Annotated in this window: 107 protein-coding genes and 3 pseudogenes (2 of these 110 cut by a window edge); 59 read left to right on the top strand and 51 right to left on the bottom strand. The window is 70.7% G+C overall.

Features of this window, described 5'->3' with window-relative positions; all coding sequences use genetic code 11:
* On the bottom strand, positions 1–770 hold the beginning of the coding sequence (locus I4J89_RS20410; protein WP_196415597.1) for a serine hydrolase domain-containing protein. 988 nt of this gene lie to the left of the window's left edge; 770 of the gene's 1758 nt are visible here — the first part of the coding sequence; its start codon is at positions 768–770; the stop codon falls past the left edge of the window.
* A 109-nt stretch (positions 771–879) separates the two neighbouring features.
* On the opposite strand from I4J89_RS20410, the gene I4J89_RS20415 reads away from it, so the two are divergent.
* Positions 880–2586, top strand: coding sequence for a glycoside hydrolase family 3 protein (locus I4J89_RS20415; protein WP_196415598.1), 1707 nt, complete (start codon positions 880–882; stop codon positions 2584–2586).
* Positions 2583–3836, top strand: coding sequence for an exo-beta-N-acetylmuramidase NamZ family protein (locus I4J89_RS20420; RefSeq protein ID WP_196415599.1), 1254 nt, complete (start codon positions 2583–2585; stop codon positions 3834–3836). Before I4J89_RS20415 ends, I4J89_RS20420 begins: the two co-directional genes overlap by 4 nt.
* Here the strand turns inward: I4J89_RS20420 and I4J89_RS20425 are convergent.
* Positions 3815–4918, bottom strand: coding sequence for an N-acetylglucosamine kinase (locus I4J89_RS20425; RefSeq protein WP_230859297.1), 1104 nt, complete (start codon positions 4916–4918; stop codon positions 3815–3817). The two genes, I4J89_RS20420 and I4J89_RS20425, sit on opposite strands and share 22 nt — an antisense overlap.
* A gap of 48 nt (positions 4919–4966) precedes the next feature.
* Here I4J89_RS20425 and I4J89_RS20430 point away from each other — a divergent pair, with 48 nt between their 5' ends.
* Together I4J89_RS20430 and murQ are read left to right on the top strand one after the other, a co-directional pair.
* Positions 4967–5845 carry a MurR/RpiR family transcriptional regulator gene (locus I4J89_RS20430; RefSeq protein WP_196415600.1) on the top strand — a complete coding sequence of 293 codons (879 nt, stop codon included), beginning with the start codon at positions 4967–4969 and terminating at the stop codon, positions 5843–5845.
* Positions 5842–6759 carry an N-acetylmuramic acid 6-phosphate etherase gene (gene murQ / locus I4J89_RS20435; protein ID WP_196415601.1) on the top strand — a complete coding sequence of 306 codons (918 nt, stop codon included), beginning with the start codon at positions 5842–5844 and terminating at the stop codon, positions 6757–6759. The genes I4J89_RS20430 and murQ overlap by 4 nt, the downstream gene beginning before the upstream one ends.
* 3 nt (positions 6760–6762) lie before the next feature.
* Here murQ and I4J89_RS20440 read toward each other — a convergent pair whose 3' ends face one another.
* Together I4J89_RS20440 and I4J89_RS20445 are read right to left on the bottom strand one after the other, a co-directional pair.
* Positions 6763–7518 carry an alpha/beta hydrolase family protein gene (locus I4J89_RS20440; RefSeq protein ID WP_196415602.1) on the bottom strand — a complete coding sequence of 252 codons (756 nt, stop codon included), beginning with the start codon at positions 7516–7518 and terminating at the stop codon, positions 6763–6765.
* A 120-nt stretch (positions 7519–7638) separates the two neighbouring features.
* Positions 7639–8538, bottom strand: a complete 900-nt coding sequence (locus tag I4J89_RS20445; protein WP_196415603.1) for an oxidoreductase — start codon at positions 8536–8538, stop codon at positions 7639–7641.
* 61 nt (positions 8539–8599) lie between these two features.
* Here I4J89_RS20445 and I4J89_RS20450 point away from each other — a divergent pair, with 61 nt between their 5' ends.
* Both I4J89_RS20450 and I4J89_RS20455 read left to right on the top strand, forming a co-directional pair.
* Positions 8600–9226, top strand: a complete 627-nt coding sequence (locus I4J89_RS20450) for an acyl-CoA-like ligand-binding transcription factor (RefSeq protein WP_196415604.1) — start codon at positions 8600–8602, stop codon at positions 9224–9226.
* A gap of 93 nt (positions 9227–9319) precedes the next feature.
* Positions 9320–10576, top strand: a complete 1257-nt coding sequence (locus I4J89_RS20455) for a prolyl oligopeptidase family serine peptidase (protein ID WP_196415605.1) — start codon at positions 9320–9322, stop codon at positions 10574–10576.
* A gap of 1089 nt (positions 10577–11665) precedes the next feature.
* On the opposite strand, the gene I4J89_RS20460 is transcribed toward I4J89_RS20455, so the two are convergent.
* On the bottom strand, positions 11666–12196 hold the full coding sequence (locus I4J89_RS20460) for a hypothetical protein (RefSeq protein WP_309238407.1): 531 nt from the start codon (positions 12194–12196) through the stop codon (positions 11666–11668).
* A 63-nt stretch (positions 12197–12259) separates the two neighbouring features.
* Here I4J89_RS20460 and I4J89_RS20465 point away from each other — a divergent pair, with 63 nt between their 5' ends.
* Complete coding sequence (locus I4J89_RS20465) at positions 12260–12838, top strand: TetR/AcrR family transcriptional regulator (protein WP_196415607.1); 579 nt, start codon at positions 12260–12262, stop codon at positions 12836–12838.
* On the opposite strand, the gene I4J89_RS20470 is transcribed toward I4J89_RS20465, so the two are convergent.
* From I4J89_RS20470 to I4J89_RS20480, 3 genes are read right to left on the bottom strand one after another with little or no spacing between them, the layout of a single operon-like run.
* Positions 12825–13571: a MerR family transcriptional regulator gene (locus I4J89_RS20470; RefSeq protein ID WP_230859298.1), complete on the bottom strand. Its 747-nt coding sequence runs from the start codon at positions 13569–13571 to the stop codon at positions 12825–12827. The two genes, I4J89_RS20465 and I4J89_RS20470, sit on opposite strands and share 14 nt — an antisense overlap.
* 13 nt (positions 13572–13584) lie before the next feature.
* Positions 13585–14946: a serine hydrolase domain-containing protein gene (locus I4J89_RS20475; RefSeq protein WP_196415608.1), complete on the bottom strand. Its 1362-nt coding sequence runs from the start codon at positions 14944–14946 to the stop codon at positions 13585–13587.
* A 35-nt stretch (positions 14947–14981) separates the two neighbouring features.
* Positions 14982–15767: a helix-turn-helix domain-containing protein gene (locus tag I4J89_RS20480; RefSeq protein ID WP_309238389.1), complete on the bottom strand. Its 786-nt coding sequence runs from the start codon at positions 15765–15767 to the stop codon at positions 14982–14984.
* Between the two features lie 81 nt (positions 15768–15848).
* Here I4J89_RS20480 and I4J89_RS20485 point away from each other — a divergent pair, with 81 nt between their 5' ends.
* From I4J89_RS20485 to I4J89_RS20495, 3 genes are all read left to right on the top strand, one after another.
* The gene (locus I4J89_RS20485; RefSeq protein WP_196415609.1) at positions 15849–16235 is read left to right on the top strand and encodes a nuclear transport factor 2 family protein; all 387 of its coding nucleotides are present in this window, start codon (positions 15849–15851) and stop codon (positions 16233–16235) included.
* A gap of 78 nt (positions 16236–16313) precedes the next feature.
* A complete protein-coding gene (locus I4J89_RS20490) occupies positions 16314–16724 on the top strand; it encodes a hypothetical protein (RefSeq protein ID WP_196415610.1) in 411 nt (136 codons plus the stop codon).
* A 45-nt stretch (positions 16725–16769) separates the two neighbouring features.
* On the top strand, positions 16770–17126 hold the full coding sequence (locus I4J89_RS20495; protein ID WP_196415611.1) for a PRC-barrel domain-containing protein: 357 nt from the start codon (positions 16770–16772) through the stop codon (positions 17124–17126).
* On the opposite strand, the gene I4J89_RS20500 is transcribed toward I4J89_RS20495, so the two are convergent.
* The gene (locus tag I4J89_RS20500; RefSeq protein ID WP_196415612.1) at positions 17086–17610 is read right to left on the bottom strand and encodes a winged helix-turn-helix transcriptional regulator; all 525 of its coding nucleotides are present in this window, start codon (positions 17608–17610) and stop codon (positions 17086–17088) included. The genes I4J89_RS20495 and I4J89_RS20500 overlap by 41 nt on opposite strands.
* Before the next feature lie 52 nt (positions 17611–17662).
* On the opposite strand from I4J89_RS20500, the gene I4J89_RS20505 reads away from it, so the two are divergent.
* Together I4J89_RS20505 and I4J89_RS20510 are read left to right on the top strand one after the other, a co-directional pair.
* Positions 17663–18157 carry a nuclear transport factor 2 family protein gene (locus I4J89_RS20505; RefSeq protein ID WP_196415613.1) on the top strand — a complete coding sequence of 165 codons (495 nt, stop codon included), beginning with the start codon at positions 17663–17665 and terminating at the stop codon, positions 18155–18157.
* Between the two features lie 56 nt (positions 18158–18213).
* On the top strand, positions 18214–19797 hold the full coding sequence (locus tag I4J89_RS20510; RefSeq protein ID WP_196415614.1) for a GGDEF domain-containing protein: 1584 nt from the start codon (positions 18214–18216) through the stop codon (positions 19795–19797).
* A gap of 3 nt (positions 19798–19800) precedes the next feature.
* Here I4J89_RS20510 and I4J89_RS49595 read toward each other — a convergent pair whose 3' ends face one another.
* Positions 19801–20283: a CGNR zinc finger domain-containing protein gene (locus I4J89_RS49595; RefSeq protein WP_230859299.1), complete on the bottom strand. Its 483-nt coding sequence runs from the start codon at positions 20281–20283 to the stop codon at positions 19801–19803.
* Positions 20284–20365: 82 nt separating this feature from the next.
* Between I4J89_RS49595 and I4J89_RS20520 the strand changes: the two genes are divergently transcribed.
* Both I4J89_RS20520 and I4J89_RS20525 read left to right on the top strand, forming a co-directional pair.
* Positions 20366–21901: an MFS transporter gene (locus I4J89_RS20520; RefSeq protein WP_230859300.1), complete on the top strand. Its 1536-nt coding sequence runs from the start codon at positions 20366–20368 to the stop codon at positions 21899–21901.
* Positions 21901–22668 (top strand): enoyl-CoA hydratase/isomerase family protein, encoded by a 768-nt coding sequence (locus I4J89_RS20525; protein ID WP_196415615.1) that lies wholly within the window; start codon positions 21901–21903, stop codon positions 22666–22668. Before I4J89_RS20520 ends, I4J89_RS20525 begins: the two co-directional genes overlap by 1 nt.
* Positions 22669–22672: 4 nt before the next feature.
* Here I4J89_RS20525 and I4J89_RS20530 read toward each other — a convergent pair whose 3' ends face one another.
* Positions 22673–23707, bottom strand: coding sequence for an aldo/keto reductase (locus I4J89_RS20530; protein ID WP_196415616.1), 1035 nt, complete (start codon positions 23705–23707; stop codon positions 22673–22675).
* Between the two features lie 90 nt (positions 23708–23797).
* On the opposite strand from I4J89_RS20530, the gene I4J89_RS20535 reads away from it, so the two are divergent.
* The 6 genes from I4J89_RS20535 to I4J89_RS20560 all read left to right on the top strand — a co-directional run bounded on the left by I4J89_RS20535 (position 23798) and on the right by I4J89_RS20560 (position 27393).
* Positions 23798–24394 carry a TetR/AcrR family transcriptional regulator gene (locus I4J89_RS20535; protein ID WP_196415617.1) on the top strand — a complete coding sequence of 199 codons (597 nt, stop codon included), beginning with the start codon at positions 23798–23800 and terminating at the stop codon, positions 24392–24394.
* Positions 24395–24470: 76 nt separating this feature from the next.
* Positions 24471–24932 carry an SRPBCC family protein gene (locus I4J89_RS20540; RefSeq protein WP_196415618.1) on the top strand — a complete coding sequence of 154 codons (462 nt, stop codon included), beginning with the start codon at positions 24471–24473 and terminating at the stop codon, positions 24930–24932.
* Positions 24929–25279 (top strand): ArsR/SmtB family transcription factor, encoded by a 351-nt coding sequence (locus I4J89_RS20545; RefSeq protein ID WP_196415619.1) that lies wholly within the window; start codon positions 24929–24931, stop codon positions 25277–25279. The genes I4J89_RS20540 and I4J89_RS20545 overlap by 4 nt, the downstream gene beginning before the upstream one ends.
* 21 nt (positions 25280–25300) lie before the next feature.
* Complete coding sequence (locus tag I4J89_RS20550; RefSeq protein ID WP_196415620.1) at positions 25301–25744, top strand: SRPBCC family protein; 444 nt, start codon at positions 25301–25303, stop codon at positions 25742–25744.
* A 111-nt stretch (positions 25745–25855) separates the two neighbouring features.
* A complete protein-coding gene (locus I4J89_RS20555) occupies positions 25856–26839 on the top strand; it encodes an asparaginase (RefSeq protein ID WP_309238390.1) in 984 nt (327 codons plus the stop codon).
* Entirely contained in the window at positions 26836–27393 is a 558-nt protein-coding gene (locus tag I4J89_RS20560; protein ID WP_196415621.1) for an AAA family ATPase, read from the top strand. Before I4J89_RS20555 ends, I4J89_RS20560 begins: the two co-directional genes overlap by 4 nt.
* 104 nt (positions 27394–27497) lie before the next feature.
* Here I4J89_RS20560 and I4J89_RS20565 read toward each other — a convergent pair whose 3' ends face one another.
* Together I4J89_RS20565 and I4J89_RS20570 are read right to left on the bottom strand one after the other, a co-directional pair.
* A complete protein-coding gene (locus I4J89_RS20565) occupies positions 27498–28343 on the bottom strand; it encodes a sulfite exporter TauE/SafE family protein (RefSeq protein ID WP_196415622.1) in 846 nt (281 codons plus the stop codon).
* Between the two features lie 15 nt (positions 28344–28358).
* Positions 28359–29678: a GNAT family N-acetyltransferase gene (locus I4J89_RS20570; protein WP_196415623.1), complete on the bottom strand. Its 1320-nt coding sequence runs from the start codon at positions 29676–29678 to the stop codon at positions 28359–28361.
* 100 nt (positions 29679–29778) lie between these two features.
* On the opposite strand from I4J89_RS20570, the gene I4J89_RS20575 reads away from it, so the two are divergent.
* Both I4J89_RS20575 and I4J89_RS20580 read left to right on the top strand, forming a co-directional pair.
* Positions 29779–31395 carry a xylulokinase gene (locus I4J89_RS20575; RefSeq protein WP_196415624.1) on the top strand — a complete coding sequence of 539 codons (1617 nt, stop codon included), beginning with the start codon at positions 29779–29781 and terminating at the stop codon, positions 31393–31395.
* A gap of 57 nt (positions 31396–31452) precedes the next feature.
* Positions 31453–32007: a putative immunity protein gene (locus tag I4J89_RS20580; protein WP_196415625.1), complete on the top strand. Its 555-nt coding sequence runs from the start codon at positions 31453–31455 to the stop codon at positions 32005–32007.
* Between the two features lie 14 nt (positions 32008–32021).
* On the opposite strand, the gene I4J89_RS20585 is transcribed toward I4J89_RS20580, so the two are convergent.
* The 6 genes and pseudogenes from I4J89_RS20585 to I4J89_RS51535 all read right to left on the bottom strand — a co-directional run bounded on the left by I4J89_RS20585 (position 32022) and on the right by I4J89_RS51535 (position 40394).
* Entirely contained in the window at positions 32022–33035 is a 1014-nt protein-coding gene (locus I4J89_RS20585) for a CU044_5270 family protein (RefSeq protein WP_196415626.1), read from the bottom strand.
* Positions 33032–33652 carry an RNA polymerase sigma factor gene (locus tag I4J89_RS20590; RefSeq protein WP_196415627.1) on the bottom strand — a complete coding sequence of 207 codons (621 nt, stop codon included), beginning with the start codon at positions 33650–33652 and terminating at the stop codon, positions 33032–33034. Before I4J89_RS20590 ends, I4J89_RS20585 begins: the two co-directional genes overlap by 4 nt.
* Before the next feature lie 46 nt (positions 33653–33698).
* Complete coding sequence (locus tag I4J89_RS20595; RefSeq protein WP_373688149.1) at positions 33699–34709, bottom strand: alpha/beta fold hydrolase; 1011 nt, start codon at positions 34707–34709, stop codon at positions 33699–33701.
* Positions 34613–35323, bottom strand: a pseudogene (locus tag I4J89_RS20600) (alpha/beta fold hydrolase); the annotation flags it as partial. The gene I4J89_RS20595 and the pseudogene I4J89_RS20600, both read right to left, overlap by 97 nt.
* Positions 35324–35432: 109 nt before the next feature.
* Positions 35433–37673, bottom strand: coding sequence for an ATP-binding protein (locus I4J89_RS20605; RefSeq protein WP_196415630.1), 2241 nt, complete (start codon positions 37671–37673; stop codon positions 35433–35435).
* 45 nt (positions 37674–37718) lie between these two features.
* Positions 37719–40394: a helix-turn-helix transcriptional regulator gene (locus tag I4J89_RS51535; RefSeq protein ID WP_196415631.1), complete on the bottom strand. Its 2676-nt coding sequence runs from the start codon at positions 40392–40394 to the stop codon at positions 37719–37721.
* A gap of 423 nt (positions 40395–40817) precedes the next feature.
* On the opposite strand from I4J89_RS51535, the pseudogene I4J89_RS20615 reads away from it, so the two are divergent.
* A pseudogene (locus I4J89_RS20615) lies at positions 40818–41261 on the top strand (DUF2306 domain-containing protein); the annotation flags it as partial.
* Positions 41262–41316: 55 nt separating this feature from the next.
* Here I4J89_RS20615 and I4J89_RS20620 read toward each other — a convergent pair.
* The 3 genes and pseudogenes from I4J89_RS20620 to I4J89_RS20625 all read right to left on the bottom strand — a co-directional run.
* Positions 41317–42207 carry a LacI family DNA-binding transcriptional regulator gene (locus I4J89_RS20620; RefSeq protein ID WP_309238391.1) on the bottom strand — a complete coding sequence of 297 codons (891 nt, stop codon included), beginning with the start codon at positions 42205–42207 and terminating at the stop codon, positions 41317–41319.
* Positions 42204–42341, bottom strand: coding sequence for a beta-xylosidase family glycoside hydrolase (locus I4J89_RS50890; RefSeq protein ID WP_309238392.1), 138 nt, complete (start codon positions 42339–42341; stop codon positions 42204–42206). The genes I4J89_RS20620 and I4J89_RS50890 overlap by 4 nt, the downstream gene beginning before the upstream one ends.
* A gap of 143 nt (positions 42342–42484) precedes the next feature.
* Positions 42485–43621: pseudogene (locus I4J89_RS20625) on the bottom strand (glycoside hydrolase family 43 protein); the annotation flags it as partial.
* Positions 43622–44075: 454 nt separating this feature from the next.
* On the opposite strand from I4J89_RS20625, the gene I4J89_RS20630 reads away from it, so the two are divergent.
* From I4J89_RS20630 to I4J89_RS20645, 4 genes are all read left to right on the top strand, one after another.
* A complete protein-coding gene (locus tag I4J89_RS20630; protein ID WP_196415632.1) occupies positions 44076–44288 on the top strand; it encodes a hypothetical protein in 213 nt (70 codons plus the stop codon).
* A 270-nt stretch (positions 44289–44558) separates the two neighbouring features.
* The gene (locus I4J89_RS20635; RefSeq protein WP_196415633.1) at positions 44559–45449 is read left to right on the top strand and encodes a hypothetical protein; all 891 of its coding nucleotides are present in this window, start codon (positions 44559–44561) and stop codon (positions 45447–45449) included.
* 140 nt (positions 45450–45589) lie between these two features.
* On the top strand, positions 45590–46156 hold the full coding sequence (locus tag I4J89_RS20640) for a hypothetical protein (RefSeq protein ID WP_196415634.1): 567 nt from the start codon (positions 45590–45592) through the stop codon (positions 46154–46156).
* 52 nt (positions 46157–46208) lie between these two features.
* The gene (locus I4J89_RS20645) at positions 46209–46871 is read left to right on the top strand and encodes a hypothetical protein (protein WP_196415635.1); all 663 of its coding nucleotides are present in this window, start codon (positions 46209–46211) and stop codon (positions 46869–46871) included.
* Between the two features lie 20 nt (positions 46872–46891).
* Here the strand turns inward: I4J89_RS20645 and I4J89_RS20650 are convergent, their stop codons facing one another.
* From I4J89_RS20650 to I4J89_RS20660, 3 genes are all read right to left on the bottom strand, one after another.
* Positions 46892–47125: a hypothetical protein gene (locus tag I4J89_RS20650; protein WP_196415636.1), complete on the bottom strand. Its 234-nt coding sequence runs from the start codon at positions 47123–47125 to the stop codon at positions 46892–46894.
* 205 nt (positions 47126–47330) lie between these two features.
* The gene (locus I4J89_RS20655) at positions 47331–47810 is read right to left on the bottom strand and encodes a hypothetical protein (protein WP_196415637.1); all 480 of its coding nucleotides are present in this window, start codon (positions 47808–47810) and stop codon (positions 47331–47333) included.
* Positions 47800–48228, bottom strand: a complete 429-nt coding sequence (locus I4J89_RS20660; protein ID WP_196415638.1) for a hypothetical protein — start codon at positions 48226–48228, stop codon at positions 47800–47802. Before I4J89_RS20660 ends, I4J89_RS20655 begins: the two co-directional genes overlap by 11 nt.
* Before the next feature lie 200 nt (positions 48229–48428).
* Here I4J89_RS20660 and I4J89_RS20665 point away from each other — a divergent pair, with 200 nt between their 5' ends.
* Positions 48429–51242 (top strand): AfsR/SARP family transcriptional regulator, encoded by a 2814-nt coding sequence (locus tag I4J89_RS20665; RefSeq protein ID WP_196415639.1) that lies wholly within the window; start codon positions 48429–48431, stop codon positions 51240–51242.
* Between the two features lie 14 nt (positions 51243–51256).
* Here the strand turns inward: I4J89_RS20665 and I4J89_RS20670 are convergent, their stop codons facing one another.
* Both I4J89_RS20670 and I4J89_RS20675 read right to left on the bottom strand, forming a co-directional pair.
* Positions 51257–52438, bottom strand: coding sequence for a spore photoproduct lyase family protein (locus tag I4J89_RS20670; RefSeq protein ID WP_230859338.1), 1182 nt, complete (start codon positions 52436–52438; stop codon positions 51257–51259).
* Between the two features lie 80 nt (positions 52439–52518).
* On the bottom strand, positions 52519–53655 hold the full coding sequence (locus I4J89_RS20675; RefSeq protein ID WP_196415640.1) for an ROK family transcriptional regulator: 1137 nt from the start codon (positions 53653–53655) through the stop codon (positions 52519–52521).
* Between the two features lie 84 nt (positions 53656–53739).
* Here I4J89_RS20675 and I4J89_RS20680 point away from each other — a divergent pair, with 84 nt between their 5' ends.
* From I4J89_RS20680 to I4J89_RS20735, 12 genes are all read left to right on the top strand, one after another.
* On the top strand, positions 53740–54636 hold the full coding sequence (locus I4J89_RS20680; protein ID WP_196415641.1) for a carbohydrate ABC transporter permease: 897 nt from the start codon (positions 53740–53742) through the stop codon (positions 54634–54636).
* A gap of 11 nt (positions 54637–54647) precedes the next feature.
* Entirely contained in the window at positions 54648–55601 is a 954-nt protein-coding gene (locus I4J89_RS20685; protein ID WP_230859302.1) for a carbohydrate ABC transporter permease, read from the top strand.
* A gap of 10 nt (positions 55602–55611) precedes the next feature.
* On the top strand, positions 55612–56982 hold the full coding sequence (locus tag I4J89_RS20690; protein ID WP_196415642.1) for an ABC transporter substrate-binding protein: 1371 nt from the start codon (positions 55612–55614) through the stop codon (positions 56980–56982).
* Positions 56979–59102 carry an alpha-galactosidase gene (locus tag I4J89_RS20695; protein WP_196415643.1) on the top strand — a complete coding sequence of 708 codons (2124 nt, stop codon included), beginning with the start codon at positions 56979–56981 and terminating at the stop codon, positions 59100–59102. Before I4J89_RS20690 ends, I4J89_RS20695 begins: the two co-directional genes overlap by 4 nt.
* A gap of 112 nt (positions 59103–59214) precedes the next feature.
* On the top strand, positions 59215–59850 hold the full coding sequence (locus tag I4J89_RS20700; RefSeq protein ID WP_196415644.1) for a fasciclin domain-containing protein: 636 nt from the start codon (positions 59215–59217) through the stop codon (positions 59848–59850).
* A 61-nt stretch (positions 59851–59911) separates the two neighbouring features.
* Positions 59912–60805, top strand: coding sequence for a LysR family transcriptional regulator (locus tag I4J89_RS20705; RefSeq protein ID WP_196415645.1), 894 nt, complete (start codon positions 59912–59914; stop codon positions 60803–60805).
* Positions 60806–60926: 121 nt separating this feature from the next.
* A complete protein-coding gene (locus I4J89_RS20710) occupies positions 60927–62096 on the top strand; it encodes an LLM class flavin-dependent oxidoreductase (RefSeq protein ID WP_196415646.1) in 1170 nt (389 codons plus the stop codon).
* Complete coding sequence (locus tag I4J89_RS20715; RefSeq protein WP_196415647.1) at positions 62093–62602, top strand: flavin reductase family protein; 510 nt, start codon at positions 62093–62095, stop codon at positions 62600–62602. Before I4J89_RS20710 ends, I4J89_RS20715 begins: the two co-directional genes overlap by 4 nt.
* 11 nt (positions 62603–62613) lie before the next feature.
* On the top strand, positions 62614–63558 hold the full coding sequence (locus I4J89_RS20720; protein WP_196415648.1) for an aliphatic sulfonate ABC transporter substrate-binding protein: 945 nt from the start codon (positions 62614–62616) through the stop codon (positions 63556–63558).
* Positions 63555–64385, top strand: coding sequence for an ABC transporter permease (locus I4J89_RS51540; protein WP_196415649.1), 831 nt, complete (start codon positions 63555–63557; stop codon positions 64383–64385). Before I4J89_RS20720 ends, I4J89_RS51540 begins: the two co-directional genes overlap by 4 nt.
* Positions 64358–65077: an ABC transporter ATP-binding protein gene (locus tag I4J89_RS20730; protein WP_196415650.1), complete on the top strand. Its 720-nt coding sequence runs from the start codon at positions 64358–64360 to the stop codon at positions 65075–65077. Before I4J89_RS51540 ends, I4J89_RS20730 begins: the two co-directional genes overlap by 28 nt.
* 194 nt (positions 65078–65271) lie before the next feature.
* Entirely contained in the window at positions 65272–65517 is a 246-nt protein-coding gene (locus I4J89_RS20735) for a hypothetical protein (protein ID WP_196415651.1), read from the top strand.
* 69 nt (positions 65518–65586) lie between these two features.
* Here I4J89_RS20735 and I4J89_RS20740 read toward each other — a convergent pair whose 3' ends face one another.
* The 3 genes from I4J89_RS20740 to I4J89_RS20750 form a co-directional block, all read right to left on the bottom strand.
* Positions 65587–67188, bottom strand: coding sequence for a DUF885 domain-containing protein (locus tag I4J89_RS20740; RefSeq protein ID WP_196415652.1), 1602 nt, complete (start codon positions 67186–67188; stop codon positions 65587–65589).
* Between the two features lie 275 nt (positions 67189–67463).
* A complete protein-coding gene (locus tag I4J89_RS20745; RefSeq protein ID WP_309238393.1) occupies positions 67464–69056 on the bottom strand; it encodes an NsdA family TPR-like regulatory protein in 1593 nt (530 codons plus the stop codon).
* A 667-nt stretch (positions 69057–69723) separates the two neighbouring features.
* A complete protein-coding gene (locus tag I4J89_RS20750) occupies positions 69724–70029 on the bottom strand; it encodes a putative quinol monooxygenase (RefSeq protein ID WP_196415654.1) in 306 nt (101 codons plus the stop codon).
* 95 nt (positions 70030–70124) lie between these two features.
* Between I4J89_RS20750 and pdxR the strand changes: the two genes are divergently transcribed.
* The 4 genes from pdxR to I4J89_RS20770 all read left to right on the top strand — a co-directional run bounded on the left by pdxR (position 70125) and on the right by I4J89_RS20770 (position 73694).
* Positions 70125–71573: a MocR-like pyridoxine biosynthesis transcription factor PdxR gene (gene pdxR / locus I4J89_RS20755; RefSeq protein ID WP_196415655.1), complete on the top strand. Its 1449-nt coding sequence runs from the start codon at positions 70125–70127 to the stop codon at positions 71571–71573.
* 303 nt (positions 71574–71876) lie between these two features.
* Positions 71877–72110 (top strand): hypothetical protein, encoded by a 234-nt coding sequence (locus I4J89_RS20760; RefSeq protein WP_196415656.1) that lies wholly within the window; start codon positions 71877–71879, stop codon positions 72108–72110.
* A gap of 810 nt (positions 72111–72920) precedes the next feature.
* Positions 72921–73106, top strand: a complete 186-nt coding sequence (locus I4J89_RS20765; RefSeq protein ID WP_196415657.1) for a hypothetical protein — start codon at positions 72921–72923, stop codon at positions 73104–73106.
* A 33-nt stretch (positions 73107–73139) separates the two neighbouring features.
* A complete protein-coding gene (locus I4J89_RS20770) occupies positions 73140–73694 on the top strand; it encodes a hypothetical protein (protein ID WP_196415658.1) in 555 nt (184 codons plus the stop codon).
* 283 nt (positions 73695–73977) lie between these two features.
* On the opposite strand, the gene I4J89_RS20775 is transcribed toward I4J89_RS20770, so the two are convergent.
* Positions 73978–74931, bottom strand: a complete 954-nt coding sequence (locus tag I4J89_RS20775) for a beta-ketoacyl-ACP synthase 3 (protein WP_196415659.1) — start codon at positions 74929–74931, stop codon at positions 73978–73980.
* Between the two features lie 157 nt (positions 74932–75088).
* Positions 75089–76096 carry an NADP-dependent oxidoreductase gene (locus I4J89_RS20780; RefSeq protein WP_196415660.1) on the bottom strand — a complete coding sequence of 336 codons (1008 nt, stop codon included), beginning with the start codon at positions 76094–76096 and terminating at the stop codon, positions 75089–75091.
* Between the two features lie 144 nt (positions 76097–76240).
* On the opposite strand from I4J89_RS20780, the gene I4J89_RS20785 reads away from it, so the two are divergent.
* Positions 76241–76738 carry a winged helix-turn-helix transcriptional regulator gene (locus I4J89_RS20785; RefSeq protein ID WP_196415661.1) on the top strand — a complete coding sequence of 166 codons (498 nt, stop codon included), beginning with the start codon at positions 76241–76243 and terminating at the stop codon, positions 76736–76738.
* A gap of 188 nt (positions 76739–76926) precedes the next feature.
* Here I4J89_RS20785 and I4J89_RS20790 read toward each other — a convergent pair whose 3' ends face one another.
* Positions 76927–77397, bottom strand: coding sequence for an SRPBCC family protein (locus I4J89_RS20790; RefSeq protein ID WP_309238394.1), 471 nt, complete (start codon positions 77395–77397; stop codon positions 76927–76929).
* A 292-nt stretch (positions 77398–77689) separates the two neighbouring features.
* Here I4J89_RS20790 and I4J89_RS20795 point away from each other — a divergent pair, with 292 nt between their 5' ends.
* Positions 77690–78904, top strand: a complete 1215-nt coding sequence (locus tag I4J89_RS20795; RefSeq protein WP_309238395.1) for an MFS transporter — start codon at positions 77690–77692, stop codon at positions 78902–78904.
* Positions 78905–78970: 66 nt separating this feature from the next.
* Here I4J89_RS20795 and I4J89_RS20800 read toward each other — a convergent pair whose 3' ends face one another.
* From I4J89_RS20800 to I4J89_RS20815, 4 genes are all read right to left on the bottom strand, one after another.
* Positions 78971–80116 (bottom strand): RNA polymerase sigma factor, encoded by a 1146-nt coding sequence (locus I4J89_RS20800; protein WP_196415663.1) that lies wholly within the window; start codon positions 80114–80116, stop codon positions 78971–78973.
* A gap of 6 nt (positions 80117–80122) precedes the next feature.
* On the bottom strand, positions 80123–80530 hold the full coding sequence (locus I4J89_RS20805) for a YciI family protein (protein WP_196415664.1): 408 nt from the start codon (positions 80528–80530) through the stop codon (positions 80123–80125).
* 101 nt (positions 80531–80631) lie between these two features.
* Positions 80632–81321 carry a VOC family protein gene (locus I4J89_RS20810; RefSeq protein ID WP_196415665.1) on the bottom strand — a complete coding sequence of 230 codons (690 nt, stop codon included), beginning with the start codon at positions 81319–81321 and terminating at the stop codon, positions 80632–80634.
* Between the two features lie 296 nt (positions 81322–81617).
* Positions 81618–81959, bottom strand: a complete 342-nt coding sequence (locus I4J89_RS20815; protein ID WP_196415666.1) for an STAS domain-containing protein — start codon at positions 81957–81959, stop codon at positions 81618–81620.
* 114 nt (positions 81960–82073) lie between these two features.
* Here I4J89_RS20815 and I4J89_RS20820 point away from each other — a divergent pair, with 114 nt between their 5' ends.
* Positions 82074–82904 carry an alpha/beta hydrolase gene (locus tag I4J89_RS20820; RefSeq protein WP_309238396.1) on the top strand — a complete coding sequence of 277 codons (831 nt, stop codon included), beginning with the start codon at positions 82074–82076 and terminating at the stop codon, positions 82902–82904.
* Between the two features lie 13 nt (positions 82905–82917).
* Here I4J89_RS20820 and I4J89_RS20825 read toward each other — a convergent pair whose 3' ends face one another.
* The 4 genes from I4J89_RS20825 to I4J89_RS20840 all read right to left on the bottom strand — a co-directional run bounded on the left by I4J89_RS20825 (position 82918) and on the right by I4J89_RS20840 (position 88384).
* The gene (locus tag I4J89_RS20825; RefSeq protein ID WP_309238397.1) at positions 82918–84612 is read right to left on the bottom strand and encodes an AbgT family transporter; all 1695 of its coding nucleotides are present in this window, start codon (positions 84610–84612) and stop codon (positions 82918–82920) included.
* A 6-nt stretch (positions 84613–84618) separates the two neighbouring features.
* Positions 84619–86073, bottom strand: a complete 1455-nt coding sequence (locus tag I4J89_RS20830) for a leucyl aminopeptidase family protein (protein WP_230859303.1) — start codon at positions 86071–86073, stop codon at positions 84619–84621.
* A 137-nt stretch (positions 86074–86210) separates the two neighbouring features.
* The gene (locus I4J89_RS20835; protein ID WP_196415668.1) at positions 86211–88010 is read right to left on the bottom strand and encodes an SLC13 family permease; all 1800 of its coding nucleotides are present in this window, start codon (positions 88008–88010) and stop codon (positions 86211–86213) included.
* A 53-nt stretch (positions 88011–88063) separates the two neighbouring features.
* The gene (locus tag I4J89_RS20840; RefSeq protein ID WP_196415669.1) at positions 88064–88384 is read right to left on the bottom strand and encodes a putative quinol monooxygenase; all 321 of its coding nucleotides are present in this window, start codon (positions 88382–88384) and stop codon (positions 88064–88066) included.
* Between the two features lie 220 nt (positions 88385–88604).
* On the opposite strand from I4J89_RS20840, the gene I4J89_RS20845 reads away from it, so the two are divergent.
* Positions 88605–89738: a DUF3500 domain-containing protein gene (locus I4J89_RS20845; protein ID WP_196415670.1), complete on the top strand. Its 1134-nt coding sequence runs from the start codon at positions 88605–88607 to the stop codon at positions 89736–89738.
* On the opposite strand, the gene I4J89_RS20850 is transcribed toward I4J89_RS20845, so the two are convergent.
* The 3 genes from I4J89_RS20850 to I4J89_RS20860 form a co-directional block, all read right to left on the bottom strand.
* Entirely contained in the window at positions 89710–90318 is a 609-nt protein-coding gene (locus I4J89_RS20850) for a pyridoxamine 5'-phosphate oxidase family protein (protein ID WP_196415671.1), read from the bottom strand. The genes I4J89_RS20845 and I4J89_RS20850 overlap by 29 nt on opposite strands.
* A gap of 263 nt (positions 90319–90581) precedes the next feature.
* Entirely contained in the window at positions 90582–92030 is a 1449-nt protein-coding gene (gene pntB, locus I4J89_RS20855; protein WP_230859304.1) for a Re/Si-specific NAD(P)(+) transhydrogenase subunit beta, read from the bottom strand.
* Between the two features lie 4 nt (positions 92031–92034).
* Entirely contained in the window at positions 92035–93552 is a 1518-nt protein-coding gene (locus tag I4J89_RS20860; protein WP_196415672.1) for a Re/Si-specific NAD(P)(+) transhydrogenase subunit alpha, read from the bottom strand.
* Between the two features lie 325 nt (positions 93553–93877).
* On the opposite strand from I4J89_RS20860, the gene I4J89_RS20865 reads away from it, so the two are divergent.
* Positions 93878–95503, top strand: a complete 1626-nt coding sequence (locus I4J89_RS20865) for an RICIN domain-containing protein (RefSeq protein ID WP_196415673.1) — start codon at positions 93878–93880, stop codon at positions 95501–95503.
* 19 nt (positions 95504–95522) lie between these two features.
* On the opposite strand, the gene I4J89_RS20870 is transcribed toward I4J89_RS20865, so the two are convergent.
* The gene (locus I4J89_RS20870) at positions 95523–96182 is read right to left on the bottom strand and encodes a response regulator (RefSeq protein ID WP_196415674.1); all 660 of its coding nucleotides are present in this window, start codon (positions 96180–96182) and stop codon (positions 95523–95525) included.
* Positions 96179–97333: a sensor histidine kinase gene (locus I4J89_RS49605; protein WP_196415675.1), complete on the bottom strand. Its 1155-nt coding sequence runs from the start codon at positions 97331–97333 to the stop codon at positions 96179–96181. The genes I4J89_RS20870 and I4J89_RS49605 overlap by 4 nt, the downstream gene beginning before the upstream one ends.
* 159 nt (positions 97334–97492) lie before the next feature.
* On the opposite strand from I4J89_RS49605, the gene I4J89_RS20880 reads away from it, so the two are divergent.
* On the top strand, positions 97493–98170 hold the full coding sequence (locus tag I4J89_RS20880) for a hypothetical protein (RefSeq protein WP_196415676.1): 678 nt from the start codon (positions 97493–97495) through the stop codon (positions 98168–98170).
* A 47-nt stretch (positions 98171–98217) separates the two neighbouring features.
* Here the strand turns inward: I4J89_RS20880 and I4J89_RS20885 are convergent, their stop codons facing one another.
* Complete coding sequence (locus I4J89_RS20885) at positions 98218–98751, bottom strand: phospholipase (RefSeq protein WP_196415677.1); 534 nt, start codon at positions 98749–98751, stop codon at positions 98218–98220.
* A 223-nt stretch (positions 98752–98974) separates the two neighbouring features.
* On the opposite strand from I4J89_RS20885, the gene I4J89_RS20890 reads away from it, so the two are divergent.
* Together I4J89_RS20890 and I4J89_RS20895 are read left to right on the top strand one after the other, a co-directional pair.
* Positions 98975–99472: a DUF2975 domain-containing protein gene (locus I4J89_RS20890; RefSeq protein ID WP_196415678.1), complete on the top strand. Its 498-nt coding sequence runs from the start codon at positions 98975–98977 to the stop codon at positions 99470–99472.
* On the top strand, positions 99472–99702 hold the full coding sequence (locus I4J89_RS20895; protein WP_196415679.1) for a helix-turn-helix domain-containing protein: 231 nt from the start codon (positions 99472–99474) through the stop codon (positions 99700–99702). Before I4J89_RS20890 ends, I4J89_RS20895 begins: the two co-directional genes overlap by 1 nt.
* Here I4J89_RS20895 and I4J89_RS20900 read toward each other — a convergent pair whose 3' ends face one another.
* Complete coding sequence (locus I4J89_RS20900; RefSeq protein WP_196415680.1) at positions 99703–100164, bottom strand: nitroreductase/quinone reductase family protein; 462 nt, start codon at positions 100162–100164, stop codon at positions 99703–99705.
* 255 nt (positions 100165–100419) lie between these two features.
* Between I4J89_RS20900 and I4J89_RS20905 the strand changes: the two genes are divergently transcribed.
* The 3 genes from I4J89_RS20905 to I4J89_RS20915 all read left to right on the top strand — a co-directional run bounded on the left by I4J89_RS20905 (position 100420) and on the right by I4J89_RS20915 (position 102783).
* Positions 100420–101610, top strand: coding sequence for a sensor histidine kinase (locus tag I4J89_RS20905; RefSeq protein WP_196415681.1), 1191 nt, complete (start codon positions 100420–100422; stop codon positions 101608–101610).
* A gap of 1 nt (position 101611) precedes the next feature.
* The gene (locus tag I4J89_RS20910) at positions 101612–102298 is read left to right on the top strand and encodes a response regulator (protein WP_196415682.1); all 687 of its coding nucleotides are present in this window, start codon (positions 101612–101614) and stop codon (positions 102296–102298) included.
* 65 nt (positions 102299–102363) lie between these two features.
* The gene (locus tag I4J89_RS20915; RefSeq protein ID WP_196415683.1) at positions 102364–102783 is read left to right on the top strand and encodes a hypothetical protein; all 420 of its coding nucleotides are present in this window, start codon (positions 102364–102366) and stop codon (positions 102781–102783) included.
* A 56-nt stretch (positions 102784–102839) separates the two neighbouring features.
* Here the strand turns inward: I4J89_RS20915 and I4J89_RS20920 are convergent, their stop codons facing one another.
* Together I4J89_RS20920 and I4J89_RS20925 are read right to left on the bottom strand one after the other, a co-directional pair.
* Positions 102840–108299 (bottom strand): ATP-binding protein, encoded by a 5460-nt coding sequence (locus I4J89_RS20920; protein WP_196415684.1) that lies wholly within the window; start codon positions 108297–108299, stop codon positions 102840–102842.
* A 144-nt stretch (positions 108300–108443) separates the two neighbouring features.
* Positions 108444–109274 (bottom strand): AraC family transcriptional regulator, encoded by an 831-nt coding sequence (locus tag I4J89_RS20925; RefSeq protein ID WP_196415685.1) that lies wholly within the window; start codon positions 109272–109274, stop codon positions 108444–108446.
* 70 nt (positions 109275–109344) lie between these two features.
* On the opposite strand from I4J89_RS20925, the gene I4J89_RS20930 reads away from it, so the two are divergent.
* Positions 109345–109776: a DUF6157 family protein gene (locus tag I4J89_RS20930; RefSeq protein WP_196415686.1), complete on the top strand. Its 432-nt coding sequence runs from the start codon at positions 109345–109347 to the stop codon at positions 109774–109776.
* Between the two features lie 797 nt (positions 109777–110573).
* Here the strand turns inward: I4J89_RS20930 and I4J89_RS20935 are convergent.
* Positions 110574–111182 carry an acyltransferase gene (locus I4J89_RS20935; protein ID WP_196415687.1) on the bottom strand — a complete coding sequence of 203 codons (609 nt, stop codon included), beginning with the start codon at positions 111180–111182 and terminating at the stop codon, positions 110574–110576.
* Between the two features lie 290 nt (positions 111183–111472).
* Between I4J89_RS20935 and I4J89_RS20940 the strand changes: the two genes are divergently transcribed.
* The 3 genes in view from I4J89_RS20940 to I4J89_RS20950 are tightly spaced (at most 8 nt apart) and all read left to right on the top strand, a layout consistent with a single transcriptional unit that may run on beyond the window.
* The gene (locus tag I4J89_RS20940; RefSeq protein WP_309238399.1) at positions 111473–112540 is read left to right on the top strand and encodes a Gfo/Idh/MocA family protein; all 1068 of its coding nucleotides are present in this window, start codon (positions 111473–111475) and stop codon (positions 112538–112540) included.
* Positions 112537–113505: an NAD-dependent epimerase/dehydratase family protein gene (locus tag I4J89_RS20945; protein WP_196415689.1), complete on the top strand. Its 969-nt coding sequence runs from the start codon at positions 112537–112539 to the stop codon at positions 113503–113505. Before I4J89_RS20940 ends, I4J89_RS20945 begins: the two co-directional genes overlap by 4 nt.
* Positions 113506–113513: 8 nt before the next feature.
* Positions 113514–113530: the beginning of a DegT/DnrJ/EryC1/StrS family aminotransferase gene (locus I4J89_RS20950; RefSeq protein WP_196415690.1), read on the top strand. The gene runs 1090 nt beyond the window's last position; only the first 17 of its 1107 coding nucleotides appear in the window; it begins with the start codon at positions 113514–113516; its stop codon lies off the right edge, out of view.

The raw sequence follows: 113530 nt of genomic DNA on the forward strand, positions 1-113530 counted from the left end.
CGCAGCGGCCCGGTCACCCCGTCGCGGACCGCGTCGGCGAGGGGTTTGCCGGTCACCCGCTCGATCAGTACGCCGAGCGCGATCAACCCGATGTCGGAGTAGACGTACTGCCTGCCGGGCGTGGACCCGGCGGTGACCGGGGTGGCCAGGGCGGCGGCGAGGCGCTGCTCGGGTGTCGGGAAGAGCGAGTAGAACGGCCGGAACGCGGGCAGCCCGGAGGTGTGGGTGAGCAGGTGCCGTACGGTCACCGCTTCCTTGCCGCCGGCCGCGAACTCCGCCACATAGCTCGCGACCGGCGCGTCCAGGCTGATCCGCCCGGCCTCGGCCTGCTGGAGTACCACGATCGTGGTGAACAGTTTGGAGATCGAGGCGAGGTCCCACACCGTGTCGGTGCGCGCCGGCACCCGCTGATCTGTCGGAAGTTCGACGATTCCGCCGGGACCGGCGGTGTAGCGGACCGCGTCACCGACGGCGAAGCGCGACACGACGACGCCGTGACGTGCGGCGAGCACGGTGGCGCCGGCATATGTCGGGCGGTCGGGGTGATCGGGTGTGGGCTCCAGATATGCCGCGGCGATCGCGGGCATCTCGGCGATCCGCTCCGGCAGCAGGCCGGCCTGGCGCGCGGTGCCGGAGCGCAGCACGTCGTGCCGGAACCGGATGTCCGCCGGGGTGACCACTGGCGCCTGAGCAGGCGCGGCAGCCGCCGGCGAGCCGATGACGAGACAGGCGAGCACGCAGAGCGGAGGCACGAACCGAAGCTTGATCATCAACGCCCCTCAATACGTCGATCCGTCGAGGATGGATGTTTCCTTCGTAAGTTGCAAGAGGGGCGAAGGTTATTGCCATGACCCGGCGAGCGGTCTACCTTCCGGAACCATGCGAACGCGCTCTGTCGCCCTCATCGCTCTCGCCGCGCTGGGCGTCACGATCCCTGCCATCCCGGCCACTGCATCGTCACCCATCGATTCATTGATGGCCCGGATGACCCTGCCGCAGAAGGTTGGCCAGCTCTTCACCACCTACGTCTACGGCAACGATGCGAACACACCGTCGGCCGAGAACCGGCGCCTTTACGGGGTGGATACCCCGGCCGAGGTCGTCGCGAAATACCATCTCGGCGGCGTCATCTACTTCGCCTGGACGAACAGCCTGCAGAATCCGCGCCAGATCGCCACGCTCAGCAACGGGCTCCAGGCCGCCGCCACCGGCGTCCCGCTGACCATCTCCACCGACCAGGAGCACGGCGTGGTGACCCGGATGCCGGCACCGGCCACCCAGTTCCCCGGCGGGATGGCGCTCGGCGCCGGGCGCAACCCGGTCGACGCGTACCGCACCGGGCAGGTCACCGGCACCGAACTGCGCGCGGTCGGCATCAACCAGGCCTGGGCCCCGGTGGCCGACGTGAACGTGAACCCGGCCAACCCGGTGATCGGGGTGCGCTCTTTCAGCAGTGATCCCAAGCTCGCCGCCGCGCTCACCGCCAGCCAGGTGCTCGGGCTTCAGGTCGGCGCGAACACCTCGGCGTCGGCGAAGCACTTCCCGGGGCACGGGGACACCGCGACCGACAGCCACACCGGCCTTCCGGTGATCAACCACACCCGTGAGGAGTGGCAGCGCATCGACGCGCCGCCGTTCCGGGCCGCGATCGCGGCCGGTGCCGACGCCATCATGAGCGCGCACATCGTGGTGCCGGCCCTCGATCCGGCCGGTGACCCGGCCACCCTGTCCCAGCCGATCATCACCGGGCTGCTGCGCGGCGAGCTCGGCTACCGCGGCGTGATCGTCACCGACTCCCTGGAGATGGCCGGGGTACGGCAGAAGTACGGCGACGAGCGGGTCCCGGTGCTGGCACTCAAGGCCGGCGTCGACATGCTGCTGATGCCGCCGAACATGCAGGTGGCGTACGACGCCGTGCTCGGCGCGGTGGCCTCCGGCGAGCTCACCGAGGCCCGCATCGACGAGTCGGTACGCCGCATCCTCACCCTGAAGCAGAAACGCGGCCTGCTCACCTGGAAGCCGCTCGACCCGGCCGCGGCCGAACGCGTCGTCGGCTCCCCCGCCCACGTCCGTGTCGCCCGGTCCGTCACCGACCGCACGGTCACCGCGATCCGCAACGACGCCGGCCTGCTGCCGTTCTCCGGTGGCGGAAAGTCGGTGCTGGTCACCGGGTGGAACTCCGGTGTCTACAACAACGTCGCGGTGCTGGCCGGAGCGCTGAACGCGACACCGCTGGTCGCGAACCAGCCGGACGACGCGAAGATCGCCGAAGTGGTGACGGCGGCCGGTTCCCGGGACATCACGGTGGTGCTGACCAACAATGCAGTCGACAGCCGGCAGCAGGCACTGGTCAAGGCGCTGCTCGGGACCGGAAAACCGGTCGTGGTGGTGGCCGTCCGGAACCCGTACGACATCGCGTACCTGCCGGGGGTGACCACCTACCTGGCCACCTACAGCTTCACCGGAGTCGCCATGGAATCGCTCGCCAAGGTCCTGCTCGGCACCACGCCACCGCGCGGCAAGCTGCCGGTCGAGATTCCCGGGCTCTATCCGTACGGGCACGGGCTGACCTGGAGCGTGCGGTGAAGCGCCGCGGGGTCCTGACCGCCGGTCTGGCAGGTGCCGCCGTCCTCTCCGCGGGTGCGGCGAAACCCGGCCTGCTCCCCCGCCTGCCCGTGCGGACCGGCATGGACAGGCTGGCCGCCGACGACTGGGCGGCGGTCCGCGGCGAACGCATCGGCATCGTCTCCAACCCGACCGGCGTGGACCGTTCCTACCGTCACCTGGTGGACCGGATGCACGCCGACGGCGTCACCATCGGCGGCGTCTTCGGGCCGGAGCACGGCTTCCGCGGCTCGGCGCAGGCCGGTGGCAGCGAGGGCACCGGGATCGACGCCCGCACCGGGCTGACCGTGTACGACGCGTACCTCGCCACCCAGGACAAGTGGGCGCAGATGTTCACCGCGTCCGGCGTACGCACGATCGTCTTCGACATCCAGGACGTCGGCGCCCGCTTCTACACCTACATCTACACGCTCTACGACTCGATGGCCGCGGCCGCCCGGCTCGGCCTGCGCTACGTGGTCCTCGACCGGCCGAATCCGATCGGCGGCCGCGCGTACGGGCCGATGATGACCGACGGATTCACCTCCGGCGTGGGCCGGCTGAAGATCGTGCAGCAGCACGGCATGACCGTCGGTGAGCTGGCCCGCTTCTACAACGGCGAGTTCCTCTCCGGCGACGTGAACCTTCAGGTGATCAACTGCACCGGCTGGACGGGACGGCTGCGCGCCGGTGACACCGACCTGCCGTGGGTGCTGCCCAGCCCGAACATGCCCACCCCGGACACCGCGATCGTCTACCCGGGCACCGGCATGTTCGAGGGGGTGTCGTCGCTGTCCGAGGGCCGCGGCACGACCCGGCCGTTCGAGCTGATCGGCGGGCCGGGCTTCGACTACCACTGGTGTGACCGGGTGGTGGCGCTGAACCTGCCCGGGGTGGAGTTCCGGGAGGCGTACTTCACGCCGACCTTCAACAAGTTCACCAACCAGCTCTGCGCCGGGATCGAGGTGAAGGTGACCGACCAGGCCGCCTTCGATCCGATCCGGACCGCGACCGGGATGCTGGTCGAGGCGCGCAAGTCACCGGCGTTCGCCTGGCGGGTGGACGGCGGCACGCGGTACTGGATCGACCTGCTCACCGGCTCGGCACGGCTGCGCACGATGATCGACGCGGGCGCGACGACCGGCGAGGTGGTCGGGGCGTGGGCCGAGGAGCTGGCCGCCTTCGACGCGCGGCGGCGGCCGTACCTGCTCTACTCCCGGCGCGGCTCGTGAGCACTGGGCTCCTGAGCGCTGCCGGAGGCTCGCGGCGGTTCCGCGGGAACTCCGGTCAGCCGCGCGTGGACCGCCGGCGGCACGGGGGCGCCGGCGAGCCGGCCGACGGCAAGCGCCGCGGCCCCGCACGCGCCGTCTCGCGCGGCGCGGGGCTCGGCGCCGGTCCGGGTGAGCAGGCCGGCACGTACCGCGCGGCTGACCGGGCCGGGTCGCAGAAGCACCGACCCGGCCAGCACCACGACAGCGCCGGGTGGCGGCCCGACGCTGTCGTAGGTGTGCAACAGCCGATCGGCCGCCGCGGCGCAGATCCGGGCGGCGACCGGGTCGCCCTGTTCGGCGGCGGCACTTACCGCGGGCGCCAGCCGGCCGAGCTCGGCGGGAGCAACAGCGAATCCGGCGGCGAGAAGGGCCTGCGCGACGGCCTCGTTGTCCGCGGCCGGCGCGACGGCCTCACGATCAGCGACGGCATCATGATCGGCGGCCGGCGCGGCGGCCTCATGATCGGCGGCCGGCGTGATGCCGAAGTGCGTGCAGGCCGTGCCGACCAGGGCGGTCGGCTCGCCGCGGCCGTCGAGCGCGGCGAGCACCGCCCGCAACGCACGCACCCCGATCCACACCGCCGAGCCCTCATCACCGAGCAGCCAGCCGTACCCGTCGCAGCGACGCCGCAGCTCGCCACCAGCGAACCGGGCCGCCAGGGCACCCGTGCCGGACAGCAGCAGCACGCCGTCCGGCTCGGCCGTGCCGGCCGCGTACGCGACCTCCAGATCGGTCACCGTGACCACCTCGCCGCTCAGCCCGGCCTCCCGCCAGGCACGGAGTGCCGCCGCGCGGAACGCCTCCCGGCCGGCACCGGCCGAACCGGCCGCGCCGAGCACCCCGAGACGCACGCCGGCCCGGTCGACCGCGCCCAGCGCGGCGGTCAGCGCCGCAACCAGCGTCCCGCTCACCTCGCCGCCGCTGCTGTTGCGATTAGCGCCGCCGGCCACACCCCGGCCCACCACGGCGCCGTCGAGGGTCGCCACCACACACCGCGTGGTCGTGGCACCCGCATCGACCCCGACCACCATCGCCGCGCTCATAGGTGAAGAATATTGACCACCGACACCGAGCAAAGGAAGCTTTTTTCCATGACAGCTGAAACGGTGGTACGAGCACGCGGTTTGCTGCCGTCACTGTCGCCGGCCGAGCAGCGGGTGGCTCAGGTGATCATCGATGAGGCGGCCACCGCCTCCCGGCTCACCATCACCGACCTCGCCGAGCGGGCCGGCTCCAGCGAGACCACGGTGATCCGGTTCTGCCGGGCGATGGGCTTCGCCGGCTACTCCGAGCTGCGGTTGACCCTCGCGGCCGAGTCCGGACGGGTGTCCGAGACCGTCGACGAGGCGGTGGGCAGCGACATCAGCGAGAGCGACGACCTCGCCCAGGTGGTCAAGAAGATCGCCTTCGCGGACGCCCGGGCGGTCGAGGAGACCGCCTCGCAGATCGACATCGCCGTGCTGGAACAGGTGGTCGACCTGGTCGTCGGGGCACGGCGGGTGGACATCTACGGCGTGGGCGCGAGCGCCTTCGTGGCCACCGACTTCCAGCAGAAACTGCACCGGATCGGCCGGGTGGCGTACGCGTGGAGCGACACCCACGTGGCCCTGACCAGCGCCGCCCTGCTGGACCAGCGGGACGTGGCGTTCGGCATCTCGCACACCGGCACGACCAGCGACACCATCGACGCGTTCACCGAGGCAAGACGGCACGGTGCGCGTACGGTCGCGCTGACCAACTTCCCCAAGTCGCCGATCACCCGGGTCGCCGATCTGGTGCTGACCACCGCGGCCCGCGAGACCACGTTCCGGTCCGGCGCGATGGCCAGCCGGCTGGCCCAGCTCACCGTCATCGACTGCGTGTTCGTCGGCGTCGCGCAGCGCACCTACCAGCAGACCAGGACCGCGCTCGACGCCACCTACGCGGCGGTACGCGATCGGCGGATCGGCCCCGACCGGAGCCGCGGATGAGGCCCGTGGACGAGGTGCCCCTCTCGCGCACCGAGCAACGTAATCCGCGCAGCGCCTCGATCGACCGGATGTCCACGCTGGAGCTGCTGCAACTGATCAACGCCGAGGACTGTCAGGTGCCGGTGGCGGTCGCCGGCGTACTGCCCGAGCTCGCCGCCGCGGTCGAACTGGCGGTGGCGGCGCTCGCCGGCGGGCACCGGGTGCACTACGTCGGCGCCGGCACGTCGGGCCGGATCGCGGTGCTCGACGCGGCCGAGCTGATCCCCACGTTCGGGCTGGAGCCGGGCCGGGTGGTGGCGCACATCGCGGGCGGGTCGCCGGCGCTCACCCGGCCGTCCGAGGCGGCCGAGGACGACGAGGAGGCCGGAGCCGCGGCGGCCGCCGACGTCAGCGCGGGAGACCTGGTGGTCGGGGTGACGGCGAGCGGGCGTACGCCGTACGTCCGTGCGGCTCTCATCGCCGCGCGTGCTCGCGGCGCGCGCACCGTGCTGGTGTCGGCGAACCCGGCCTCGCCGATCGCACCCGGCGTGGATGTGCACGTCGCGCCGGACACCGGGCCGGAGGTGCTCACCGGTTCCACCCGGATGAAGGCCGGCACGGCGCAGAAGCTGGTGCTCAACGCCTTCTCCACGGCGACGATGGTGCGGCTCGGCCGCACCTACTCGAACCTGATGACCGACATGCTGGCCAGCAACGCCAAGCTGCGCGACCGGCAGCTGCGCATCCTGGCCGAGGCGACCGGCGCGGACGTGGAGAGCTGCCGGGACGCGTTGCGCGCGGCCGGCGGCGACGCGAAGGTGGCGGTGGTGACCCTGATCTCCGGCGCCGCCGCCGAGGTGGCCGGTGCGGCACTGGCCGAGACGGACGGGCACGTCCACCGGGCGTTACGCCTGCTCGATCACCACATCGGCTGAGCGTCACACGTTCTTGCCGAGGAACTCCAGAATGCGGGCGGACACCGCGAGGTAGTCCGGGTTGCCGGGATTCAGGTACTGCCCGTGTCCCGCGCCGGGGATCTCGACGAACTGCTTGCGCCACGGCACTGCGTCGTACGCGGCCCGCCCGGCCTCGATCGGCACCACGGGATCCCGGTCGCCGTGCAGGAACAGCACCGGGACGCCCGGCCCGGCGAACGCGGCGGCCGGGCGGCGGCCGGCCACCGACACGGCGGCCCGCAGTCCCGGCGAATGCCCCTGGCGAAGCATGCCGAGGGTGGTGGTGCCGCCGGCCGAGAAGCCCACGGCCGCGACGCGCCCGCTGTCCAGATGCGGCGCGAGGTCGCCGGAGGTCAGTTCCGTCAGGACGTACGCCGCGTCCGCGGACTGCCGCCGGATGTCACCCGCGTCGACCTTCACGTTCCCGTTGGTGTGCGGATAGGTGGGAGCGGCGACGACGTACCCGGCTTCCGCCCAGCCGGTGGCGAGCGGCTCGAACTGCTCGGGCAGGCCGCCGAGGCCGTGGCTGAACAACACGATCGGGTGCCGGCCGGCCGCCATGCCGGCGCCGTCCGGCCCGCTCCGGTACCAGAGCGTGGTGGGCAGCGGCCGTCCCTTGCCGCGGGCGAGCTGGAGGACCCGGGTCACGACCGCCGGGCCGGCGTGTGCCCGCGGCCCGGTGCCACACCCGGCCACCAGCACCAACACCGCCGTCACCATCGCACCGAGCCCCCGCATGCCGCGACCCTACGAAGCGGGCATCGACGTGGGCGAGAGCGTTGCGGACGGAGTCACTCCCCGTTCGGGCGGTCGGCGTCGTACCGCAGCGTGCGCGGGGGCAGCCGATCGGCTGCCCGGTCACGCGATCAGCTGACCGAAGCGCACGCCGGTGGACTGCTCGGAAAGCTCCCACAGGCGGCGGCCGTTGTCGGTGTCGGTGGCGGCCGCGGAGAGCTCTCGCACGGCGGGGTACCCACGTAGCTCACCCGGGCCGTCGGGAGCGATCAGCTGGCCCGGCTGCGCCCCGGGAGCGGTCGCCGCGAAAAGCTGGGGCCAGGCACCCCGGGCGACCGGCTGGGCGAGCAGGCGGTTGCCGACCGTGCCCAGCAGGAAACGCCACATCGGCGTCGTGGCACTGGTCTGCAGGTTCGTGGCCGTGTACCCGGGATGGGCGAGAATGCTGCTCAGCGGACTGTTCGCCGCGCTGAGGCGGCGGTGCAACTCGTAGCCGAACATCGCGTTGGCCAGCTTGGTGGTGTTGTAGGCGCCCATCGGCGAGTAGCGGCTGGGCTCGAGAAACGGCAGCCGGGCCCGGCGGTGGTTGACCGAGGTGACCGTGACGACGCGGGGCCCGGTGCCGGCCAACAGCAGGTCGAGCAGGAGGCCGGTCAGGGCGAAGTGGCCCAGATGGTTGGTGGCGAACTGCAACTCGTGGCCCTGCGGGCTGAGCGTGTGCGGCGTGGCCATCACGCCGGCGTTGTTGATCAGGACGTCGAGGTGGCGGTGGTCGTCGTGCAGCCGGGCGGCGAACTCGCGTACCGAGTCCAGGTCGGCCAGGTCGAGCCTGCGGATCTCGGCGGTGTCGCCGGCGGCACGGCGGGCCTTCGCCTCGTCGCGGACGGCCAGCACCACCCGGGCACCCCGGGCGGTCAACGCCTGGGTGGTGGCCAGGCCCAGCCCGCTGGTCGCTCCTGTCACCACCATAGTGCGACCGGTCAGGTCGGGCATCAGGTCCGGGGTCCAACGGTCAGCTCTCATGCGCCCAAACGTGCCGCACATGGCACAGAGTGTCAAGCGCGGCATGGCGTAACATCGGCGCATGGCAGAACACCCGCGCAGCACGCTGGCCGAACGCAAACGCCGGCTGGTCGCCGACGAACTGCGGGACGCGGCACTGATGCTGCTCGCGAGCCGCGGGTTCGACACGGTGACCGCGGATGACATCGCCGCGGAGGCCGGCATGTCGCGGCGGACATTCTTCCGCTACTACGCCTCCAAGGAGGACGTGGTCGTCCGATTCCTGGCCGACATGGGCGAGATCGTCCTCGCCACCCTCGCCGAGCGGCCGCGCACCGAGCCGCCGTCGGTCGCGTTGCGCGAGGCGATCTGGACGCCGCTTGCCGAGGCGTGCACCGACGACCACGCCGACCACATCGAGCGCTCCCGGGTAGTGGTCCGGCTGATCCTGGACACCCCGGCCCTGTACGCCCGCTGGATGGAACGCCAGACCGAGTTGCGCGCCGGGCTCGCTGCCGAACTGGCCGCTCGCCACGACCTCGATCCGCACGACGATCCCTATCCGCGGATGGCGGCCGGGATGGCCCTGCTGGCCTTCGACACGGTGCTCGAACAGTGGCGGCCCGGCGATGACGAGCAACGCCTCGCCGAGCTGACCGACCAGGCGTTCGCCGTGGCCGCTCCGGCGCTGGACAACCCGAGACGGTGAGTAGCGCCCGGCCGGTCAGTGGTCGTTGCCAGAGAATTTCGGCCGCGATACGTTGCAGCCATCGACAAGCATCATTGCTGGAGGTCGAGCCGCATGTCATCGCACATCAGTCGCCGCGGCATCCTGGCCGCGGGAGCCGGCGCTGCCGCCGGCCTGGCGCTGCCCGGCGCCGCCGCTTCCGCCAATGGTCACCCCGCCACCCGAGTCGGCTTCACCCTCAACGCGTGGACGCTCGACGGTGGCGAGCAGGTCACCTCGATCACCCTGCACACCGCCCGGCTCGGCCCGATCGATCCGGCGAGCCTGAGCACCGGCACGTTCAGCGTGCACGCCAAGGCGACCAGCCCGATCCCCCTGGCGCCGGGGGACCTGATCTTCAGCGAGTACGACCTGGACCGGGCGGTGACCGGGGTCCGGCTCGACCGCCGCGGCAACATCGTGCTCGAACTCGCCTACGCCGAGGGCCAGGTCGGTGGCGGCACCCTCGGCTACATCGTGAGCCGGGGCCGTAACGTCCGGCTCGATCTGGTCTACACCATCACGCAGAACGCCCCGATCGTGGTGCGTGGCGGCCGTCCGGTGACCATCTCCCGCTTCGAGCAGGGCCGGCTGTCCAACCCCGAGGTGGACGCGTTCAGCTACCACGTCTCCGGCTCCGGCATGAAGTACCGGCTGTACTCGCCGCGTACCTCCCGCAAGCGGCCGCTGATCGTCTGGCTGCACGGCGGAGGCGAGGGCGCCTCCCTGCCGGACGGCTACTACGACAACGAGACCACGCTGCGGGCCAACCGTGGTGCGCTGGGCTTCGCCACCCGGGAGGCACAGCGGATCTTCTCCGGCGCCTACGTCGTGGCTCCGCAGAGCACCTCCTACTGGATCGAGGACGGGCCCCGGTTCGCCCCGCTGATCCGCGAGATCATCCGGGATCTCGTACGCCGGCACGGCATCGACCGCGACCGCATCTACGTGGCCGGCGCCAGCAACGGCGGCTACATGAGCATGAAGATCACCGCGATCTACCGCGACCTGTTCGCCGCGTCCGTGCCGATCTGCGGCGTGGTGACCGCCCTGCGGCCCGGCGACCCGCCGCTGATCACCGATGCGGAACTGGCGAGCATCCGCACCCCCACCTGGCTGGTCACCTCCCTGGACGACGACACCGTGCCGCCCGAGCCGAACACCATCCACGCTCACGACGTGATCCCGGGCGCGCTGCAGACCCTCTACGAACACGTGATCTGGAACGGCCACCAGTTCCCCGGCCACTGGTCCTGGATCTACGTGGCCCGCAACGACCCGAGCATCAACGGCACGCACATCTGGCAATGGATGGCCCGCCAGCGCCGCTAGACGGCTTCCGTAGTCAGGCTCTTGTCCGGCCCAACGTAGGTGCTGCCTTGCGGCCGTTGAGACAGCATTGAGCGTGGGCCAAGAAAGATCACCGCTTGGGCACCCTGACTACGGATTTCGGGGTACGCGCGACCGGCCGTTCCCGCCGGAACCGGCCCGTCCCCGCTCTCCCAGCGCGAGCCTTCGCTGCCCGGCGCGGCCCCAGCGCGACCGCCGGGAAACAGCATCACCGCGGCCGGGCGCGGATCGGGGGGCGAAGCGGACGGGCACCCCGGACACCCCGCCCCCGGCCCGCCGCCGCCATAACCCCCCCCCGCGGGGGGGGGGGGGGGGGGGGGCCCCCCCCCCCCCCCCCACCGCGATCACCCGTCCCCAGCCGCCGATCAGCCACCGCCGACGAAACCGCCCTCCACGACCACCGCGCTACCCGGCGTCACCCCAGACCACCGCCATCACGGCCGCACAAGCGCGCCCCGGCCCCGCCGGGCCCAGCCGGCAGCAACCCACCCGGCCCCTCCTAACGTTCGCCATCGACGGCCAGCCGCCACCAGCCGTCGCCCGCGCACCGCGCGTCGGGCGCAAGTGCCGGCCCGAACTCGCCGCGCTGCGGCCTGGGGCGGCTCGACATCGCCGCGCGCCCCCTTTCCCCTGCCGCCGGGCTCACCCGGCTGGACCGAGCCACCGAGCGACAGTTCCACTCGGTGCCTTACCGCCGGTCGAACCCCGCCCGTGCTTACGTGCGGCCGGCGCACCGGGCTGGCGCCCAACGACGGCCCGGTGTGCGCATGGCCATCACCCGCGCTGGGCTGCGGTTCATGCGCACGGGGCGCTGTTTCCCGGCGGTCGCGCTGGGGCCGCAACGGCAGCGAAGGCTCGCGCTGGGAGAGCGGGGACGGGGTCGGCTTCGGCGGGACGGCCGGTCACCCGTACCCCGGAAGGGCGGAACCGGGAAGCGGACCTTGACCACGAAAGTCCGGCTAGAGAGCTTCCGTAGTCAGGGTCCCCAAGCGGTGATCTTGCTGGGCCCACGCTCGATGCTGACTCGAAATCGGCCGCCAGACAGCACCCACGTTGGGCCGTACATGGGCTCTAGGCGCGACGGGGCGACAGCGTGTAGCTGAACGAGATGGCGAAGTCGATCAGCAGCACGATGCCCCAGGGCGCCATCACGTGCCAGATCGGCAGGGCGCGGTCGAGGCCGCCCGCGATCAGGGTGAACAGGGCCAGGATGGCGGCGGCCAGGGCGTATGCCAGGAGGTGCCGGAGCCACTGGCGGCGTTCGCGGGAAGCGTGCTCGTGCCCGGCGCGGGGTTTCGGCGCGGGGGCCGGGCCGCCGGCGAAGCGGTGGGCGACGCGCTCGTCGGCCCAGCGCATCATCTGGTGGCCGAAGGCGACCGAGACGCCGAGGTAGATGGCGGCGAGCCCGTGGGCGATGCCGGCCTCCCCGCCGGTGCGCAGGTCGAGCGCGGAGACCACGAGCAGCAGCACGTCGACCAGCGGCACCGAGACCAGCAACAGCGCGCCGAGGGTGGGGCGGCGCAGCACGTAGCGGGTGAGCAGGCCGGCGAGCAGCAGCACCCAGAACCCGATCTCGCACGCGACGATCACCGCGATCACAATGACTCCTTATTTAGCACGGTCGTGTTACAAACCTTTATAACACGATCGTGCGAGAATGGCGCCATGCCGAAGGTCGTGGATCATGAGGAGCGCCGGCTGGAGCTGGCCGGTGCGGTCTGGCGGGTGATCGCCCGGGACGGCGTCGCCCAGGTCTCCATCCGGACCGTCGCCGCCGAGTCGGGGTGGTCCTCCGGCGCGCTAAGGCATTACTTCGCCACCCGCGACGAGCTGCTCGCCTTCGCCTGCGAGCAGGTGATCGAGCGGGTCTCCGCACGCATCCGCGACACCCGGCCGGACGGCAGCCCGCGGGAGGCGATCCGCCGGCTGCTGCTGGAGACCATGCCGGTCGACGAGGAACGGCACACCGAGGCGTCGATCGCCTTCTCGTTCCTGGCGCTCGGGCTCGGCGACCCGGCGCTGGCCCGGGTGCAGCGCCTGCACCTGACCGGCATGGCCCAACTCTGCGAGTCGCTGGTGCCGCACCTCGTGCCGGAGGCCGGCGCGGAGCGGCAGCGCAGCCTGGCCCGCCGCCTGCACGCGGTGGTGGACGGGCTGACCGTGCACGTCCTGGCCGACCATCTGAGCCCGGCGGAGATGGTCGCCGAGCTGGACGCCTTCCTGGACGAGCTCAGCGCCTCGTGAGCTCGGCGATCCGGGCCCAGGCCGGCGACGACACGGCGGCCGTCGCGGCGGCCAGCCGGGCGATCGCCGGATCGGGTAGCAGGCCGGACTCGGGTTCGGGGTCGTTCTCGGCGTACCAGCGGCGGGTCCGGTCGGCCAGTGCGGGCAGGCGCGGGTCGGCGGGTGACCAGTCGAAGGCGGCGTCGTAGTCGAGGTACAGGGCGCGGAACTCGGGGTCGGCGATGGCGGCCAGCTTGCCGGCGGCCCAGGCGGCCGCCTGCTCCGGCTCCACGGCCTGCAGCAGGATCCACAGCTCGCGTTCGAGCAGGACGGTCCGCTCGCTGATCCCGATCTCGCGCAGCCGGTCCAGATAGCCCGCGACCTGCTCGGAGACGAACAGCCGGTCACCGCCCTGGAGCTGGGCGATCCGCTGCCGGGTCCGGCGGATCTCGGCGGACCGCTGCCGCAGCGCCCGGTCGATCTCGTCGATCGCCGTGCCGAATCGCTCCGGCCCGGCGGCGAGCAGCTCCCGGATCCGGGCCAGCGGCACTCCGGCCTGCGCCAAGGTTCTGATCTTGACGAGCTGGACGGCGTGCTCCGCGCCGTACCTGCGGTAGCCGGACGTGTCGCGAGGCGGCTCGGGCAGCAGGCCGCGATCGTGATAGGTCCGCACCGCCTTGATGGTCACGCCGGCATAGCCGGCGAGCTGACCGATGGTCAGCAGGTGCCTGCCACCGGCCGGCTCGTCGCTCATGGACCGCATGGTGTCAGACCGGCGTACGCCGGGTCATCCGGCCGCCGGAGCATCGGTACGCCGCCCCGCCGTGATACGACACCAGATAGTGCGGCGACAACCCGTCCAGCGGGATCCCGGCCGGAGCGAACAGATCCTTGCCGACCGGCACGTAACGCATCGGCGGCACGGTGAACGCACCACCCACGAAGCCGGTGAAGACGCGCTCCTGAGCCTCGTCGGCCGGCTCGTAGGTCACCAGCTCCTCCAACTCGCCGTCCACGACGCGCACGTCGACGCGCAGCTGGTTCGAGCGGTACGTCCCGGCGTACGGCTGGAGATCGACGGTCTGCGGCGTGTAGGCCGGCGTCTCCACCGCGCCGAACTGTCCGGCGAGCCAGTGCAGCAGCTCGTCGTGCAGGGTCAGAGCCTGCGGATCGTTGCCGTACGCGGCGAAGACCAGATCGTGCTCGGGCATGACGGCCAGCACCGCGACACCGCCGGGCGAGGCGCCGGACATGGTCAGCACGGTGGTGCCGCCGAGGGTCTCGATCAGCCAGCCGAGACCGACCGGGGACGTGCCGGGCGTACCCATGTCGTGGGTGACGGTCCGCATGAGCTCGACCGACTCCGCCGACAAGAGGCCGGCACCGAGATGGGCCCGGCCGAAGGCGAGCAGATCCTCGATGCTGCCGATCGCTGTGCCGCCGGCGGGCGCCCACGTCTGCGGCAGCATGAACATCCCGGTCGGCCGGGCGGCACCGCCGGCCGGATCGGGAAAGTGCCCGATCGCGGTGGAGCGCAGGATGGCCTGCTCGGCGGAGGTGCACGCATCGGCCATGCCGGCGGCCGCGAAGACGTCGCGTTCGAGCAGCTCGTGGTAGCTCAGCCCGGTCACCACCTCCAGCAGCCGGCCGGCGACGATCATGCCGCCGTTGGAGTAGCTGATCCGCTCGCCCGGCTCGAAGAGGACGCCGCACTCACGGCCGAGCCGCTCCACATAGATCTTGAGGGCGTCCCGGCCGGCGTCGCCCGGGAAGAACAGGTCGGCGTCGATCCCGCTGCTGTGCGACAGCAGGTGCCGGACGAGGATCTTCTCGGCGGCGCCGGGCGTCGCGAGCCGGAACTCCGGCAGGTAGCCGACGACGGGCGCGTCGAGGGCGAGGACACCGCGCTCGACCTGCTGGAGAACCAGCGTCGTGGTCATGATCTTCGTGATGGAACCGAACAGGAAACCGGTGTCCTGACGCATCGGCGCCCCGGTGGCGGCGTTCGCGACGCCGTGTGCGATCACGGCCTGCTCGCCGTTGCGGTAGACGCCGGCGAGGAAACCGGGAACCTGGGTGGCCTCGCAGAAGGCGGCGGCCCGGTCGCTGATGTGTGCGATCTCGTTCATGCCGTAGATCGTCGAACCTTGCCCCAGGGGCAAGGTCAAGCCCGCTGTTCGGCCGGCCCGGTGAAGTAGGCGGCGCTCTCCGCGTCCGCCGGGTAGTACGACTCGATCGCGACCTCGTCCAGGGTGATGTCCATCGGCGTGCCGAAGGTGGTGATGGTCGAGAAGAGCCGCAGCTCCCGTCCGCCGACGCGCAGGATCATCGGGATCACCACGTCGGCTTCGACGCGCTCACCCGCCGTGGCCCCGGATCCCGGCGCCAGCAGTTCCTCGTAGAGTGCGGTGAGTTCGGGGTCGGGCGCGGTGGCCAGCTGGCGCCCGATCCGGGTACGGAACACCGCCCGCACGTCACCCAGGTTGACGACCATCGGCGCGAACCCGCGCGGGTCCAGTCCCAGCCGTACCAGGTTGACCGGCGGCCGCAGCAGGACCGGATCCACCTGGGCCAGGAACGGGTCGACGGCCCGGTTGGTCATGACGATGTTCCACCGGCGATCGAAGACCAGCGCCGGGAAGGGCTCGTGGGCGTGCAGCACCCGGCGGACCGCGTCGTGGGCCGCCGACATCGCCCGATCGTCCAGCGGGCGTTCCGCGTACCGGGGTGCGAAGCCGGCGGCCAGCAACAGCCGGTTGCGATCACGCAACGGCACATGGAGCTGATCCGCGAGACGCAGGATCATCTCAGCGCTCGGCCGGGACTTACCGGTCTCGACCAGGCTGACGTGCCGGGCCGAGACGTCGGCCGCGATGGCCAGGTCCAGCTGGCTCAGCCCGCGCCGGTGGCGCCACTGGCGCAACAGCTCACCCACCGTGTACACGGTCACGAAGCGTACTCATCGCCGCGCCGGACGCTATGAAATGCGAGTTCATCGACAACGCGAGCGCACGCCGAAACACTGCGTCACATGACAACGGAGAACAAGGCCATCGTCGAGCGGGCGCTGACCGGACTGCTCGAGACCGGCGACGTCGGCGCGCTCGCCCCGTTCCTCAGCGACGACTTCGTCCACCACCGGCCGGGCGGCATCACCTCGACCAGACAGGAGTGGCTCGCACTCGTACGCGACGCGCTGGTGCCGCTGGCCGGCATGCGGGTCGAGATCCTGCGGCTGCTGGCCGACGGCGATCACGTCGTGATGCACTCCCGGCGCCGGCTGCCCGGCGGCCCGGAGATCACAGTCGTCGACATCTGGCGGCTCGACGCCGGGTTGATCAGCGAGGCGTGGGAGATCATCGAGCCGGACGCCCAGGCGGCCGCCAATCTGACGTGGTGGGACCCGGCGTACCAATAGGCCGGAGCGGGGCTGCGTCATCGCGCGGGGTCGAATACCGTGATGCTCGTCTATGCACGAGTGACCACGGGGGTCCAGATGAAGACCATTTCACGACGTATCGGCGCGCTGATCGGCGCTGTCCTGCTCGGTGCCGGCACGGCGCTCGCCGGCGCCGCACCCGCACAGGCCGGATACGGCGGCGGCTGCCGTAACTGGACGAGCGGCAGCTGGCAGATCGGCGCCTGCATCAGCGAGAACGGCGGATACTTCTACCCCGACTTCTACGTCAACGCCATGCCGTCGCAGGGGATCAACTGCTACATCGCGTTCGGCATCCGGTACACGATCAACGGCAGCACGACCACCTCGTTCTTCGACACCGAGCCGTGCACGACCGGGCATCACGGGCCGGAGGAGTGGCAGGGACTCCGCGGCGTCAGATACCAGGCCGTCGTCCGGCCGGTGTACGTGTCGACCTCCATGACCAGCCCGGTCGCGTGGTACTGAGCCGACTCGCGGTTTCGGGGGCGGCCTGCCGGGAACCTGAGCATCATGTTCCCGGCAGAGAACCTGCGCGACTGGCGCGGCGAGAAGGTCATTGATCCCGAGGGCGACAAGATCGGCGACCTGGAGGCGGTGTACGTCGACACCGCCACCGACGAACCGTCGTTCATCACGGTACGAGTCGGTTTCATGGGCCGGCACCGGCTCGTCTTCGTCCCGGTCGCCGGCGCCACCGTGCTGCCGAGCGCCGTGCGTGTGCGTTACGACAAGAAGCTGGTCGGCGACGCACCCACGATCGACACCGACGGCGAGCTCACCGCCGCCGACGAGCCGCGGGTCTTCGCCCACTACCAGCTGCCCTACGTCACCGGCGCGGCCGGTGAGCGGCGCCTGGCCCGACGCTGAGCCGCTGGGCGATCAGCATGGTGCCCGGGCCGGGCCGTCCGCCGGGACCGGGCACCGGTGCCAGATCCTCGGCCCGGAGCGGCTCTCCGCACTCCGAGCAGGTGACCCGCGGTGTGCACACGTGTCCGCACGTGCGGTGCCGTACGCCGAGCGGCGGCCCACCGTCCGGGGTCGCCCATCGATCACCCCAGGCCATCAGGGTCAGCAGGATCGGGACCAGTTCCCGCCCGGCGCCGGTCAGCAGGTAGCGGTCTCGCGGCGGCCGCTCCTGGTATCGCTCGCGCCGCACCACCCCGCCGGTGACGAGCTTGTCCAGGCGGCTAGTCAGCAGGTTCCGGGAGATGCCCAGGTCGCTGACGAGGTCGTCGAAGCGGTCCACGCCGAGGTAGAGGTCGCGCAGCACGAGCGGTGACCACCAGTCACCGACGACCTCCAGCGTGCGGGCCAGTGAGCACTGCATCTCGGCGAAGCTGGTCTGTCGCATGCCTCGAGCCTAGAGGGTTGCAGTATTGAACTCACCATGGCAGCTTGAGGAAATGGACGCGACATATCCCTTCATCGATCAATGGCGGGCGGCCAGTGAGGCACGCGACGCCACCGAGGCCGCAGCCGCCCTGGCCGAGGACGTGCGGCTGATCTCACCGATCACCGAACAGTTCCGGTTCCAGGGCCGCAAACAGGTGCAGGACCTGCTCGAGGTGGCCCTGGACGCCCTCGAGTCGATCAAGTTCACCGATCAGGTCGCCGACGGCGACACCGTCGCGCTCTTCTACGAGGCCACGGTCGACCGGACACGGATCTTCGAGGCACAGCGGCTGCGCCTCGACGCCACCGGCCGGATCAGCGAGATCACCCTCTACATCCGGCCGTTGCCGGCGCTGACCAAGCTGATGAGCCGGCTCGGCCCCGAGCTGGCCCGGCGCAACGGGCAGCCCGGGCTGGCCCGGGTCATCCCGATCGCCAGCGGCATGCTGCACGCCATGGCCGACGGCGGCGAGCGCAATTTCATGCCGCGAGCCGCGCCTCGCTGACGGATTTACTCTCGGGTTGGCCGCTCCCGTGCCGATATGATCCGCGGGGAGGGTCGATGCGGGAGACGACGCGACAGGCGGTGCGCCTGCTCGAGCAAGCGCAGACCGGCGACGCGAGCACCGCGCTCGCCGAGGCCGAGGCCAAGCTCCGCGAAGCCACCGGCGACATCGCCGACGGGCCGGCGTGCATGCACTTCGTCCGCGCGGTCGCGTTCCTGGCCGGCGGTGACCCGCGTAAGGCCATCGCCGCTGCCGAGCTGACGCTGCACGCGGCCGCCCGCGAGGACAGCGGTGGCTGGCAGGCCGCCGCCCTGGGCACCCGCGCCTGGCAGCGGCTGCGGCTCGGTGAGGCGGACGCCGCCGAGCATGATCTGGACGGGGTGCTTCGCGATCTGGTGACCGCCGAGGCCCTGGTGGCCGGCGAACCGGACCCGGTCGCCGCGGTAAACGCCCGTGTAGCCATCGCCATCGGCTACTACGAACTGCGGCTGTACGAGCTGGTCGAGCCCCAGTTCCGTACGGCGTACGAGATGAGCAGCACCGACGCGGAGCAGAACGGCAACCGCGCGATGTGGCTGCTCAACCTCGCCGAGATTCACCTGCGATGGGCCCTGGAGCTGTACCAGGTGGGACAGGTCGCCGAGGCCGAGTCGCACACCGCCGGCGCCGAGGCGTACGCGCGACGCGCCGCCGCCGAGGTCGACGGCGCCGACGCCGACACCTGGCGGGACAACGCGCTGCTGTTCGAGGCGTGCTCGCGCGCCGATCGGCACGATCCGGCCAGCGCGGCGGTCGACATCGCGTACTACACCGAGCGGCTGGAGAAACGTGGCTTCACCGGGCCGGCCCTGACCCTGTCCCGGCCGTTCCAGGGGGTGGCGCTGAGCCGCTCCGGCCACATCGAGGAGGCGCTGCGGGTCATGGAGGCGGCGGTGGCCGCCCTTCCACCGGACGGGGAGTGGCTGATCGCCGCGAGCACGTACCGGACCCAGGCGGTGCTGATGGCCAACCAGGGCTCCCGTGAGGCGAAGGCGACGCTGGCGTACGGCGACACGCTGGCGGCGGCACTGTGGCGCCAGCGGCTGAACACCCTGCACGCCGCCCGGACCGTGCACGACCTCGAAGCCCTGCGCCAGCAGCACGAGCAGATGGCCCGGGCCGTCGAGCTGGACCCGCTGACCGGCGTCGCGAACCGGCGCGCCTTCGACCGGGCGCTCGCGGAGGCGGCCACCGGGTCGCAGCGGATCGCCGTGCTGATCATCGACACCGACGGCTTCAAGCAGATCAACGACACGTACGGGCACGCCGCGGGCGACTCCGCCCTGCGCGCCATCGCCGCCGCTCTGGCCGCCCAGGTCGACGGCCGGGGCCTGCTGGCCCGGCTCGGCGGCGACGAGTTCGCGGTGCTGCTCGACGACACCTGCGCGGCGGAGGCGGCGGCCGTCGCGGTCCGGATGGTGCACGCGGTACGCGACATCCCCGACTGCCCCGCCACGCTGAGCATCGGCGTCGCCGACGGTCTCGCCACCGCCCTGCCGGACGCCGTGGCCCGCGCCGACGAGGCCATGTACGAGATCAAACGCGCCGGCGGCGACGGCGTACGGGTGTCCGAGCCGGGCACCACCGCCATGGCCGCCTGACGTCTATCCGCCGGCCTGGCGCTTGCGTTCCCGGAACGACGCCACCCGGCTGCGGTTCTGACAGGTGAGCGAGCAGAACCGGCGATGTCCGGCGGGTGAGGCGTCCACGTAGACGTCGGCGCAGTGCCGGTCATGGCAGACCCCGAGCCGGTCCGGATGGGCGGCCAGGTGCTCGCGCACGGCGAGGGCCGCGGCCGCCAGCAGAGCGTCTCGCTCGCGGGGCACGTACCAGGACGCGACCAATGCCTCCCCGGTGACGGTCAGCCCGGGCCGCACCCCGGTCTCGGCGAGGATCGCCGTCACGGCCGCCGCCCGGCCGGCCGGATCGGGGTCCGCGAAGATCGCGTGCATCCGGTCGGCGACGTGGCTCTTCTTCTGGTCGGCGTCCGGCTTCTCCCGATGCCCCACCTCGGCCGGCCGGCTCCCCCAGTCATTGACCAGGGCGACGAGCGCGGCGATCGCCATCGGCTGCACGGGGATCGGCATCCCACCACTGTAACGCATTGAAACCGTCCATCACGTTGCCGTAACGTGAAAGACGCCGACATCACGTTACGGAGGTGCCGTCTTGAGCACGACCGAACAGAACCCCACCGCCACCGGCCGCGACTGGGCCGGCCTCGCCGTGCTGGTGTTGCCCTGCCTGCTGGTCTCGATGGACAGTCACGTCCTCAACCTGGCCACCCCGGCGATCGTGGCCGACCTGCACCCCAGCGGCGCCCAGCTGTTGTGGATCGTCGACGGTTACGTGTTCCTGGTGGCCGGTGCCCTGCTGGCGATGGGCGCCCTGGGTGACCGCGTCGGCCGGCGCCGCATCCTGCTCGTCGGCGCGACGGTGTTCTCCGCGGCCGCCCTGGCCGCCGCCTTCGCCCGGTCCCCCGGCGAGCTGATCGCCGCCCGTCTGCTGATGGGACTGGCCGGGGCATCGCTGATGCCGTCCACCCTGGCCCTGATCCGCACCATGTTCGCCGACCGCCGCCAGCGCGCCGTGGCGATCGGCGTCTGGACCGCGAGCTTCTCGCTGGGCGGGCTGATCGGACCGGTGGCCGGCGGCGCGCTGCTCACCCATTTCTGGTGGGGCTCGGTCTTCCTGCCCGCCGTACCCGCCACCATCCTGCTGCTCACGCTGGGCCCGCGGCTGCTGCCGGAGTTCCGGCCCGACCCGGCGGCGCGATTCGACACGCTCGGCGCCGCGCAGAGCCTGATCGCCCTGCTGGCCATGGTCTACGCGGTCAAGCGTGCCGCCGAAGGCGGCGGCACGATCGAGGTCGGCGCGGCGTTTCTAGGGGGTGCGGTGACAGCAATCGCATTCGTACGCAGGCAGCGCCGGACCAGCCAGCCGATGATCAACCCGGCGCCGTTCCGCGCCACCGGGGTCCGCATCGCCCTCGCCGCAAACACGCTGACGTTCTTCACGCTTTACGCCACCCAGGTCGCGGTCGCCCAGTATCTGCAGTGGAGTCTCGGCCTGACGGCGCTACAGGCCGGGCTGTGGACACTGCCGTCCGTCCTCGCCTACCTGGCCGCCTCGGCCCTGGGCCCGTTCGCCGTCCGCCGGTTCTCATCGGCCACGGTCATCGTGGCCGGCCTGTCCGTGATCGCCGCCGGCTGCGGCCTGTTCGCGCTGGTCGCCCTCAGCGGACCGGCATCGCCCACCGATCTCGCGCTGATCGTGGCCGGCGGATCCCTCTTCTCGATCGGGCTGGGCCCGGTGTACGCGGTGTCCACCGAGATGATCGTCAGCAGCGGCCGCGAACAGCAGGCGGGATCGGCCGCGGCGGTCGCGGAGACCGGCGCGGAACTGGGCGGCGCGCTGGGCATCGCGCTGCTCGGCTCGCTCGGCGTCGCGGTCTACCGGCACGTGATGAGCGACGTCGCCGGCCTGCCGCCGGACGCGGTCGCCGAGGCGAGCCGTACCGCGGGCGACGCCACCGCCCTCGCCGCGACGCTACCCGGCGCGCAGGGCGTCGAACTGTTGCTGCACGCCCGGACCGCGTTCGAGACCGCCTTCGCGACCATCGGCGCGACGGCCACCGTCATCATGGCGGCGATGGCCGCACTCACTTGGTTCGGCATGATGGTGCGGGGGCAGGAGGTGAGGTAATGGCCGACGTGCTGTTGCTCGACCACGGGCACATCGCCGAGATCAGGCTGAACCGCGCCTCGGCCCGTAACGCGCTCTCCACCTCGCTGGCCGAGGAACTGACCGTGGCGGCCGCCGCGGTGCGTGATACCGGTGTCCGCGCTGTCGTGCTGAGCTCCGCCGCACCCGGAGCGTTCTGCGTCGGGGCCGATCTGAAGGAACGCGATCGCCTCACCGACGCCGACTTCATGCGGCAGCGCCTGGTCTTCCGCCGGGCCTTCACCGGCATCCTGCACCTGCCGGTGCCGGTCGTCGCGGCGGTGCACGGGTACGCGCTCGGCGGCGGATACGAACTGGCACTCTGCTGCGACCTGATCGTCGCCGACGAGTCGGCCGTCGTCGGCCTCCCCGAGGTACGGGTGGGCATCGTCCCCGGCGGCGGCGGGACGCAGCTGCTGCCACGCCGCGTCGGGTACGGCGTCGCGGCGGACCTGATCCTGACCGGCCGGCACGTGGCAGCCGCCGAAGCCGTGCAGCTCGGCCTGGTCGACCGTCTCGTACCGGCCGGGGACGACCTCCGGGTGGCCACCGAGATGGCGACGCGGATAGCCGGCAACTCACCGGTGGCGGTGGCCAACGCCCGCAACGCGATCCGCCGGGGTCTCGACGTCGATCTCGCGGCCGGCCTGGACATCGAGGACGCCGCCTGGCGCGCCACGGTCTTCTCCGACGACCGCCGCGAAGGGGTACGCGCCTTCGTCGAGCGCCGCCCGCCGAACTGGCCCTGACTCGCTACACCGGTGACGGGTTGAGCCTGGCGAATCCCTCCTGCCGCTGGTACGGGAAGTAGGGGTAGGGCGCGGTACGGTCGCTGGCCGCGTCCAGCCGAGCGACCTGGTCCGGGGTGAGCGACCAGCCGACGGCGCCGATGTTCTGGCGCAGCTGTTCCTCGTTGCGAGCGCCGATGACGACGGTCGCGACGGTCGGCCGGCGCAGCAGCCAGTTGACGGCGATCTGGGGTATCGCCCGGCCGGTCTCCCGGGACAGCTCGTCGAGGACGTCCACCACGCGGAACAGCTGCTCGTCGTCGACCGGCGGGCCGTAGTCGGCGGTGGCGTGCAGCCGGCTGCCGGGCGGCAGGGGTGTCCCCCGGCGGATCTTGCCGGTGAGACGGCCCCAGCCGAGCGGGCTCCACACCATCGCCCCGACGCCCTGATCGAGGCCGAGGGGCAGCAGTTCCCACTCGTAGTCGCGCCCGGCGAGCGAGTAGTAAACCTGGTGGGCAACGTAGCGGCTGCGGTGGTCGCGATCGGCGGTGGCGAGGGATTTCATCAGCTGCCAGCCGGCGAAGTTCGAGGCGCCGAGATAGCGGATCTTGCCGGCCCGGACCAGGTCGTCAAGTGCCGCCACGACCTCCTCGACCGGTGTCCCGGCGTCGAAGGCGTGCAGCTGGAACAGGTCGATGTAGTCGGTGCCGAGCCGGCGCAGGGCGGCCTCGACCGAGCGGATCAGCCGGGCTCGCGAGTTGCCCAGGTCGTTGGGCCCGTCGCCGGTCGGCAGGCCGCTCTTGGTGGACAGCAGCACCGCGTCGCGCCGGCCCTTGATCGCCTGTCCCAGCACCTCCTCGGAGGCGCCGTCAGAGTAGACGTCCGCGGTGTCGAACATGGTGATCCCGGCGTCCAGGCAGATGTCCACCAGGCGCCGGGCCTCCTGGGCGTCGGTGCTTCCCCAGGCGCTGAAGAGCGGTCCGGATCCGCCGAAGGTGCCGGCGCCGAAGCTCAGGGCGGGCACGGTGAGCCCGGATGCGCCAAGTCGTCGATACTCCATGTCAGCCTCCGCTATTAAGGGAACCGCAGTTCCGTTAAGGTGAGAGTCACGCTAGCACTCGTTCCGCCTTAATGAAACTGGAGTTCCGTTATGACCGTCGGCACCATCCGGCCGGGAGGGCGGACCGCCCGGATCCGCGCCGCCGTTCTGCGAGCCGCCGCCGACGCGCTCGTCGAGCACGGCTTCGACCGCCTCGACCTCGCCGACGTGGCGCGGCGCGCCGAGGTCGGCAAGACCACCGTCTACCGCCGCTGGGGAACAGCCGCCGGCCTCGTCGCCGACCTGCTCGAGGACATGGCCGAACAGTCGTCACCGCGGACCGACACCGGCTCGCTGGCCGAGGACCTGCGCGCCAACGCCGAGCTCGTGCAGCGCACGCTGACCGACCCGCGCCAGGGCGCGCTGTTCCGGGCCGTCATCGTCGCCGCGACCTGCGACTCCCGCGCCGCCGAGGCACTGCACCGCTTCTACGCCGTACGGATCGCCGAGTGGGCTCCGTGCGTGGAGCAGGCGGTCCAGCGCGAGGAGGTGCCGCCGGGCACCGACGCCGCCGAGGTGATCCGTGCCGTCTCGGCGCCGCTCTACTACCGCCTGCTGATCAGCGGGGATCCCGTCGACCCGGCCACGGCGGAGCGGGCCGCGGCAGCCGCGGTCGCGGCAGCACGTGCCGGGGTCTACATCCGGTAAATGCGCAACCGATGGTTGCGCATTGAGGTCCGACCCGACTAAGGTCATACGCAACCAAAGGTTGCGGGAGGGTCGCATGGAGTTCGGGACCATCGAGCGTGAGATCTACATCGAGGCGACGCCGGAGCTCGTCTTCGACGTGGTGAGCAGCCCCGATCACCTGAAACAGTGGTGGCCGGACGACGCTCGCTACGAGCCGGTGCCCGGGTCGGCCGGCGAGATCGTCTTCGGTGACTGCGACGCCGGCGGCAAGAGGGTGGCGTTCACCGTCGTCGACGCCCGGCCGCCGCAGACGTTCTCGTTCCGCTGGACGCACCCCGCCGGCGAGGTCGCGGCGGCCGGCAACTCGCTGCTGGTGACCTTCGAGCTGACCCCGTCCGGCTGCGGGACGCTGCTCCGGATGACCGAGACCGGCTTCCGCGAGATGGGCTGGGAGGCCGCGCTCCTCGAGGAGCAGTACCGGGAGCACCTCATCGGCTGGAACAACTTCCTGCCGCGGCTCGCGCCGTACGTCGCGATGCTGCGGGTGCCGTCATGAACGCCGCGACGATCGACGCGGTCGACGACGACCTCTGGTCGGCGATCGGCGACCCCACCCGGCGCCGGATGCTCGACGCGCTGCTCATCGACGGCGCCGGCACCGCGACCACCCTGGGCCATCGGCTGGCGATCACCCGCCAGGGCACCGCCAAACACCTCGGTGTCCTGGAGCGCGCCGGGCTGGTCCGGGCCACCCCGGCGGGCCGGGAGAAGCGGTACCGCATCGACGACGCCCAGTTCGCCCGTGCCGTGGCCCAGCTGTCCTCGGTCGGCTCGGCCTGGGACGCGCGGCTGCGACGGATCAAGCGGATCGCCGAGGCGATCCAGCAGGCACAGAACGACTGACCGAGCGAAAGGAGCACCGAAATGGCGGACATCCTGCACCGGATCGGCATCAAGGACGCGACACCCCAGCGGGTGTACGACGCCCTGACCACCGTCGACGGCCTCGCCGGCTGGTGGACCGACGACACGAAAGGCAACGGCGAGGTCGGCGGCACCCTCGAGTTCCGGTTCCCACCGGGCGGCTTCGACATGCGGGTCATCGACCTGAAGCCCGGCGAGCAGGTGGTGTGGCAGGTGGTCGGCGGCCCCGAGGAGTGGATCGGCACCACTGTCGACTGGCACCTGCGGCAGGACGGCGACTACACCGTCGTGCTGTTCAAGCACCAGGGCTGGGCCGAGCCGGTGGAGTTCATGCACCACTGCAGCACCAAGTGGGCGACCTACCTGATGAGCCTGAAGTCGCTTGTGGAAACCGGTCAGGGCAAGCCGTCGCCGCGGGACGTACAGATCAGCGACTGGCACTGAGCGGGCGACGTGGGGGGGGGGGGGGCGGGCCCCCCCCCCCCCCCCCCGCCCCCCCCCCCCCCCCCCCCACGACTCCTGCACGCCCTCCTCGAGCGACGCTAGGCTCGGCAGGTGCCACGCATCCTGGTCATCGGCCTCGGCGGAACCATCGCGATGACTGGTACCGCCGGCGTCTCACCCAGCCTCTCGGCACACGACCTCGTCGACGCGGTGCCCGGGCTCGCCGGCGTCGATGCCGACCTGGACGTGCACACCTTCCGCAGCCGGCCGGGCGCCTCGCTGACGGCCGACGACGTGCGTGAACTCGCCGGCCTTCTCACCGAAGGATTTGCCGGCGGCGCGGACGGCGCGGTCGTCACGCAGGGCACGGACACGATCGAGGAGACCGCGTACGTCCTCGACCTGCTGCACCGCGCCGACCAGCCGATCGTGGTCACCGGCGCGATGCGCAACCCCACCCTGGCCGGCGCCGACGGCCCGGCCAACCTCCTCGCCTCCGTCACCGTCGCCGCGAGCCGGTACGCCCGGGGCATCGGCTGCCTGGTCGTCATCGCCGACGAGATCCACGCCGCCGCCCGCGTCCGCAAGCGGCACACGACAAGCCCGGCGGCCTTCGTCTCACCGGACGGCGGGCCGCTCGGCTACCTGGCCGAGGGACAGGTACGCATCGTCAACCGGCCATCGCATCGCTACGCGCTGCCGGTACCCCGCAGCGACCGCCCGCTGCCGCCGGTCGGCCTCTATACCGCGACGCTCGGTGACGACGGCAGCCTCCTGCCGGTGCTCGCGGACCGGCTCGCCGGCCTGGTCATCGCCGGCTTCGGGGTCGGCCACGTACCCGAGACGTGGGTGACGCACCTGCAACACGCCGCGGCCCGGATCCCGGTCGTCCTCGCCTCCCGCACCGGCGCCGGGTCCATCGCCACCGGCATCTACGGTTTCCCCGGCTCCGAACGCGACCTGCTCCAGCGCGGCCTGATCCCGGCCGGCATGCTCGACGCCTACAAGGCCCGCCTGCTGCTCCAGTTCCTGCTGACCACCACCACGGACCGCGGCGCCCTGGTAGCCGCCTTCGCCGAAGCCACCACGCCGTGACGCCGATCCTCGTCGTCGTGCGCGGCAACTCCGCCAGCGGCAAGACGACGACCGCACGCGAGGTCCGCCGCCGTTACGGCCGGGGTTGCGCGCTGATCGAACAGGACCACGTGCGCCGGGTCGTGCTCCGCGAGCACGGCGGCAACGGGGTAGCGCCGTCGTTCATCATGACGATGGCCCGCGCCGCCCTCGATGCCGGCTATCACGTGGTCCTGGAAGGCATCCTGCACACCGCCCAGTACGGCGATCCGCTGCGCCGGCTGATCGCCGACCATCCCGGGCCCACCGCCTGCTTCTACTTGGACGTCTCGTTCGACGAGACGCTGCGCCGGCATCTGGCACGCGCCGAGCCGATTCCGGTCACCGCCGAGACGATGCGCGGCTGGTACGCCGAGCGCGACCTGCTCGGCGTGCCCGGCGAACAGGTGTTTCCGGAGACCGCGGCGTTCGACGAGGTGGTGACCACGATCCTGCACAGCAGCGGTCTGGGCCGGGCAGCAGCCATGACGCCGTGCCCCGCGACGTGCCCGAGGTGCGCGGAGAAAGCCCGCTGAACATCGCTGTCCATCAGCGGGCCGGACGGATTGGTGTTTCCCGGCGGTCGCGGTGGGGCCGGGACGTGGCGGCTGGCTCGCGCCGGGAGAGCGGGGACGGCCGGTCACGCGTACTGAGAAAGGAGCGTGACCGGCGAGCTCACCTCGACCCCGGCTCCGGTCCGGGCGGGCTGCAGGCCCTGGATGAGGTAGAACACGGCCAGGGCGGTGGCGAGTACGCCGAGGAGCAGTCGGAGCGTCCTCTCCGGCAGGCGGGGCTGGAGCCGGGCGCCGAGGTAGCCGCCGAGGAGTCCGCCGGCTCCGCAGAGCAGGCCGAGGAACCAGTGCGGGGCGATGTCGCCGCTGGTGGTCAGGGCCAGGATGCCGTAGGTGCCGGCGCCGACGATGGAGGTGACGAACGTGGAGGCCAGGGCTGCCGGCGCGATCTGGGACATCGGGGTGCCCCGGCCGGCGAGCATCGGACCGAGCAGCGAGCCGCCGCCGATGCCGTAGATGCCGCCGATGACGCCGGTGACGGTGCTGAGGCCGAGGATGGTTTGCCGTGGCAGCGGTGGGCGGTCGGCTGTGCCGGGGCGCAGGGCTCGCGCGCAGAGCCAGAGTCCGAGCGGGAGCAGGACCGCGGCAGCCACCAGGCGGAAGACCTGCGGTCCGGGGATGGCGAAGACCCGGATGACGGCTCCGAGGATGACGCCGGGAACCGTGCCGGCGATCAGTAGTCGCGCGAGCGGGCCGGTGAGCTGGCCGTTGCGCCGGTAGCGGGCCAGCGCGCCGGGGCCGGAGACGACGTTGAACAGCAGGTTCGTGGGTGTGACCGCGGGGCTGGGCACGTGCAGCACGCTGAGCTGGACCGGCAGCAGGAACACCGCGCCGGACACGCCGACCGGCGAGGTGACGATCGAGATGAGCAGTCCGGCGGCGAATCCGAGGAGCCCGTCCTGCCAGCTGCTCATGATCGGAACTTTACGTCAGTTTCGGGGCCACACCTGGACCGGCACCCGGGGGAACGCCGCCGTCAGGAACCGTTCGGTGAGGTGGTCGCGGAGCAGGCAGTCCGGCCAGTTGTCCAGCACTTCGGGCAGGGTGCGGTGGCCGAGGGCCAGCTGGAGAAGGGCGGCCGGCGGGACGGCGGCGTGGGTCCCGGGGTCGGTGGACGGGCTGTCGGCACCCCGGATGGCCGTCACGGTCGCCAGTTCGCCGCCGGTGAACTCCAGGCGGGCGGCGCGGCCGTACATGTCGATGGTCAGCGCCGGCTCGTGCCAGCGCAGGCCGGCCGTCTGCCAGCGGGCCCGCAGCAGCGGTTGGAGCCGGGCGAGCAGGTCGGCCGGGTCGCCGGTGCGCACGTACCAGCCTCGGGGGCGCTTCGGTACGCCGGGCAGGCCGAGCCGGGCCAGCGGGTGGGCCGGATCGAGGATCGGGCGGACCGCGGTGAACGGACGGTCCTCCGCCGCCGCGTACTCCCGGCCGATGTGGCCCAGATATGCCCGCATGACTTCGACGGCCGCCGGCCAGCGGGCCGGTTGCTCGCAGGCCGCCGCGAACACCGCGAGCTCGCCGGCCGCGGACAAACGGGCGCCGTGCACCAGATAACCCAGTGCCCCGGAGCCGTCCGTCAGTACCGCGACCGAGCGCCGCGCGAGGTCGGCCGTGCGGCGCCCGGCGATCTCGTACCGCCAGACCGCCGCGTCCCTCGGGCAGATCAGGACGTCCCCGCCGGCGAGCCGCGAGTCGATGCCGGCGAGGGCGTCCGCGTCGACGGCCGTCGCGGGGCGGATCGCGAGGCCGCCGGGCCGGCTCGTGGTGGCCGGCAGCTCGGCGGCGGGCACGGTCGCGGCACCATCGTTGGCCAGGGCGTAGTCGTAGCCGAGCCGCCGGTAGAAGTACGGGATTCCCTCGATCATCTGGACCGGGACGCCGGCGGTCGCGTACCGCTCGTGCAGCGCGGCGAACAGCCGTTCGGTGAGCCGGTTCCCGCGGTGCTCCGGTGCGGTGCCGACCAGTTCGATCTGGGCGACGGGCAGCCGTACTCCCGCCAGGTTCCAGTCCTGCCGCAGGCCGACGAGGCTGGCCACCGGGCGGCCGGTGACCTGGTCCTCGGCGACCAGGAAGTCGTCGGGGGTGACCGAGGGGTGACCGTCCAGCAGGTCCTCGACCCAGGCGGCGATGCCGGGATGCGGTTTCCCGCCGGTCACCGCCTGGAGCTGGACCGCTGCTTGCAGCTCGGCCAGCGCGGCGGCGTCGGAGGTCCGGCCGGGCCGGATGATGTAACGAGCGGTGTCCCCAGTCATGCCTTACGTTCTATCAGTTCCCGGCAAGCGGGCCGTCCACGTGTCGGCCTCGATGAGCAGCCGACCGACCGGGCCGCCGGACGACTGATACAACATCACCATGACTGAAACAGATGCACGGCCTCCGGCCGGCCTGCGCGAGGCGATCGAACAGGGCCGCACCACGCTCGGTATCGAGCTGGGGTCGACCCGGATCAAGGCCGTGCTGACCGGCCCGGGCCACGAGGCGATCGCGGTCGGCAGTCACGACTGGGAGAACCAGTTCGTCGACCGGGTCTGGACGTACTCGCTGGAGGCGGTCTGGGCCGGCCTGCAAGGCTGCTACGCCGCGCTGGCCGAGGACGTACGCCGGCGCTACGGGGTCGAGCTGCGCACCACCGGGGCGCTCGGCGTCTCCGCGATGATGCACGGCTACCTCGCCTTCGACGCCGAGGGCGAGTTGCTCACCCCGTTCCGCACGTGGCGCAACACCAACACCGGCGAGGCCGCCGAGCAGCTGAGCGAGCTGTTCGGCTACAACATCCCGCACCGCTGGAGCATCGCCCACCTGCACCAGGCAGTTCTCAACGGCGAGGACCACATCGGCCGCCTGGCGCACCTGACCACGCTCGCCGGGTACGTGCACTGGCAGCTCACCGGCCGGCAGGTGCTCGGCACCGGCGACGCCAGCGGCATGTTCCCCATCGACATCGCGACCGGCGGCTACGACGCCCGGATGCTGAACCAGTTCGACGACCTGGTCGCCGGGCGCGGCCTGCCGCTGAAGCTGGCCGAGCTGCTGCCCGCCGTGCTGCCCGCCGGTGAGCCGGCCGGCGAACTCACCGAGGCCGGTGCGCGGCTGCTCGACCCCAGCGGCACCCTCCAGCCGGGCATCGCGATGTGCCCGCCGGAGGGCGACGCCGGCACCGGCATGGTGGCCACCAACTCGGTCGCCCGGCGCACCGGCAACGTCAGCGCCGGCACCAGCATCTTCGCGATGATCGTGCTGGACGGCCAGCTGAGCCGGATGCATCCCGAGATCGACCTGGTCACCACGCCGGCCGGCGACCTGGTCGCGATGGTGCACTGCAACAACGGCGCCAGCGAGCTGAACTCCTGGGCCGGCCTGTTCGCCGAGTTCGCCGCGGCGCTGGGAGTGGAGCGGGACAGCTCGACGATCTTCGAGACGCTGTTCCGTTCCGCGCTGGGCGGGGCGCCGGACGGTGGCGGGCTGATGGCGTTCAACAACCTGTCCGGCGAGCCGATCACCAAGCTGCACGAGGGCCGGCCGTTGTTCCTGCGTACGCCCGGCAGTGACCTCACCCTGGCCACCTTCATGCGTACGCAGCTGTACGCCGCGCTGGCCACGCTGCGCATCGGCATGGACGTGCTGCAGAAGGCCGAGTCGGTCCGACTGGACCGGATGTTCGCCCACGGCGGCCTGTTCAAGACCGAGGGTGTGGCGCAGAAGTTGCTCGCCGCGGCCATCAACACGCCGGTCTCGGTCGGCAACCTGGCCTCCGAGGGCGGCGCCTGGGGCATCGCGGTCCTGGCCGCGTTCCTGGTCGGCCGCACGCCCGGGCAGAGCCTGGACGACTACCTGACCACCTCGGTGTTCGCCGGCGCCCAGCTGGACACCGCCGAGCCCGACCCGGCGGATGTGGCCGGCTTCGACGCCTTCATGCAGCGTTACGTCGCCGCGCTGCCGGTTCAGCAGGCGGCCGTGGAGCACAGCTGACCACGACGCCGGGCGGTGGGCCCGCGATGCCGCGGGCCCACCGATAGCGTTGCAGGGGTGGCGGACGAGAATCTGATCATCGAGCTCAGCACGGCCGAGCTGCGCGAGGTCGCGGGCTATGCGGTGGCCTGCGCGGAACCCGCACTGGAGATCTTCGAACGGGAGTGCCCCGACGATCCGCGCCCACGAGCCGCGATCGACGCCGCGCGGGCGTTCGCGGCCGGCGGCGAGCGCACCAAAGCGATCCGGGACAGCGCGTGGGCGGCACAGCGGGCCTATCAGGAGACCCGCGACGCCGACCAGGCTGCGGCGAGCGACGCCGCACGGGCGGCCGTCGCCGCGGCCAGTGCGGCGTTCCTGCATCCGTTGGCGAAGGCGACCCAGGTGCTGCACATCCTCGGCCCGGCCGGCCACGCGGCTCGCGCGTTCGAACTCGACGCGGGCGACGACCGTACCGTCGGCGCCGGCTACCTGGCGAGGGCGCGGGACCTGGCCGGTCCGGTCGTGGTGAGCGTTCTGCGGCGCTACCCGGACGCGCCGGGCGGTCGCGGCCGCGTCGGGGAGCTGGTGCGTGAGCTGGACGCGTCGTTGCGGCACCCGGGCGCCGGCTAATCGAGACGCACGACTCACTTCTCCGGGCGCTGCCAGGGCTTCGCGGCGATGCCGTAGACCACGGTGGTGTAACCGGTGACCGTGCCGGCCGGGATGCCGCCCATGTCCTCGGTGAAGCGGTGGCGCTCACCGATGAACACGCCGGTCACCGGGTCGATGATGATCTCCTGCTGCTGGCCCGCGGCGGTGACGCCCAGGGCCGTACCGGTGCGCCCGTCGAGCGTCGCCCGCTGCTCGGTGATCTTCAGGACGGGTAGATGGGTCAGGGCCCGGTAGAGTGCCGCACGCAGATCGGCCGGGAGCCGGCCGCTGCGCAGTGCGTCGGCGACGTAGACGAGAACTTCCTGGTCCGGGTCCTGGCCGCGGCCGTCGGTGTCGTCACGCAGGCGGTCGTAGAGCTCACGTGGGTCGCGGGGCAGGCCGGCGATGAACTTGGCGGTGGGGCTCTGCCAGCCGCCGTCCGCGTTGCACAGGTCGCCCTGGTCCGGATAGAAGGATCCGCACCGGCCGCTGAGCCGCTCCGGCGCCGACCGGACGTCGAGTCCGGCGGCCTTGATCGCGGCATCGCTGCCCAGCAGGCGGGTGCGTTCGCCGGTGTCGGTGCGCAGCATGTACCACTCACCGACCGGGTCGGCCGGCACCCAGGTCTCGTCGCGGCTGCCGGCCAGCACGGCGGCGTCCGGGCTCTGACTGAGGTACATCGCGTGGGTGGCGATGTAGCGGTAGGCGCCGGCCGGCACCGGCTCGTCCACGGTCCGGATCTGGGCGTCGGCGGCGGCGTCCAGGGTGTGCGCCACCTCGACCATCGCGCCTTGCGGCGCGCTGTCCCGCAGCACGGCGACGCCGATCACCGCCCCGGTCAGGACGACGGCCGCGGCCGCGAGCGACAGCCGGGGCCGCAGGCGGCGCGTCACGGTCGGCTCCTCCACATTCGCCAGCACCCGTACGCGGACGCGGCGCAGCGTGTCCGCGTCCTCCTCCGGAACCGGGTACAGCTCGTGCAGGGCAACGTCGAGGTCGTCGGTCATGACGGGCCTTCCGTCGGCGGGAAAGTGGTGGCCGCGACAGCCCGCAGCGCGCGCCGGACCCGGTGCAGCCGGGACCGGACGGTGCCCTCCGGGATGCCGAGGGCGGTGGCTATCTCCCGGCTGTCGAACCCGGCGAGGCTGTTCAGCAGCAGCACTTCCCGGTCGCCGTCGGGGAGGGCGGCGATCGCGGCGGTCAGACCGGCCAGCCGGGTACGGGCGTCGAGCCGTTCCGCGACCCGGTCCTCGGTCCCGTCGTCCGGTGCGGTGTGCCCGGAGAGCCGCTGCGACATGCGCTGCTGCTGCGCCTGGACGCGGTGGTGGCGGCGGAGCAGGTTGACGGCTATGCCGTACAACCAGGCCCGGGCGGTGCCCCGCTCGGGGCGGTAGTCACCGCGAGCCGACCAGGCGGTCAGGAACGTCTCGGCGACCAGGTCCTCGGCCTGTGCCGCCTCGACCTGCCGGGCCAGATAGCGCCACAGACCCGGCGCGTGGTCGTCGAAGATCGCGGCGAACCGGTCCGACGCCTGCGGTCCGGCCAGCCACGAACCGGCCGGGAGATCGCCTCCTGCGGTCAAGGGCACCTCCCGGCCGGCCGTCCCCGCCACTCGTGAACTCATGTCAGGTATTGCCAGAAGTGGCGTTACGCGTTCACCAGTTTCGTGCTCAAGCCTGATAGCCGTTCAGGAAGGTGAGCAGGTCGTTGCCGAGCTGGTCCTTGTGCGTGTCGGTGATGCCGTGCGGCGCACCCGGGTAGACGATCAGCTCGGCACCCTTGACCAGCGCGGCCGACGCCTTGCCGCCCACCTCGAACGGCACCACCTGGTCGTCGTCGCCGTGGATCACCAGGGTGGGCACGTCGAACTTGGCCAGGTCGTCGCGGAAGTCGGTGGCCGAGAACGCGGCGATCGACTCGTACGCGTTGCGGTGGCCCGCCGCCATCGACTGCAACCAGAACGCCCGCCGGATGCCCTCGGACACGTCGGCCCCGGGCCGGTTGTTGCCGAAGAACGGCCCGTCGGCGAGGTCGCGATAGAGCTGCGACCGGTCGGCGGCGGATCCGGCCCGGATGCCGTCGAACACCTCGACCGGTACGCCACCGGGGTTGTCGTCGCGGCGCACCATCAGCGGCGGCACCGCCGAGACCAGCACCGCCTGCGCCACCCGGGCGGTGCCGTGCCGCCCGATGTAGCGGGTGATCTCGCCGCCGCCGGTGGAGAACCCGACAAGCGTCACCTCGCGCAGGTCCAGGTGCTCGATCAGAGCGGCCAGGTCGTCGGCGTACGTGTCCATCTCGTTGCCGTGCCAGGTCTGCGTGGACCGGCCGTGCCCGCGCCGGTCGTGCGCGATCACCCGGTAACCGTTCCCGGCCAGGAACAGCTGCTGCGCCTCCCAGCTGTCCGAGTTGAGCGGCCAGCCGTGGCTGAGCACCACCGGACGCCCGGCGCCCCAGTCCTTGTAGTAGATCTGCGTACCGTCGGAGGTGGTCACGAAGCTCATCGGGCGGCCTTCCGGATCAGTTCGGCGGTGGACCTGGGCTGGGAGATCATGGCGACGTGCGAGGCCTTCACCTCGACGGTGTAGGCGCCGGCGCGCTGCGCCATGAACCGCTGCGCGGCCGCCGGAATCAGGTTGTCCTCCCGCGCGACCAGGTAGAACGACGGGATCGTCCGCCAGGCCGGCACGCCGGAGGCAGACTGCAGGGTGGAGCCGTCGCCGGGCCGCTGGGTGGCCCACATGACGTCGGTCGTGGAGCGCGGCAGATCACCGGCGAAGACGGAGCGGAACACATCCTTCTTGACATATCCGTCGACGCCGCCGCTCCACGGCCGGAAGTCGATGGCGGTCTCCGGGTGGAGCTGGGTGCCGGGGAACTGGTTGGTCAGCCCGGCCACGGTCTCACCCGCGTCCGGCGCGAACGCCGCGATGTAGACGAGCGCCTTCACGTTCGGGTTGCCGGTGGCCGCGTTGGTGATCACGAAGCCGCCGTAGGAGTGTCCGGCCAGCACGACCGGGCCGGTCAGCGTGGCGAGGAAGCTCTTCAGGTACTCGGCGTCGGAGGCGACGCCGCGCAGCGGGTTGGCCGGCGCGAGCACGGTGTAGCCCTCGTGCGTGAGCCGCTTGATCACATCGGACCAGCCGGTGGCGTCGGCGAACGCGCCGTGCACCAGCACGATCGTGGGCTTCGGGCCCTTTCCGGAGGCCGCGGCGGGTGAGCCGCTCGCGGCGCCGACGGCGACCGCGGCCGCGGTGCCGGCCAGCACCGTGCGGCGGGATACGGGAGATGACATCAAGATCAAAGACCTTTCGCGCGTACGGCCGAAGTGGCCGTACCACGATGCAATCAACGCCGGCCGTTCCCGGCCATGCAGGACGACCGGCAGAACTTCCCCGGCTCAGTCAGCCGCGCAGCGCGGCCAGCGCCGATCGCACCTCACCGGTGACGTGCTCGTGTGCGGTGCCCTGGAAGAGTTCCAGCGCGCGGTTCAGCTCACTGCGGGCCTCGGCCGCGGCGCCCAGTCCGGCCCGGGCCATGCCGATCGCGAGGTGCACGTGGCCGAGCGCGCCCGGCTCGCCGTACTCGATGGCCAGCGGCATCGCCAGCTCGGCCTCCCGGATCGCCTCCCGCCAGCGTCCCAGCTCGACGAGCGCCTGCGCGACGGAGAACCGGGCCAGGAGGGTGGCACCCAGCGCGGGACGCGGTGCGACCGGGCGTAACCGCACTTCGCGCAGCGTCGACCGGAACTCCGCGAGTGCCTCGACATGCCTGCCCAGCGACATCAGGGCCAGTCCGATGCCCTGGAACAGTTGCAGGTATCCGTCGTGGTCACCGACCAGGTCGGCCAGATGCTGGGCCCGCCGGAACGCGTCAAGCGCCTCCTCGAACCGGCCGCTGAACCGCAAGGCCGTACCCAGGTATTGCAGCGCCCACGCCTCCTCCTTGACATCACCGAGCTCCACCGCGAGCCGCCGCGCCGCGAGCGCCGCCCGTGCTCCCTCGTCGAGCCGGCGAACGCAGGTGGTGGCCGCCCACGAGTAGTAGTTGAGGTGGACCACCTCGAGACGGCGGTCGGGCAGCCGTGCGGCGGCCGTGCGGGACAGGCCGTACACCTCGTACCAGCCCGGCCAGGTGACCATCGTGTCGGAGAACCAGTGCAGCGCCTCGGCCACGTCCACCACCAGCTGGTCGTCACCGGCCTCGGCGGCGATGCGCAGCGCGGCGAGCCAGTTGCCGGCCTCCGCCTGCAACCACTCCCCCGCCTCCTCCAGGGTGGCCAGCGGCACCGGGCCGTCCCAGCCCTCCGGCAGGCAGCCGTAGCCGGGCTCGAACCAGCGGCCGGCCACGATCGTCGTCTCCAGCAGCCAGCGGGCCATCCGGGTACGCGTGGCCGCCCGCATCCCGGCCGGCTCCTCCACCCGCAGCCGCTCGCCGGCGAACAGCCGGATCAGGTCGTGGAACCGGTAGCGGTCGGCACCCTCGTGTTGCAGCAGACCCAGCTCGACCAGCTCGTCGAGCCGGTCCGCCGCGTCGTACGGGTCCGAGCCGGTCAGCACCCCGGCCAGCGGCGCCGCGAAGTCGGCGCCCGGCACGTGCGCCAGCCGCCGGAACAACGCCGCGCCCGTGCCGGACAGCTGCGCGTGCGACAGCGCGAACGCGGCCGCCACCCCGGTGTCGCCGGTGTGCAGGTTGGCCAGCCGCCGATCCGCGTCGGCGAGGCGCGCCACCAGGTTGCCGACCGTCCACCCGGACCGGTTCGCCAGCCGGGTGCCGGCGATCCGCAACGCCAACGGCAGGTGCCCGCAGAGCCGGGACACCGTCTCCACGTCGCCGGCCGCCGCCGGGTCCGCGGCCTGCCCGGCGATCGCCCGCAGCAGCGCGGCGGACTCGGCCGGTTCCAGCGGTGCCAGGCCGATCCGGAGCACCCCTTCCAGCCCGCCGAGCATCCGGCGGCTGGTCACCACGACGAGCCCGGGGCCGGCACCGGGCAGCAGCGGGCGCAGTTGCGCCTCGTCCGCCGCGTTGTCGAGCACCAGCAGGCATCGCCGGTCCCGCAGAGTCGCCCGCACCTGGCTGCACCGCTCCTCGTCGGTGGAGCCGATCCGACGCGGGTTCACGTCCAGGGCCTTCAACAGCATGGTGGCCGCCTCACCGGCGGTCGCCGGCTCCGGGTCGACGCCGCGCAGATCCACGTGCAGCCGGCCGTCCGGGAACCGGTCGCGCAGCAGATCGGCGGCCCGCACCGCGAAGGCGGTCTTGCCGACGCCGGGCTGCCCGTGCACCACCACGACCGGCACCGGGCTGCTGTCCGAGCCGGTCTCGGCCGCGTGCCGGACCAGGTCGAGTTCCGCGCAGCGGCCCACGAAGTCGGTCACCGCCCGCGGCGGCTCGCACAGCCGCGGCCGGGCGGCGGCGGTGTGCATCCGCAGGGCGCGGGCGTCCTCCTCCAACCGCCGCCGCTCCGCGCCGGTCACCCGCAGCGCTTCCGCGAGGGCAGCGAGGGTACGCGGCTGCGGCGCCCGGATGTGCCCCCGCTCCATGTCGCTGATCGCCCGCACGCTGACCCCGGACGCCTCCGACAGCTGCTCCATGGTCATTCCGGTAGTACGCCGTAACTCGCGAAGCCGTTCCCCCAAAGGCATGCCGTCGACGCTAGGAGACGGCACGGGCCGCTCGCGTACGTAGAACTAAGTAATCCGCAGTGCCCTGGCCAGCTCCACCCGCGACCGGATGCCCAGCTTCGGGTAGATGCGCGACAGATGCGTGGTGACCGTACGCGGCGACACGAACAGCCGCTCCGCGATGTCCCGGTTGCTGAGCCCATCGGCCGCGAGCCGGGCGATCTGGGTCTCCTGCGGCGTCAGCACCGCCGCGTTCTCGGTGGGCCGGCGCAGCGATTCGCCGGAGGCGCGCAGCTCGGTCCGGGACCGGTCGGCCCAGGCGGTGGCGCCGAGCGCGTCGAACGTGGCCGCGGCGGCGCGCAGCAGCGGCCGCGACTCGGCGGGCCGGCGGCGGCGGCGCAGCCAGGCACCGTACGCGTGTTGCCGGCGCGCCTGCTCGAACGGCCAGCGGGTCAGCTCCTCACCGAGCGCCCTCTCGTACCCCGCCGCACTGTCCGCCAGCACCGCCCGCGCGTAGCCGAGGCCGGCCAGCAGTGCGGGGCCGCGCCCCTGCTCGGCGGCCGGGGTGAGCTGATCGACCAGCTCACGCAGCTCGGCGGTGGCACCGCAGCCGGCCGCCGCCTCGGCCAGATGCGCCACCAGGAAGTGCCCGGTGTAGGGGTGGTACGAGTCGTCGGCGGGATCGAAGACCCGGCGCAGCTCACCGAACGCCTCCTCGGGCCGGCCCGCACCGAGCGCCGCGATGCCGCGGACCTGGTGCACCCAGGCGAGCAGCGGGTTACGCCCGTACGGCAGCAGCGCGGCCTCCGTGGCGGCGGCCCGGTCCGCGGCGGCGTGCACGTCGCCGCGCAGCGCCTCCGCGGTTCCGGCGGCGGACCAGGCCGTCGGCAGCCAGTTCGGCTCACCGAGCTCGCGGGCGAGCGACTCGCCCTCCGGGATCAGGGCCAGCGCGGTCCGCGCGTCACCGAGGTGGGCGGCGTTCATCGCGTGCGTGATCAGCAACTGGTACAGGACACCGAGGCGGCCCTGCGCCCGCAGGCCGACGGCGGCCACGGCGAACAGCTCACAGGCCATCACGGAGTCACCGGCCGTGGCCGACGCCAGCCCGAGCCGCCAGGTGGTGTACGGATCGGTGCCTCCGGCCGCCGAAAGCCCTCGGATGCCCCGCCGGGCCCGCTCGCCGCGGGTGACCGGGGCGATCATCGACGCGAGCGCCGGCAGTAGCGGGTCGTCATGGACCGCCGTCATCTGGTCGATCGCCACGGCCAGCCGTTCGACGACGGCCGGGTCCGGGTTGGAGTAGTGCGTGCGCAACGCGATGGTGTTGATCAACCGCACCGCCCGCGCGGCCTCCCCGGCCGCGGCCAGGGCCTCAACCGTCTCCGCGAAGCCGATCAGCCGTTCACCGCCGGTGTACCGCGTGCCGTGGAACACCTCCTGGCGCAGCTCGTAGACGGCCCGGTCGCCCGGCGTGAGTTCGTGTACCCGGATCTCCGCCAGCAGACGTCTCGCGGCCAGGGTGTCGCCCTGTTCGGAGGCCATCTCGACGGCGGCCATCAGCCGGTTGCCGCGGGCCGCCGGGTCCTCGCTGAGCCGTGCCGCCCGTTCGAAAGCGGTCATCGCGATCCCGGCGGCCTGCCGGTGCTGGGCCCGCGTCGCCGTCTCGGTCAGCTGCCGGGCCAGTTCCTCGTCGGGTCCGTCCGCGGCGGCCGCCCGATGCCAGACGCCGCGCTCCGGATCCGCGCTCAGTACCTCGGCCAGCGCCGCGTGCACCCGCCGGCGCCGCACCGCGGACACCGACTGAGAGAGCGCGGACCGCAGCAGCGGATGCCGGAACCTCAGCCGGAAGTCGTCGACCTGCACCAGCCGGGTTACCACGGCGGGATCGACGTCCTCGTAGCCGGCCGCGCCCGGCTCCAGCAGGCGGCAGGCGCGGACCACCTCGTCCAGGTCGTCGCCGTCGTCGAGAGCCGCCACCAGCAGCAGGGACCGGGTGACCGGCGGCAACTCGCCGACCAGCCCGGAGAACGTACGCTCCAGCCGCTCGCTCAGCGGCAGCCGGCCCGGCGACAGGGCCGCGCCGCCGGAACGGGCCGCCGCCTCACCGAGCTCCACCAGCCCGAGCGGGTTGCCCTGGGCGGTCAGCAGCACCTGGGCGGCCAGGCTCGGCGCCAGCCCGGGCGCCACCCGCTTGAGCAGGGCGGCCGAGTCGTCGCTGTCCAGCGGCTCCAGCCGTACCTCGGCGAGCCCGGACCCGGAGAGCCGGCGGTTCACGTCCGGGCCGTCGCGCGCGGTGAGCAGCATCGCCGCTCGCTCAGCGCTGAGCCGTCGCGCGGCGAACGCGAGCGCCTCCCAGCTCGCCTCGTCCAACCACTGCAGGTCCTCCACGGTGATCAGCAGCGGGGTGTCCTCCGCGCTGACCACGTCGAGAAGCGCGGACGCGGCGCGGAACGGCAGGGTGTCCGGCGAACCCAGGATCCCCACCGCCGCGCCGGCCAGGTCCGGCGCGGTGCGCAGCAGGCGATGCAGTCCCGCGTACGGAATGTGCACCTCGGCCTGGACTCCGGCGGTTCCCAGCACCCGCACGCCGGACCCACCCGCGCGCCGCGCGCTCTCCTCCAGCAGCGCCGACTTGCCGATTCCGGCCTCACCGCGCAGCACGAGCGCGCCACCGTCCCCGGCCGCGGCACTCCCCAGCAGAGCCGACAAAGCCGCGAATTCCGATCGGCGGCCAAGGATCACCCGAGCATCCTAAGCGGCGGACACGACCTCTTTCGCAGGTCAGTCCCGGATGCCGGGCGATCGCGTGCGGAACCGGCCCGGATGTCGACGAAACGCCCGGCCACCTGCCTGGGCCCGGCGGCCGCGCTGGCGCCCGGGGTGGCAGACGGCTCGCGGGGGGACGCCGGGGGCGTTGCGTGAACTCGTACCCCTGAATCGAGCGGACCTTGACCCGCATCGGCCTGAAGTACGGCTGCCGGCCGCACCTTCGGCCGGTTTGATGTTCGGCCCGTGCTCCGATGAGTTCCGCGCCGTCTTTCGCCACGATCAATGCGGTAATCGCGGAGAACTGGGGGCGTTGTGAGATCGCATTGGCTGATTCCGACCGGGCTGGTGCTGCTCGCTGCCGTGCCGGTGGTGGCGGGCGGGCTCCGGCTGGTCGAGATGGCCGGCGGCGCCGCGGCGCTGCCGGACGGTGACCGGGTCACGTCGGCACCGGTGGCGCTGGTGGTGCACATCGTCACCGTCACCGTGTTCGGGGTGCTCGGCGCGTTCCAGTTCGGACGGCGGCGCCGCGGCGTCCGGCATCGGGTCGCGGGTCGGCTGGTGGCGCTGTGCGGGCTGGTCGCGGCCGGGACCGGCCTGTGGCTGACGCTGTTTCTGCCGCCCACGCCGCTCGACAGTGTTGTGCTGACCGGCGTCCGGGTGGTGGTGGTCGGCTACATGGCGGCGTCGCTCGTGCTCGGCTTTCTGGCGGTCCGGCGGCGTGACTTCGCCGGGCACCGGGCCTGGATGATCCGTGGATATGCGATCGGCATGGGTGCGGGCACGCAGTTCCTCACGCAGGCGGCCTGGCTGATGGTCGCCGGTTCGCTGACCGTGTCGGGTCGCGCCGGCACGATGACCGCCGCCTGGCTGATCAACGCTGTGGTGGCGGAACTGATCATTCGCCGTAAGCGGGTGAGGCGGGCGGTCCGTAGCGGTGGGACCCGCGTCTCAGCCGGCCGGCGGGGCGGTGCTGTCCCGCACGATCAGCTTGGTCGCCAGATCCAGGCCGGTCTGTGAGGCGGTCTCGCCGCGGCCGAGGGCCAGCGCCAGTTCGGTCGCGGCCATCGCCATCTCGGTGAGCGGCCGCGGTGTGGCCGCCGTCCTGGGTGAGCGGGGCGCGTATGACGTCCCCGTCGCGAACCGGCAGGCCGGCCGACTCCATCGCGGAGCGGTGCCCGTCCAGCCGTGCCTGGCAGTACAGGTGGTCGAGCCCGCCGATCACGGCGATCCGGCGGTGGCCCAGACCGATCAGGTGACGGGTCGCCGAGCGACCGCCGCTCCAGTTGGTGGCGCCGACGAAGGGCACGTCGTCGGGCAGTTCGCTGCTCGGGTCCAGGACCACGAACGGGATGCCGCGGGCGCGCAGCTGGTTACGTTCGTTCTCGGAGAGCTGCGCCACGGTGACGATGCACTCGGGGCGGCGGGCGATGGCGTCGTCGATCCAGTAGCGGATGGTGTTGTGCTCCGGCCCGAACTCGGTGAGGACCAGTCCCATCCGGTGTTCCCGCACGACGCGTTGCACGCCGCGGATGATCTCGACGCCCCACATGTGCTCGAGCTCGTCGACGACGAGTTCCATCACGTTGCTGCGCTGGACCGGGCTCGACTTGCGGTATCCGTACTGGGTGATCAGGGCCTCGACGCGGGCTCGGGTGTCCGCGGCGACGCCGGACCGCCCGTTGATCACCTTGGAGACGGTCGGGACGGAGACCCCGGCAGTCTCCGCGATGTACGAGATGGTCACCGGCTTGACCGGGTCCTGTCCCCGGTCGGCGTGCGCGTTCACGGCGCCAGGATAGGCGCGTAGTCGAACCAGTCGAATCGAACGGCGCCCGCGGCGGCGTACATGCCGAGGACCCGCCCGGTGAAGCCACCGGCCACTTCGGTGGACAGATACCGGCCGTCCAGTTCGGCCAGCACGTCGAACCCGCCTCCCGGGTCCTCGATGCCGAGGCGCAGCAGGTCCGGCTCCTGACGGGGTGTCCGCTGCCGGCGGGGGTGGCGAGCACGTCGATGCGCAGCCGGACCGGGCCGGCCGGCACCGGGCGCGGGGGCAGGGTGTGCCGGAGGGTGCCGAGCCGGGCACTGACCCGTACGCTGCCGTCGCCCGCCTCCACCTCGTAGTGGTGGCGTTCGTCGATGCGTACCGCCAGGCCGCCGCGACCGTCCGCGGTGTCGATGAGTGTCCGGACCCGGCAGGAGAGGTGCTGCTGCCGGCGGCCGGCGAAGGTGACCGAGGGGTCGTCCAGGGACGGGTCACGGGCGAGCAGGGTGAGCCAGCCCGGGCGTTCGGTGGTCGACACGCAGCCGGCCGGCCGGGACCGGACCGAGATCCAGCGAGGATGCAGCGCGGGCTCGTCGAAGTCGTCGTGCGTGGCCGCCGGGGCTGCCGGGCCGACCGGCCACGGAGCTGTCATGACCGGCTCCAGGTCGCCGACCACGGGCCAGCCGCCGGTCCAGCTCACCGGCGCCAGGAAGGTCTCCCGGCCCAGCACGTGCCAGCCCGGCGTCCCGCCGCGCGGCCGCACGCCCAGCAGCACCATCCACCAGGAGCCGTCGGGGGCCTGCACCAGGTCGGCGTGGCCGGTGTTCTGGATCGGCCGGTTGGTGCCGCGGTGGCTGAGGATCGGGTTGTCCGGGCACGGTTCGAACGGTCCGTCCGGCGCGGGTCCCCGGGCGATCGAGACGGCGTGCCCGCGCTCGGTGCCGCCCTCGGCGATCAGCAGGTACCAGTGGTCGCCGATCCGGTAGAGGTGCGGGGCCTCCGGCGCCTGTGCGCCCGCCGTGCCGGACCAGAGCCGCCGCGGCCGGCTGAGCACCCGCCCGGTGACCGGGTCGAGGCGCACCTGGGCGACCCCGGCGTACGTGCACCAGCAGCGACCTTCGGCGTCCCAGGCCAGGTCGGGGTCGATGCCCTCGACGCCGGGCACCGGGATCGGGTCGGACCACGGGCCGGCGGCATCTACCGCCGTGAAGATCATCGTGCCGCCGCCGGGAGCGACGTTCGTGGTGATCAGCCAGAACCGCCCGTCGTGGTGGCGCAGGGTCGGAACGTAGACACCGCCGGATGACGGGGTGGCCGGTGGCAGGCAGAGCTGGCCGGGGCGGTCCAGGGCGTTGCCGATCTGCTGCCAGCTGATCAGGTCGCGGCTGTGGAAAATCGGCAGGTCACAAGAACGCCTGGACGCCTTGAGGATCACCGCGCCTGGAATGTTGTTCTCGCGCTCAGCACCCTGCTACCACTGGCATTCCTGCTCGGGTCGGGCTTCGCTGCTCGTTGGCTTCACCCGGCGAGACTGGTCGCCCGGCCCGGGGTTCCGGCTTTCGACACGCACGCGAATCACCCTGTTCCTGGCACACCCCCAGCTGGTACGCCGGCGCGGTCTTCGGGTCGGCGGGCCCGCATCGCTGCCGGCGGTGGGCGTCGACGCGGAACTGCTCGACCGGGCGATCCACGAGTACGCGAACCGTCCCGACCTTCGTCCGGCCATCGGCTCGGAGGCGGAGCTGGCCTGGTTCTGAGCGATTTCCTGAACCGTCCGACCAAATGATGACGCGGTCCTCAATCCGATGACGGACGGCAGGCACGGCGATGCCGGAAACGATGGGACAGGCCGGGCAAGCGGCCCGGACCCTACGTCGAAGGCGGACACGTTGAGCGCGAAGAAGCAGTCGGACGGCCGATGGGCTCCCTGGTGGGTATACGTGGTGATCATCGTGGGTGCGAACTACGCCAAGCAGTACTTCGTGCGGGACTGGCCGGTGGCCGTCAACGCGGCGATCACGCTCGTCCTGGTCGGCTCGCTATATCTAGGTATCACCGCCGTGTACCGGAGCATGCGCAGCGCGGACCGGCCGCGGCGCTGATTCGGCCGTGCGATGCCGATGGGCGCGCAATACCGGCAAAGCTTCCAGCATCACGGCCTTCGCCCTCGCCGGTCTCGGCATGGTCATCGTCCGAATGTCGGGCACGTGGACGAGGCGGTACACGCAGAGCCAAATGCCGCTCGAATGGGGCTATCGAGCATCTGCGATTAAGCATTCGAAACGCGGCACACTACCATAAGAATGCGGCATCAACAAGTTGACATGAATTGATACGCTGCTCTCGCCTTACCCCTAAGGAGAGACACCGAAGTGAAGAAACTGTCAAGCGCCGCGTCCGTGCTCGCGCTCTCAATCGGAATCGCTATTGCCCCGGCGGCGTCTGCCTACGCTGCTGACGACCGGAGCGGGGCGGAACGGCTGAACATCCCGAACAGCAGCACGTGCAAGGCGGGTCGCACGGTCATGCAAGGCATGGTGGCCGGACCAGGCGGCCAGCTGTACATCATTTTCACGAAGGCAGCCGGCGCGGAGCCCGTCCTGTCCAGGTGGCTGCGCGACGGCTCAACCTGGGACGGCACTAGCTGGACCTGCGCCGGGATCCCCACTCCCATCTCGACACTCGGCCATGGCAACGACCTCGCCTACAACCCGAACTATCTGGGCCAGGGCCCGGCCTTGATTGCCACCCAAGGGAGTCAATCCGCGTTTCTGAGCGACAAGGTGACAGTCGTCCGCCTCAACGCCGACGGGACCGTTGGCACGACCGCGGAAGTGCGTCTGCCGATCGGCAACATCAGCGGCCTCTGCTACAGCGCGACGGCGGCCGGCGGAGCCGGCAAATACGCCGCCCGGCGGTTGGGTAGCCTGTGGACCCATCCCGGTGCCGGTGCGCTCACGAGTGGCTGGACGCTCGTGAAGAGCAACCTGACGAGTCACGACAATCGTTCCGACCAAGGCATCGACTGCTCTGAGAACTACATCTGGAACACCAAGTCGATCAACACCTCGACACCCGCTACCGGGTGGAACTGGGTGTACCAGTACAACTGGTCCGGAGGCGATGTGGAGAGCGACATCGGAATTCCGGGGAACAACCTGATCGACGAGATCGAGGATATCACCCACGTGGGCGGCGAATTCTTCGTCGGCGTCAACCGAAACGACGGGCTGGCCGACACCGTGAATGTATTCATCGAATAAACAGACGTTCGAAATGGCTCCGATCCGCGTGCGGATCGGAGCCATTCGTCTGGTTCCGGCCGGTCCGTCGCAGGTGCGGCTGAGGAACTTATCAGCTTCTCTCAGGCCGGTCACAGCCGAAGCTTCAGAGACTGCGCTCTATGGACAGCTCACCAGAACCCACGCCGCCGCGATGGGCGCGTCTTGCCGGAACAGTGGGCTGGATGGCACCCATCCTGGGGTTCGTACCGCTGCACGTCCCGTGGATTCTGGGCATCCCTTTCCTGGCCCATGAGGAAAGCTTCGACTCCTGGTACAACGGCCGCAGCAACGGCACGGAAGGCTATCCGGACGGCATCATGGGCATCCCCGCAGGCGCCATGTATCTCGGGATCCTGGCGCTGCTCGCCATCCTGGGCGGTGTCCTGTCACTGGGCCTGATCAGCTCTTGGGGCCGGGTCTTCCCCCGATGGGTGCCAGTGCTCGGCGGACGTCGAGTGCCACCGTGGATCCCCCTCACCCCGACCGTGCTCGGTTCGGTCTTGATGGTCGGCTATTCGCTCACGCTGCCCATACAACTGCCCCGTGCGATTGCCGAAGCGAGCCCCGATGATCCGTTCACGCTCACCGGCGCACTGATCGGCTTGCCGATTCTGCTGGCCTGGACGGTCGCGCTGCCGGCCGCCGGCTGGTCGTACTACCGGCGAACCCGCCGGAAGCGAATCTGACTCTCGGGAGTTCCTGCGCGGAGGGAGACCGGCACCGGATAGCGTCACCGGTATGGCCGTCGACGTCGAGCCGGTAACACCCGCCTCCGGACCGGACCTCTCCCGCATCCCGGTCACCGCGGCGATCAGCCTGATCGGCGTTCTCCTGACGGCCCTGTGCTTGACCACGGCGAAGTATCTGAACCACTCCGTCACCACCCGGGCTCTCGGGGTCCTCGCCACCGGCCTGGCCATGCTGGCGATCCTGGGTGCCCTGTTCGGCCAGCTCCGCCCGTCCCTGCGTACGACCCTGCCGGCAGCCCTGCTGACCGCCGTGGCGGTCATCCTCGCCACCACCGCCGCGTTGATCGTCGTCTTGCGTCCCGACGGCCCGCGATCGAGTTCGCCGCGCATGACGTTCGCCCTGACCCAGGATCAGGGTGTGGGTCTAACCCTGTCCGTGCACGTGGAGATACCTCGCCTATCCAGCCGGAGCATGGTGGACGCCACGCTGACCGGTGTCGGCTATGACGCCTCGCAAACAACCGTGCTGGCCCGCACCGTCGTACGACCCGACGACGCCTTCGCCCAGGTACTGCTCAGAGCCACGACAACCGAGGACTTCCAGAACGTTGTCGTGGCGGCGCAGACGGACGACCGTACCTGCCGTGCTGCGAGCCCCCTCACCGGCTCGATTCAGCAGATCCCCGACTTCACCTGCCGTGCCGCCGGGTAGCCCGGCGAGAACGCATGTCACTACGGAAAGCCGTCGCCGTAGTCGACGACCTCGTTGGGCGGCACGTGCGACGGCCATGTGTGCGTCGGCCGCAGCGCGAGGGTGGCGTGCAGCTGGGCCAGGGCGATCGTGGTGGTCAGCCGCGGGTCGGCGTAGTCGGCGGTGTCGCCGTTCCCGCCGGCGATGAGCTGGTACATGTCGTCGGCGGCGTCGGCGAGTTCCTTGGCGCGGGCGCGATGCTGTTCGGGTGTCATGCCGGTCATGATTCCCAGTCGCGCGGTACAGGTCCAGAGGGCTTCCGTAGCCAGGGTCCCAGGCGATGATCTTGCTTGGCCCAAGCTCACTGCTGTCTCAACGGCCGTCAGACAGCACCCACGTTGGGCCGGACAAGATCCTGACTATGCGGGACGAGGCCACGTCCAAGGAACGGCCGGCCGCTACCGGCCGGCCGTTCACCGCTCAACAGGCGTTGGGGCTGCGCATCCGGTACATGTAGACCGCGTAGGTCGTGTACGCCCCGATGTAGTGGATGCCGGGGCCGAGGTCCGGCGTCTGCCGGTGGAACGGCCCGCCGTGGTCGGACCGGTACTGCTGCGTGCAGTATCCCGGCGCGGTGTACCAGCCCGCGGTCGTGCCCCACCACTGCAGTGTGGACTCGCCGGGCGGAAGGGCGATGTCGTAGTTGCCCTTGGCGTAGTTGTAATCGCGTAGGTGAATGACTCCGAACGGCAGGTTGGCCTCCGGCTCGTTGTAGATGAAGTTGGTCGCGCCCGCTGCCACCGCTGTGTTCAAGGTGCGCAGCGACGCCGCGGGCATGAGGTCAGGAGTCGGGCCGGGGGCGGCGGCGCGGGCCGGTGCGGCAGCGCCGAGCATCACCAGGACCGTGGCGGCGGCGGCCGCGGCGGTGCGGCGGGCGACGGCGGACAGGTCAGCAAGCATTGATCACCGCCGAGCTGTTGAACTCGTACTGGCCGCCCCAGGCGGCCTCCCGGCTGCCGAGAACGTAGGCGATCATGCCGACCGGGTAGTAGATGTCATAGTGCGCGGCACCGTCTGCGGTGCCCTTTTTGTCGGCATAGTCGATGTAGTTACACGGGTCCTCGACCGGTGCGGGCCAGATGCGGATCCTCGGGGCGACACCGTCCGCCTCCTTGTCAGCGATGACGAGGTGCTTGCGCACCTGCCCGTAGGGCGCCCCATAGAAGATGATCTTGTAGTCAGCCGTGTGATTGAGCGGGTTCAGCGTGGTGAAGTAGCGGAACTCCTCAGCAGCCAGTGCGGGCGCCGCGGCGGCCACCACCATGCCGGTGGTCAGCACCGTGACGGTGGCGACAGCGCGGGCGACCCGCCTGCGCACACCCCCGGCACGGTGGCCTCGGGATGGCTTACTCGCAACGGACATTGTGGAATCTCCCCTCGGAAGGCTGGTTCGCTCAGCCTCGCTTCCGGTGTGGGCCGAAAAGTTGACAGCGGTCCCGGAGCCCTGATCGGCTGGATCTGACCTTCAGATCCGTCGATGAGTTGCTACCGGGGGCCGTACGCATGGAATTTCGGATCTTGGGCCCGGTTGACGTGCGGCGCGACGGTGAGCCGCTCGGCGCCGCCGTCCGCCCGCAACAGATGCTGGTCCTGGCGGCGCTGCTGGTGGACGCCGGTCGTCCGGTGCCGGTGGACGAGCTGATCATCCGAGTCTGGGGCGACGATCCACCCGCCCAGGCCCGGCGCACCCTGCAGACCCATGTGGCTCGCATCCGGCGGCTACTCGCCTCGACGGCCGCGGTGGCGGCCGTTCCGCTGGTGCGGCACGACGGCGCGTACCGGCTGGACGCCGAGCCGGGGACCGTGGATCTGCACCGGTTCGAAGCGCTCACCAGCGAGGCCCGCGACCCTCGACGGACCGCGGACGAGAAGGCCGGCCTGTTGGAGCAGGCGCTGCGGCTCTGGCGCGGGGAGCCGCTCGCCGGGCTCGCGGGCGACTGGGCGGCCCGTACCCGGGAACGGCTCGTGCTGCGCCGGGCCGAGGCGACGGTGGCCTGGGCGGATGCCGAGATCCGCCGGGGGCGGCCGGCCGCGGTCGTCGATCCGGCGACCCGCCTCGTCGAGGAGTTCCCGCTGCTGGAACCGGCCGCGGCCGTGCTGATCCGGGCGCTGGCCGCCGCCGGGCGCACCGGCGAGGCGCTGGACCGGTACGAACTCCTGCGCCGCCGCCTGGCCGAGGAACTGGGCGCTGACCCCGGCCCGGAGCTGGCCCGGCTGCACCGCTCACTGCTGCGGCGCGGCGCGGCGGAGGCCGAGCCGGCCCCGTCGGAGGCGGTGCCGGCCCAGCTGCCCGGCGCGGTGCGTGACTTCACCGGACGCGACCACGAACTGGCCGCGCTCGACGAGGTGCTGCAGCACTTCGGCGGCGAACTGATCGGCATGACGCTGACTGTGCTCTCCGGCATGCCGGGGGTGGGCAAGACCGAACTCGCCGTGCACTGGGCACACCGGGCCCGCGCGCAGTTCCCGGACGGACAGCTCTTCATCGCTCTGCGTGGCTTTCATCCGCTCGCTCCGCCCGTCGATCCTCGGGAGGCGCTGGGTGGGCTGCTCATGACGCTCGGCGTTCCGGCGGCCGGGCTACCGGACGGTCTGGCTGAGCGGGCGAGCCTCTACCGTGGTCTGCTCGCCGACCGGCGGATGCTCGTCGTGCTGGACGACGCCGCCTCCGTCGATCAGGTTCGCCCCCTGCTGCCCGGAAGCGCCGGCTGCCTGGTCCTGGTCACCAGCCGGCACGCGCTGGCCGGACTGGTCGCCGCCGAGGGCGCCCATGCGGTACCGGTCGGCCCGCTGCCCGCCGATGACGCGATCGGCCTGCTCTCCACCCGGGTCGGCGCGGATCAGGTCGCGGCCGAACCGGCCGCCGTACGCGACATCACGGTGCTCTGTGGCGGGCTGCCCCTTGCTCTGGCCGTGGCCGGGGCCCATGCCGCCATCCGGCCCGGGCTGACGCTGCGGCAGCTGGTCGCGGAGATGTCCGGCGGCCGAACCGCCCTCACCGCTCTGGCCAGCGACGATCCCGCTGTCGACGTGCGTACCGTCTTCGCTTGCTCCTATCACGCGCTCAGCACGGCGGCGGCGCGGTTGTTCCGGCTGTTCAGCGTCCACCCCGGCATCGATCTGGGACTGGCCGCGGCCGCCAGCCTCGCGGGTACGCCGGCCGCGGACACCGCGCGGGCTCTGGCGGACCTGGCCCAGGCGCACCTGGTCAGCGAGCACCGGCCCGGGCGGTGGACGATGCACGACCTGCTCCGCGCGTACGCCACCGAGCTGGCCGCCCGCGACGACTTCACCCCCGATCGGGAAGCCGGCCTCACCCGCCTGCTCGACCACTACCTCGACGCCGCTTACACCGCAGACCGGCTGATGAATCCGCACCGCGCGCCGATCGTTCCGGAGCCGCCGGCCGCGGACATCACCCGGGAACCCATCACCGACGACCGCAGCGCGGTGGCCTGGTTCGACACCGAATGGCCCACCGTGCCCCTGCTCGTCTCCCGGGCCAGCGCCGCCGCCCGCCATCGGCACGCCTGGCAGTTGTCCTGGACGCTGGCCGACTACGTGCACCGACGCCACCTCTGGCACGAGTGGGCGGCGGTGCAGCGACTCGCGGCGGCCTCCGCGGACGCACTGGGTGATCCGGAGGCACAGGCCGAGGCGCATTGGCTGCTCGGTGTGGTGGTCTGGCGTACCGGACAGTCCGACGAGGCGCGGGCGGCACTCGAGCGCGCCGCCGCGCTGCGCGCCGAACTCGGCGACGAACACGGCCAGGCACGCGTCCATCGGACCCTGACCAGCGTGGCCTACAACGTAGGCGACTACGACGAGGCGGTGGTCCAGTCCCGCGCGTGCGTCGAGTTGTTCACCCGGGTGGGCGACCGCGTCGGGCGGGCCAACGGCCTCAACGCGGTCGCCTGGAGCCTCGCGGCACTGGGCCGGTTCGAGGAGGCTCTGCCACTGTGCGTCGAAGCCGTGGGCATCCAGCGGGACGAGAACGATCGGTTCGGTCTGGCCAACACGTACGACACGCTCGGCCGGGTGCACTCCGGGCTGGGCGACCACGACGAGGCGGCCACCTGGTACCTGCGGGCTCTGGAGCTGTACCGCGAGCTGGATGACATCACCGGGGAGACGGACACGCTCATCGACCTCGGCATCGCGTACCGTGCCGCGGGCCGTGAGCGGGATGCCCGGACGGTGTGGCGGCGGGCGCTTGCGCGGCTGCAGACCGCGAACCCGGCCGGCACCGCCCGGGTTCGTGCCCTGCTGGGCGAGGCCGCGGAGTCACACCCGGACGCCGCGGCGGCGCTCGCGGCCCGCGCTGGTGCCTGACACCGCCGGTACGGTCACGTCCAGTAGAGGACGCGGCAGGACGGGAGCCGGCCGGCGATCTCGCCGTGGAACCAGGACCGCAGCTCGGCCATGGTGTCGGCCGGGTAGACGTACTTCACGGCGCCGAACTTGCCGTGCTTGCGGCTGCGCGAGGCCTCGTCCATTTCCAGCTTCGTGCGGGGATACCAGCCGAGCAGGACCTCCTTGCTGCCCGGCGTGAACCGGTGGGTGATCAGCTCGGCGGTCAGGTCGAGGCCGGGTACGTCGCGGACCGCCGCGGCGATGCCGTCGAGCAGTTCGCCGTAGTGGGTTCGCCAGTCCGGCACCGCGATGATCGGGGCGATCGTGACGCCGACCGGATAGCCGTCCTGGGCGAGGCGGCGCAGCGCGGTGAGCCGGTCCTCCATGCGGCTGGTGCCGCCTTCGACCCGGGTGGTGATCGGGAGGCAGTTGACGCTGAGCCGCACCCGGGTACGCCCGTGATGCGGCAACCCGAGGAAACCGTCCACGTCGTCGAACTTCGTCGTCCAGCGCAGCTGCACCGGGGCGTCCCAGGCGCCGAAGTGCTCGACCGCCCGGCGCCAGCTGCCGGTGAGATGCTCCAGCGCGAGCGGATCGGTGTAACAGGACGCCTCGAAGGTGGTGCCCTCGTCACGCCGGGCCTCCCGGCGGCTGGTGATCGTGCCCCGGCCCGCGTAGTCGCCCAGGCCGGCGAGGATGTCGTCGAGGTCGGCGTACACCCGGGTCACCGGCGGTCCGGAGAGCGAACCGGCCAGATAGCAGTACTGGCAGTGCGCCGGGCAGCCCTCGGCCAGGTCGAATCGCCAGTCCGCGCTGGGCGCGATCGGCTGGAGCTTGCGGCGGGACGGCGGGCTCACCACGATCGCCATGGTGGCTTTCGCCCGGGCGTACGTCTCCCGGTCGTTCTCCCCGCGCAGGCCGGTGAGCCGGTTGCCACGCAGCCGCTCCACCTCGATGCCCCGCGCCTCGACCAGCGCCATGATGCGCCGGCCGTGCGCGTGGTCATACGCCGCCGGGGTGGCCACCACCCGCTTCGGCGTCCACCGCCGGGCCGGCCGCGGCGGCGGCGCCACCGCGTCGAGATCATGGGTGGCCACCGCTTCCCCGCTGGCGCTGTGCGGGGCCGCCGGGGCGCCGGGCGCGAGCGGCCGGCTCACGTCGACCGAGTCGAGCATCACCGCCCGTACATACCCTGACCTGCGCGTTCCATACGGACGCCGGTCACGCGTACCCCGAAAAAGCCGGACCGGCAGGTCTATGCGGCGCCGAGGATGTTCTGGATGCCGGCGACGGCGGCGCCGCGGGCCCAGTCGTTGAAGGTCAGCGGCGTGGTGATGATGTCCAGCTCGCAGCGCTGTGTCTCGTCCCGGCCCGGGCGTAGCCGGCCGGCGATGGTGTCGTACATGGCCGTGGACTCGAACGTGGCGACGTTCTCGCCGGCGAGGACTACGCAGGTGGTCTGCAGCGCTCCGGCGAAGGTGGCGACGAGGTGTCCCAGGGCCCGGGAGGCGTCGTCCAGCAGCCGGGTGGCGTGGTCGTCGCCGGCGTCGCGGGCCCGCACCAGGTCGTCCAGGCCGGCCGAGGCGTGCCGTTCGAGGTCTTCCCGGTTCAGGTAGGCGGCGACGCATCCGCGGTGGCCGATCCCGCACTCGGGCCCGCGCGGGTCCACCGGAGCGTGCGCGAGCAGGTGGCCGTTGTCGATGAGTTCCTCGACCGCGACGCCCTCACGGACGACACCGAAGCCGAGGCCGGCACCGACGGTGATGACGCCGAAGGTGGAGTGGCCGCGCCCGGCGCCGAACCACAGCTGCTCGCGGGCCAGCGCGGTGACGTCGTTGGTTATGGTGACCGGCAGGCCGGTCCGCCGGCCGACCGGGCCGGCGAGGTCGACGTCACGCCAGCCGAGGAAGGTGCCCTCGCTCACCACCGACCGGTCGGTGACGATGCCGCCGAGGGCGATGCCGATGCCGTCGAGGGTGGGTACGCGCCGGCCGAGCCGGGCGGCGAGCTGGGCGATGACCTTCACCGTGCCGGCGACCGGAACCACGCCGTCGTCCGGTTTGGGCAGTGCGGCCCGGGCCGCGGCGGTGACGTTGCCGAACATGTCGCAGACCACGCCGTACGCGGTGTCGGCGGTGAGCTTGCAGCCGAGGACGTGCCGGGCGGTGGGCACCGCGGCCAGCACCTGGCGCGGGCGCCCCACGGCGGGTTCCTGCTCGAGGGCCTCGGAGGCCATGCCCTCCTGGATCAGCGCTCGGGCCGCGCGCGAGGTGGAGGCGTAGGACAGGTTGAGCCGGTCGCCGAGGTCACCGCGCGTGGCCGGCCCATGTACGAGCAAGTGCCGGGCCACCGCGAGTTCGCCCGCGGACAGCGGCCGAGTACTGATCACCACGACACCAGCTTACGGGTGACGCTTGTCACACCTGCCATTGTGGATTATTTTCAATCTGATTGAAAATATCCCCGGGAGAGCCTTATGGCGACGACCACCGCACCGACCGGGCGCAGGCGTGACGACACCCGCCTGGCCCTGCTGTTCATCCTTCCCGCGCTGATCGGCTTCGTCGTCTTCATGGTGTGGCCGACGGTGCGGGGCATCTATCTGAGCTTCACGAAGTTCAACCTGCTGACTCCGCCGGAGTTCAACGGCTTGGACAACTACATCCGGATGGTTCAGGACCCGGTGTTCTGGAACTCGCTGCGGGTGACCGTCTACTACGTGATCGTCAACATCGCGCTGCAGACCATCCTGGCGCTGGTCATCGCGGTGATGATGCAGCGGCTCACCCGGCGGACCTGGCTGCGCGGTGCCGTGCTGACGCCGTACCTGGTGTCGAACGTGGTCGCCGCGATGGTGTTCCTGTGGATCCTCGACTACCAGCTCGGCATCGGTAACACGCTTATCGCCGCGATCGGGCTGGACCGGATCGCGTTCCTCTCCTCGGAGGCCTGGGTCATCCCGACGATCGCGCTGATCAACGTGTGGCGGCACGTCGGCTACACCGCCCTGCTGATCTTCGCCGGGCTGCAGACCATCCCGGAGACGATGTACGAGGCCGGCCGCATGGACGGCGCCAGCGAACCACGGATGTTCCGCAGCATCACGGTGCCGCTGCTGCGGCCTGTCCTGGCCCTCGTCCTGATCATCACGGTGGTCGGCTCGTTCCAGGTGTTCGACACCGTGGCGGTCACCACCCGCGGCGGCCCGGTCGACTCGTCCCGGGTGCTGCAGTACTACATCTACGACGTCGCGTTCGGCCGGTTCCAGTTCGGCTACGCCTCCGCGATGTCCGTGGCGCTGCTGCTCGTCCTCGTGGTCATCACCTTCATCCAGTACCGGGTCACCCGGGCCGAGACCTCCGACCTGAACTGAGAGGAGCGGTCATGGCACTCGACACCGCACCCCCGGCCACCACGGTCGGGCCGGCGCCTCCCGCGCGTACCGTCGAACCTCCGGAACCGAGGCACTTCAGCTTCGGCCGCGCCCTCGCCTGGACCTTCATGGTCATCGTGATCGTGCTGAGTCTGTTCCCCTTCTACTGGATGCTGCGCACCGCCCTGTCCAGCAACAACGCGCTCTACGCCGGCAGCGACAGCCTGCTGCCGGTGCAACCGTCGTGGGGCGGTTTCCAGCGCGTCTTCGGCCTGCAGACCGGCCAGGAGGCGATCGACGCCGGCGGCGCCGGCCAGCCGATCAACTTCTGGCGCTACCTGTTCAACTCGGTGGTGGTGTCCACCCTGGTCACCGCCGGGCAGGTGTTCTTCTCCGCGATGGCCGCCTACGCCTTCGCCCGCCTGGAGTGGAAGCACCGCGAGAAGTGGTTCGCGTTCTTCCTGGCCGGACTGATGATCCCGGCCATCTTCACGCTGCTGCCGAACTTCGTACTGATCAAGCAGTTGGGCCTGGTCGACACGCTGCTCGGCATCGCGCTGCCCAGCATGCTGATGACGCCGTTCGCGGTGTTCTTCCTGCGCCAGTTCTTCCTCGGCATCTCCAAGGAGGTCGAGGAAGCGGCGCTGATCGACGGGGCCTCGAAGGTACGGGTGTTCTTCCGCCTGATCCTGCCGATGTCCACCGCGCCGATCGCGACGCTGGGGATCCTCACCTACATCTCCACCTGGAACGAGTACTTCTGGGCCCTGATGGTCAGCTACACCGACAAGTCCCGGGTGCTCACCGTCGCGCTCGGCGTCTTCAAGTCGCAGACCCCGCAGACCGGGCCGGACTGGGCCGGGCTCATGGCGGCGACCCTGGTCGCGGCCCTGCCGATGCTGCTGCTGTTCATGGTCTTCGCCAAGCGCATCGTCAATTCCATCGGCTTCAGCGGCATCAAGTGAGGGGGACGCCGTGATCAAGCGAATCCGGACCGGGGCGGCCGCGCTGGCCCTCGGCCTGCTCACCGCCGCGTGCGGCAACACCGGCACCGGCACCATCGGTGTCATCGACTACTGGCTGTGGGACTCGGCCCAGCAACCCGGCTACCAGCAGTGCGCGGACGCCTTCCAGCAGCAGAACCCCGGCCTGAGCGTGCGGATCACCCAGAACGGCTGGGACACCTACTGGTCCAAGATCACCGCCGGCTTCATCGCCGACACCGCACCGGACGTGTTCACCGACCACCTGGCGAAGTTTGCCCAGTACGTCGACCTCGAGGTGCTGCGGCCACTCGACGACCTCGGACCGACCAGCGACATCCAGGACAGCGACTACCAGGAGGGCCTGGCCGCGCTGTGGAAGGGCCAGGACGGCAAGCGGTACGGCGTACCGAAGGATTGGGACACCGTCGCGATCTTCTATGACCGCGCCGCCATCAAGGATGCCGGGGTCAGCGAAGCTGACCTGCGGAACCTGACCTGGAATCCGGCCGACGGCGGCAGCTTCGAGAAGCTGGTCGCGCATCTGACGATCGACACCAACGGGGTACGCGGTGACGAGCCCGGCTTCGACAAGGAGAACGTCCGGGTCCACGGCTTCGCGTCGGAGGGCGGCGGAGGTGGCGGCTGGGGGCAGACCCAGTGGTCGGCGTTCACCGGCAGCACCGGCTGGCAGGTCACCGACAAGAACCCGTGGGGCACCCGGTTCAACCTCGACCAGCCGGCCTTCCAGGACACCCTGAGCTGGTACTTCGGGCTGGCCGAGAAGGGCTACATGCCAAGCTACGCCGAGATCGGCGGCAGCAACCCGATCGGTACGGACAAGCAGATCCAGTCCGGCATCGCCGCCATGGGCATCAGCGGATCCTGGATGATTTCCACGTTCGCCAAGCTCACCGACGAGACCGGCGCGAAGCTCGAGGTCGGCATCGCCCCGACCCCGATCGGGCCGAGCGGCAAGCGCGCGTCGATGTTCAACGGGCTCGCCGACTCCATCACCACGCTGTCCAAGCAGCCGGAGAACGCGGCGAAGTGGGTGAAGTTCATGTCCGGGGCCGAGTGCCAGAACATGATCGCCGACTCCGGTGTGGTGTTCCCGGCCCGGCCGGCGGCCACCGAGCGGGCCATCGCCTACAACAAGCAGGAGCGCGACCTCGACGTCACCCCCTTCACCGATCAGGTCAAGGAGAAGACGACGTTCCTGTTCCCGGTGACCACCAACGCCGCCGACATCACCGCCCTGCTGGTGCCCCGGCTCGACGCCGTCTACCTCGGCGAGGAGTCGGTCAGCTCGCTCACCGGCCTCAACGACAACCTCAACGCCCTGTTCGAGGTGGCGCAGTGACCGGTGAATTGCTGCACTGGCGCGGCGAGGGGGTGAGCCTGGCGCTGGACTGCACCGGTCCGCTGCTGCCGCGGGTGCTGCACTGGGGTGCCGACCTCGGCGAGGTCACCACCGCGGAGCTCGCCGCGCTGGCGCTGGCCGCGACGCCGCAACCGGTCTCCAACGCCATCGACACGCCGGTGCCGATCAGCGTGCTGCCGGAACAGTCGGTGGGCTGGGTCGGCACGCCGGGGCTGACCGGGCACCGGGACGGCGCCGCGTTCTCCACCGCGTTCACCGTCGAGCAGATCGAGCGGCACGGCCGGCGGCTCACGGTACGGGCCGACGACGAGGCGGCCGGCCTGTCGGTGGTGCTGGAACTGGAGATGACCGAGTCCGGGCTGGTGCGGCAGCGGGTCACGGTGACCAACGAGGGGGCGTCGGTGTTCCTGCTCGACGGTGTGCTGCCCACCCTGCCGGTTCCGACGTACGCCACGGAGATTCTCGACTTCACCGGACGGCACCTGCGCGAACGGATCCCGCAACGGCAGCCGTTCACGGTCGGCACCCGGCTGCGGGAGAACCGGCGCGGGCGGACCGGCGCGGACGCCTCGATCGTCCTGGCCGCCGGCACGACCGGGTTCGGCTTCGACTGCGGCGAGGTGTGGGGCGTCCATGTGGCCTGGAGCGGCAATCACCGTACGCTCGCCGAACGTACCTCCACCGGGGTGTCGCTCCTCGGCGGCGGCGAGTTGCTGCTGGCCGGCGAGGTCCGGCTGGCGCCCGCCGAGTCCTACCGGAGCCCGTGGCTGTACGGCTCGTACGGCGACGGCCTCGACGAGCTCTCCCACCGGTTCCACCGACACCTGCGCTCCCGGCCGCAGCATCCCCGCTCACCGCGCCCGGTCATCCTCAACACCTGGGAGGCGGTGTACTTCAACCACGACCTGACGAAGCTGACCGGGCTCGCCGACATCGCGGCGCGGGTCGGCGTCGAGCGGTTCGTGCTCGACGACGGATGGTTCCGGCACCGCCGGCACGAACGGGCCGGGCTCGGTGACTGGTACGTCGACGAGACGGTCTGGCCCAAAGGCCTGCACCCGCTCGTCGACCACGTCCGCGGGCTCGGGATGCAGTTCGGGCTCTGGGTCGAACCGGAGATGGTCAACCCGGACTCCGACCTGGCCCGGGCCCACCCCGAGTGGATCATGCAGACCGGCGCGCGGCTGCCACCGGAGGCCCGCTACCAGCAGGTCCTCGACCTGGGCCACGCCGGCGCGTACGCCTACCTGCTGGAACGCCTGGACGCGCTGCTGTCCGAGTACGACATCGGCTACCTGAAGTGGGACCACAACCGTGACCTCATCGACGCCGGGCACTCCCCCGGCGGCGCGGCCGGCGTCCACGTGCAGACCCTCCAGGTGTACCGGCTGCTGGACGAGCTCCGTACCCGGCATCCGCACGTGGAGATCGAGTCCTGCTCCTCCGGCGGCTCCCGCGTCGATCTCGGCATCCTCGAGCGCACCGACCGGATCTGGACCAGCGACTGCAACGACGCCCTGGAGCGGCAGGCGATCCAGCGATGGACCGGCCTTCTGGTGCCACCGGAGATGATCGGCGCCCACGTCGGGCCGACCGTCTCGCACACCACCGGCCGGGTGCACACCATCGACTTCCGCGCCGGGACCGCACTGTTCGGCCACTTCGGCATCGAGTGGGACCTCACCCGGGCCGGCGAGGCCGAACGGGATCGCCTCGCCGCCTGGGTGCGGCTCTACAAACAGCTGCGCGGCCTGCTGCACAACGGCACCGTCGTCCGCTCCGACCACCCGGACCCATCGCTGTGGGTGCACGGGATCGTCGCCGCCGACCTCTCCCAGGCCGTGTACGCGATAGCGAGCACCGCCACCGCCGTGTGGTCGCCGCCCGGTCAGGTCCGCCTGCCCGGACTGAGCCCGGACGCCACCTACCGCCTGGCCCCGCTGCCCCCGGGCGACGAGTTGCACGCGCCGACGAAGCACGCCCTGCCGTGGTGGGACGCCGGCGTCGAACTCAGCGGCCGGACGCTCGCCGTCGCGGGAGTGCAGGCTCCCGTGCTGTTCCCGGAGCGCCTGGTCCTGCTGCACGCCACCCGGCGGTGAGCGCGCCACCGGAACTCGCACCGATCAGCTGCATCCACTGCGGGCGATGCGAGCGAAGTACGGGGTGGTGGCACCGGAGCCACCACCCCGTACCCGGAAAGGACGCACTTCGATGAGGCTCAACCGTTTCGCCGCCGTGGCGACCGCCGCCGTCGTCGCCTCCACCCTCGCGGCCGCGCCGGCCGCTGCACACGGCAAGCCGCTCAAGACCAGGTCGCTCGCCGCGGTGCTGACCGCGGACAAGAGTGGCTTCGACCGCAACGGCCACGACTTCGACATCCTGACCGCCGCGGTCGGTGCCGTGCTGAAGGCCAAGCCGTCCAGCCCGGTCGGCGTGCTGGCCGACGGGAAGACGCGGGTCACCGCCTTCATCCCGAACGACCTGGCCTTCCGCCGGCTGGTCGCCGACATCAAGCACACCAAGCGGCTGCCGGGCGAGAAGAAGGCGTTCACCGCGGTGGCCGGGCTGGGCATCGACACCGTCGAGTCGGTCCTGCTGTACCACGTCGTACCGGGCGCCACGATCAACCGGAAGGCGGCGCTCAAGGCCGACGGCGCGCGCCTGAAGACGGCCGCCGGCTCGACCGTCAAGGTCAACGTGTACGGGCGTCACTGGAAGCGGGTCGCGCTGATCGACGCGGACCGCAGTGACCGCAACCCGCGAGTGATCAGGTTCGACATCAACAAGGGCAACCGGCAGATCGCGCACGGCATCGACCGGGTGCTGCGCCCGATCAATCTGCCCTGACCCGCGGCCCGGCAGCCGGCCGGGCGCGTAGTCTCGCCTGCGGCGAAGGGAGTCCGCGGGGATGCGTATCGAGCAGCTGGAGTATCTGACGGCTGTGATACGCCACGGGTCCCTTCGCCGCGCCGGTGAGCACCTGCACCTCTCCCAGTCCGCGCTGAGCGAGGCCATCAGCGGCCTCGAGCGCGAGCTCGGCGTACCCCTGCTGGAGCGGCACCGATCCGGCGCGCGCGTCAGCCGGGAAGGCCGGGATCTGCTGCCGCTGATGGCCGAGATCCTGGCCGGGGTCGCGCAGCTGAAGGCCGCGGCCCAGGACCATGCCCGGACGAACCGGGCCATCCGCGTCGGCACGGTCAACGCCGGCACGTCGGCGCTGCTGGTGCCGGCGGTACGCGAATTCAGCGCCGGCCACCCCAGCACCACCGTCGACGTGGCCACCATGCTCCAGGCCGACATCCAGGAGAGCCTGCTCGAAGGGCGCCTGGACGTCGGCCTGGTGAACGCGTTTCCCGGTGACGACATCCCGGCGACGCTGAGCCAGACGGTGTTGCTGCACGGCGTCCCGGCGGTGTGCTGCCGCACGGACGACCCGCTTACCGCTCTGGACCGGGTACGCGTGGACGACCTGCGGGCCCGCCCGTTCGTGGCGATGCGCCCCGGCTATCTGATGCACCGGCTCGCCCAGCGGCTGTTCGGGGAGTCCCCGCCGCCGGAGACGTTCTCGACCGACGGCGCCGAGATGGGCAAGGTGCTGGTCGCCATGGGTATGGGCCCGACCATCCTGCCGGACTACAGCATCGTGGGCGATCCGCTCGAGCAGGCCGGTGTCATCACCGCGCGCCCGCTCGCCGAGGAGGTGCCGCCGGTCATGATGCTGCTGCTGCGGCGCCGGTTCGATCGGGTGCCGCCGGCGGTCGCCGGCTTCGAGGAGACGATCATCCGGCTCGCCGCCTCCTGACCTGTGTGAACGGATCCACCGATCGGGTGTTCGGCACGTCCGTGCGCCCCGCACTTGCCTAACCCACAAAATCTAGTGAGTCTATAGGCATTGCATCGAATGCTCGATCGGAAGGACACCCATGTCCCTCAAGTTCCACTGGTTCCTCCCGACGAACGGCGGCGACGGCCGGCAGGTGGTGGGCGGCGGGCACGGCCTGGCCGCCGGCAACTCCGGCCGCCCCGCCGACGTGGCCTACCTGACCCAGGTGGCCCGCGCCGCCGAGGACAACGGTTTCGATGCCGCGCTGACCCCGACCGGCGCCTGGTGCGAGGACGCCTGGCTCAGCACCGCGATGCTCAGCCAGACCTCCACCCGCCTGAAATTCCTGGTCGCCTTCCGCCCCGGCGTGGTCTCGCCGTACCTGGCCGCGCAGATGGCCGGCACCTTCCAAAACCTGTCCGGCGGCCGGCTGCTGCTCAACGTGGTGACCGGCGGCGAGAGCCACGAGCAGCGGATGTACGGCGACTACCTGGACAAGGACGCCCGCTACCGCCGGTGCGACGAGTTCCTGGAGATCGTGCGGCGGCTGTGGGCCGGCGAGACCGTCGACTTCCACGGCGAACACCTCTCGGTGGACGCCGCCGCGCTGGGCCAGATCCCCGACCCGATCCCGGACATCTACTTCGGCGGCTCGTCACCGGCCGCCGGAGTCGTCGCGGCCAGACATGCCGACGTCTACCTGACCTGGGGCGAACCGCCGGCGGCGGTGGCCGAGAAGATCGCCTGGATCCGGAAACTGGCCGCCGAGCAGGGCCGCGGACCGGACCACCGGCCGATCCGGTTCGGCATCCGCATGCACACGATCACCCGGGACACCGCCGAGGAGGCCTGGGCCGAGGCGAACCGCCTGCTCGCCGGGATCGACCCGGAGACCGTCGCCAAGGTGCAGCAGGGTCTGAGGCTCAGCGAGTCCGAGGGGCAGAAGCGGATGCTGGCCCTGCACGGCGGCAAGACCGACGACCTGGAGATCTACCCGAACGTGTGGGCCGGGGTCGGGCTGGTCCGCGGCGGTGCCGGCACCGCGCTGGTCGGCAGCCACGAGCAGGTCGCCGACCGGATCGCCGAGTACGCGGCGCTCGGCATCGAGGAGTTCGTGCTGTCGGCGTACCCGCATCTGGAGGGCGCGTACTGGTTCGGTGAGGGAGTGCTGCCGGTCCTCGCCGAGCGCGGCCTGTGGAAGGACGAGCGGCCCCGGCGGCACCGCAACAGCGCCGTGCCGTTCGCCGCCGCCGGCCGGACCCGGCCGTGAGCACCTTCACCACCAACCAGGATCTCGACCCGGTACGGCTGCGCCAGGCGTTCGGGGTCTTCCCCAGCGGCGTGGTGGCCGTCGCGGCCGCCGTCGACGGCGACCTGGTGGGTCTGGCCGCCAGCTCGTTCACGTCGGTGAGCCTCGATCCGCCGCTGGTCTCGGTCTCCATCGCGCGTACCTCCAAGACCTGGCCGGACCTGCGCCGCGCCAACCACCTCGGGGTCACCGTGCTCGCCGCGCACCACGGCGAGATCTGCCGGCGGCTCGCCGGCCCGGTCGAGCACCGCTTCGACGGCATCGCGGCGTCGGTGGCCGAGACCGGGGCCGTCACCGTCGACGACGGCCTGGCTCGCTTCGACTGCTCGATCTACCGCGAGGTCGAGGCCGGCGACCACCTCATCGTCTTGCTGCGGCTGCACGCCGTGGACCACCGGGCGGACCAGGCCGGCGGTCCGCTGGTCTTCCACCGATCCGGCTTCGGCCGCCTCTCCCCGTACAGCTGAAAGGAATTCCCATGCCCACTTCCCGCCGCCGGCTTCTGACCGGCACGCTCGCCGCCGCCTTCCTCGCCGGCTGCGGCGAGGAGGGCGCCGGCACCAGCGCGGCGCCCGGCAAGCTGCGCATCGGCTACCAGCGTTTCGGCGGGCTGAGCCTGTCCAAGGCGCGCGGCGACGCGCCCGGCGCGGAGTGGTCGCTGTTCGAGAGCGGCCCGGCGCTGACCGAGGCGCTCAAGGCCGGCGCCATCGACATCGGCCAGGTGGGCGAGGCGCCGCCCATCTTCGCCGCCGCCGGCAAGATCGATTTCAAGATCATCGGTACGAGCGAGCCCGTCCCGCAGGGCGAGGCGGTCCTGGTCAAGTCCGCCAAGGGTTTCAAGTCCTTCGCCGACCTCAAGGGCAAGACCGTCGCGCTCAACAAGGGCTCCAACGTCAACTGGCTGCTGGTCAAGCTCCTGGAGCAGTCCGGCCTGGCCATCGACGACATCAACGTCAAATACCTCAAGCCGGCCGAGGGCCGCCCCGCCTTCGACAACGACCAGGTCGACGCGTGGATCATCTGGGATCCGTACTTCGCGCTCGCCGAGCAGCCCGGCGTGCAGATCCTGGCCGACGCGACGAACCTGGCGAACAACCGCGAGTACATCCTCGCGGCACCCGACGCGGTCACCGGCAAGGCCGACCTGATCAGCGAGTTCCTCGGCAGGTACCGCGCCACCACCGACTGGGGCATCGCCAACGCCGACGAGCGGGCGAAGATCCTCGCGCCCGAGCTGAAGATCGACGAGCCCACCACCAAGCGCGCGCTCGCCCGCAGCGCCAAGCCGCTCGCCCCGGTCACCGCGGACGTCGGCGCCGAGCTGCAGACCATCGCCGACGGGTTCACCAAACTCGGGCTGATCCCGGTCGAGGTCGACATGAAAGCCCGCATCGACGAGCAGTTCAACGAGGCGTTCCTGTGACCAGCACGACCGGGACCGCGCCCGCGGTCACCACCACGACACCCGCGCCGGCACCGGCCCGGGTCCGCCGGCCACGCCGCTGGTATCGGCTGGTCAGCCCGATCGCCCTGGTCGTGCTCTGGGAGGCGGGCTCCCGTACCGGGGTGCTGCCCGACGACAAGGTGCCCGCACCGAGCGTCGTCGTACGGACCGGCTGGCGGCTGGCCACCGAGGGTGCGCTGACCGACCACCTGGTCGCCTCGCTGACCCGGGCCGCGGTCGGGCTGCTGATCGGCGGAGTCCTCGCGGTGGCCCTGGGCGCCGCCGCCGCGCTGCTGCGCCTGGGCGACAACGTCATCGACCCGCCGGTGCAGATGGCCCGGATGCTGCCCCACCTCGGCCTGGTCCCGCTGCTGATCATCTGGGTGGGCATCGGCGAGGAGCTCAAGATCTCGCTGGTCGCGCTGGGCAGCTTCTTCCCGCTCTACTTCAACACGTACGCCGGGATCCGCGACATCGACCAGCGGCTCGTGGAAGCGGCCAAGACGTGCGGGCTGGGCCAGTGGCAGCGGCTGCGCCACGTCGTGCTGCCGGGCGCTCTGCCGTCACTCTTCCTCGGCCTGCGCCTGGCGATCGGCGCGGCCTGGCTGAGCCTGGTCGTCGGTGAACAGGTCAACGCGCAGACCGGCATCGGCTTCCTGATGATGGAGGCCCGTGAGTTCGCCCAGACCGACGTCGTGGTCTTCGGCCTGCTCGTCTACGCGCTGCTCGGCCTGCTCTCGGACGTACTGATCCGCACGGCGGAACGGAGGACACTCGCGTGGCGACGCGGTCTGCAAGCAACCTGACGGTCCGGGTCACCGGGCTGCGCCGCGCCTTCGGCGGCACGGTCGTGCTCGACGGCGCCGACCTGACGGTCGGGCGCGGCGAAGTCGTAGCCCTGCTCGGCGGCAGCGGATCCGGCAAAAGTACGCTGCTGCGCGCACTCGCCGGCCTCGACCCCGACGCGACCGGCGACATCGAGGTGCCGGAGCACTTCGGCGTGGTCTTCCAGGAGCACCGGCTGCTCCCCTGGAAGCGGGTCGCCGACAACGTGGCGCTCGGCCTGACCGGAGCCGACACCCGCGGCCGGGCCCTAGCCGCGCTCGCCGAGGTAGGCCTCGGTGATCGGGGCGACTCCTGGCCGGCCGAGCTCTCCGGCGGCCAGGCCCAGCGTGTCGCCGTCGCCCGCGCGCTGGTCCGCGAACCGGAACTGCTGCTGCTCGACGAGCCGTTCGGCGCGCTCGACGCGCTGACCCGGCTGCGGATGCAGCAGCTGCTCGAACGCCTGCGCCAGCGGCACGGTTTCGCCGCCCTGCTGGTAACCCACGACGTCGACGAGGCGCTGCTGCTCGCCGACCGGGCGCTCGTCCTGGACGGCGGGCGGATCGCCGAGGAGATCGCCGTTTCGCTGCCACGGCCGCGGCACCAGGACGACCCGGGCTTCGGCGGGCTGCGCCGCCACCTCCTCGACCGGCTCGGCGTCCCCGCGGCGGGCTGACGGTCAGCTTGCCGTTCAGCCTCCGGCTCCAACCGCGGCTTCGCCGCGGAGCAGTCGGCTGCGTCGTCAAGGGCGACTACGGTGAGTGCCGGCGATCGAGCCGGTGCGAGCCAAGACCGCGCGTTGTCTGCGGATGCGGACACCGTTCCAGGGCCTGCGGTCGCGCTGCTGGGCATTCGGGCTACCGTGCCAAGGTGAAGTCTGGCGAACCTTCGGTGGGGCGGACGCTCGACGACTCGAAGCGTCGGCGAGCACGGGATCTCATCCACCGCCTGCGAGCCCCAAGACTGCCAGATGAAGCGAGCGGCGAACTTTTCGACGAACTTGAGAAGCTGCTGCTGTACCCCGGAGTCGCCGATCTTCTCTTTTGGCGGGCCCCTGAACTGAGCGTCGACGATGTCATCGACGAGGCGCTGCGATATCGGCCTTTCGTCGGCTAGGACTCACATCGTCAGGTCAACTGCTGGTCCGCCGAGCGCTCGGACAGCGGATCCGGACGTGGCGGGCGGTCATCCGGTCAGCGCCCCCTCCAACTGGTCCAATCCCAGCGAGCCGAGTTCCAACGCTCGGCGGTGGAATGCTCGCCGGTCGCCGCGAAAGGATGAGCGGCCTGTTAGCCACACCCGCTCACCGACCTTGTAGGTCAGGGCCTGGCCGGGCCTGCCCAGATAGCGCGCCAGCTCCATGGCCGCATACGGCCCTTGATGACAGCGGTCGTGCAGCAGTTGCAATGCGGCATCCGGCGTCCACGATGCGCCGCTGGCGGACGGCACCGGCAGCCGCAGGTGCAGGCCGATGTCGAGCACGACCCGCGCGGCCCGTAGCAGCTGCGAGAACAGGTAGCCCAGTCGTGCGCCCGGCTGCTGGTAGAGGCCGAGTTCGTCCATGAACCGTTCGGCGTACAGGGCCCAGCCCTCTTGACAGCCGGAAAGTCCGCCGAGCAGGTTCAGCCGCTGCCCAAGGCCGCCCTGGCAGGCCTCGTAGCCGATCTGGAGGTGGTGGCCGGGAACGCCCTCGTGGTACGCGGTGCTGTGGGCCCACCAGGTGGGGAAGTTTTCCTGGCCCTCGGGCAGGAGCCACCAAACCCGGCCGGGCCGCGTTAAGTCCTGCGATGGCCCGATGTAGGCGATGCCGCCCGACACGGTCAGCCGGGACTCGATGCGTCGCAGCGGCTCGGGGATGTCGAAATGCACGCCGCGCAGCTGCTGGGTGGTGGTTTCCAGCAGCTCCTGAAGCCACGCACCGAACGCGGCCCGGCTGTGCAGGGTGCCTGGTGCGTCGGGGCTGTCGAGCCGGTCGATCGCCTCGGGCACGGTCCCGCCCAGGAGCTTCGCCTCCGCGACCAATTCCTTCTCGATCGCGCTGAACTCGTCCCAGCCCCAGTCGTAGAGCTCGCGCAGATCCGGCTCGATCCCGAGGAAGGTCCGCACCCAAAGCGCGTACCGCTGCGGCCCGAAAGCCTCCTCGCTGCGCGCCTGCGGTGCCAGGTCCGCGGTCAGCATCGCGGCCAATCTCCGGTACGCCTCCTGCGCGCCCTGTGCTGCTGCCTGCAACGCAGTTCGCTGTGGCCCGTCGCCGTAGCGTTCCACCAGGGCGATGTCGTCGTCGACCCAGTTACGGCAGCGCCGCGTCACGAGGTCCACTTGGCGCCGCGTCGGCAGATGACCGCGCGCGGCGGCGAGCATGAGGCTGCGGGCGTACCCGGCCAGGGTCGCGGGGATCGCAGCCTGGCGCGCGGCGACATGTGCCCAGCCATCCTCGTAAGTTGCGTCCTCGGCGTCGCGGGCGGGCACCGCGGCCTGGACGCACTGGCGGATGAGCTGGAGCGGGCCGGTGGCCGCCGCATGCAGTTCGCGCAGGTCCTCCCCGGCATCGTGGAAAACGATGCGGGCGCGCAGCCGTTCGGCGAGATGGCCGTGCAGCGGGCTCGTCGGGGGCAGAGTCTCGAGCTCGCGCAGGGCGCTGGCGGCGAGATCGGCGCGGGCCTGGTGGCCGTCCGGACTGTAGTCGGTAAGCCCGTCGACCTCCTGCTCGCCGGCCTCGACCACTGCCGTGCAAGGGTCGAGGCGGGCCACGTCGCGCAGGAGCCGGCTCGCGAAGTCCTCGATCACGCAGGCGATGCTAATGCCCGGTCCTGCTTGCAGGCGATGACTTGCCTCTATGTGGTTCGAAGCAGCAGCTGACAACCTCCGCTCATCGGCTCCTTGTCAGGGCCAGCCCGCCGGGACGGCTACTACGGTGCGTGATGGCTCGTCAACGGCCGGCGCGCACCATCGGCGGCATAGGAGTGTGAAGACCGCGTAAGACATAGTAGTGCACCGTGACTTGCCTATTATCGATCCCTGATGACCGTGAATAGGACTGGAGCGTACAGAGGATGCGACCTTCACAGTGAGGGTTGCCTATTGACGAGGTCAGCGCAACGTACACGGATGACCTCTTCCAGGTCCTTCATGTTCTTGTCGGTGTGATAGCGAAGCGGGATCGCCGCTCTTACCTCTTGGGCCTCGGCAAGGACAGCGCCGATGCCAGCCTGTAGAGGCAAGTCCAGTAGAGTTCTAGAGGTGGACTGACAGGCTTCTTCTAGATGACCTGCTCGCAGTAAGCAAACTGCTCGGTCGAGGTAGACGTGACCTCGATCGACCAAATCAGAGGCGGAATAGAGGCGTAACGCCCGGCTCTGCGCCTGCAGCGCATCCCGGGTCATACCGGCACGGGCCAATACGTTTCCCTCGTAGAACCGTAGCTTCTGCTCACCAAAACCAAACACGCCGGCATTCGACGTGTCCGGCAGAATTTCAAATACCCTGGCTGCATGTTGAATCGCAACCGTGGCCTCCCGTTCGCGCCCTAACCGTGCTAGTGCGCGGGCCTGCACTGCGGGTGCCATGGCGGCCGCCACGCACTTGATATTTCCGGCTAGGTGCCGCGCCGACTGTGCGAGGGCCGCTGCGTCGGCGGGGCTGGCGTAATACAGGGACACGAGGGCTTCGCGCGTGCGGAGCCAAGCGCGTAATGCCCGATCGCCCACATCCTCTGCGGCCAATTGGCCTGTGTGGAACCACCTATTCGCCTGTCCAGGTTCCCCAAGATCAACGCACAAGACGCCAATCAGTCCGGCCAGCTGCGCTGCCACGGAAGTCAGGCGCCGCCTAACCTCCAAGCCTTGTCGCTGGTCGAGAAGTTGTTGCAAATCGTCAAAGTCAAGAACGGCATCGCCAATTAACTGACCCGCCGAACGTACACGGTAGGAGCTTCCGTGCTGTGTCGCCCTCTGCTCCCACCAGTCGACGGTGGAGTCGCCGACATTGCGTCGCTCCAACGTCTCGGCCATGAGCTGCCGGGTTCGGTCAAGTGCGTTGAGCGCAGGCGCGCTGAGCCCAAAGCCAGCGGCGGATAGCAGGCCTCGTATGGCCTCTCGGCGTTCCATTCGGCTCCGATTCTCAGCATTCGCGTCATTGGCATCTTGGTTCAGGAATGCCGCTTCCGTCGACGTCGGCACGTCTTCATTGCTGGCGTAATCAACGCCGTATCCAAGTAGATCTGGTCGGGCATGATAAAGCTGGCACAAGAGGTCAAGATACTGAAACGAGGGACGCTCGTCACCGTTTTCCCAGCGAGAGATCCTGTCGTGCGTCAACCGTGGGGCTGTCTTACCATGTGCCACTGCTAGTTCCTTGATACGTGTGGCGACCTCGTTGAGCGTCCATCCATGCGCTAGGCGGTATGCACGCAGTCGACTGACTCGACAGCGACTCTGCAGCTCCTGAACAGTGACAGCAACCGCCCAGCTACCGCGTCGTGACATCTCGATGATCGCCTTTATGGCAACTCTGTCGCTGGCTGGACCCGACATGGCGCTCCCTGTGCGAGGTTTGCAGCGCCTACGGTACGTCGGGTCCCGTGTTACGTGAAGGAGCGGCGGCAAAATGTGCGCCGCCCGCACATCAACGACTTCAACGGAGTGCGCGGCGCACATGTGCGTTCGACGCACATACCAGCATGGCTCGTCGGGCCCGCACCCTTCTCCTTAGCCACCTTCTGGGATTGGACAGGGAGGTTCCACTCAATGGACCATCAGACACCCACTGATCTATTGCCGTCTGGCCCCAACGACATCAGCATTGATGTTGTGGCGTCATTGGCGATGAACGGATGGACGGCCATTGTCTCTTTGGCAGTCATTCTAGTTATTGCCCTTGCGCTCTTCTCCGTCAGGCCTGCACCGAGCCGACGGCTCAGGGAGTTGGTGAGGGAATGGAAATCCGGCGCTGGGGGCCAAGATCGTGACGGTGACAGATAGTGAAACCGCTAACTTGAGCCTGTTTGGCCAGAACCCCTTACGGTATGCGGTCTTGGAGACCCCATGGTTTCCTTGACTGATCAACATACTCACATCGGCAAAGTCGGATGCTGATGCGCCACCAAGAGCTCGCCGCCCGCGGGCGGCGAGCTCGACCCCGTCGACCCGAAGGTCTGCTATGAAACCGGCTCCTACGACGGGCCGGACGCCGGCGACGTCCTGGTCGCAGCGGCGCAATGATGTGGGTTCCGACCGCCCTACGCCGAGCCGCTGGATTCCGCGCTCTTCGCGGTCGCGTTCTTAGACATGAATCCGGGCCGCCTGCTGAAGGCGATCCGACCGGTCATGACCCTGATGCGAGACGACGGAGCAGGGTGACTTGGATATCGCCGTCCAGGAGGTCGCCCGATCGCGCGAGGAAGCTTTGCAGGTGCGGCGTCTTCAGGTTGGCGGCGTGCTCCTCGGGGCTGCGCCACACCTCGTAGAAGTGGAACGATCCGTGATCGTCCACGACGCGGTGCAGGTCGTAGGCGATGCAGCCCGGCTCAAGCAGGGTGGGTGGGACAAGCGCGGTCAGGGCTTCCCGGAGCGCCGTTTCCTGTCCTGGCTTGGCGCTCAGCTGGGCGATGACGGTCAGATTCTCTGGCATCGGTGTGGTGCTCCCGGTTCGGTGCCCGGTCTTGAGCGCCGGGCCGGCGAGTACCGACGCTAGGCAGGACTGGTCCTGGCGTACAGTCCACTCGCGTGCCCGCTGACCGGACCAATCGCGCCACCGCCCTGCTCATCGAGCTGCCCGAGGACACCCGGCCGATGCATGAGCGGCTCACCAGCGCGATCAGGACCGCGATCGCACGGGGCCGTCTCACGCCTGGTCATCTGCTTCCGTCCAGCCGTACCCTCGCAGCCGAACTCGGCTGTTCCCGCTGGGTGGTCAACGAGGCATACGTTCAGTTGGCCGCCGAGGGCCACTTGGAGACCCGGCAGGGCTCCGGCACCCGGATCGCCGCCTACACCACCGCTCGTACCGAACCGTCCCGGGCCGAATTCGCCGACCCCGAACCGCCCACGTCACATGTCGATCTACGGCCTGGCGCCCCCGACGTCAACGGCTTCCCCGCCGCGGCCTGGCTGCGTTCCCTGCACCACGTCCTGACCGACCCAGCCTGGTCACCGCCGGTCTTCCCGCCGCCTGCCGGAGCACCCCGCCTCCGGCAGACCGTCGCCGCCTATCTGCGCCGCGCCCGAGGCATCCTCGTGGACAGCGACGACGTGATCATCACCTGCGGCACTTCCCACGGCATAGCCGCAGTCGCCCGAACCCTGACCCCGGTCGCACTCGGGGTCGCGGTCGAAGACCCCGGCTGGGCCCGCCTGCGAGAGGTAGCCGCCGCGGCCGGACTACGAATCGAACCGGTCACCGTGGACGCCAAGGGCATCGACGTCGCGGCGGTTCGCCGCGCTGACGTAGCGGCAGCAATCTGTGCCCCCGCCCACCAGTTCCCCACCGGCGCCCTCCTGTCTCCGGAACGCCGCCGAGCCCTGCTGACCTGGGCGACCGAAGCTTCGGCAATCATCGTCGAAGACGACTACGACGCCGAGTTCCGCTACGACGGCCGCCCTGTCGGCGCGCTGGCCGGCCTCAGCCGCGACCATGTGGTCTACCTGGGCTCCGCCAGCAAGACGCTGCACCCCGGCCTGCGACTCGGCTGGCTGGTGCCGCCACCCGCTCGGCGTCGCGCACTGCTCGCCGCCGTGGAGGCGGCCGGCGCCGGCCCCAGCATCCTGGACCAGCTGACCTTCGCTCACTTCATGGAGACCGGCGCCTACGACCGCCACCTACGACAGACCCGAAAGACCTACCGACTTCGCCGCAATGCCCTGGTCACCGCTCTGCAACGGCACAACGTGACCAGACGGCTCGGCGCGCCCCAGGGCATAGCCGCCGGCCTGCACCTGACCCTGCCGCTGCCACCGAAGTCCGACGAACACGCCGTGGTCGCCCGGCTCGCCGACCTGGGCGTAACAGCGATCCCGTTGTCCCGCTACACGATCCGTCCTCAGCCACCGGCGCTCGTCCTTGGCTACGGCCGCCTGGCCCCACCTCGAGCCGAGTGGGTCGCCATGCAGATAGCCAAGGCTCTCCATGCCCACAGCCCGTCCTCGTCAGATCTTTCTTGGCATGGCAGCACTTGAGGCCCCAACAACGGCAGCGCACGCAATCACCACCAAACTCGCCCCGGCTCGCCGCAATCATCACGCAAGCAGACCTGCGTCGAGTGCTCTCGCCATCACAGGAACGGATGCCACTCCCGGACCCGCTTGGCGAACACTCTCATCGGCTGCCAAAGGCGGATGCCGGCGGTGACCAGCAATGGGAACGGTACGTGACGTTCGCGTCAGTGGGCGGCACGCGGACAGCGGCGGTAGTGCTCGCCTGACCTTGGTAAGGCGGGCGATCCCTCGGCCGTACAGGCTTTGAGTCGTTATCCTCCAGCGGTGCCCAACGAAGATCCGCCGCTCGCCGACTGGCGGCTCGAGGAGTTGCGTCGACTGGGTGACGTTGAGCGGCGCCTGAGCCTTGAGCTTGCAGATACGCGAGAAGCCATCGTGCAGATGATCGGCCAGGTGTTACCGCAACACGCCAAACCCACCCAGATCGAGCAAGTCGTACAGGCCAGCGGCTACTCCCGATGGATGATCGAACGGCTCAGAGACGGCAAGATGTGGTAGCGCTATGCGTACGATCCGAGAACTGGTGCGCACTGGAGACATTAAGAGCGTCAGCATCCGTGATGACGATCCGCGACAAGGACGCCTCGGGACCGCCGAGGAGCGCTCGCCTTCAACTCTTGACGCGCCACCGCAATATCATGCCGCACCAGCCCACGCTTGCCCGCTGCGGCGGGAGCGTGACGATTAGCGCGCACGGCCAGCGGCAGATCGTGCATGCACGTGGTTGTTCGTTGCGGGCCGGCGAGTGCAATAGTTCCCGTAGATGCTGCCTGTACTGCGTTGTGCTCGATCGGCTACGGTGCCTGTGATGTTTGACAAGGTTGATCAAGATGCGGTCGCCTGGGCACAGACAGTCCTGGTCAAGAGTCGAGCGTCAACCGCCGAAATGGTGCAGTCGTACCGGACTCTGGCGGCATGGAAGCCAAAGGCCTATGGGCTGAGGCTCGCCAGGCAGCTGTTTGAGTACAGCTGGACTGTTCGTACGAACCGGCTTCGTTTACTCGAAGAAGCGGTGGCGGCAGGACGCCTGTCTCCGCTCATCTCCACCCATGATGTCCGCAGCTTCGTGACCGTGCTCGACAGCTACCAATTCGCGCTGTATGAGGCGAGGCGACGGGACGAGGCTTTTGATGTGTGCGCGGAGTTGGGCCAACTGGCTCGGCGGGCGGATGACGGTAGCCTGCCTGGACTCGCGGTGTGGGCGCGTTGTCTGGCTGAAGCCGGCCAGCATGCTGCGGCTGTCGATATCTGCGCAGAGCTCATGGTTCCGGAGCACCCACCTGACGGCACCACCTGGAGCGGCCAGCTGTGGGACATCATTCGTTCGTCGCTCAGGCGGATGCGGCCGGACGATCCGACCATGCCCACGCGGTCCTCGCTGACGCGATCGAGATCGACCGGGAGGTCATCGACCGCGGTGAGGGGCAGGAACGAGTGCTGCTTCATCTGCTGGTGTATCAGGCGTGGATGCTGCGCGCCGACGGTTGTGAGTAGGCAGCAGCCGTCGTAGATCGGGACGCCCTTGCGGTGCTCGCCAGCATCGTGCGGGAAGGCGGCGAGCGCAAGGTGTGGAGTTGCTACCAATCGTCCATGTGGAGCACGCTGCTGGCCGCATCGAGCGTCACGAGCGAGCGGGACGCCGACAGCCCGCTGCCGCCATTCGGCTGGAACATCACTAATTGGTCACCCGATCTGCGGGAAACGTACAGCGCTCGAACCGCTGCCATCGCCGAGTCGGCCGCCGCGCTAACCAGCCAGTCGGAACTCGCATTGATCCGTCGCCAATTGGCGGTACGAACTGCGGTACGCGACGAGTGGCGCAGCGGCACCCGGTGGGCCCAGCGATGCGCATCCGTGTTCGACGACAGCGTTGTTGCTGCCCGCGAATGTCACGACAGCGGCGACCCTGCTGGCGCGGCATTGCTGGCTCAGGCGCTGACCGACCGAGCGGGCCTCGCCGCCGCCGACGGCCGCTTCGAAGCCGCCCTTGGTGACCTGACCGAAGCACTGCGAACGGGCACCGAACAACCGTCCGCCCACCGGAAGCAACCCGCGAACCGAAGGGGCTATCTCTTGACCTAAGCCAACCTTCCGGCCTCAACGCGACTGCCAGATAGGGATCACCAAACCGCTCGAACAAGGCGAGATCACACGCACGCACATCGGCAAAGTCGTGCGCCAGCCAGAAGCGAATGCGCTACCGAGCGTGACGTTGTGCCGGGATGCGCGCGCCGGTCCCGCACCGGCAAAAAGCATATTATTCAGCGGGTTGGGACATTTGGAGGTGCCGCGTACCACCGGGCCGAGATGACTGTTACGCGATATCCATCGGCGGCCTTCAGCGGGATAACGCGACATCCCGAGGTCAGGGCAATGTGACGACCTGCGCCGCGTACGAAAGGCCGGCACCGAAGCCCACGAGCAGCGCGGGACCCGTCGTGTCGGGCAGGGCTGCCATTGCCTGGGGAATGGAGGCCGCGCCGGTGTTGCCATTGGTGATGATGTCGGTGGCCACCCGGACGTGCGGGCCGAGCCCCAGGGCCTTGGCCGCAACCGAGGTGATGCGCAGATTAGCCTGGTGAGGAATGAAAGCCGCAAGGTCGGAGGCGGAAATGCCCGCCGCGTCGAGCGCGCGCCTGGCAACGTCGGGAACGACGGAGGTCGCCCAGCGGAAGACCTCAGGGCCCACCATCCGCAGGATGCCCGCCTCGTCGTACCGCAGCACCTCGCTGCGGGAGCCGTCGGCGCCCCACACCACCGGGCCGATCTCGCACGTCTCCGCCGGACCGACGACCACCGCGCCCGCGCCGTCGCCGAAGAGGAACGCCGTGCCGCGGTCACGCTCGTCGATGATGTCGGTCATGCGCTCGGCGCCGACCAGGACCACATAGCCGGCCGCGCCACTGCGCACGAGTGCGTCGGCGGTCGCCAGTGCGTACGGGAAGCCCGCGCACGCCGCCCCCAGATCCATCGCGGCAGCCGCGGTGGCGCCCAGCGCGTCGGCCACCAGGGGTGCTGCGGTTGTCGCGCGACCACGGTGGGACATCGTCGCCACCAGGACGGCCGAGACGTCGCGCGGATCGATGCCGGCGCCGGCAAGGGCCTTGGAGCCGGCCGCCGCGGCCATCGTGACCAGGTCCTCGTCGGGTGCGGCGCGCCGGCGCGACTCGATGCCGCAGCGGCGGCGGATCCACTCGTCGCTCGAGTCGATCAGCGCGGCGATCGTCTCGTTGCCCACCTCAGTCCGTGGGCGGTAGGAGGCGACGCTCAGGATGCGCGACCCGACGTGACCGGTGCGCTGCGGCGATGGGTTGACCATGAACAGGATCTAAGCATGCCCGACTGGGTGCACTCTGAATGCTTTGTTCCTCGCCGGTAACCAAGCGTTCGAGCAAGCGCCTGGGAGTGGTACACGGCTGCAAACGAGGACGCTCAGGAGGGGCGGCCGTTGGTGGGACGATCGAGGCGGTTAGCGGCTACGACGTCATCCGGACGACGACCTTGCCCGCCTTGGCGCGTCCTTGCTCGACGTGGGCCAGGGCTTCGCGGGTCGACGCGAAGTCGAAGGCCCGGTCCACGACCGGGCGGATCGTCCCGGCGTCGAGCAGAGTGGTGAGCTGGCGGAGCTGGTCGCCGCTGGCCCTCATGAACAGGAACGAGTACCGGACGCGGTGGCGGCGGGCGCGTTGCCGGACCCGGAAACTCAACGCGGCGATCGCCAGCCGGATGAGCGGGTTGGCACCGGCCTGCCTGGCGAAGGCAGGGTCGGGCGGTCCGGCGATGCTGATGACGATGCCGCCCGGCTTGAGCACCTGCAAAGACTTGTCGAGGGTGTCGCCGCCGACGGTGTCGAGCACGACGTCGTAGTCACGCAGGACCGTCTCGAACGCCTGCTTCGTGTAGTCGACGACGACGTCCGCGCCCAGGCCCTTCACCAGGTCGGTCTTCGCGCTGCTCGCGGTCGTGGTGACGTGAGCGCCGAGGTGTTTGGCCAGCTGGATGGCGATGGTGCCGACACCGCCGGCCCCGGCGTGGATGAGGACCTTCTGGCCCGGCCGCAGGTTCGCCCGTTCGACCAGAGCCTGCCAGGCGGTCAAACCGACCAGGGGGATGGAGGCTGCCTCTTCCATCGTGAGGGTGACCGGTTTGGCGGCCACGTCGTCCTGGTGCATCGCGATGAACTCGGCGAACGCGCCGATCCGGTTCTGGTCCGGGCGCGCGTAGACGTCGTCGCCGACGGCGAACCGGGTGACGCGGGAGCCGACGGCGGCGACGGTGCCGGCCAGGTCGTTACCGAGGACGAACGGCGCCCGGTACGGCAGGATCGCCTTGAGGTCCCCGGACCGGATCTTGAGGTCGAGTGGGTTGACGCTCGCCGCGTGGATCCGGACCAGGACGTCGTCGTCGCCCACGGTCGGGTCCGGCATCTCGCGGGCCTGCACAGTGTCGGCGTCGCCGTAGCGTTCGACCACAAATGCCTTCATCGTCGTCTCCTTCTCGGTCTCTGCCCGTCTCGTCGGCGCGCAGATCACTGATCGATCGGCCGTGCCCGGCGGCACCTTGTTGTATCGGCGACCGCCGGGTCGACCTGAGTACAAGAAAGTAAACCTAGCGGGTAGGATGTGCCTATGGCCCCGATCACCGACCTGCGCCTCGACCGGGACACCACCAACTGCTCGATCGCCCGAACCCTCGAAGTCGTGGGCGAGAAGTGGACCCTGCTGGTCCTGCGGGAGATCTGGTACGGCGTGTCCCGCTTCAGCGACCTGCACAAGATGCTGGGATGCCCCCGCAACCTGCTCGCCGAGCGCCTACGCAAGCTCGTCGAACACGGCATCCTCGCCACCGAGACCTACCAGGAGGACGGCGCCCGCAGCCGATCCCGATACGTCGTCACCGCCAAAGGCAACGACCTGGCCCCCGCCGTACTAGGACTGCTGCAATGGGGTGACAAGTACCGCGCCGACCCGGCCGGGCCGGCGGTCATCAACCACCACCGCGATTGCGGCGCCCCACTCACCGTCCAAGTCCGCTGCGCGCGCGATCACCACGTTCCGGCAGCCGAGGTCGAAGTCGGCCCAGGACCGGGCTTCCGGACGAAAGCAGCCCCCGAACGCGCAACCTGATCGCCCACGTCTTCAACCGCACAACCCGCGCTCGTGATCGCTCCTGCCGGGTTGGTTTACCCGGCCACGGCGAGCGCGAGGTGCCCCGCTTGTGCACAATGAGCCGCACGAGGGTGGAAGCAGCCAAGGACTAATCCATCGGTTCCGCACGCACTCAATTCGGCAGTTCAGCCCGTCGGTTCGCCGGCTCAGCGCCCATGGTCAGCTGTCTCGGCCAGGCGCTTGATGTGTGCCGCGCGCTCTACCAAGAGGCGCCTCAGGTGCGGAGCGAGCAGCATCCGGGTAGCCACCGCACCCAACGGCCCCAAAGGTGCGCGGATCGTCATGCGATCAATCATCCGGGTCCGTATGTCCCCGAGGTCCTCGAAGTAGTGCTCGTGACGCAATGCGCGGAAGGGACCGCGCGTTTGTTCGTCAACGAAGTGATACGGACGGTTGTAGGCGGTGATCCGGCTGGTCATGTTCCAGCGCCGGCCGAAATGCCGAGCGCCGAATGTCACTTCGTCGCCGAGCCCAAGCTGGCGGCGGCCAGTGGTTGTCGTTGCGGTCTCCCGGCTCTTGGCCAAGGACTCGGCGTGAACGTCTATGTCCAGTTCCAGGTCGAAGACCGTCGCCGCAGCGGCGTTGATTACGGATACGACTTCGATCAGGGCTGACACGCTGCCAGCCTAATATCAGTACGCCCAGTCCTTGAGGCCGTTGCAACGCACTCTTCTCGGCAGTTGAGGACGCCGATGACCTGCACTATCCCGCTATTGCTCCCGAAACGGCTGTTCGCTGTTCAAGGGCGCACGGGACATGAGCCAGGGCCCGGGGCCCCGCTCAGTCGGCCCTGTCGATCGGAGGCGTTTCGAGGGCGGGCTCCTCGGCCAGCTCGCGCTCTCGGAGCGGATCGTATCTTGGAGACGTAAAGAGGCTTCGATTTCATGGATTCCGCCGATGGGGTCATCGGTGATCTGGCTGCGCTCGAGTAAGCGGGCGGCGCCGGGTCCAGTCTTCTTCGTCCTGCTGACGGCGATGTCGGTGCTTCCGGTGAACATCTATCTGCCGGCAATGCCCGAAATCGCTGACACGTACGGGGCGCGCTTCGCCCTGGTCAACCTCTCGATCGCTGGATATGCCGTTGCCACGGCGTTCACGGAGGTGGTCGCCGGCGCCGTGTCCGATCGTTACGGACGCCGGCCGGTGGTCATGATGTCGGTCTCGATCTTTGTTGTCGCGTCTGTTGGGTGCGCTCTGGCCCCGACCGTGGAGTTCTTCCTGGTGTGCCGCATGTTCCAGGCGGCGATCGCCGCGTGTTTCTCCGTGGCGATGGTCGCTATCAGGGAGACGTCGAGCGGGCGCGACGCGGTCAGGAGGATCGGCTTCGCGGGCATGGGTTGGGCGCTTGCTCCCACGTTCGGGCCCACCCTTGGCGGGGTCGTGAATGAGTTCTTCGGGTGGCGGGCAATCTTCATCGTGCTCGCCGTCCTGGGCGTAGTCGTTCTCGGTCTGTCGATGCGGCGGTTCAGCGAGACGGCGCACCGCTCTGGCGATCCGGAGGGAGGCCTCTTTGTCTCGTACCGGCGGATAACGGGCTCGCCCAGGTTCTGGGCGTACACCCTGTGCATGGCTTGCTCGACGGGGACGCTTTACGTCTTCCTGGGCGGAGTACCCATCGTCATGAGCGATCGCCTCGGCGGCTCGAGTGCTGCGCTGGGTCTTGCTATGGCGGTGGCGCCCGGCGGTTTCGTGCTGGGCAGCTACCTCACGGGCATCGTTGCCTCCCGACTTTTCAGGAGCCGCGCACTCGTCGCGGCGCGCCTGCTGACCTGCGCAGGCCTGTCGGTCGGTCTCCTACTTGCGACGCTGCGCGACCTTGGCCCCGTCGTGTTCTTCGTCGTCTGCGCATTCGTCGGAATCGGAAACGGCCTGACTACCCCCGTCGTGAACCTGGGGGTGATGTCCGAGCATCCGAGCCTGGCCGGAACCGCGACGGGCCTGTCCGCCGCGACGGCGATCGGGGGCGGCGCTCTGCTTTCCTTCGTCGCGGGTGTCGCCCTTGGCGCCTCGGGCTCACCCAGGATGCTGCTGACCCTGTTGCTGGCCTCGGCGTCGCTCGCTCTGGTGGCGGCGTTGTGGGCGGCCACGACCGACAGGGCCGACATGAGCGGCAGCGGACCATAGACCCGCGCGACCAGCACCTCGCCAGCGCGTGCACCGAAACCACGCCGAGCTGGTTGAACGGCAGGCTCAGCCTCGCAGCAGGGCGTTGAGCCGGGCGGCCTGGCGGGTCAGATGGTTGCGTTCCGGGAGGCTCGGCGCCGACCGGGCGGCCTCGGCGTAGAGCCGTGCCGCGGTCACCGGGTCACCGTCGCGCTCGTGCAGGTACGCCGCCACCGCGGCGTACCTGGGCAGGCCGGGGTCGAGCTCGTCCAGGGCGGCCAGGCCGGCCCGCGGACCGTCCGCCTCGCCGACCGCGACCGCCCGGTTCAGACGGACCACCGGGCTGCCGGTGAGGCGCACCAGTTCGTCGTACCACTCGACGATCTGCACCCAGTCGGTCTCCTCGGCCGCCTGGGCGTCGGCGTGCAGCGCGGCGATGGCGGCCTGGGCCTGGAACTCGCCCAGCCGGTCGCGGGCCAGGGCGGCCTGGAGCACGTCGACGCCCTCGGCGATCAGGCGGGTGTCCCAGAGGCCGCGGTCCTGCTCGGCGAGCGGCACGAGACTCCCGTCCGGGCGGGTCCGGGCCGCGCGCCGTGCGTGGTGCAGCAGCATGAGCGCGAGCAGGCCCGCCACCTCCTCGTCCCTGGTCATGGCCGCCAGCTGGCGAGTGAGCCGGATCGCCTCGCCGGCGAGGTCGACGTCGCCGGAGTAGCCCTCGTTGAAGACCAGGTAGAGCACGCGCAGCACGGTGCCGACGTCACCGAGCTGGTCGAGCCGGACCCCGGTGACCGTCCGCTTGGCCCGGCTGATCCGCTGGGCCATGGTCGCCTCCGGCACGAGGTAGGCCCGCGCGATCTGCCGGGTGGTCAGACCACCGACCGCGCGCAGCGTCAGCGCCACGGCCGAGGCCGGCGTCAGGGACGGGTGCGCGCACAGGAAGTACAGCCGGAGCGTGTCGTCCACCGTCTCACACGGACCCGGCACCGGCTCGGCCTCGACGAGCTCCTCACGGCGCCGACGGGAGCTCTCGGCGCGGGTCGCGTCGAGGAATTTGCGCCAGGCCACCGCGACCAGCCAGCCCTTGGCGTCCCGTGGCTGGTCGTCCGGCCACACCCGTACCGCCTCGACCAGGGCGTCCTGCACGGCATCCTCGGCCGCCGCGAAGTCAGCTCCGCGACGGACGAGGATCCCGATCACCGTGGGGGTGAGAGACCTCAGCAGGGCCTCATCCACTGAACGTCACTCCGTGATGGTCGACGGCTCGGTCAGGAACGGGCGCAGCTCGAGCCACTCGTGGATCGGCTTGCCACCGGCGCCCGGTGCCGCGGACAGCTCGCCGGCCACCTCGAGCGCCCGCTCGTAGCTGTCCACGTCGATCACCATCCAGCCGGCGATCAGGTCCTTGGTCTCCGCGAACGGCCCGTCGGTGACCGGCGGGCGGCCCTCACCGTCGGAGCGGACGAAGGTTCCGTCCGGAGCGAGCGCCTGACCCTCGATGAACTCGCCGGTGCTCTCCAACCGGGCGGCCCAGTCCCGCATGTACTGCACGTGGGCGGTGACCTCGTCCGGCGTCCACTTCTCCATCGGCACGTCGTTGACCGCCGCCGGGGCGCCGCGGTAGTGCTTGAGCAGCAGGTACTTGGCCATCATGTTCTCCTCAGTGCGGTACGGCGCTCGATCTCGCCGTGTTCGCATCGGGGACGGAGCCGTGCCCGGGTTCTCGACATCGGTCGAGAACTTTCTTGCGGCTATTTTGTCAGCACGCGGAACTCGTTGCCCTCCGGGTCGATCAGCTCCACGTGGCCGGCCTCGGTGCTGGTCAGCGTCGCGCCCAGCGAGATCAGCCGATCGATCTCGCCGGCCGGAACCAGATCGAGGAACAGCCGGTTCCGCCCGGTCTTGGCCCGGTCGGGCGGCCCACCCCAGGTGATCTTCATACCGCCGTGCGGCGACTGGATCGCGGTCTCCTGGTCCTGGTCCCAGACCAGCGGCCACCCGAGCGCGGCACTCCAGAAATACCCGACCTCCGGCGAGCCGTCGCAGGACAGCGCCCCGACGAACCCGCAGCCGGCCAGGAACTTGTTGCCCGCTTCGATGACGCAGAACTCGTTGCCCTCCGGGTCGGCGAGCACCACGTGCTCCTCCTCCGGAAGCTGCCCGACGTCGATGTGCCGGGCGCCGGCGTCGAGTGCCCGCGCGACGGTCCGCTGCTGCTCCTCCGGCGAAGGGCTGGTCAGGTCGAAGTGCATCCGATTCGGCCCGGTCTTCGGCTCGTCGACCGGCAGGAACCGGAGTCTGATCACGGCGTCGTCGCCGGGCAGCAGCGCGACGCCACCGGGCTCGTCGGCCGTGTCCCGGCCCAGGACGGCGGCCCAGAACCGCGCGAGGGCCAGCGGTTCAGCGGCGCCGAAGCAGATCGCATCGAGTCGAGACGTCATCGCCCGGACGCTAGGCGAAACCGCGCTCCTCCGCATCCGAGTTGTCAACGGCAGAGGCCGGAACTCGTCCTCCTCGGACCGATCCCCGCTCGCCCCTCCCTGGCACGACGGAACCACCGGCCGGCGAGGTTGCCTCAGGTAGCGCTCGGTGCCGGCCGCTGCTTTCCGGCCACGCTTCTGCGGGGTACGCGTGACCGGCCGTCCCGCCGAAGCCGGCGCCGTCCCCGCTCTCCCAGCGCGAGCCCGCTGCCGGGCGCGGCCCCAGCGCGGCCGCCGGGAAACAGATCGTGGATGCGCTAGGCCGGAAGCGGGTTCTCGATGATGTGGCGCAGCCGGTGGGCGGGCACTCCGGCGGTGGTGAGCAGGGCGGCGATCGCCACCCGGGGATGGTCGAGAAAGACGGCGACCTGGTGGTCGTCGCCCAGGCGGCAGGCGGCGGCCAGTGTGCCGAGATTGATCGGATCGATCTCACGTACGTCGCCGAGGTCCAGGACCAGGCGAAGCGGGCGGGTGTGGCGGATGGCCTGGACCAGAGCGCGCCGAAGCTCGACCGCGTCGTCGGCGTCGAGGCTGCCGTGTGGCTGGATGACTAGGGTGCCGTCGGGATCGTTGCCGATGTCGACCGTGGTGGCGGTCATCGCGTTACCTTCCGTTACCCGATGTTTCTCCAGGCGGTCAATCTAAGGTCCGCAGTGGATGCCCGTCGAGGTCCGGGCACGAAAGTTCACCTGATCACGACAAGATCACGGCCGGTGACGAGCGAGAAGGAGGCCACGATGGCGCAGGCACGGGAGTGGGACTATCGCGGGGTGCGCGGAAAGCTGACGGCGCGCACGTGGAGCGGGCCGGGGACGGCGACGCACGTCGTGGTCGTCGCGCACGGCTATGGCGAGCACGTCGGCCGCTACGAGCGCGTCGCGGACGCGCTGGTCGGCAACGGTGCCGTGGTCTACGCCGTCGATCACGTGGGGCACGGCCGGAGCGAGGGTGAGCGGGTCCTCGTCGAGGACTTCGAGGACCTGGTGGCCGACCTGCACACGCTGCGGGAGACGGCCGAGCGGGAGCAGCCGGGCCTGCCGGTCGTGCTGCTCGGCCACTCGATGGGCGGCCTGATCGCGGCCCGCTACGCCCAGCAGCACCGCGAAGGGCTGGCCGCGCTGGTGCTGTCCAGCCCGGTGGTGGGCCGCTGGGACGCGGTGGCGCAACTGCTCGCCCTCGACGAGATCCCGGACGTGCCGCTGGACGTCACCACGCTGTCGCGGGATCCGCGGGTCGGCGAGGTCTACGCGGCTGATCCGCTGGTGTGGCACGGGCCGTTCAAACGGGCGACTTTGGAGGCGATGCAGCGCGCGCTGGCGGACATCGCCGCCGGGCCGGACCTCGGGGACCTTCCGATGCTGTGGATCCACGGTGCGGAGGATCAGCTCGTGCCGATCGGTGGCAGCCGGGCCGGGATCGAGCATCTGCGCGGCCCGGACTTCGTGGAACGGGTCTACCCCGAGGCCCGGCACGAGCTGTTCAACGAGCTCAACGCGGACGAGGTGATCGCCGAGGTGACCGCGTTCATCCGCCGGCAGCTGTGATGCTCCGTGCTGCTCAGATGTTCGCCGGATAGCCGGGACCGATCGGGATGCCGAGCAGGAACCAGGCCACGAAGAACAACAACCAGGTCACCAGCACGACCGCGGTGTACGGGATCATCAGCGCCACGATCGTGCCCAGGCCGGCGCTCTTCTTGTACCGCTGAGCGACGATCACGATGAACGGCAGGTACACCATCAGCGGGGTGATGACGTTCATCGGTGAGTCGCCGAGCCGGTACGCGGCGAGCAGCGTCTGCGGGGCGACGCCGAGCCGGATGAACAGCGGGATGAAGACCGGGGCGAAGATCGCCCACTTCGGCAGCAGCCCGGGCACGATGATGTCCAGCAGCGCGATCACCAGGATGAACCCGACCAGCAGCCAGACCGTGCCGATGTCAGCGGCCTCCAGCAGATCCGCCATCGCGACCGAGGCGACGGTCGGCATCTCCGAGTAGTTGAAGTAGGCGATGAACTGGCTGATCAGGAACAGCATGAACAGCAGCCCGGCCAGCGACGCCCAGGTCTTCGTGATCGCGTTGATGATCGAGGTGCTCGTGGTGATCGTCTTTGCGCCACGTCCGTACCCGATGCCGGCGGCCAGGAAGATGAACGTGATGATGACGATCAGGCTGTCCATGAGCGGCGCGTCGTTGATCAGCGAACCGGTCTCCGGATTGCGCAGCGGCGCACCCGGCGGAATCGCCAGGAGCAGCACGATCGCCAGCACGATCAGCACGGCGATGCCGGCACCGCGCATGCCGCGCTTCTCGACGTCGTGATCGACGTGCGGCTCGGTGGCGGTGCCGGCGCCCGCCGGGTCGGCGAAGCCCTCACCGGGCAGGGCCGCGTCCTCCTCGCGGTAGGCGCCGAGACGGCGTTCGATCATCCGGGACGAGACGAGCGTGATGACGAGGCTGACGAAGATGGTGGAGGCGATGTTGAACCACAGGTTCGCCGTGATCCCGATGGACGAGTCGGGCTGGGCGAGGGCGATCGCCTCGTTGGTCACCTCGGTGAGAATGCCGTCGCTCGGGGTGATCAGGATGTTGACGGCGAAACCCGCGCTGACCCCGGCGTACGCGGCGGCGAGCCCGGCGAGGGGATGTTTACCGACACTGTGGAAGGCCGCCGCGGCCAGGGGTATGAGGATCAGATAACCGGCATCCGAGGCCACGCTCGAGAGCATGCCGACGAACACGATGATGAAGGTCAGGATCCGGACCGGGGCGATGCGAACCATGCCGCGGATCAGGGCGCCCATGAGGCCTGACTCCTCGGCGACGCCGACACCGAGCATGGCGACGAGGATGACGGCCACGACGCTGAAGCTGGAGAAGTTGCTGACGAACGACGTGAACATGAAGCGGACACCGTCGATCGAGATCAGGCTCTTGATCTCGGTGGTCTCCTGCTGGATGACCAGGTCCTCTTCGGCGTAGTCGTCGGGTACGGCCGTGAGGTCCGGCACCTGCGTGCCCGCCTCGTACTCCTCGGTGACCGCCGGGCCGGTGACCGGCTCCGCCACGTCGTAGGTGACGCTGACGTCGAACAGGGCGAGCACCCAGGACAGCACGATCACGAGCAGGCACAGGCTCAGGAAGATGATCGCCGGGTGCGGCACCTTGTTGCCGAGCCGCTCGATGCGGTCGAGCCAGCCGCTCTTCGGCGGTTTCAGCTGCCTGGTGTCACCGGAGCGCGACTCGGACACGCCGGCTCACCTGCCCGATGCCGGGAAGTGGGTGGCGAGCTCGATGAGCAGTGGTGTGCCGAAGCCGGTGGCGCCCTTGTTGCGCCAGGTGCGGGGCGCGTCCGCCTGAGCCGTACCGGCGATGTCGATGTGTGCCCACGGGGTGTCACCGACGAACTCGGCGAGGAACAGCGCGGCGGTGATGGAGCCGGCGTTGGGGCCGCCCATGTTGGTGAGGTCGGCGACGTCGGAGTCGAGCTGGTTGCGGTAGCGGGTGGCGAGCGGCAGCTCCCAGACCGGTTCGTCGGTGGCATCGCCGGCCGCCCTGACCTCGCCGATCAGAGCCGCGTCGTTGCCCATCACGCCGGCGATCTCGGTGCCGAGCGTACGCAGGCACTGGCCGGTCAGCGTGGCGATGTCGACGATCGCGTCGACCCGGTCCTCGGTGGCCAGGACGAGCGCGTCGGCCATCACGAGCCGGCCTTCGGCGTCGGTGTTGAGCACCTCGACGCGTTTGCCGCCCCGCATGGTGAGCACGTCACCGAGCCGGGTGGCCGAACCGGAGGGCATGTTGTCGGTGCACATCAGCCAGCCGGTCACCGCGGTCCGGCAGCCGAGGTCACGCAGGGCCGACATGGCCGCCAGGATGACGCCCGCGCCGGTCATGTCGTTCTTCATGGTCGCGTGGGTCGCGTCGGCGCCCTTGAGCGCGATGCCGCCGGAGTCGTACATCACGCCCTTGCCCACCAGACCCAGATGGCCCGGCGGGTCGGTGTCGGGCCGATAGCTGATCTTCACCATGGCCGGCGGTTCGACGCTGCCGGCGTTGACCCCCAGCAGCCCGCCGCAGCCCAGCTCGATCAGTGCGGCCTTGTCGAAGACCTCGACGGTGAGGCCGGCGCGGTCGGCGAGCTCCTCGGCGACCTGGGCCATGCGGGTGGCGGTCAGGTATCCCGCCGGGCAGTTCGCCAGGTCCCGGCCGAGTGCCGTCGCCGCTGCGATGACCCGGCCGCGCTCGGCGCCGCTCTCCACCGGCGCGAGGTCACCGTCACCGCAGACCAGGTACAGCGCGTCGAGACCCGTACCGGTGTCGTGCTGGGCGACGCTGAAGTAGTACCTGGCCAGGACCGCACCCTGGACCAGCGCCTCGCTCGCCGTCGTCCGGTCGACATCGGCCAGGCCGGCCAGGTGCAGGGCGAGCCGGGTACGGCCGGGCACGGCACGTGCGAAGGTGGCCGCCGCGTCGCGCAGTGCGGTCGCTCCGGCGTGCGGTACGCCGTACCCCACCGCGACCTTGACCACGTCACCACCCGGCACCAGCAGGCACTGCCCCGCCTTGCCCTCGAAGCCGCAGGCGATGAGGGCGGCCCGGTCGATGCCGAGTTCGGCCGGAACCGGCCCATCGGGAGCGACGAAGTAGCCGATCGCGTCGGCCATGCCGTCTTTCAGCTCGGTCGCCGCGGCTATGGACAGGTTGGACATTCGTCGAATCGAAGGGGTCACGTCGACGTCCGTGCGCGCAGCCACCATGAAGGCCTCCTACCCGTGTTCGTCCCGTGGCGGACGTTACGGCGGCACGACCGGTGGCGCCTCGTCCGCCGCGGATGATCCGGGCGGGGCTATCCCGGCGCGAACGGCCACACGAGCGGGATGACCACCACGGCGACCACCAGCCACAACGCCATCACCGGCAGGCCCAGCTTCCAGTAGTCACCGAAGCGGTAGCCGCCGGGACCCATGACCATCATGTTGGCGGGAGTGGCGATCGGCGTCAGGAACGAGGCGGCCCCGGCCACCGCGATGAGCATGAGCACCGGTTGCGGTGACACCCCGGTCTCCACGGCGGCGCTCACCGCGATGGGCGCCACGATCAGCACGGTGGCCGTGTTGCTGACCACCTGCCCGAGCGCGGCCGTCAGCCCGAACAGCGCGATCAGCAGCAGGTACGGTCGCCCGGCGCCGACCGCGTCGATCAGCACGCCGGCGACCAGATCCGCCGCACCGGTCGCCATGATGGCCGTCGACAGCGGGATCAGCCCACCGATCAGCACCACGGTCTGCCAGGAGATCGACCGGTACGCCTGCTGAGGGGTGAGCACCCGCAGCACGACCATGGCCGTCGCCGCCAGCAGGGCGGCCACGGCGGCCGGAACGAGGCCCGAGGCCATCAGCACGATCATGCCGGCCAGCACCGCGATGGCCCGCCCGGCGCGCGGGCCCATGGGTACGGCCTGGCGGCGCACGAGTTCCGGCGAGTCGACGACCAGGACGTCCCGGTCCTCGGTCAGCGCCTCGATGGCCGGCCAGGTGCCGTGCACCAGAATGCTGTCGCCCTCGGCGAGGACGGTCGGGCGCGGCCCGCGGTCCCGGCCGTACCGGCGCACGGCGAGGATCACCAGGTCCGCGCCGCGTTTCATCCCGGGGAACATCGTCTCGCCGACCAGCTCGGAGCGGGGCGCCACCACGACTTCGACGACGCCGAGCTCGCGGGTCAGCAGCGTACCGTCGGCGACGTCCAGCACCGGGCGCATGCTGACGGCCAGCACCTGGTCCACGACCAGCCGGCTGACCTGCTCGGACGGGCCGGCGACGACGAGGACGTCATCGACGTTAAGCCGGGCCGGGCCGGCGTGCTGCACCCCGATCACGGTCAGACCCGGGTACGCGGTGAAGTCCGTGTTCTGCGGCTCCTGTCCGATCAGCGGGGAGCCCTCCCGGACGCGGAGCCGGTAGAAACCGTTGGTCAGTCCGTAGTGGTCGGCCAGGGTCTGTGCGTGCCGGCCCAGGTCGGGGGCGGCCTCGCGGGATGTCCGGCGCGGCAGCACGTAGGGACCGAGCCACAGGGAGAGCAGGACCGTGCCGGCCAGCAGGGGTACGCCCACGATCGCGAACTCGAAGTACCCGTAGCCGTCCGCGCCGGCGTCCCGTGCGGCGTCGGAGACGATGACGTTGACCGGGCTGCCGGTGAGCGCGAGCAGTGAACCGGCGTGTGCCGCGAACGCCATGGGCAGCAGCATCTGCGACGGCGGGATCGAGGCCCGGACGGCGAGCACGACCACCATCGACAGGAAGGCGGCCACCGCCCCGTTCGGGGTGACCAGAGCGGTGAGCACGCCGCACAGGATCATCACCACGGTCAGCAGCCCGGCCCGCCCGGTGCCGGCCCGCCGGGTGATGGCCTGTCCGGCCCACGCCGTCACGCCGGTGGCCTCGATCCCGTCGCTGACCACGAACAGCGACGCGATGAAGATGACGACCGGATCGCCGAAGCCGGCCAGCGCGGCGTCGGCGTCGAGCAGCCCGGTGAAGTACAGCGAGAGCGCGGCGGCGATGGCCACGACACCGACCGGCAGGCGGTTCCAGATGAAGACGACGATGACAACACCGAGGATCACCAGGCTGATCGCGGCGTCACTCACGACATCCACTTTCGGCCCGCGCCGGTCACCGGGAATCCTCCGCCCGGGATGATTCAGGCGATGCGGCGTACCCGGTTGATGGTCAGCCCGTTCTCGTCGAGCAGCCCGTCCATGATCCCGGTGAAGTGCACGAGGTGCGGCGTCGCGAGGTGGGCGTCGAGGTGCTCCGGTGACTCCCAGTTCTCGTAGAAGATGAACGTGTCCGGGTCCTCGATGCCCTGGTGCAGGTCGTAGTTGACGTAGCCGGCCTCCTTGCTGGTCGGCTCGACGAGGGCCTCGAGCGCCGCCCGGAGTTCGTCCCGCTTACCGGGAGCGGCCCGCATGTACGCGATCACCGTCAGCAGGTCGCGACGGTCGTCGGTCGGTGTGGTCATAGAGGGAACGCTATGCCGAACCTGTGACCCACGCCACTCGCGCAGGCGGCGCGACGGACTGGTGTTTCCCGGCGGCCGCGATGCGGCCGGGACGGACAGCCCGGCTCGCGCCGGGGGGGCGGGCACGGGTCGGCTTCGGCAAGACGCCGGTCACCCGTACCGATGAAGCAGCGCGACCGGCAAGCAAACCTCGACCACGAAGTCTGTATAGATTGTGGTCATGGAGGAGCCCCGCCGACAGGTCGCCGCCGCGATGGCCGAGGCGGCCCGGGCCTGGCTGGACATGCTGACCGCCGATCAGCGTGCGGTCGCGGTGGGCTCCGGGCCGTCGGACGAGGCCGCCGACGGCGAACGCCGGCGCTGGTTCTACACGCCGACCGACCATGGTGGCCTGACCGTCCATCAGCAGCGGCCCGCGCAGCAGCGCGCGGCGATGCGGCTGGTGGCCTCCGGCCTGTCCCGGCCCGGCTTCGTCACGGTGGCCACCACCATGGGGCTGGAGAACATCCTCGATCACACCGAGGGGTTCGTGACCCGGTTCGACCGGGAACGTGGCCGCGATCCCGGCCTGTACTACCTGCGGGTCTTCGGTGATCCGGGCGGCGGCACCTGGGGCTGGCGGTTCGGCGGGCATCACGTCTCGCTGAACAACCTGGTCGTGGACGGCGAGCTGGTGGCCACCACGCCGTGTTTCATGGGCGCCGATCCGGCCAGTTCCGAGCTGCTCGGGGGTGCGGTGAACCGGCCGCTCGCCCGGGTCGAGGATCTGGCCCGGGAGCTCGTCCGGTCGCTGGATCCCGGCCTCGCGCGCCGCGCGATCCTCTCCGCCAAGGCGCCGTCCGACCTGGTGACCGCGAATCGGACCACGATCGCCGAGGGCGATCAGGTCATCCCGCTCGCCGGGATCTGGCGCGACGAGCGCTTCACCGACCCGGGCGAGCAGGCGAAGCTTCAGGCGCTGAGCGACCGGATCGACGAGGCCGCCGGCTACGGGCCCGCCGACCATCGGACGCTGGAGTACACCGCGCGACCGAAAGGGATCCCCGGCGCGGATCTCGCGGCCGAGCAGCGTGAACTGCTGCGGCTGCTGCTCGGGACCTACTTCGGGCGGGTGCCGGAGGCGGTGTCACCGATGGCGGCGTACGACGACGCCGCCCTCGACGCCGTGCACGTCGCCTGGGCCGGCTCGACCGAGCCGGGTGCACCGCACTACTACCGTGTCCAGGGGCCGCGCCTGCTGATCGAGTGGGACAACACCCAGCGTGGTGCCAACCACGCTCACTCGGTCTGGCGCGACCCCGGCAACGACTTCGGACTGGACGTGCTCAGCGCACACCGCCGGCAGCACCACTGACCGGGTCGTCAGGCGGCGGCGCCGAGCGCGCCGGTGCCGGGACGAAGAAGTCGCTCTTCTTCGGCTGCTCGGCGTCGGAGTACCGCCCGCGCTGGTGCGGGATCTTCACCAGGCGTGGGATGTGCTTCGCGCAGTGGATGTAGGCCTCCTGCACGCGAGCGATGATCCAGACCCGGGCGCGCCGTCCCGGTGGTGCGTCCGGCTGCTCGTCCGGATCCTCGACGATTTCCGCGGTGCCGTTCACGTGCAGCCCGATGACCTGGTTGAAGTCGATGAAGAGCAGCCCGATCTGGGCGTTCTCGGTGATGTTGCCGAGGCTGGCCATGACGCCGTTGCCCCGGTATTCCGGCCAGCTGAGGTGCTCGGTGTCGAGTACGCGGACGAACCCGGGTGGCCCGGCCCGGAAGGTGCTGTCGCAGGCGCCGCTCGCGTCGGCCGTGGCGAGGAACATCATCTCCTGCCGTCCGATGAAGCCGCGCATCCTGTCGTTGAGGTGGTCGAGGGTCTGCCGCGCCGCGAAGGCATCGGCTCGCTCCCGGGTTCCGAGTCTGTCCTGGAGTAGTCGCTCACCATCGTTCATGCTCGCCCCTCTGCCGCTGGATCCTCCTCCCCCGCTGCGGCACAGTCTCAGGGTGTAGTCGTCTGATTGCACACAGTTGCAACTTGCATTGATCGTGCTCCATTGTGGCTGCTCAGGGCCACTTTTTCGGGCATCCGCGCAGCCTCGGCCACTCGCGCCGAATCGGCATTTTGCCCGGACACCGCCGAAACCACCGAGCCGACATCACCCCATCGAGTGAAAGCGACACCGTGCTCCGACTGTTTCGGCGGTGACGGCGCGGATCAGCGGTGCATCGCCGCCGGGGTGACGGCGGTGACCGCCCGCAGGATGTCGTCGACCCGCTCCTTCGCGTCGCCGAAGAGCATGGCGCAGTTCTCCCGGAAGAACAGCGGGTTCTGCACGCCGGCGTACCCGGAGGCCATCGACCGCTTGAAGACGATCACCTGGTCCGCCTCCCAGACGGTGAGCACCGGCATACCGGCGATCGGGCTGGTCGGGTCATCGGTGGCCGCCGGGTTGACGGTGTCGTTGGCGCCGATCACCAGGACGACCGAGGTGCCGGAGAAGTCGTCGTTGATCTCGTCCATCTCCAGGACGATGTCGTACGGCACGCGAGCCTCGGCAAGCAGCACGTTCATGTGGCCGGGCAGGCGGCCGGCCACCGGGTGGATGCCGAAGCGCACCCGCACGCCGCGCTCACGCAGCACCCGGGTCAGCTCGGCGACACCGTGCTGGGCCTGAGCGACGGCCATGCCGTAGCCGGGGGTGATGACGACCGAGTCGGCGGTGGTGAGCAACTCCGCGACGCCTTCGGCGTTGATCTCCCGGTGTTCGCCGTAGTCCTTGGCGTCGGCCGGACCGGCCTCGATACCGAAGCCACCGGCGATGACCGACAGGAAGGACCGGTTCATCGCCTTGCACATGATGTACGACAGGTAGGCACCGGACGAGCCGACGAGCGCACCGGTGACGATGAGCAGGTCGTTCTCGAGCAGGAAGCCGGCGGCCGCGGCGGCCCAGCCGGAGTAGCTGTTCAGCATGGACACCACGACCGGCATGTCGCCGCCGCCGATCGAGGCGACCAGGTGCCAGCCGAGCAGCAGCGCGATGACGGTCACGACGATCAGCAGCCACAGCCGCGGGGTGATCACGAACCAGGCGGTGAGCACGGCGAACGCGGCGAGTGCGCCGACGTTCAGGGCGTTCTTGCCGGGCAGCATGAGCGGGCTGGACTTGATCCGGGCGGACAGCTTGAGGAACGCCACGATCGAGCCGGTGAAGGTGACCGCGCCGATGAAGACGCCGATCACCACCTCGGCACTGTGGATGCCGAGCATGTCCTGAGCGTTCAGCAGGGCCGCCTCGGCGCCGTCCGGGTGGGCCTCGACGTGCAGGTAGCCGTTCCAGCCGACCAGCACGGCGGCGAGACCGACGAAGCTGTGCAGCAGGGCGATCAGTTCCGGCATGCCGGTCATCTCGACCCGGCCGGCTCGGTGCAGGCCGATCGCGGCGCCGATCAGCGTGGCCGCCGCGAGCAGGATCAGCCCGGTGGTGCTGATGTCGCCGGCGATCGCCAGGGCGACGGTGGCGGCGAGCGCCACGGCCATGCCGGCGATGCCGAAGCTGTTGCCGGCCCTAGCGGTCTCGTGCTTGGACAGGCCGGCCAGCGCCAGGATGAAGAGCAGGGCGGCGACGATGTACGCCGCCTGGGCCGCGGTTTCGACGGTCATCAGATCAGCTCCTGGAGAACATGGCGAGCATGCGGCGGGTCACCGCGAAGCCACCGAAGATGTTGATGCTGGCCAGCAGGATCGCGACGAACGAGAGCACGGTCACCGCGGTGTCGCCGTGTCCGAGCTGCAGCAGGGCGCCGACGACGATGATCCCGGAGATCGCGTTGGTGACCGACATGAGCGGCGTGTGCAGGGCGTGGTGCACGTGCCCGATGACGTAGTAGCCGATGACGATCGCCAGGGCGAAGACGGTCAGGTGGGGGCGCAGCGCGGCCGGCGCCAGCGCGGTGAGCAGGAACAGTACGGCGGCGCCGGCTCCGACCAGCACGTGCCCGCGCGTCTTGGACGGCGGTGCGGCCGCCACCTTGACCGGGGCCTTCTCGACGACGGCCGGCGCCGCGGAGACCGCGACCGGCGGCGGCGGCCAGGTCAACTCGCCGTCGCGGACCACGGTGATCCCGCGCTGGACGACGTCGTCGAAGTCGAGGACCAGCTGCCCGTCCTTCTCCGGGGTCATCAGCTTCATGAGATTCACCAGGTTGGTGCCGTACAGCTGGGAGGCCTGGGCGGGCAGGCGGCCGGGCAGGTCGGTGTAGCCGATGATGGTGACGCCGTTCGCGGTGACCACCACCTCGCCCGCGACGGTGCCCTCGACGTTGCCGCCGTTGGCCGCGGCCATGTCGACGATCACGCTGCCCGGTTTCATGCTGGCCACCATCTGCGCGGTGATCAGGCGCGGCGCCGGCTTACCGGGGATCAGCGCGGTGGTGATGATGATGTCGACCTCGGCGGCCTGGACCGCGTAGAGCTGCGCGGCGCGCTCGTTGTAGTCGTCGGACATCTGCTTGGCGTAACCGGTCGAGGAGACCTCCACCTCGGCGGACTCGACGGCCAGGTACTCGCCGCCCAGGGAACGGACCTGGTCGGCCACTTCGGGTCGCGGGTCGGTGGCCCGTACGATCGCGCCCAGACTGCCGGCGGCACCGATGGCCGCGAGGCCGGCCACGCCCGCGCCCGCGACGAGCACCTTGGCCGGCGCGACCTTGCCCGCGGCGGTGACCTGGCCGGTGAAGAACCGGCCGAAAGCGTGCGCCGCCTCGACCACCGCGCGGTAGCCGGCGATGTTGGCCATCGAGGACAGTACGTCCAGCGACTGCGCCCGGGAGATGCGCGGGACGGCGTCCATGGAGAGCGCCGTGATCGGACGGCGGGCCAGCTCCGCCACCAGGTCCGGGTCCAGGCGCGGGTTCAGCATCCCGATCAGCGTGGTGCCCTCGGCGAGTTTGTCGAGCTGCTCGGCCGGCGGCGGGTTGATGGCGAACACGACGTCCGCCGCGAGCGGGTCGCCGATGGTCGCCCCGGCGGCGGCGTAGGCCTCGTCGGAGAAGGAGGATTCGGCGCCGGCGCCGGCCTCGATCACCACGCCGTATCCGAGCTTGACCAACTCCGCCACGGTGGCGGGCGTCGCCGCCACCCGCCGCTCACCCGGATGCGGGTCGCGCGGTACACCGATGATCATCCGTTGACTCCTCGGTTGAAGTTGATCGTGAAAACGTGTGACGCGGGCCACGGGTTCAATGGTCCCGGCAATTTGTTACTCACCAGTAGGCGTGAGGCTAGGCGTTCTGAGTCCAGATTCCCAGAGGGCGGCGCACAGAAAAACACCAGAAGATCGCGTTCCGTGAAATCGGAGGTCGAGCAACCTTTTGCGGGCGCGCGGCCACTGAAAGACGTGGGCACGCCAACATCCATTCACGGGCATCTATATAGTGGGCGGGTGGTGCCTGGATCCCCCACCGGTCATCGCGAATGTTAACGCTCACAGCTACGGAGAAGGAATCCCCATGACCTCCCCCGCATCCCCGCCCCGGCGGCGCCGCTGGCGCGCCGCCCTCATCGGCGTGGTGGTGACCGCGCTGGCCGGCGCCGGCGCGGTCGTCGGCCTCCATCAGGCCAACGCCGCCACGGTCAACACCGCCGCCTGGTACGTCTTCGTCAACCGGCACAGCGGCAAGGCGATGGACGTCTACAACCTGGCCACCACCGCCGGGTCCGGCATCGCCCAGTTCACCCGCAACGACGGCAACTGGCAGCAGTGGCAGTTCGTCGACGCCGGCAGCGGCTGGTACAAGATCAGGAGCCGGCACAGCGGCCTGTTCCTGGAGCTGCCGAACACCAACGACGGCACCCAGCTGGTGCAGAACCCGGACAACGGCACCACCCGCCAGCAGTTCACGCTCAAGGACTCCGCGAGCGGCGACGTGCGATTCATCAACCGGCACAGCGGCAAGGCCCTCGACCTGTGGGAGTGGTCCACCGCCGACGGCGCGATCATCTCCCAGTTCGCCGACGCCGACGGCGCCAACCAGCGCTGGCAGATGGTCCAGGTCGGCACCGGCGGCGGCTCGACCAGCGGCTGCGGGTCCGGCACGTTCCAGTCCGAGGTGACCGTCAGCGGCAGCACCTGGACGGCCCGCAACGCCTCCGGTGCCAGCGTCTACACCGGCACCGACTTCCGCGCCGCGGTCCAGGCCGGCATCGGCAGCCTGAGCGCCGGGCGTACGTCAATGCAGCGCGTCGTGGTGCGCGGCAACGGCTCGATGAGCGCCGGCAGCCGGATCTCGCTGGCCAACTGGACCTCGCTGTCGGTCTGCGGCACGATCAACGTGACCGGCTCCGGCAGCGGCGACTACGCCCCGATCTACGCGCGCGGCGTCAGCAACATCGAGGTGCCGTACCTCAACCTCACCGGCTCGCCGATCTACGGCATCTTCATGCGCAACGTCAGCAACGTCTGGCTCGGCCAGCTCGACATGCGGCTCAGCGCCGGCCTCGGCGTGCGCATCGACAACCGCGGCGACACCAGCCAGTGGACCCGCAACGTCAAGATCGACAATGTGTACGTGCAGGGCGCCAGCTCGCACGCGGTGGAGACCTACGGCGTGGACGGCATCACGATCGGCACCGTGACGGCCCGCAGTGTCGGCGAGTCCGGTCTACTGCTGAACCAGACGATCAACGCGACGGTCGGCACCGTCGACGCCGACAACGCCGGAGCCGGCACGGGTTACGCCGCGTTCCGGATGGCCAACCGCAACGGGCGGGTGGGCAGCTCGTACCCGAACAACATCAAGGTCGGCACGGTGAAGGCGCGCGGCGGCGGCCGGGGCGTCTTCTGCGTCTCGGAGAGCGGCGGCTTCACCATCGACCGGGTCGACATCGCCAACACCGGCAACAACTCGGTCCTGCTGGAGAACTGCTACAACGGCGTGATCGCCGGGGTGTCCGGCACGATCAGCGGCGGCGGCGAGGTCCGCATCGCCAACCGGACCGAGTTCGCGCCGTCGTCCGGCATCCGGCTCCAGAACCTGTCGGTGAGCAACACCAACATCACCTGGAGCCCGTGTACGGGCAGCAACAACACGATCAGCAACGTCACGCGTACGAATTCCACGCTGACCTGGTGCTGACCTGAGGAGAGCGGCCTGGTCAGGCCTCACCGGGCCGGATCAGGCCGCTCTCGTACGCGAACGCCACCGCCTGGACCCGGTCGCGCAGCCCGAGCTTCGTCAGGAAGTTCGCCACGTGGGTCTTCACCGTCGCCTCGCCGATGTACAGCCGGGCGGCGATCTCCGCGTTGGACAGACCCCGGGCGACCAGCGCGAGCACGTCCAGTTCCCGCGGCGAGAGCCGGGTCAGCTCGGCCGCCCGGCTGGTGCGCCCCGCCTGTCCGGCGAACGATTCGATGACCCGCAGCGTCACCGACGGGTCGAGCAGTCCCCCGCCGTCGGCGACGACCCGGATCGCGTCCAGCATCTGCTGCGGCGGGGACACCTTGAGCAGGAACCCGCTCACCCCAGACCGCAGCGCCTCCTGCAGGTAGCGGTCCTCACGGAACGTGGTCAGCATGATCACCCGGGACTCCGGACGGGCGGCGATGATCTGCCGGGCGGCCTCGATGCCGTCCAGCAGCGGCATGCGGATGTCCATGAGCACCACGTCCGGCGCGGTCCGCCCGGCCAGCACCACCGCCTCGGCGCCGTCGACCGCCTCGCCGACCACCGTCAGGTCGGGCTCGTTGTCGACGAGCAGCCGCAGGCCGGCCCGGACCATCGCCTCGTCGTCGGCGAGCAGGACTCGGATGCTCACGGTAGCCGCCTCCGGATCGGGAACGTGGCGACGACGCGGTAACCACCGCCGGGCTCGGCGGCGGCGTGCAGGGTGCCGTCGTACAACTTGATGCGCTCTCGCATGCCGGTCTGCCCGTTCCCGCCGCCGGTGGCCGTCGCCGTCGTCCGCTCAGCGGCGGTGTTGCTCACCTCGGCCGTCAGCGCGTCACGCGTGTAGCGCAGCCGGACCTCGGCCGACGCGCCCGGGGCGTGGCGCAGCACGCTGGTCAGCGCCTCCTGCACGATCCGGTACGCCGACAGCTCCAGACCGGGCGGCAGGGGCACCGCATCACCGTCGATCGCCACCCGCACCGGGCACCCGGCCGACCGGACCTGCTCGGCCAGCGCGTCGAGCGAGCGCAGCGACGGCTGCGGGGCATCCTCGGCGTCGTCGGGATGCTCGGAGTCGCGCAGGATCCCCACCGTGCGGTGCAACTCGGACACCGACTCCCGGCCCAGCCGCTCCACCTCGGCGAGCAGCTGCTCGGCCTCGGGTCTGCCGTGCAGCCGCCGGGCTACGCCGACCTGGAGCACCATCACGCTGACCGAGTGCGCGACGGCGTCGTGCAGTTCCCGGGCGATCCGGGTGCGTTCGGCCGCGACCGCCTGCCGGGCTCGCAATTCGCGCTGCTCGGCCAGTTGCGCGGCCAGCTCCGCCAGCTCGGCCGAGCGGGCGCCCTCGCGCCGGACCAGGCTGCCCGCACCCCAGGCGGCGCCGGCGGCGAGCCCGAAGAACACCGGGTCCCAGAACGGCGCGTTCTCGCTGACCGTGGTCATCCCGAAGACCACGACGAGGGCCACGGTCAGCCAGGCGGCCCACCGTACCGAGGCGGCGCGGGCGCCGGCCCAGCCGACCACGGCCAGCATGGCGACCAGGCCGGCGCCGCCGAGATCGGTGAGACCCAGCAGCTTCGAGCCGGGGTAGAGCGCGGTGACCAGCAGCAGCGCGGACAACGACCGCCAGCCGGCCAGGACGACCGCCGATCCGTACGCCACGGCCACGCCCGCGGCCGCGGACCGGTGCTCCTGCCAGAGCACGTCCGCATACGCTTCGTAGACCCCGGCGACGGCCAGCAGCACCCCGAGCGCCGATGCCGCCCACCGGTCCTTCAGCACTCCCCGTCGTGGCACCCGGCGACGATACGGCACCGAGCACCGCCGCTACCTCCGCCGCGAGGCGGAGCATGATCAGCGAACGTCTCCCCCGCAGGACGGAAGCCCGGTTAGGTCCGTCCTCCCTAACGTCCTCACCGTTCGCCGCGACACCGCGGCCCGCACACGGAGAGTGACATGCTTGCTGACCCCACCCTGTCCCGCCGCCGGATCCTGACCGGCACCGCCCTGATCGCCGGTGTGGTGATCGAGATAGCCGGCTGGGCGACGGTTCCACCGCAGGACAACCTGGAGAGCGCGACGTACCTCGCCGCCCTCGGCGGCAGCCCGGGTCGCGCCCAGCTGTCGGCGATCCTGCTCAGCCTCGGCTGGGCCGTGCTCGCACTCGGCCTCGTCGGCGCGCTGTCGCTGCTGCGCGGCACCCGCGGCGCGATCCTGACGACGGCCGGGGCGGTCATCGCGGCCCTCGGCATGATCTCGGTGTCCGGGCAGGTGTACTCGGACTTCTACAAGATCGCGCTGCATCAGGGACTGCCGGTCGCCGACGCGGTCCGCGTCTACGAGAGCGCCGAAGGGCTCGGCGGCACCAGCGCGTGGGTGGTGACCGGGTTCCTGCTGTTCCCCGCGCTGCTGCTCATGCTGGCCGGGTTCGCGCGCGCCGGCATCCTCGGCTGGTGGGCACCCGCCCTGTACGGCGCCGCCACGGTCGGGTTCTTTCTGACTCCCCCGGTGGGCTGGATCCCGACCGCGGTCCTCGCCGTCATGTTCGTGCCGCTGATCGTGCTGGGCGTGCGCGCGTACTCCCGGGCCGGCAGCGCGGTCGTGGCCGCCGAGCCGGCTCCGGCGCCGAACTGAGCGAGCGCGCGGCCCTTTTCCGGCCGCGCGCTCGCGATCATGGATGGTCAGCCGGCGGCCGTCGCCGCGGCCTTGAGGTCGGCGGCCGCTTGCAGGTCGGCCGACTCGACCGCGGCGAGCGATCCGAAGATCGAGACCGCCTGGTAGTAGGTCCACGCCAGACTGTTGCAGGCCGGCCGGACCGCGCTCGCGTAGGTGGCGCACTTGCGCTTGAGGTCGGCGTAGAACGCCGAGTCGACGCGGCTCTTGTTCGCGCTGAAGGCGCCGATGTCCTTGTAGTTGCGGTAGCCGAAGTCGTGGCGCCAGCAGGACAGCTTGAAGTCGAAGCCGATCGGGTTGTCCGGGCTGGCGGAGCAGTAGTCGGTGCTCCAGTCGAACCGGTACGCCGACCAGGCGCCCTGGTTCTGCCGGGCGGCGTTCCAGCTGTTGTAGCTGGAGGCGCTGGTCTGGGTGAAGGAGGACAGGACCGCCGCCTTCTCGGCGGCGGTCACGGCGTACGCCGGAGTCGCCGCGACGAGGACGGCCAGGACGGTGAGGAGGGTGACGAGCGAAGCTCGCCGGCGGGCCGGGGACGTGGACATCCAGGGCTCCTTACGCGACGGGCCCGCCGGTGGAGGCGGACCGCCTGAACGATCACTAAGTCTGCGCCGCCGAGCCGGCTCCTGATCCATAGTCACATTGCTATTTGTCTATGGATGCGCAAACGGGCCCGGCTGGGATGCGATCATGGCAACGATCGATTTCCTTGCGATACCGATCGAAATTCGATAGCTTCTGCACGTTACTCGATCGGAAGGAACAATCGTGGGACGTCTGGCTGTGCTCGCGTTGCGCGGAGTACTGGTGCTCGGGCTCGCCGGGTCACTCTTCGTGCAGACAGTGATGGTCGCGCTCTTCGCCGCCGACCTGGAGGACTTCGGACCGGGCCTGGTCGCCCGGCGGGTGCCGATCCTCGGCATCATCGTGCTGGGCATCCTGACCACCCAGATCACCATGGTCTGCGTGTGGCGGCTGCTCACCATGGTGCGGCGCGGCACGGTCTTCTCCCATGCCGCGTTCCGCTACGTGGACATCGTGATCGGCGCGATGGCGGCGGCCGCCCTGCTCGCCTTCGCCATGGCGGTCACGCTCGCGCCCGGCGAGGAAGTCGCTCCCGGCATCGTCGGCCTGATCTGCGGCGCCTCCGTCATGATCGGCGGCGTCGGCCTGGTCGTCTTCGTGATGCGGACCCTGCTCGCCCAGGCGGTCGCCCGCGACGCCGAGGCGAAGCACCTGCGGGCCGAGCTGGACGAGGTGATCTGATGCCGATCATCGTCGACATCGACGTGATGCTGGCCCGGCGCAAGATGTCCGTCGGCACGCTCGCCGAGCAGGTCGGCATCACCCCGGCGAACCTGGCCGTCCTCAAGAACGGCCGCGCCAAGGCGGTCCGCTTCTCCACGCTCGCCGCCCTGTGCGAGGTCCTCCGATGCCAGCCCGGCGACCTGCTGCGCTGGGAACCCGGCGCGGACGAGGCCGAGGACGCCGCCTGATCACCGTGCGGGCGTCAGGCGGAAGATGCGCAGGCGCCGGTGCGCGGCGCGGGTGCGGTAGTTCTCGTAGCCCGGCCACTGGTCGACGATCAGCTGCCAGAGCCGTTCCCGGTCGGCGCCCTCGGCCTCGGTGGCGGTCACCGGCACCTCACGGCCGTCCAGGGTGACGCCGGCACTCGGGTTCGCGCGCAGGTTCCAGGACCAGGCCGGATCCTTCTCGCCGCCCCAGTTCGAGGCGATCACGACCAGGTCGTCGCCGTCGCGGACGTATTGCAGCGGCTGGCTGCGCGGCAGGCCGCTGCGGCGTCCGGTCGTGGTGAGCATGAGCGAGGGCGCCATGCCGAGGGCCACCACGCGCCCGCCGGTGACCCGGCCGAGCCACCGGTCCAGGCGGACCATCCGGCGCGCGATCGGCGTGAACCCCGGCCACCCGCCGGCCGCACGCCACAGCCTTCTCCACATGGTCGGTCACCCTACCGGGAGGGCAGACCGGCCGGAGCGAATGTGCTCGCGCTAGGGGCCTCCCGTTTCCCGGCGGTCGCGCTCGGGGCCGCGCGGGGCTGCTCGCTCGCGCTGGGAGATCGGGGACGGGCCGACTTCTTCGGGACGGCCGGTCTCCCGTACCGAAAAGATGCGGACCTCGGGTAAACCACGGTGGTATCGGCGTGCTCACCCTGGTTGATGTCGCGCGGCGCGGGCTGCCGCTACAGTGCGGCCGTGCACGGCGCGATCAAGGATCGAATCGCGCGCCTGCCGGCGGCGCACCCCCTGCTCGCCGACGGCGCGGTGGCCGTCGCCATGGCCACCGTCGGCTGCCTGCTCGGCTCGGAGAACACCCCCGCGCCGTGGCGCGAATTCGACCCACTCGCGTACGCGCTGACGGTGGCGATCAGCCTGCCCCTGACGGTCCGCCGCCGATGGCCGACTTTCGCCGCGGCCGCTTCGGCGGTGCTGTGGCTGGCGTACGTATCGGCGGGCTACTGGCCGGTCGTCAACGCGTACGCGATGTTGCTGGCCTTCTACACGGTGGCCGCGCGCCGCCCGGCCCGCGAGTCGCTCGCCTGGGTCGCGGTCAGCGCGGCCGGATGGATCTACGCGGGACTGATCAGCGAGGGTTCCTCGATGGCCGGCGTCGTCGTGCAGGGCGTCGCCATCCCGTTGATCGTGTGGTGGTTCGGCCGGGCCGCCGGTCAGCTCGAGGACCGCAACCGGCGGCTCGCCGAGGCGGCCGCCGCGTTGCGCGACGGTCAGGCGGAACGCCGGCGGCGGGCGATCGCCGACGAGCGCGTGCGCATCGCCCGCGAGCTGCACGACGTGATCGCCCACCATCTCACCGTCGTGTCGGTGCAGGCCGGGCTCGCCCGGTTCGTGCTGCGATCGGATCCGGCCACCGCGAGCACCGCGCTGGACTCGGTGATCGACACGAGCAGCGAGGCCCTGGCGGAGATGCGCCGGATGCTCGGCCTGCTGCGGGCCGGCCGCGACGACGAACGGCCGTTCACCCCGGCGCCCGGCATCGCCGGTCTGGGCGACCTGATCGACCGGGTCCGGGCCGCGGGCCCGGCGGTCTCGCTGACTGTCACCGGTACGCCCCGCGAGCTCTCCCCCGGCCCGGCCGTCGCGGTGTACCGCATCGTGCAGGAGTCGCTGACCAATGTGCTCAAGCACGCGGCCGCCGCGAACGCCGAGGTCAACCTGCACTTCGGTGCGGACGAGCTGACCGTGACGATCACCGACGACGGTCACGGGCCTGGGCCCGGCGCACAGGGGCAGGGCATCATCGGCATGGATGAACGGGCCCGCCTCTACGGCGGGTCGCTGACCGCGGGTCCACGCGAGCCACGCGGTTACACGGTCACGGCGGTCCTGCCGCTGGACACCGCAGCACGACCGGAGGGGGATCGGTGAGATGGTCAGTGTCCTGGTCGCCGACGATCAGCCGCTCATCCGCGCCGGACTCGGCGCGCTGATCCGGGCCGCGCCGGGCCTGGAACTGGCCGGCGAGGCCGAGGACGGCAACGATGCGGTGGCTCGCGCCAGTGCGCTGCGGCCCGAGGTGATCCTGATGGACATCCGGATGCCGGAACTCGACGGGGTCGGCGCCACCCGGCGGATCCTGGCCCAGCCCACGCCGCCACGGATCCTGGTGCTCACCACGTTCGACCTCGACGAGTACGTGTACGCCGCGCTGCGTGCCGGGGCCAGCGGCTTCCTGCTCAAGGACGTCTCCGCGGAGCAGCTGATCGAGGCGATCAAGATGATCGCGGCCGGCAGCCAGCTGTTCGCGCCGAGCGTCGTGCGGCGTCTCGTGGAGGCATACCTGCGGACCGACGGGTCCGGCGAGCCGTTCCCGGACCTGTCCGGGCTGACCGGCCGTGAGGTGGAGGTGCTGCGGCTCGTCGCGACCGGCCGGTCCAACGCGGAGATCGCCGCCGAGTTGTTCATCGGCGAGGGCACCGTGAAGACCCATCTGAACCGGCTGATGACCAAGCTGGGCCTTGCCAGCCGGGCGCAGGCCGTGGTGGCCGCCTACGAGTCCGGCCTGGTGGTGCCCGGGCGGCTGGGACCCACCCACCACGACGCGCCTACCGCCTAGGTTTACCGGCGGCTCTGCCGCACAGCGGACGACAGCAGAGAAGGTCGTCAATACGGTCGGACTCCATGACACAACGATTCAGGCGAACAGGCGCCGCGCTCGGCGCCGCCGCACTCCTGGCCACCGTCGGCCTGCAGCACGTCACCACGACGGTGGCGCTGGCATCCACCAACTGGATCATGAACGACAATCTCACCGGCGGGCGGCTCGGCGTCATCCGCAACCGCAACGCTCCGCCCGCCAGGTACGACGCGTTGCTTCCCAACAACCAGTACACCGACCGCAACCTCCGCTGGAACACAGCAGGCGGCTGGTACACCGGCCCCGGTTACTGCACCCGGCAGTGGCGGCTGGACAGTCCGGACGGCACCCTGTATCGCCAGTGGCCGAACCTGGGCCCGGGCCGGCACCTCATCGGCACCACCACCAGTTACCAGGTCAGCATGTACCGGGCGACGGACTCGAACTGCGCCGACGACAGCTGACAAGCTGCCGGCGCCGCCGTGATGCACGGGGATCATCACGACGGCGCCGGCGGTCGTCAGCGCAGGCCGGCCTCGATCGCGCCGATGATGCGCGGGCGCAGCTCGGCGGCGTCGATGACGGCGTCCACCGAGCCGACCTCGACCGCGCGCTGGATGCTGTGCACCCGGTCGAACTCGGCGGCCACCTCGTTGAGCTTCTCGGCGCGGACCGACGAGCGCAGCCCGTCCAGCTCGGCGAGCAGCGCGCTGCGGTCCCGGCCGGTGCAGGCGGCGGCCCGGGCCTCGAGTTCCCGGATCCGCGTGTCGGCGGCGGTACGCGCGTTCACGTCACCGGCGAACACCACCGCTGCCGCCGGGGCACCGCCGAGCACCGAGGCGAAGGAGCCGTCGACCGCGAGCACGGTCATGTTCGGGTTCAGCGCCTTCGAGAAGACCACGAACGCACCACCGTGGTACCGCGAGATCACGCAGAACACGATCGGGCCCTGGAAGTTGACGATCGCCCGGCCGATCTCCGCGCCGTACTCCAGCTGGAGCTTGCGCATCGACTCGGGTGAGCCGTCGAACCCGGACAGGTTGGCCAGCACCACGAGGGGCCGGTTGCCCGAGGCCGCGTTGATCGCCCGCGCCACCTTCTTCGACGAGCGCGGGAACAGCGTGCCCGCGGTGTAGGTGTCCGGGCCGTCGGTGGGCGGGAAGCCACCGCGCGGCACCGAACGGGACTCGATACCGACCAGGCACACCGGGATGCCGCCGAGGTGCACGTCCTGCACCACCGCGGTCTCGGCGTCGGCCATCCCGGCCCAGCGCTCCAGCACCGGGTGGTCCTGGTCGGTGAGCGCCCGCATCACCGTACGGATGTCGAACGGCTTCTTGCGGTCCGGGTTCGCCGTGACCGAGAAGATCTCGCCGACCGTGGTGAAGTCGCTGCCCGCGCTCGTGTGCGGGAAGTCGCGGACGTCCCGGTCGGCCGGGTCGGTGGTGGCGGTCCGCCGCGGGCCGATCTCGCCCGGCACGACGTACGTGTGGTCGTAGTGCGACATGACCACCTCGACCGCGGCGGCCAGGTCCGGCGCCCAGTACTGGGCCTGCCCGTTCGGACCCATCACCCGGTCGTAGCCGCCGATGCCGAAGTTGTCCTCGGCCGACACGCCGCCGGAGAAGTCCAGCGACTGCTTGCCGGTGAGCACCATCGCCGACTCCGGCGTCATCACCAGGATGCCCTTGGTGTGCATGAGCATCGTGGCCTCGGCGTTCCAGTACGGCTGGGCGCCGACGTTGATGCCCGCGACCACGATGTTGATCTCACCGCCGGCCTGGGTGAACTCGACGATCCGCTTGAGCGCGGCGGCCACCCAGTCCATGTTCTCGGTGCCCGACTCCATGGAGATCCGGGCGCCGGCGGAGAGCGCGTACCACTCCAGCGGCACCCGCATCCGCTCGGCCAGGTCCAGGGCGGCGATCACCCGGCGGCACTCCGGTTCGGAGAGCGCACCGAGCGACTTGGTCGGGTCGCCGAGCAGCAGCACCCGGCTGATGCCCCCGGGGTGCCGCGCGGTGCGTGTGGTCACCACACCGGCGACGAGGGCCGCTTTGTTGCGCCCCTTGGGCCGGTCCACCGGCACCAGAGCGTGGCTCTCGTCCAGGTCGTACTCGGCGAAGTCGCCGAGCAGACCGGTCAGCTCGTACGGGTAGACCGTGTTCCGGGCCGCCGCCCGCTGCACCTTCTGCTGGTAGTCGTCGAGCGGCTCGACCGGCTCGGTCGGCGGCTCGCCGAGGGAGAGCTCCGGCCGCCCGGTGGCGTCGAAGGCGATCCGCATGCCCAGCTTGGTCAGCTGCCCGGTTCTCGGGTCACGCTGCCGGGCGATGAACAGGATCTCCTGGAGACCGGCGCCCGCGGTGGTCGGCTGCACCCGCCGGGCCAGCATCTCCAGTTCGGCCGGGCTCAGGTTGCTGGCCGGCCAGACGTACACGACGATCCGGTTGCTCTTGAAGCGTTCCTTCGGCGAACGCCGCGACTGCGCCCGGCGGATCGAGTCGAGGCAGGTCGCCACGACGTCCTCGGCGGTGGGCAGCGCGACCAGCCGACCGTCGTGCTCGCGCAGCTCGGTCAGGTCGCGGACCTGGGCGAACGCGACCAGGCGCTGGTCCGACGGGTTCTCCCGGGCGACGCACTGGAACAGGTGGACGTCCTCGTCGGAGGAGGGCAGGCGGGTGAGGTCGAACTTGCTCAGCCGCTCCAGCTGCATCCGGTGCGCGATGTACGGGTGCAGCCCCCGGATCAGCCGCTCCTCGGTCATCCCGGTGATCGACGGCCGGAAGGTGAAGTGGTGGTGCGCCACCGCCCCGCCCCGCCCGGCGACGGCGAACGTCACCCGCAGCACCTGCGCCGGCAGCGGCTCGGCGTTGACCACCTCGTGCAGGGCGGCCGCCGTCGCGTCCAGGTCCTCCGGCTGGTTCTCCCAGGCCAGGTAGATGTCGGCGTCGACCGCGCCGTCACCGCGGGCCAGCTCGGCCAGGCCGTGCAGGGTGGCGCCCAGCGCCTCGAACCGCACCGCCGACGAGATCAGCCGGGAACCGGCCCGCTCGGCGACCACGAACGAGGCGCCGGCCACGGTGCTGGTGCGTACCCCGGTCAGATCCTTGTTGCCGTAGTAGCGCCGGGTCAGCACCTCGAGCATGACCGAGTTGTCCAGGTCGGCGCGGACCAGCCGCTGCCCGAGGACCCGCAGCAGCGGCTCGGTGCTGCGGACCATCTCGGCGATCCGCTCGTCCCGGTCCGGCGAGTCCGGATGGGCGTCCAGGTGGCGCAGGTGGCCGCGGACGGCGTTGTAGACCCGGGCCCGGTTGCGCAGCAGCAGCGGCTGGGCGAACCAGGCGAAGACCACGCCGCGGGCCAGGTCGGCGAGCGCCGGGAAGCGCACCTGGGTGGCGGCGACCAGCCGCTCCAGGGCGAGGCCGACCGGCTCGCGCAGCGCCTCGTCCGGCGGCGACTCGCGCAGCCAGACGCTGAGCAGGGCCGCGATCACCTTGGCGTCGGCCGAGGTGCGCTGCTGGGCCAGGAACAGCCGGAACACCGCGGCCTCCAGCTGCGGGGTCCGGTCCAGCTCGGTGACCCCGTAGTGGCCGAACGCCTTGGTCAGCCGGCTGCGGAACGCCTCCGGCAGTCCGGCCCGCTCGGCGTCCAGGCTCTGCAGGTAGGTGTGGAAGTGCTCGCGGGCGCTGTGCACCCGGCTGTCGCCCTCGCTGTCGTCACCGACCGGCCGGTTACGGCTCAGCTCGGTGAGGTCGGCGAAGACGTCGATGAGGGCGAGCTCCTCCGCCAGCGGCCGGCGGCCGTTCTGGGACGCCTCGGTACGGGCGGCGAGGTAGTCGTCGAGGACCCGCCGGCTGTCGTGCGGGTCCACGTCGAAACCGAGCAGCAGGCTGCGCAGATCCTCGTGGCCACGGGTGGTGCGCTGGCCGGCCGAGGCCTCCCCGGGCGCGGCGGGCAGGTCCAGCTCGACCGCCTCGGCCACGGCGGCCTGCTCGGCCTCGGCACCGGCCAGCGGCTCCAGGCGCAGCAGCGGGGCGCCGGCGTCGACCTTGCTGCCGACGGTGACCACCAGCTCCTTGAGCCGGGCCTTGAACGGTGCCCGCAGCACCGCCTCCATCTTCATGGCCTCCAGGACCAGCACCGGCGCGCCGGCCTCGACCTCGGCGCCGACCTCCAGCGGGGTGGCGACGACCAGCGCCGGCATCGGCGAGCGCAGCACGCCGCCCTCGTCCCGGCTGATCCGGTGCGTCACCCCGTCGACCTCGACCAGGTGAATCGACTTGTGGGTGCCGGTGAGCAGGCGGTAGCGGGTGCCGTTCACCCGGATCTGACCGGTGTGCCGGTCGAAGCGGTCCAGCTCGACGTCGGCGACCCGGGCGTCGTCGCCGGCCTCGATGCCGACCCGGAAACGCTGCGGGCCGACCCGGGCGACGCGTACCCGGTAGGTGACGCCGCGCAGCTTGAGGTCCAGCGGACGGCCGCTCTCGTGCTGCACCTGCGGGCGCCCGCCGAACGCGGTGGACAGCAACCGCTGCTGTTCGGCCTGCTCCTCCTCCTGGTACACCTCGATCGCGGCGGCGGTCAGCGCCACCGCGGAGTGCCGGTGCGAGACCAGGCGACCCTCGCCGCGGACCCGGTCGATCCAGCCGGTGTCGGCGCTGGCGTCGATCACCTCGGGCTGGTGCAGCAGGTCGAGCACGAAGCTCTTGTTGGTGGCGCCGCCCTCGATGACCACGGTGGTCTCGGCCATGGCGCGGCGCAGCCGTCCGAGCGCCTCGTCGCGGTCCCGGCCGTACGCGATGATCTTGGCAATCATCGAGTCGAAGTCGGCGGCGATGGTGTCGCCCTCGCTGACACCGGTGTCCACCCGGATGCCGGGCCCGGCGGGCAGGACGAGGCGGGCGATCCGGCCCGGAGCGGGCGCGAAGTCGCGGTCCGGGTCCTCGGCGTTGAGCCGGGCCTCGATGGCGTGCCCGCGCTCGGCCGGCCGCTCGCCCTCCAGCTTGCCGCCGGCGGCCACGAACAGCTGGGCCTTGACCAGGTCGAAGCTGGTGGTCGCCTCGGTGATCGGGTGCTCCACCTGGAGGCGGGTGTTGACCTCGAGGAAGGCGAACAGCTTCTCGCCCGGGTGGTAGAGGAACTCGACGGTCGCGGCGCCCCGGTAGCCGACCGCGACGGCCAGCCGCTCGGCCGACGCCTTCAGCTCGGCGACCTGGTCGGGGGCGAGGACCGGCGACGCCGACTCCTCGATGACCTTCTGGTTGCGCCGCTGCACCGAGCAGTCCCGCACGCCGAGCGCCCACGCGGTGCCCTGGCCGTCGGCGATCACCTGGACCTCGACGTGCCGGGCGCCGGTGACCAGGCGCTCCAGGAACACGACGCCGCTGCCGAAGGCCCGCGCGGCCTCCTGGCTGGTGCGCTCGTAGACGTCGGCGAGCTCGTCCGCGCTGCGGACCACCCGGATGCCGCGCCCGCCGCCGCCGGCGGTCGCCTTCAGCATCAGCGGGTACCCGATCTGCGCGGCGGCCGCCGTGGCGTCCTCCAGGGTGGCGACCTCGCCGCGGCTCCACGGCGCCACCGGGACGCCGACCTCCTCGGCGATCAGCTTGGAGCCGATCTTGTCGCCGAGCTTGCGCATGGCGTCCGGGTTCGGCCCGATGAAGGTCACCCCGACCTTCTCGCACAGCTCGGCGAAGGCCGGGTCCTCGGCCACGAAGCCCCAGCCGACCCAGGCCGCGTCGGCCCCGGTCTCGACCAGTGCGCGCTCGAGAACCTTCAGATCCAGATACGGACGCGCGGCAGCCGGACCGAGGTCGTACGCGATGTCGGCCTCGCGGACGAACGTGGCGTGCCGGTCGACGTCGGTGTAGAGCGCGACGGTCTCGATCGGTGTCCCGGTCTCTGCGGCCAGGTCCCGCGCGGCGTGGATGAGGCGCATGGCGGCCTCACCCCGGTTGATGATTGCGATACGACGGAACAACCGAATCGAGCCCTTCTTCTGCCGGAGTCGGTTGCCGGCCAGCGCACCCCTGAGCGGGACGACAACCGATCCGACTGTAGTGGATGGCGCTCAGCCGAGAACGCGGTGACCAGCCTGTTCGCGGTAGAGCAGGCAGATTATGGGTTACTGGTGAGTCAACAAAGCCGCCGGTTTCAGAGATTTGAGATAGCCGCCGGGCGTCATACCGACCGCCGAGCGGAAGTCGTTCACCAGATGCGACTGGTCGGCGTAGCCGAGCCGGGCCGCTATGTCCGCCGCACCCGCCTCGCCGTCGACCGCGAACTGCCGGGCCACCTCCTGCAGCCGTACCCACCGCCGCACCCAGGCCGGCCCGTGCCCGATCGTCTCGCGCAGGGCGCGCTGCACGGTCCGCGCCGACGGTCCGGCCGGCAGCGGCTCACCCCGGTGGATCGCCGCCACCACGTCGTTCGCGAGCGACTGTCTCGCCGTCAGCGGGCGTTCGGTCACCATCGCCGCGATGATCATCGTGGCCCGGTCGATCCGGGAGACCACGTCCGGTACGTCAGCGACCGAACGCATCAGCGCGTACAGCCGGACGTCCAGCTCGGGAACGACCGGAACCGTCCGGTCGGCGATCGCGGCCGGAGCCAGATCGCTGACGACGGCGAGCCCGGCCGGCCGCAACCGGATCGCGAACGCGCCACCCGATCCGGCGATCTCCCGCGCCCACGCGTGCTGGTGCACGCCGGTGACAACGAGTTCGGCGGGCACGTGACCGGTCTCGACCGTGAGCGTCACCGCCGGATCGGTGATCACCCGCTGCTGGATCCGCTGCCCGGCGGGCAGATTCCACGTCACCGTCCAGAAATGGTCGACCACCGCGCCGACCGTTTCGTCAGCCTCGTGGAGGGTCGCCGCGTAGCGCGCCAGGTTGTCCGGATGCAGAACACCCGACCGGTCGGCCCGGCCCAGCAGCCGCGACGTGCTAGCCATGAGGCCAGGTTGCCAGCCCGTGTCGCGAATCTCCAAGACCCGCGGTGGCACCGCGGCCAGGATGGCGGGCATGCACAGCACCAACTACGTGAACACGTTCATCCAGGTAGCGGAGGACTGCCCGGCATCGAGCGCCACCGTTCCCCCGCAGCGGGCCACGGCCAGCATCGCCGAGCTCACCTTCCGGATGATCGCCGAGGCGCCCTACCAGCACACCTCCGACGACGTGATCTTCACCGTCTGGGCCGACCGGCGCGGCCTGCCGCAGGCCGCCCGCGCGGCCGCGCGCGACGAGTTCTTCGCCAAGGGCCAGCCCTGCCTGCGCTCCAGCGACCTCGGCAAACGATACGGCTGGGGCATCCACTGCGACGGCGCCGGCCGGACCGCCCTGGTCGCCGTCGGCTCCGCCGCCTACGCCCAGCTGGCCGCCGGCCACGCCCCCGACGGCACGCCGGTCACCCGGACTCGCGCCATGCGCAGCAACCGGCAAACCTCCCGCTGACGAGCGGTCTCTGCCTACCGGTCACGCTTCTCCGGGGTACGCGTAACCGCCGTCGCCGCCGAAGCCGACCCGTCCCCGCTCTCCCACCGCGAGCCAGGCTTCCCCGCCCGGCCCCAGCGCGCCCGCCGGGAAACACCATCCCGCCGGCGAACCCGAGACGCTTCAGCCGGGCACCGCCATAAGGGCGGCTGGGCGCCAGCCCGCCGAGCCCGGCCGCACGTGAAAGGGCGCGGCGATGTTAACCCGCCACAGGCCGCAGCCCAGCGGGTCCGGCCTGGCGCTTGAACGCTATAGAGCGCCGTGAGGTCCGCAGGCTACGGCCGGCGGGCGCGAGCCGTCGCCCACGCACGTTATGGGATGCGGTGAGGTGCGCGGGCTACGGCCAGCAGAGGCGAGCCGTCGCCCACGCACGCTATGAGGCGCGGTGAGGTGCGTGAGCTACGGCCGGCGGGCGCCGGCCGTCGTTGGCGGGACGACCTGGTGCGGCACATCTGGCTCGGCACACGCCCGGCGGAACGCTTCCGGCGGCGCGAGCCCGGCAGGACGCGCCCGGCGGCACGGGCTCGGCGGGGCGGGACGGGACGGTGTTTCCCGGCGGGCGCGCTGGGGCCGGGAGGGCAAGCCCGGCTCGCGTCGGAGGGCGGGGACGGGTCGGCTTCGGCGGGACGCCGATTACACGTACCTCGAAGGGGTGTGAGCGGTAAGCGAAGGTCTCGGCCCAAGCTCAATGCTGTCTCAACGGCCTCGAGACAACACTCACGTTGGGCCGAGAAAAGGACCCTGACCGCGAAGGCTCTCTAGTTTTCGGAGAGTGTGCCGTTTGACTCGGTGTATTCGGCGCCGGTCTCGGGGCAGACCCAGAGGCCGCCGCCTTTTGAGGTCAGGGGGCGGCCGGCGCGGCCGGCCCAGCCGACCCGGCGGGCCGGCACGCCGACGACCAGGGCGAAGTCGGGGACGTCCTTGGTGACCACCGCGCCGGAGCCGACCAGGGCCCAGCGGCCGATGGTGACCGGGGCTACGCAGACGGCGCGGGCGCCGATGGCGGCGCCCGCGCCGATGGTGACGCCTACCGGGGTCCAGTCGGCGCCGGTCTTGAGGCGGCCGTCGGGGGTGATGGCTCGCGGGTATTCGTCGTTGGTGAGCACTGCGGCGGGGCCGATGAAGACGCCGTCGGCGAGGCGGGCCGGCTCGTAGACGAGGGCGTGGTTCTGCAGCTTGCAGTTGTCACCGAGGGTGACGCCGGGGCCGACGTAGGCGCCTCGGCCGATGTTGCAGTCGCGGCCCAGGGTGGCGTTCTCGCGGATCTGAGCGAGGTGCCAGATCCGGCTGCCGGCGCCGATCACGGCCCGATCGTCGACGTCGGCGGTCGGGGCGACGGTCACGCCGTCGCGGGTCGGCTCTGTCATGTGGCATCCCTTGGCGAGCGAGCGAGCGAGGGGGCGGGCGGCGGACCGGGCCAGGGTAGTCGGGAGAGCCGCTCGCGGATGTCGGGAAGCCGACGCCGGGATCCAAAATGGCCGATGGTTGACGCGGCCCGGGGCCGAGCGGCGTGTCCACGATGGCCGAAGGTATCGGCCTTCGCTGCGGCTCCGCCTGAATTCCGTCAGTGATCTGGCGGTGTACCGAGCGGAGTCGATAGCTTCCCCAACGGCACCGTCCACGTTGTATCCATGCTTGCCGACCGAAACGGATGTCCGTGACTCCTCCACTCTCCGCACCCGCGATCGGTGTGGCCGTAGTCGGGGCCGGTTACTGGGGCCCCAATCTCGTCCGCAACTTCCAGGGCAGCACCGCGTTCCGCCTGCACTGGCTCTGTGACCTCGACGTCGAGCGGGCCCAGCGGGTTCTCGGCGGGTATTCGACGGTCCGGGTCTCCGCCGACCTCGACGAGGTCCTCGCCGATCCGGACGTGCACGCCGTCGCGATCGCCACCCCGGCCGGCACGCATCTGCCGGTGGCGATGGCCGCGTTGCGCGCCGGCAAACACGTGCTGGTCGAGAAGCCGCTCGCCGCGACCTACACCGAGGGGCTGCGGCTCGTCGAGGAGGCCGAGCGGCGCGGGCTGACGCTGATGTGCGACCACACCTACTGCTACACCCCGGCGGTGCTGCGCGTGCGCGAGCTGCTGCACGCCGGTGAGCTGGGCGAGCTGCACTTCCTCGATTCGGTACGGATCAACCTGGGCCTGGTCCAGCGCGACATCGACGTGGTCTGGGATCTGGCACCCCACGACCTGTCGATCCTGGACTTCGTGCTGCCGCCGGCGGTACGCCCGGTCGCCGTCGCGGCGCACGGTGCGGACGGCATCGGCGCCGGGCGGGCCTGCGTGGCGTACCTGACGTTGCAGCTGAGCAACGGCGCGATCGCCCACATCCATGTGAACTGGCTGTCCCCGGTGAAGATCCGCACGGCGATCTTCGGCGGGTCGAAGCGGACCCTGGTGTGGGACGACCTCAATCCGAGCCAGCGGCTGTCGCTCTACGACCGGGGTGTGGACGTGGCGTCACCGGAGGAGCTCGGTGACGAGCAGCGGCGGGACATCCTGGTGTCGTACCGCTCCGGCGACATGGTGGCGCCGGCGCTCCCCGAGCGGGAGGCGCTGCGGACCATGGTGGAGGAGTACGCGCGGGCGATCACGACCGGCACGCCCGCCCTCACCGACGGCCGCGCCGGGCTGCGTGTCCTGGAGATCCTGCAAGCGGCCACCCGGAGCCTGGCCGACGGCGGAGCAATGATCAAGATCGACGAGAGGCACACAGCGTGACTGGGGTACAGATCGAGGGCGCGCGCGCCCTCGTCACCGGCGGGGCGGGCACCATCGGTTCGCACGTCGTCGACGAGCTGGTCCGCGGCGGGGCCGCCGAGATCGTCGTTCTGGACAACTTCGTCCGGGGCCGCCGGGAGAACCTGGCCGGGGCCCTCTCGTCCGGCACGGCCGTGCGGCTCGTCGACGGGGACATCCGGGACCAGGCGCTCCTCCGTGAGCTGACCGCCGGGCAGGACCTGGTCTTCCACCTGGCCGCGATCCGGATCACGCAGTGCGCGGAGGAGCCGCGGCTGGCCAACGAGGTTCTGGTGGACGGCACGTTCAACGTGATCGAGGCGGCCGCGGAGGCGGGCGTCAAGAAGCTGGTGGCGTCGTCGTCGGCGTCGGTCTACGGGCTGGCCGAGGAGTTCCCGACCACCGAGCGGCACCATCCGTACAACAACGACACGTTCTACGGCGCGGCGAAGGCGTTCAACGAGGCGATGCTGCGCAGCTTCCACGCCATGAAGGGCCTGGACTACGTGGCCCTGCGCTACTTCAACGTGTACGGCCCGCGGATGGACATCCACGGCCTCTACACCGAGGTGCTGATCCGCTGGATGGAGCGGATCGAGTCGGGCTCTCCCCCGCTGATCCTCGGCGACGGCCTGCAGACCATGGACTTCGTGCACGTCGCCGACATCGCCCGGGCCAATATCCTGGCCGCCCGCGCCGACGTCACCGACGAGGTGTTCAACATCGCCAGCGGCACCGAGACCAGCCTGGCGGAGCTGGCCGCCGCGCTCAGCGCCGTGATGAAGTCCGACCTGGCGCCGGAGCACGGGCCGGCCCGCGCGGTCAACGGTGTCACGCGCCGCCTGGCCAGCACCGACGCCGCCTGGGACAAGCTCGGCTTCCGGGCCGAGCTCAGCCTCACCGAGGGCCTGCAGGGCCTGGTCGACTGGTGGCGGTCGTCGCGATGATCCCGGTCATGATCCCCCAGCTCGG

It is taken from the genome of Actinoplanes aureus (assembly GCF_015704865.1).
GTDB classification, from domain to species: Bacteria; Actinomycetota; Actinomycetes; order Mycobacteriales; family Micromonosporaceae; genus Actinoplanes; species Actinoplanes aureus.

Excerpts from the sequence above, each read along its gene's own strand:
- I4J89_RS20415 (WP_196415598.1), top strand. The coding sequence starts at position 880 with ATGCGAACGCGCTCTGTCGCCCTCATCGCTCTCGCCGCGCTGGGCGTC.
- I4J89_RS20425 (WP_230859297.1), bottom strand. The coding sequence starts at position 4,918 with ATGAGCGCGGCGATGGTGGTCGGGGTCGATGCGGGTGCCACGACCACG.
- I4J89_RS20430 (WP_196415600.1), top strand. The coding sequence starts at position 4,967 with ATGACAGCTGAAACGGTGGTACGAGCACGCGGTTTGCTGCCGTCACTG.
- murQ (WP_196415601.1), top strand. The coding sequence starts at position 5,842 with ATGAGGCCCGTGGACGAGGTGCCCCTCTCGCGCACCGAGCAACGTAAT.
- I4J89_RS20440 (WP_196415602.1), bottom strand. The coding sequence starts at position 7,518 with ATGCGGGGGCTCGGTGCGATGGTGACGGCGGTGTTGGTGCTGGTGGCC.
- I4J89_RS20445 (WP_196415603.1), bottom strand. The coding sequence starts at position 8,538 with ATGAGAGCTGACCGTTGGACCCCGGACCTGATGCCCGACCTGACCGGT.
- I4J89_RS20450 (WP_196415604.1), top strand. The coding sequence starts at position 8,600 with ATGGCAGAACACCCGCGCAGCACGCTGGCCGAACGCAAACGCCGGCTG.
- I4J89_RS20455 (WP_196415605.1), top strand. The coding sequence starts at position 9,320 with ATGTCATCGCACATCAGTCGCCGCGGCATCCTGGCCGCGGGAGCCGGC.
- I4J89_RS20465 (WP_196415607.1), top strand. The coding sequence starts at position 12,260 with ATGCCGAAGGTCGTGGATCATGAGGAGCGCCGGCTGGAGCTGGCCGGT.
- I4J89_RS20470 (WP_230859298.1), bottom strand. The coding sequence starts at position 13,571 with ATGAGCGACGAGCCGGCCGGTGGCAGGCACCTGCTGACCATCGGTCAG.
- I4J89_RS20475 (WP_196415608.1), bottom strand. The coding sequence starts at position 14,946 with ATGAACGAGATCGCACACATCAGCGACCGGGCCGCCGCCTTCTGCGAG.
- I4J89_RS20485 (WP_196415609.1), top strand. The coding sequence starts at position 15,849 with ATGACAACGGAGAACAAGGCCATCGTCGAGCGGGCGCTGACCGGACTG.
- I4J89_RS20490 (WP_196415610.1), top strand. The coding sequence starts at position 16,314 with ATGAAGACCATTTCACGACGTATCGGCGCGCTGATCGGCGCTGTCCTG.
- I4J89_RS20495 (WP_196415611.1), top strand. The coding sequence starts at position 16,770 with ATGTTCCCGGCAGAGAACCTGCGCGACTGGCGCGGCGAGAAGGTCATT.
- I4J89_RS20500 (WP_196415612.1), bottom strand. The coding sequence starts at position 17,610 with ATGCGACAGACCAGCTTCGCCGAGATGCAGTGCTCACTGGCCCGCACG.
- I4J89_RS20505 (WP_196415613.1), top strand. The coding sequence starts at position 17,663 with ATGGACGCGACATATCCCTTCATCGATCAATGGCGGGCGGCCAGTGAG.
- I4J89_RS20510 (WP_196415614.1), top strand. The coding sequence starts at position 18,214 with ATGCGGGAGACGACGCGACAGGCGGTGCGCCTGCTCGAGCAAGCGCAG.
- I4J89_RS49595 (WP_230859299.1), bottom strand. The coding sequence starts at position 20,283 with ATGCCGATCCCCGTGCAGCCGATGGCGATCGCCGCGCTCGTCGCCCTG.
- I4J89_RS20525 (WP_196415615.1), top strand. The coding sequence starts at position 21,901 with ATGGCCGACGTGCTGTTGCTCGACCACGGGCACATCGCCGAGATCAGG.
- I4J89_RS20530 (WP_196415616.1), bottom strand. The coding sequence starts at position 23,707 with ATGGAGTATCGACGACTTGGCGCATCCGGGCTCACCGTGCCCGCCCTG.
- I4J89_RS20535 (WP_196415617.1), top strand. The coding sequence starts at position 23,798 with ATGACCGTCGGCACCATCCGGCCGGGAGGGCGGACCGCCCGGATCCGC.
- I4J89_RS20540 (WP_196415618.1), top strand. The coding sequence starts at position 24,471 with ATGGAGTTCGGGACCATCGAGCGTGAGATCTACATCGAGGCGACGCCG.
- I4J89_RS20545 (WP_196415619.1), top strand. The coding sequence starts at position 24,929 with ATGAACGCCGCGACGATCGACGCGGTCGACGACGACCTCTGGTCGGCG.
- I4J89_RS20550 (WP_196415620.1), top strand. The coding sequence starts at position 25,301 with ATGGCGGACATCCTGCACCGGATCGGCATCAAGGACGCGACACCCCAG.
- I4J89_RS20565 (WP_196415622.1), bottom strand. The coding sequence starts at position 28,343 with ATGAGCAGCTGGCAGGACGGGCTCCTCGGATTCGCCGCCGGACTGCTC.
- I4J89_RS20570 (WP_196415623.1), bottom strand. The coding sequence starts at position 29,678 with ATGACTGGGGACACCGCTCGTTACATCATCCGGCCCGGCCGGACCTCC.
- I4J89_RS20575 (WP_196415624.1), top strand. The coding sequence starts at position 29,779 with ATGACTGAAACAGATGCACGGCCTCCGGCCGGCCTGCGCGAGGCGATC.
- I4J89_RS20585 (WP_196415626.1), bottom strand. The coding sequence starts at position 33,035 with ATGACCGACGACCTCGACGTTGCCCTGCACGAGCTGTACCCGGTTCCG.
- I4J89_RS20590 (WP_196415627.1), bottom strand. The coding sequence starts at position 33,652 with ATGAGTTCACGAGTGGCGGGGACGGCCGGCCGGGAGGTGCCCTTGACC.
- I4J89_RS20605 (WP_196415630.1), bottom strand. The coding sequence starts at position 37,673 with ATGCCTTTGGGGGAACGGCTTCGCGAGTTACGGCGTACTACCGGAATG.
- I4J89_RS20640 (WP_196415634.1), top strand. The coding sequence starts at position 45,590 with ATGGACAGCTCACCAGAACCCACGCCGCCGCGATGGGCGCGTCTTGCC.
- I4J89_RS20645 (WP_196415635.1), top strand. The coding sequence starts at position 46,209 with ATGGCCGTCGACGTCGAGCCGGTAACACCCGCCTCCGGACCGGACCTC.
- I4J89_RS20650 (WP_196415636.1), bottom strand. The coding sequence starts at position 47,125 with ATGACACCCGAACAGCATCGCGCCCGCGCCAAGGAACTCGCCGACGCC.
- I4J89_RS20655 (WP_196415637.1), bottom strand. The coding sequence starts at position 47,810 with ATGCTTGCTGACCTGTCCGCCGTCGCCCGCCGCACCGCCGCGGCCGCC.
- I4J89_RS20670 (WP_230859338.1), bottom strand. The coding sequence starts at position 52,438 with ATGCTCGACTCGGTCGACGTGAGCCGGCCGCTCGCGCCCGGCGCCCCG.
- I4J89_RS20680 (WP_196415641.1), top strand. The coding sequence starts at position 53,740 with ATGGCGACGACCACCGCACCGACCGGGCGCAGGCGTGACGACACCCGC.
- I4J89_RS20685 (WP_230859302.1), top strand. The coding sequence starts at position 54,648 with ATGGCACTCGACACCGCACCCCCGGCCACCACGGTCGGGCCGGCGCCT.
- I4J89_RS20700 (WP_196415644.1), top strand. The coding sequence starts at position 59,215 with ATGAGGCTCAACCGTTTCGCCGCCGTGGCGACCGCCGCCGTCGTCGCC.
- I4J89_RS20705 (WP_196415645.1), top strand. The coding sequence starts at position 59,912 with ATGCGTATCGAGCAGCTGGAGTATCTGACGGCTGTGATACGCCACGGG.
- I4J89_RS20710 (WP_196415646.1), top strand. The coding sequence starts at position 60,927 with ATGTCCCTCAAGTTCCACTGGTTCCTCCCGACGAACGGCGGCGACGGC.
- I4J89_RS20720 (WP_196415648.1), top strand. The coding sequence starts at position 62,614 with ATGCCCACTTCCCGCCGCCGGCTTCTGACCGGCACGCTCGCCGCCGCC.
- I4J89_RS20745 (WP_309238393.1), bottom strand. The coding sequence starts at position 69,056 with ATGTGCGCCGCGCACTCCGTTGAAGTCGTTGATGTGCGGGCGGCGCAC.
- I4J89_RS20750 (WP_196415654.1), bottom strand. The coding sequence starts at position 70,029 with ATGCCAGAGAATCTGACCGTCATCGCCCAGCTGAGCGCCAAGCCAGGA.
- I4J89_RS20775 (WP_196415659.1), bottom strand. The coding sequence starts at position 74,931 with ATGGTCAACCCATCGCCGCAGCGCACCGGTCACGTCGGGTCGCGCATC.
- I4J89_RS20780 (WP_196415660.1), bottom strand. The coding sequence starts at position 76,096 with ATGAAGGCATTTGTGGTCGAACGCTACGGCGACGCCGACACTGTGCAG.
- I4J89_RS20785 (WP_196415661.1), top strand. The coding sequence starts at position 76,241 with ATGGCCCCGATCACCGACCTGCGCCTCGACCGGGACACCACCAACTGC.
- I4J89_RS20805 (WP_196415664.1), bottom strand. The coding sequence starts at position 80,530 with ATGGCCAAGTACCTGCTGCTCAAGCACTACCGCGGCGCCCCGGCGGCG.
- I4J89_RS20810 (WP_196415665.1), bottom strand. The coding sequence starts at position 81,321 with ATGACGTCTCGACTCGATGCGATCTGCTTCGGCGCCGCTGAACCGCTG.
- I4J89_RS20815 (WP_196415666.1), bottom strand. The coding sequence starts at position 81,959 with ATGACCGCCACCACGGTCGACATCGGCAACGATCCCGACGGCACCCTA.
- I4J89_RS20830 (WP_230859303.1), bottom strand. The coding sequence starts at position 86,073 with ATGTCCAACCTGTCCATAGCCGCGGCGACCGAGCTGAAAGACGGCATG.
- I4J89_RS20840 (WP_196415669.1), bottom strand. The coding sequence starts at position 88,384 with ATGACCACACCGACCGACGACCGTCGCGACCTGCTGACGGTGATCGCG.
- I4J89_RS20845 (WP_196415670.1), top strand. The coding sequence starts at position 88,605 with ATGGAGGAGCCCCGCCGACAGGTCGCCGCCGCGATGGCCGAGGCGGCC.
- I4J89_RS20850 (WP_196415671.1), bottom strand. The coding sequence starts at position 90,318 with ATGAACGATGGTGAGCGACTACTCCAGGACAGACTCGGAACCCGGGAG.
- pntB (WP_230859304.1), bottom strand. The coding sequence starts at position 92,030 with ATGACCGTCGAAACCGCGGCCCAGGCGGCGTACATCGTCGCCGCCCTG.
- I4J89_RS20860 (WP_196415672.1), bottom strand. The coding sequence starts at position 93,552 with ATGATCATCGGTGTACCGCGCGACCCGCATCCGGGTGAGCGGCGGGTG.
- I4J89_RS20865 (WP_196415673.1), top strand. The coding sequence starts at position 93,878 with ATGACCTCCCCCGCATCCCCGCCCCGGCGGCGCCGCTGGCGCGCCGCC.
- I4J89_RS20880 (WP_196415676.1), top strand. The coding sequence starts at position 97,493 with ATGCTTGCTGACCCCACCCTGTCCCGCCGCCGGATCCTGACCGGCACC.
- I4J89_RS20885 (WP_196415677.1), bottom strand. The coding sequence starts at position 98,751 with ATGTCCACGTCCCCGGCCCGCCGGCGAGCTTCGCTCGTCACCCTCCTC.
- I4J89_RS20895 (WP_196415679.1), top strand. The coding sequence starts at position 99,472 with ATGCCGATCATCGTCGACATCGACGTGATGCTGGCCCGGCGCAAGATG.
- I4J89_RS20900 (WP_196415680.1), bottom strand. The coding sequence starts at position 100,164 with ATGTGGAGAAGGCTGTGGCGTGCGGCCGGCGGGTGGCCGGGGTTCACG.
- I4J89_RS20910 (WP_196415682.1), top strand. The coding sequence starts at position 101,612 with ATGGTCAGTGTCCTGGTCGCCGACGATCAGCCGCTCATCCGCGCCGGA.
- I4J89_RS20915 (WP_196415683.1), top strand. The coding sequence starts at position 102,364 with ATGACACAACGATTCAGGCGAACAGGCGCCGCGCTCGGCGCCGCCGCA.
- I4J89_RS20925 (WP_196415685.1), bottom strand. The coding sequence starts at position 109,274 with ATGGCTAGCACGTCGCGGCTGCTGGGCCGGGCCGACCGGTCGGGTGTT.
- I4J89_RS20930 (WP_196415686.1), top strand. The coding sequence starts at position 109,345 with ATGCACAGCACCAACTACGTGAACACGTTCATCCAGGTAGCGGAGGAC.
- I4J89_RS20935 (WP_196415687.1), bottom strand. The coding sequence starts at position 111,182 with ATGACAGAGCCGACCCGCGACGGCGTGACCGTCGCCCCGACCGCCGAC.